Genomic DNA, 114,146 nt, shown 5'->3' with positions numbered 1-114,146 from the left:
TCTGGCCCCTCGGGCCAGATACCCTAAACTCCTAATCCTCCCCTAAATATGGAAATAACTCAGAATGAAGTGGCTCGCTTTTGAAGTGATCGCTCTGGCTCAAATCAATATTGACAAAAACAAATGCAAAGCACACCTACATATAGGAGATTTTTAGTCCAAATACGATAGTATTTTTGACGATATCAGAACAACAGGAAGCAACCGAAAATATCAAAAAAATGCACTTAGGAAAACTCAAAAAATTAGCACATCTTTATATTAGTGATATGGTAATATTGTACTATAGACTATAGGAGCAGAATATAAAATGTTTTTTATTCAGTAATATATAAAGCTTGAGGCAAATTTTAAATTGGAAAGGGGACTGAAAAGTGATTCAGGATGATATAAAAAGATTTCTTTTATTAACAATAGCCACTGAAATAAAAAAGACTAAACTTAAGCTAAGACCTGTTACTGGTGATATGGCAATAGCTATTGACTTTCCAGAAAAATTACGTGAAATTGACCATCAATTTGGGGCTATTCAGTGTTATAAGGAAAATGTAGAATTACGTTTTTACTTTAATGCTTTAAAGGATGATTTGCACAATTCTAACTTTTTTAAAATAATAAATGAAATTGATAATAAAAATGAACTATATCGAGTGAAAGATAGAGTTGATTATATTGCTTTTCAATTTGATGAATTTGATTCTAATTCAATAAACTTTATAGAGTATATATGTAAACAAGTACAGAAATCATTTTGCCAGTTTAGTCAGAAGGAGTATGAGGAGTTAGATTATAACTTTAATGAATTAAAGTATATTTTTGATTTGTCTATATTTAAAAAAGGAATGTTTAAAGGCTTAAGCATGCAAGAAGCAATTCAAATTTTAAAGCAGCAGGATTCAAATTTTGATGCAGTTATTCAATCCCTTCAAAGGTTTAAACAAAATAATGTTGAATCGAATATCGCAGTTGAACTTATAGAGAATAATTATATTGAATTAGAATCGATTGTAATAGTTACTCCAGAACAAATTGAAGTAACTGAAACGGAAAGAAAACAAATTATTAAGGGTAGAGTAGGTCAATCTTCTTTTAAGAAAGATCTTTTAGCAATTGAAAAGAAATGTAGATTATGCGGAGTGAATAATGAACGTTTCTTAGTAGCTAGTCATATTAAGTTATGGAGTCAATCTAACAATCAAGAGCGGTTAGATGTGAATAATGGATTATTACTATGCCCTAATCATGATTCTGTGTTTGATAAGGGATATATTAGTTTTGATGATGATGGATTAATCTTGATTTCAGATAGCTTGGATGAGGCTACAAAGGTTTTTCTTAATATAAATGAAATTATGAATATTAGAATGAATGAGAGTCAGCGGCAGTATATGAAATGGCATAGGGAAAATTTATTTAAAAATTAATAGTACAAGGTTTCTATAAAAATATAGTTTTGATGCTGTAATGTATTTCTAAGTAATTACGAGATAGGAGTATTAGTCATGGCAATTAAATATTTATCAACAACAGCACTTTCTAAAGAAATTCAATTACCTGCAAAGGAAGTGTTTAAATTACTAGCTGATAAAGGGTTAGTGAAAAGAGAAAAGGATAACTGGATTTTAACAGATGAAGGAAAAGCTAAGGGGGGAGTAGTCAAATCACATCCACAGTATGGGAGTTACATTGCTTGGTGCGAAGATTTTAAAAATGATACAATCTTTGAATCTTTAGAGAATGATAAAAACTTATTAACTTCTACTGCTTTAGGAAATCACTTTGGAATATCAAAGTTTAGAATTAATCCCATTCTATCTGAATTAGGCTTAGTCCAAAAAGGTGTTAAGGGATGGACGGTTACTCCACTTGGCAAGTTAATGGGTGGAAAGCAGTTTGAGTATGATAAGACAGGAGTTCCTTATGTTTGTTGGAATCCAATAATTCTAACTAAAAAGAGTATTATAAGTTCATTGAAAGAGGTACAAGGGCAATCCTCTACAGAAGAGAAAAATGAAAGCAATCACTCTTATGTAGGATTTCGAGAAAAGTTTGAAGCAAAGCATAGAAGTGCTGATGGTCATTATGTGCGTTCTAGAGCAGAGATGCTTATAGATAATTGGTTGTATATGTCTGAGATAGTTCATGCTTACGAGAGAAAACTCCCAATCGAGGAAGATGTATATTGTGATTTTTATTTACCAGTGGGAAAAGTATACATAGAATTTTGGGGATTAGAAAATGACCCAAAATATGTGGCAAGGAAACAAGATAAAATAAAAATATATGAAAAGTATGGGTTTAATTTGATTGAATTAAGTGATGAGGATATTCAAAATTTAGATGATATATTGCCTAAGAAGTTACTCAAGTTTGGTATTCAAGCATATTAAGACCATCGTAGTAATGTAACAAAAAAGGTCAGCAAGGAAGAAATGTGATGCCATTTTTATCTATAGTAAATTCTAGTTGTCTCCAGTAATATCTCTATTTGCGTTTTAGCTTAGCTTGTGCCAGAGCAGATCCTGTGACTGATTTTGATGCACTACTGTAGTGTCCAATGAGAAATTGGATGCTCTTTTTTTAGTTGGATTTGAAAGGTTATATGAGGTGTATAGATAAAACAATGATTTTAATTAAAATGAAGTGTTCAAATTTCTTTATTTGTGAGGTATTTTAGAGAGTATAGCTTAAACGAAATTCTTTTACTTATTACACATAATTATTGATGCTCTTCTCCAAAAGTATGTTAATATCCAGATGTAATAGTGCAAATTGCCTAGTTATGTTAAAATGATAGTCGAAAAGGAGAGTGTACATAGTATGGAAAAGGTAATGGTGTTTTTGTTAGGGTGTTTATTATTACTTGGTGGATGCAACTCCAAAACAGATGAAGCATATCAAAACTCCATTCAAAAAGGTCTAGATGCTGTAGCGGAAGATAACTTTAGCAAGGCTGAAGGACTATTTGAGGTTGCATTAGAGTCTAAAGAAAATGATGAGACGGCAAAAGCTTATTTAAACCAAGTGCAATTAATTTTGGAAGCAGATGATTTAGTTGAACAGAATAAAATAGAAGATGCAATAAAGTTACTTAATCAATCGATTCAAGTTAAAGCAGGCTCAAAAGTAATTTCTTCTAAATCGGAAGACAAAAAAGATGAATTAACTGCTGTCCAAGAAAATCTAAAGAATTATACAAAAACATTAACAGATGCAAAAAAACTAAATAAGGCAGATAATTATGAAAAATCTAACGATAAACTAGATGCTTTACTTAAAGAAGATTTAACTAAGTTTGTAGAAATTAAGGATGAAGCAGAGAAATTAAAAGACTCTAATAATGAAGCTATTAAGAGGGCTGAAATTGCACAAGCTAAAAAAGAAGCGGAAGCAACGGTGGCTGCTGAGAATCAAGCAAAAGCGGAAGCTGTGAAAAATAAAGTAGAGGAATATAGACAACAGGTATGGTATGGAAGGGATGAAGACCCTGACTTTACATGGGATGATGCCTATAACATTATAGTAGATGTTTTGGGAGAAGAGGATGGTACATTTTTGTATAATGGAAGGGTAATGGTATATATGGATGATAACGGAAGAAAATACTATTCCATATGGAAGGAAGATCCAAATGCGGCAAGCACCGCCGATGGAACTATGGCAGTTTATAACGTGTATGATGACGGAACGGTTGAACCTCAATAGGGTTTTTTATTTAATGAAGCAGTTTCTCTAAGAGAGTAGCGGTTTAAGGAATAAATAGACTAGATTTTTCTATTTTAATTGAGTTGTAGAGTATTAAATAATCCCTTTTTATGTATTTAACTCTAAAAAATGTAGATTAGCAGTGTTGAATAATTTATACTGGTACATATAACCTATTTTCGGAGGGTGAATAATGAAAGTTTTAAATCGAATCGTATTAATTCTATTCGCATTTACATTATTTGTTTCTATTAATGCAGAGAACACTTCTGCAGCTACGTATATTGATAAAGAGTTTGCAACTTTAGCAAAAAAAGGGCAATTAAAAGGAGCTAAAGGTAAAATAGGCATGACATACAGTTCATTAAAGAAACAGAGTAAAGGTTCTGTCGGACAATCTGAGTCCTATCTATGGTATACTACTGCAAAAACATCTTATGGTTTCTTTTATGGTAATTCATATGATAAAATCTCATCCAAACAAAAAGTGGTGCTCATTCATAGAGATTTATCAGGAAATATTACAGCTAAACAAATGCAAAAATACTTTGGTAAACCTGTAGCAAAAAATGTATATAAAGCAGGGAAATATTATGTTCGTTTTGAAAATAATAATCCATCAAAAGGGAAATGTTTTGTTCATATCGGTACAAAAGATGCTATAAATTCATGGTATACATATGATGAAGATGGAACTCTTACTGTAAAATAAAGATATAGGTTATTATATTGCAACTTATGATAGAGTAACTTATATAAATTAACTAGTCAAAATTGTGAAAAGATGTTTATTCACCAGAATAAGCTCAGATGATTGATAAGGATGTGTCTTATGGGCATGTCCTTTTTATTTTATATGAAGTATGGCAAGCGGAGGGGGAGGGGTATTATACATCTAGTAGTGCTTATCCATCTGCTAATAGAAGTAGAAGTGTTTAGGACACTCCGTATGAAAATTTTTAGGATTCGATACGATAAAAAACAAGTATTACCTGTGACTCAATCACTTTATTGAAGCTGAAGTAGAAGAAACAGAAGCGACAGCATAATGCATATTATTTGTCTATGTTATCAATTAGGTAGCATGGATTTTTTGTTTAAGGGTTGTAGGTATTCTATTGATGAAGGTTGGAGTTAAAATACAACTTGTATATCTAGACATGCTCTAAAATGTTGATATAACAATATTTTAACAGCATTCAAAGGGTATTCTGTTAGCTCAGTTGGGAGAGCATCACCTTGACAGGGTTGAGGTCAATCTGAGTCGTAATCATGGTATTACTTACAAAGAAAAAATGGGCTTGCCTTTGGCTTTCTCGTTTTTTCTTTGTAAGTTAGTTAAATGGAAATTTCCCCAATATACGAAAACACTATTTCTCTCTACGTTTATCCAATAGCTCTGCAGCCTTCCTAGCTTTTTCCCTAGAAGTATTAATATACAGTAGGGAAGTATCCGAAGATGTATGCCCTAATTGTGACATAATCAAAGGAATGTCCCCACCTGTCTGTTCCGCTAAATTCGTAGCATAGGTATGCCGTAGTTTATGTGGTGACATTCTTTTATCAAAAGACTTCGTATACTTATAAACAATATTTTCAATGGCCCGGTTGGTAAGAGGAAGCGGTTCTCCCTTATAGAGTTTGATAAAAACAAATTCATTCTCATCGCCTTTCCCTGCATAACGTGCATGTCGAATCGATAAATACTCCTTAAGATCATGAAGGGAGGATGGGGTCACACTAACCGTATCCTTTTTGTCGCCCTTTCTAATCACACTGATTTCCTTTGAACTAAAATCAATATCTTTGATTCTTAAATTGGATAACTCATTCACACGGATTCCACTTCCAAGAAAAAGAGAAAGGATTGCATAATCCCGTTCTTTATCCCGATTGAAGTAATTTTTCTGAGTGTCAGAAAGAGAATGCTCATATTCGTCTTTCACGTACGCTAAGAAATCAATATCCTGGTCATTAACAAAGATTTTTTCGGTTATATGTTTGGCCCGCTCATTAAACGTTTCTGATACCTTTTTCACCTGAATTTTTTGCATGACGTTCCTATGGAAATAGGGTTCTCTATTATCTAATTCAGCTTCTGTCGTCAAGTATTTAAAAAGGGAACGAAGGGAGGACTTATGGCGATTAACGGTTTTGGGATTGATTTTTTTCGTTTCATCGTTCTTTGAGACTTTATATTTTTTCCTAGCTATAAATTTAAAATAATTACTAGCTTCCTCCAAAGATAGGTTTTCAAGATATCCAGGTTTAATATCTCTAATCGATTCGCATGGGACAATCCCTTCAGCCATGAGCCAGTTAAAAAACTCTTGATAATCCCGTACATAATTGAAAAGGGTGAGGGGAGAGCGGATATCCTGCTTAGCATCTACATATTTAACCACATAGTCAGGCATCTCTTTTAACAATTCATCTAGTTTTCTTTCATAATAATCATGCTGCTTAGATATAGACAAACGAAACACCTCACAAGTAAAAATTAAGAAAAAGAATCAGTTTATAAAAAAGAACAATTGTTCGTATAATACATTTTTTACGAATAGTTAATCTTTTGGGTATAATAAACTTTACTTAGATCTTGCAACTCCTACTTCAATCATAGCCGGGTCAGGTCGTGCTGCAGAATTCGGTATTTTGTTTAAAGGTGGAGAATACCTTATTTGATAAAAACGACTTCTCCTTTAGTTAATTATCATTTGTTCATAGAGGTTATTTATTAACTAGTTAATTTTGCTGAAATGCCTTTAAAAAATCCAACTCCTGATATTTTAAGGGAAATCTTATCCGGTACCTTAATATTTTTTTGAATATATATAGACAGATTATCTATTTTAAACTCATTATAGCGATTCAAATCCTTTGGTTTTTTGGGAATAGCCAGTAAATCCTGTATCCCTACTGCACAACATCCTTTTACTTCAACGCTATTAACTGTCAGATGTTTTCCTTTTGATTCAATCCAGCTTTTTGCTCTATCATCCATTTTAAAAATCATATCCTCACTCCCAACTTTTACAAACTGCTAACATAGATAATTACTCTGAATATAGAAAGAAAATATTGAAATGTCAAACAAATAACGGTAGATGAGTGATTTACAATTTAGGTCGTTTTGTTGTATGTTCTTTATTATAGGAATGAAAAGCAATCGTGTTTGTTGCCTTCTCTATATCTCTTAGCATATTAAGTTTTCAGGAGTAAGAGGTAGGTTTTAATCATATATAAAAGGATGGGAAAGCGGTATGGGAAAAGGACTAGCAGGGAAGCGAATTGCAATTGGCGGTTCGAGAAAAGTAGAAGAAATTAGTACATTAATCGAAAAACAAGGGGGTATTTCTGTTGTACGTCCCCTCCAAGGAACTGTTTTTTTAGCAGAAAAGGAGGTAGAACCTGACTTACAGAAGTTTGTCACGGAAGGGGCAGACTGGGTTATTTTCACAACGGGCATTGGAACAGAAACTCTATTAAATTTGGCCGAAACATTGGGTATCAAAGATCAGTTCTTAAATAGAATCCAGCAAGCCAGTGCAGCCTCAAGAGGGTATAAAACACTTTCAACGTTAAAGAAAATTGGGATTAAACCGGTTGCGACGGATGAGGATGGGACTACTCTTGGATTAATCCGTTCTCTTGAAAGCTTTGATTTTTCGGGGAAAAGAGTAATGGTTCAGCTCCATGGGGAAACCGCTCCAACGTTAATAAAGTTTCTTGAAGATAGAGGAGCATCTGTGTTAACGATTCTTCCTTACCAGCATATTGCTCCTGAGTCAGAGACAGTTGCAAAATTATGTGAAGAGCTGCTAAACAATGAATTGGACGCCGTCTGTTTTACGACTGCTATCCAAGTTCGGTCTCTTTTTAACTTTGCAAGGGAGAACGGTTGCTTAACAGATGTTTTACAATCCTTTCAAGGGAGAGCGCTTGCCGCTGCTGTCGGAAAAGTTACCGCGGAGGCTTTAGTAGAAGAGGGAGTGGAACGCTTGCTTGCTCCCGAACTTGAGAGAATGGGAGCTATGATTATTGAGTTGTCTCGTTACTATGAGAAACTTTAAAGAATATATATAATTATAGTTTTTAGAGTGCGAAAATTACCATTATCATCGCACTCTTTTGTTTGTTTATTTAGATAGTTAATTATAAATAGGATTTTTCCTCTATTATGGATTAGCAACGATAATAACTACCTCACTTAAAACAACTATTTAGTACATGAAAATATTCTATAGCTCAAAACACCGTCATACTTTGCCATTATATTAAAATGTTCATACATTACCGAATAAAGTTCAGGTTCAATATATTCTGAGTATTGGAATTCAGGATTTGGATTGTATTGGAGCATAGATTGTTCTTGCATACGAATATTTATATGTTTAAAACCAGCCTGTTCAAATAAAGTGATCCAATTCTTTTCCGTAAGGACGGAGCCTAATCCATAAAATTGTTTAACTTCTTCCTCTATAGTTGGGGAAAGCCGTTTATTGGTGGTAAGCTCATTTGCAATAAACCGCCCACCATTTTTTAATAATCGACATATTTCTTTAAGAGCTTTTGGCTGATTTACAAAAGAAAGGACAGATTCGGAAATAATAAAATCAAATTCCCCATCCTTTACCGGAAATTCCTCTATTGAGCCCTGAATAATTTCCACTGGTAATTGATATTTCCTCATTCTGCTTTTTGCTTTTTCCACCATTATAGAGTTAATATCCATCCCTGTTACTTTTGCTTCGTATTGCTCAGCTAGATAGGCAGATGTTTGACCAGTACCACATCCTACATCTAAAATGCGAGAAGTTTTGTTAATTTCTTCAGTCTTAAGTATTTCCTTGGTTAGACCAATGCCACCAGGATGTGCTCCCCCAACACCAAATTTGGACAAAAAATCTAAATATATCGACCTACCAATTAGAATCACCTTCTTCAATTCTTATTTTATAAAATATGAAAATGTAAATAAGATGTTCATTCCAGAATGACAGATGTTACTTTCAATGTGAAATAGGCTCTTGAATCCGTAACAACTACCCAAATGAATCATAATTTGTTAAAGAAAGCACACGTAGTATTTGATGATTTCATATATACAACACACACATTACCTTCTTTCAACTCTCAGGTATTTAACCTGATTAATAAATATAAAGGATAAAGGGGAGCAAAAAAATGCACAATTTTCAAAATGAACTACAAATGTTAGGAATGGATAATTATCAAGTTGGCCAGTTAACTCCTATAGATTATCAGACTCAAAATCCGCTCGAGTTTGTCGATATGCGTCGTTGTGGCGGCTGTGGTCATTGTGGGGGCTGTGGCTTTCGTTGTGGGGGCTTTCGTTGTGGGGGCTGTGGTTTTCGTTGTGGCGGCTGTTTCGGCCTTGGCTTTGGCTTTGGCTGTTTTGGCTGTTTTGGTTTCTTTATTTAGCTGTTGGGAAGCTGTTGATTGTTCTTCAAAAAAATTCAGGTTATTTTATAAAAAGAAAGTGTCCCTGCATTGTCGTAGGGGCACTTCTTTCTGGGTTAATCATAATGGACAAATACAAGTACATAAAATGATAGGGAATAATGAGAAACGATTAGAGTGAAGGAGGAACTGAATGACGAAACTAAACTCACACTCACGTCTCAAGGTGAAAAATGACACATTTTATCTACCTAATCCACAAGGTGGTGTGTATTTTAGAAATAACGTAAGCTCATTTCGTATGGAAGGGGATACAATCTATCAATGGATTGAAAAACTGATGCCGATGTTCAATGGGAAGCAAACATTGGAAGAGTTGACAGAGGGACTAACACCCCCGTATCGAAACAGGGTATATGAGATTGGAGAAGTTTTGTACACGAATGGCTTTATTCGAGATGTAAGCCAAGATTGTTCCCATCAATTAAAAGCAGATGTTCTCGAAAAGTATGCTTCACAAATTGAATTTATTGAGAACTTTGTTGATTCTGGTGCGTACCGTTTTCAAGAATATCGTCAAGCTAAAGTTCTAGCTGTCGGATCAGGCCCTTTTATGGTTTCGTTGATTTCTGCACTAATTGAATCTGGACTTCCCAAATTCGATATTATGGTGACGGATTCAGTACCTACAAATCGATTGCGGATTAATGAAATGGTGAAGAAGGCCAAAAGGGATGACTCCGAGGTGGAGGTAAAAGAGATACCATTTGAAAAAGGGCAGGGAAAGAATTTTTGGCAAGCAGCTGTGCAGCCATATGATTGGATATTATATGTTTCCCAAAATGAAAATATAAAGGAACTTAGGAATCTAAATCGGATCTGTAAAGCGGAGAAGAAGGCATTTCTACCTGCCTTATGTTTAGACCGAGTGGGGTTTGCAGGTCCTTTGGTGCATCCAGAATCAGAGGAGTGCTGGGAATCTGCATGGCGTCGTCTTCATGAATCTGCATTGCAACAAGATCGGCAGTTGCAGACATACTCTTCCACAGCAGGATCGATTCTGGCGAACATCATTGTATTCGAATTTTTTAAGAAGACTACAGGAACTGCAGATTCAAATCAAAGTAAGCAAATTTACCGGCTTGATCTTGAAACATTGAACGGAGACTGGATTTCATTCATCCTACATCCATTGGTTAAGAATATCAGTGTATCGTCTAGAATGGTTGAAGACCTTGATGTAATACTCAAGCAAGAACGGAGTGAAAAGAAATCGCCAATTAATCTCTTGGAATATTTCAGTTTATTAACTTCAGAAGAAACAGGGATTTTTCATACTTGGGAGGAACGAAACTTAAAACAGCTTCCTCTTTCGCAATGCTATGTTCAAGCAGTAAATCCAGTGTCAGAGGGACCAGCAGACCTCCTGCCAGAGGTTGTGTGTCCGGGGTTTACGCATGAGGAGGCAAAAAAGGAAGCCGGACTGACTGGTATTGAAATGTATGTGTCACAAATGATTAAGGGATTCAGGGATCAGAAAGACCAAGAAGAAGTGAATATAGTGGAAGGATTTATCGGCATTGGGGCAGGAGAAACAGTTGAAGAAGCTGTTTGTCGCGGCTTGCAAGCCTATTTAGAGGAGGAATTGAAAAACAGAAAAATCAATCAGCCGAACACCATGTTTCGTGTACAACTGGAAAAAATAGAAGATCCCCACTGCAGGTTTTATTTAAATTCCCTTACTACCTTAAATGGTACACCAACAATTGGTTTGGAAAATAAAGTGTTAGGCTTTCCTGTAATATGGGTACAGTCGCAGGGCCGTCGGTACACGAGTATAGGTTTAAATACAACGTTAGCTTTACGGAGTGCCTTGCAACAAGCGCTTTTGGATATTCAAAATGAGGAGAAATCAACAGATAGGGAAGCAGAGTCAGCTGTTTTTCTGAAAGGAAAGGAAGATAAACTCGAAATCCCTTCTTGTGAAGAACTAACAAAAGGGGAACTATTACAATCCTCTATTCGGATCCTGAACGGAAACAATAAAAGGCTCTTTGTCTATGATCTTTCGTTTGAACCTTTTTTAAAACAGGAACTGGCAGGGGTGTTTGGTGTGCAGATACGAGGGGAGGAACCCTAATGGCTGCTCGTATTCTAATTGATGGAAATGGTTTGTTAGCGGATTTTGTCTATAATCAATTGTCCAGCAACTATCCCGTAACGCGACAAAGCTTATTAGATGAGGTTCCTGAAGAAATAGAATTAGCTCTGGTGCTGCAGGATACTTGGCATCCATTGGTTCATCAAAAAGCGGAAGAGAGATTCAGGGGTATAGGTATCCCATGGCTTCGAGGTTTTGTTTCATTTGGGGAGGGAGTAGTCGGTCCATTCGTACAACCCGATAAACCAGGATGTTCTCGCTGTGCTGACATACGGTGCATGATAGCTGGATCCGATTCCCAAGAAATGTGGGGGCTTCAGATGAGAATGGCATCAGGAGAAGGTGTACTGCGAGATGCATGGGCATCGAGAACGGGGCTATTGCAAATGGCAGCTTTGATATGTAAAGAAGTACAGAGAGTTCTTCAAGGAGAACCTAGCAGCTTAGAAGAAAGAGTGTTCATTACTAACCTTAGAACGTTAACGACCTCCAGTCATCTTTTCTCACTCGATCCATTGTGCCCGTTGTGCAGTTCAATACCTGATGACACACCCGCACTAGCTCAAATTAGGTTAGAATCCAGTCCGAAAATAAATGAGGGCAGTTATCGCTGCCGTTCGATGGATGAATTAAAAACAGTGCTTGTCAAAGATTATCTCGATTATCGTACTGGGATCATGAATAGGAAAATGCAGGATTTGGTGCTGCCATTTGCTGATGTTTTAGTAAACATGCCGCTATTTGAAGCGGATGAGGGAGTGGCAGGAAGATCTAATTCTTATGAAATGAGTGAGTTAACTGCCATTTTAGAAGGGTTGGAGCGATATTGCGGGATCGAGCCTCGAGGCAAAAGAAGGACAGTTCGTGATAGTTATCATAATTTAGAAAATCAAGCGCTAAACCCTATAACAGTTGGTTTACATGAAAAAGATCAATATAAAAAGCCAAATTTTCCGTTTAAACCTTTTAATCCTGATGATCCAATGAATTGGGTCTGGGGCTATTCATTCTTACAAGAACGTCCTATTCTGGTTCCGGAGTTACTCGCCTATTACAGTTTGGGCTATGGAGGAGAGGGCTTTATTTATGAAACCTCCAATGGGTGTGCATTAGGAGGAAGTTTAGAGGAAGCTATTTTTCATGCCATTATGGAGGTAGTCGAGCGAGATTCATTCTTATTGACCTGGTATGCTAGGCTCTCTCTTCCTCGTCTTGATCTTAGTTCTGCTAACGATAAAGAATTACAGCTGATGGTCGACCGTATACGTGAGGTGGCGGGATATGACCTTCATTTTTACAATTCTACGATGGAACATGGGATTCCAAGCGTCTGGGCAGTGGCCAAAAACAGAAAATCCAAGGGTGCAAACCTCATTTGTGCAGCTGGAGCTAACCCTGATCCAGTGCGGGCTGTAAAAAGTGCGATTTATGAGCTGGCAGGAATGATGTTTAGGCATGATGAAAAATTGGAAGAAAACCGGCAGAAATATGAAAGGATGCTACAAGATCCGTTTGCAGTACGTACCATGGAGGACCACGGCATGCTGTACGGTTTGAAAGAAGCAGAGAAACAACTAGATTTTTTATTGGATGATCATCGCCCGTTACGTACGTTTGCCGAGGAATTCAAGCAGCAGCCGGCACATACTGATTTAAAGGATGATCTTCAGGATATTCTTAATAAGTTCCGTCGATTAAACCTTGAAGTTATTGTGGTTGACCAAACAACACCTATAATCAAACGAAACGGATTATTCTGTGTAAAAGTCTTAATTCCTGGAATGTTACCAATGACATTTGGACATCATCTTACCCGAGTGCAAGGGCTAGATAGGGTACTTAAGGTACCGGTGCAATTAGGATTTAGGAAGACACCATTATCGTTTGAACAGCTTAATCCATATCCACATCCGTTCCCATAATTAAAGAGTAGGAGGACAAAAAAATTTGGAGCTAGAAACATTTCTACACCATCTGCACTTTGACACGGAGAAAATCGTTCCGCCGGATTGGCAGGTCGATTGGGAAGACGCACCACTTCCTTATAAACTGTACCGTGGTTTACCAGAGGTTCCTCTTACCGCTGATGTACCTTTAGTACTCAATAGAAGAGAAGCTACTCTAAAACCCAGCCTGATGGAGCTTGGTCATTTTTTATGGTATGTATACGGTCTTACCCAATACTCTCAATTCGCAAAGGAAAAAGATGGGGGCTTCACCCAGTCAGTAAGGAGATTTGTTCCCTCTGGAGGGGCGTTGTATCCCAATGAATTATATGTGTATATAAAGCTTGAGGATGCTCCGACAGGAATTTATCATTACGATGTTGCGCATCACCGCCTCAGTTTGGTGCGAGAAGGAAATTACGATTTCTACTTATCCAGAAGTGTTGGAAATAGCTATCCTATCACTGACTGTTTTTGTACCGTTTTTGTCTCGACAATTTTTTGGAAAAATTTTTATAAGTACAATAATTTCTCCTACAGGTTACAAGGGTTAGATGCAGGTGTGTTGATTGGGCAATCATTAGAAGTGGCCAATCAGATGGGTTTCTCTTCAAAAGTCTGCTACCAATTTCTTGATCAATCTATTAATCATTTGCTTGGACTATCTGAACAGGATGAAAGTGTATATGCGGTTATTCCACTATCTGTTAATCCATCTATCCATGGTGTCGACAACGATCAAAATAGAGAAGAAATTATTTCTGCTGCAGACTTGTGTCGGGAAGTGCCGTTATTAAAGCATGTTTCCTATAACCGTTCAAAGAGGATTGTTGATTATCCGATGCTGAGAAAACTTAACGAAGCATCCATGTTTGAAACAACGCAGTCATTTGTAAAGATAAAGAAAAATAATAGTGGGAAATTTTCCTTAGGTACGGAGATGATCTTGCTGCCAGTTACAGAAAACTTTTCATACGATCTCGCAACGATTTGCAGCAAGCGGTATTCTCCTGATAGCGATTTTATAATGGGAAAAGTAAGTCAGACAAAACTGGCTACATTGTTAAAAGAGACATGTTCCTTCTCATATCAGAATGACCTTGACGATACACATGGGAATGTTGGGGGTCGTGTTTCTTTGTATGGCAGTTTGTATAATGTAGAGGGAGTCCCAAGTGGTGCCTACTCTTATGATAATAGTGCTCATGCACTTCGGAGAATAACGAAGGGAGATCACCGGCAGTTTTTACAATTAGGATTAGTAATGCCCAATGTGAATTTGTATCAAGTTCCGCTCTGTATGCATGTCATCGGAGACAGGAATCACCTCATAAACAGATTAGGAATGAGAGGATATCGCATTCAGCAGATGGAAGCGGGGATTCTCGTACAACGACTGCTCTTGGTGTCGTGCGCTTTAGGGATGGGGGGCCATCCACTGCTAGGATTCGATGTGAACCAATGTGATCAACTTTACGAAATCGATTCGAAAGGAAAAACCAGCCTAATTCAAATCCCAGTCGGCCCATACCGTCCCCGCACCTGGTTAAAAGGAAGTTTGCTTAGCTAGGGAGACGAGAGTACGTTTTATTTTGTTCTCAACTGTCGTTAAACCTTGACAGGGTGGGGGTCGGGGGTTCAAGTCCCTTACAGGTCATTAATACAGAAACATCGAAGCCTCTTGTATATCTGAAGTGAACCCAACAAGTTAGACACATTTAGCTAGGCAACTACTAAGGATTGAGTTCGGTATTGTACCGGGCTTAATCCTTATGATTCTTTTCCTTTAAGATAAGCTCCAACTGCATTTAATTTATCTTCAAATGTAAATTTACCCATAAAAAATACACCCCAATTGTTAGTTTTGTGTCTAACAATTGGGGTGCAGTTCAGTTTAATGTCCTATCAACTTTATAGATAGGGGATCGTTATATAATCCCAATGCTGAACTTTAGTATTCAGTTGAAAAGCTTTTCAAACGATAGCCAAGGGTTATATGTATTAAGCAGTTTTCTTGCAGTCATCATGTGGCTTCGAAGATTGTGTTGGTAAGATGATGAGCAAAAGTAACAAGGGAATCAAATGTGAAAGTGAGCATGTTTGCTAAGAAGCAATAATCTGTTTCATTCTATAAATAGGAATTTGTTATTTGTATAAAATCTAAGATTACTTTATGCAGTTCCATTAGAAACTGGGACAAGAAACCTATCCCCCTGTCCCTCTTGAATTTTCCTCTGCTAAATGAACAGATTTCTTCAAAAGAGGAGGAAAGGGATTAATTCATCCCGAGCCGTTTCATTCTATTGTATAAGGTAGTTCTTGTGATACCTAGTTGTTTAGCGCATTCTACTTTGTTCCCATCCAAAATCTGTAACGCGCGTTTAATCACTTCTTTCTCGTGTTTGTCCATTTCTTCTTGTAGCGATACTATGGAATAATCATTATCTTTAGGTATACTCCATTCAATTTCTGGATGGTTTTCTATACTAGTATTTTTTGTAGGAAAGGGCAAATACTCTCTTTTTATTACTCCATCAGTTGCCAATACAACAAGCCGCTCAATGACGTTACGTAGTTCGCGAATATTGCCAGGCCAATCATATTGAATTAGTTCATTTACTACATCGGTAGATAATTTACGAAACGATCGCTTATATCTCAATGAAAAATCAGATAAAAAAGAATGGGTTAATTCGATAATATCTTCTTTACGCTCTCTTAAAGGAGGGATATGTAGGCTGAAAACATTTAATCGGTAATATAAATCTTCACGAAACATTCCTTCTTTCATTAAATCTAGTAAACTACGATTTGTAGCAGCGATAATGCGGAAGTCGATCTTGATTTCCTTTTCTCCACCAACACGGTAAAATTTTTGTTCTTGAAGTACCCGTAGGAACTTTACCTGCATGTCGAGCGGCATTTCTCCTACTTCATCAAGAAATAAAGTGCCACCTTTTGCTAGTTCTATTTTCCCCTTTTTACCTTTACTATCAGCACCGGAAAAGGCACCTCTTTCATAGCCGAATAATTCACTTTCAAATAAAGACGCTGATATGGCACCACAGTTAATTGAAATAAAAGGTGAGCTTGGTTCTTCACTTGCTTCGTGAATAGCTTTCGCAAACACTTCCTTCCCAACACCACTTTCGCCAAGGATTAGAACGGTGGATTTAACAGAACATACTTTTCTAGCTAAATTTACTGTTTCCTGTAGTACGGCACTTTTCCCTTTAATCGATTGAAATGGATCCGATAAGTTCTTATACATTGCTGCTTCTTGCTCTAAGCGATGTAATTTATTAGACAAATTAAATAATTTTTCATTGAGTACAACTTGATTCGTAACATCTGATACTGCTGATACTGCACCGATAATCTGTCCATTAAAATAAACCGGATTCGTGTTAAGTAAGATAAACAAATCAGAACGAGGCTGATGGTACTTTCCTTTAGTACTTTTTCCTTCATAAAGCGATTGAAAGATTGCGAGTTTTTTAGGGTCAAAAAAATCAGTAATCGGGGAGCCAACGATCTCTTGATAGTTGGCTGAGTACATTATTTCTGCTCCTTTTGTCAATGTGCACACGATCCCGTTATCGTCAACGACGGTAACTAATGAATCAGTCGTTTGAATAACAGTTTCATAGAATGCTTTTAATTGATTGTAAGAGTTATGAAGAAAATTGATCATTTGTGCGGCTGTGGCACAGACTATAGGATTTTTGTTTGTATCAAGAATAACGACTGTGGAATGGTAACGAAATGCCTGAATTAAAGTTGAGAGTGAATCATCCTCAGCGTATACAATTTTACATAGAAGCTCAGGTTCATTCTCTGTTGAACGATAATAATATTCACCATTTTTCTGTTCAATGTGAAATGGACCGAATGACGTATCCATTAGAAAGTATTTAACTGCTTCCTTCACCGATGGTAATAAAAATGTCATGGTAGCCTCCTAATCTGTATAATTTTTTTGTCACTGTAAAGAAAATTATACATTTAATTTTGGTAAATTCAAGAAATTTTTACATTATTTTCACCATGTAACAAAGTGAATGACACTTTTCTTAGGAATAGGGAAAGTTCTTGAAAAAATGTAAAGTCACCACCTCTATAACGTTATGTCACTTTTAATTATGGTTCAAATCTTCTTCTTTTTGTAAGTTTATGCCAAATCGGCACGGTAATTGCATTATAAGTTGATGAAGGCATTTACTAGAGACAAGTCTTTTATATGAAACATTGTGAGGCTTTAATCTAAGGGGGGGAATTATCGGCCGTTCGATTATTTATTACGCTTCTAAATATGGGAGAAATGGAATGATGTTTGGAAAAAGGGAGATTTGTCAGTGGCAAGCTATCTATTTAAATGTCTGAAGAATCAAAAAAAGGGGGAAAAAAATGAATAATAAACCTTTATGGCAACCAAGTCAAGAATATATTGAATCCACACGACTTTATCAATGGATGGAACAGCTTGGATATTCTGATTATGATAAATTTTTTGATGATTCTACGCGAGATATAGCATGGTTTTGGGGAGAAGTTGAAAAAGAGCTTGGCATTGAATGGATACAACCGTATGAAAACGTTCTCAATCTATCAGAAGGAATCAAATATCCCGATTGGTATGAGGGAGGACAAATTAATATTATTCAAACCGTTCTTGACAAATGGGCGAAAAATCCCGAAACAGCTGATCAATTAGCGATTATTTGGGAAAGTGAAGATGGAGAGATTAGAAAATATACGTATGCTGATATTAGCTCTTGGGTAGATCGGGTTGCCCAAGGACTTAAGAACCAAGGAATTGAAAAGGGAGATCGAATCTGTATATACATGCCAATGATACCTGAAACAGCTGTTGCTATATTAGCTGCTGGCAAGATCGGTGCAATATTTTCTCCCGCTTTTTCTGGTTATGGTGCAGAAGCACTAGCAACACGTGTAGGTGCTGCACAGGCCAAGATGTTAATTACTGCAGATGGCTTTTTGAGACGCAATAAAGTAATAAAGATGAAAGAAGAGGTAGATAAAGTAGTTGACATGACTTCATCTATTGAAAAAGTCGTGGTAGTACGTCGTCTGAACCGTGAAATCCCTTGGTCAGAAGGCATAGATATGGATTGGGCTGAACTTGAATCAACAGAAGTTACTGATGTTAAGACCGAAGTCATGGAAAGCTCAGATCCATTGATGCTGATCTATACCTCAGGAACGACAGGCAAGCCAAAGGGGGCAGTACATACACATTCTGGTTTTCCTATCAAGGCAGCGTTGGACGTTGGAATTGGGATGGACTTAAAACAAAGTGATAGACTATTGTGGGTGGCTGACATGGGGTGGCTGACAGGTCCAGTCATATTATTTGGTTCCTTATTAAACGGTGCAACAGCTGTTTTTTATGAAGGTTCTCCTGATTATCCTAACCCAGATCGATTATGGAAACTAGCAGCGGATCATCAAGTAACCCATTTAGGCGTATCTCCTACTCTTATTCGCTCATTGATGAAACAGGAAGATTTTCATGAAATGAATTATGATCTGACAAATCTAAGGGTTTTCACATCAACTGGAGAGCCTTGGAATAGTGAATCTTGGGTATGGCTTTTTGAAAAAATAGGAAATAGTCAAATCCCGATTATTAATTATGCAGGGGGAACTGAAATTTCTGGTGGAATTTTAACAAATGTTCTTGTGAAAGCGATTACCCCAATTACATTTAATTCACCAGTACCTGGTATGGACGTACATGTGTTATCTGAAACTGGTGATTCTGTTCAAAACTCCTTGGGTGAATTATCGATGAAAAAACCGTGGGTTGGCATGACAAAGGGTTTTTGGCAAGAACGAGAACGGTATGAGCAGTCTTATTGGAATCGTTGGCAGGATACGTGGGTTCATGGAGATTGGGCTATTGTTGATGAAGATGGTTTTTGGACAATTACAGGCCGATCAGATGATACATTAAATATTGCTGGCAAGCGACTAGGACCTTCAGAGATGGAAGCCGTCTTACAAAAGCATGAATGTGTTTTAGAAGCAGCAACAATTGGTGTACCTGATGATGTAAAAGGGGTTGCGCCGGTTTGTTTTGTTGTCTTACATCCAGGCAGTTTAGAAAGTGATGATATAAAAAGTGAACTTTTAGATTTAATAGGGTTGCATATGGGAAAGGCAATGCGTCCAAAATCAATTTATTTTGTAGCTGAACTTCCAAAAACGAAAAATGGAAAAGTTCTTCGCAGAGCTATTCGAGCTGCTTATTTAAATTTAGAGAGCGGTGACTTATCATCTTTGGAAAATCCGGATGCAATTGAGAATATACGTTTACAGGGTTCTCTAATTTAATGAAATAATGAAGGTTCCGTATTAAGTAAGTCACGAGTTATCCTACATTAATGAGCAGTAAGAGCCTTGAGTAATACAAGAAGCAAGGCCATAAGGATAAATATTTGATAATTCACACTAAACATCCAGCAGTGGGGGATAAAGAATCCCCTACTGTGGAAGCTTCACTTTATGCTGCAAAAATATCAAATGTTAGGTTTAAAAGCTCGAGTGATTATTTAATAGATTGCAAGAGGAGGTAATATATGGAAATTTTTGTTATTTTATTATCGTTGTTTTTCCTAATGTTTATTGCTTTCCGTGGTTTCAGTGTTATTTTATTTGCACCTATTTGTGCATTATTTGCGGTTTTATTAACAGAACCAGGCTATGTGATGCCATTTTATTCTGGAATTTTTATGGATAAGATGGTAGGTTTTATCAAAAGTTATTTTCCCGTATTTTTATTAGGAGCCATTTTCGGAAAAGTAATGGAAATGTCGGGTTTTGTAAAATCAATAGCGAATACTGTCGTTAAAGTCATTGGAACAAGTCGAGCTATGCTAGCGATTGTGATTGTTGGGGCAATATTAACATACGGTGGAGTTTCAGTATTCGTTGTCGTTTTTGCTATCTATCCATTTGCGGCAGAATTGTTTAAAGCTGCAGACATACCAAAAAGGTTAATTCCAGTTACAATTGCTCTTGGGGCATTTACATTTTCGATGGATGCTTTACCAGGATCACCGCAAATTCAGAATATTATTCCAACTTCTTTTTTTAAAACGACAACATGGGCTGCTCCTTGGCTTGGGGTTATTGGAGCTATATTTGTTTTCACAGTAGGTATGATTTACTTGGAATGGCGAAGAAGAAAAGCAAAAGCAGCTGGAGAAGGATATGGAAGCGATCATAAAAACGAGCCACAACAGATATCAGATGTTAAACTTCCAAATTTCTTTATTGCCATACTGCCTCTTATCATAGTAGGAGTATTCAATAGAGTGTTTACAAATTTGATTCCGAAATTTTATGGAACACAGTTTGACTTTACGAAGATTGATCTTGCAAACGTGAATGTAGTTGATATTACAAAGGAAACATCGATTTGGGCGATTGAAGGTGCGCTTGTACTTGGGATAGTAACAGTAATCGTATTCTCTTTTAAACAGATGAAAATGAATTTTAATTCCAATATTAATGTAGCGATTGGTGGTGCGTTACTCGCAACAATTAACACCGCTTCCGAGTATGGATATGGGGCTGTAATTTCTATGCTTCCTGGTTTTAAGACTATTAATCAAGCAATGTCTAATACGTTTACAAATCCTCTTGTAAATGAAGCGGTAACGACAACTACGCTAGCAGGTATAACAGCTTCCTCCTCAGGAGGGATGAGTATTGCTCTTGCAGCAATGAGTGAGAAATATCTTGAACAAGCACAAAAGTTTGGTATTGAGCCTGAAGTGCTTCATCGAGTTGCGTCTATGGCATCAGGTGGAATGGACACATTACCACATAGTGGTGCGATCATAACTTTGTTAGTGGTTACGGGGCTTACACATAAACAGTCTTATTTTGATATTTTTGTATTGACAATTATTAAAACGATTGCAGCATTCTTCATTATTGGAGTGTATTATCTTTTTGGGATTGTGTAAGTTTAATGTGTTCGCTAAAAAAGAATCTGTAATTGGTATCCTTCTACTAGATTGGTAGTTTTACTTGAAATCCAAATTGAAAAGTAAGATGTTCAAGTTAAAAAGGTCAAACTCAGTAATGAAGAAAAAACAATTTTTTATTAAGAATGGAGCGGATCAATATGTCTACAAAAAAAGAACGAACAGTCGTTGTAACTGGTGCAGCTCAAGGGATTGGTTATGCCATAGCAGAAGCATTCGTAAACAATGGTGACTTTGTTGCTATTTGTGATATAAACTTGCCAGCTGCAGAAAGTGCAGCGAATAAGTTGCAAAATGCAAAAGGTTATAAAGTGAACGTTACAGATGAAGAAGATATAAAGAACTTTGTTCAATTGCTTACAGCTGAACGTGGAACCATTGATGTGTTGGTAAACAATGCAGGATTGCAGCATATTGATAAAGTTGAAGATTTTCCTGTAGATAAATGGAGACTTTTAATTGATGTCATGCTCACAGGTTCGTTTTTAATGACTAAGTATGCGCTTCCTTTTATGAAAGAACAACAGTATGGTCGTATTATTAATATTTCATCGGTACATGGAAAAATGGCTTCTCCATATAAATCTGCTTATGTTTCTGCTAAACATGGCGTTGTTGGTTTCACTCGTACAGTTGCAATAGAAACAGCAAACTCAGGTATTACAGTAAATGCCATTATGCCTGGAGCAGTTCGAACAGAATTAGTTGAGAAACAGTTAGCAAAATTGGCCAAGGAAGATGGGACCTCAGAACAAGAAGCGCTTGAGAAGCACATCTTAGGAAAACAGCCTATGAAACGTATACTGGAGCCATCTGAAATAGGCAATGTTGCTGTTTTTTTATCCTCTAATGAGGCAGCTGCTATTACTGGAGATTGTTTAAGTGTCTCGGGTGGTTGGTAAAAAGATAGGCGTGATAGGGGAGAGAATGAGCGCTTACGAAGCAAAAGTAGTCGGAGACCCGTACTCCCTTGTGTTATATATAATGGGGAAGAAGAAAAAATAGGGTCTTTTATTCCAATTAAATAAGTTTAAAAAAGCCACTAAACTTGAGTGTTAGTGGCTTTTTTATGATTTTCGCGTCGTCAAAGATAGTTACATAAAAACTCATATACAGCGGAGATTTAAGATATTGTACCCGCAGTTAAAATTTGAAGAAAAATTCTTTGGAGAATATAAAAAGTTGGGGGAAAACGACAAAATCCAATTAGAAAAGCAACCTATGACTTACGCCATGTTAAATGTCTTTCCACCAGTTGCTTTATTCGCCGCTGTTGCAACGGTGCTTGTGGGTGTAGCAATCAAAGAAAAGGCCATACGAAAACGAAAAAAAGACATAGATGATGCAGTAAATCAATATCATCATTATTTTTTGATTCAACTGTATTCATTAAAGCTGCCTTCCTTAAATTATAAAAGTACTTCAGTGTATATGGAGGAAATGGGTCAATAACGTACTTATTTTTTTGAACTAAACGTATTTAACTGAACTAATTTTGAACTTTTAACAAACCTTGATATATCAAAATTTTTAAGACTTATTTAGTTCAATTAAACTAGTTTGATTTTGTCAAAAACTATTTAAATATAATATTCAACAAGTCATAACCCGTTATTTTTGGCATTTTATCAAAAATTATATATATTAATATAGTTAAAAACGAGAGGATACACCATATTTAAATTGAGGTACACACCAAAATCATCTTAAAGTCCATTTATATGGGCTTTTTTTCTTGGGAAAAGTTTATAAAACCTCATACACCTTCGTTAATGTTTTCTTCAACACCATCAGGATTTTTATGAAGAAAACTTTTTAACGCTGTAATGCTAACAAAGATTATTCCATACAAAATGAAAAAAAGTAATATTTTGGTAAAGATATCGGTAGAATATATATTAATGCTGTTATCCCTAAACATGCTTCAAAACTAATTTTATTTACTAAGGGGGGGGCATTAAGAAGTTTATCTAACATATATAGGAAATCGATTATACGAAGTGTCATTTGAAACTAACCACTTTTTCTTTATTGATGTGAATACAAAGGAAAGCGGGATGAATATAATAGGAATATACATTTGATTGCAGTTTAAATAAGAAAGTGAGCGGGAAATTTTGAAGATATCTGAGGTATATGAAAGGTATTTAAATGGAGAGAAATTTAAAAGTATACGTGAAATTAATCTTGGGTATTTACCTATAAAACAACCAGTTGATTTAGTGGGGCGTTCACCCATTATGCAAGAACTCGCTAAAAAACATTCCAGACATGTAAATAATAAATAAAACCCCGCTTTATTGTACAAACGGGGAATAGTAATGCTAGTTGATTTTTTTGTATTGTATCATTCTTTTTACTAATGGATCCGTGTTACTAACGTGAATAGGTTTAACCATGCTTCCAGTTATTTTGTTAGTTTGTTTAGCACTTTGGTTAGTGCTTGTTTCACCCAATTTTCTTGCGGCACGATTTCTTATATCTTGTATTCTAATTGGAGTTTTAGCGCTGCTCATATATATCACTCCTTTATTCAATGATATTTAACAATCCTTCATTCGTCAAGAATAGATTCATGTTCCGTTTCCGTCATCACCAGTGCTTGTTAAGGCCACCATGTACTCGATATTTTCAATATTTTTACTGATTGTATTATGTAATAGTTCAAAAAGGTATCTGTCTAAAATATCAAAGGGATAAGTATAACTGCTAATAACAGTAACATACTCATCTACACCGTAACAAAAATAGAAAACAAGATAATTCTTTTTTAATACGCTATCCTGATTATGTTTGTTAAAAATTGCAGATTCTCCTGTTTCTTTAGTTTCTTCGACTAATTCATGTAACTCTTCGGGTATAGCTCCATTATATACATTATACGAAAACGTGGCATGGAGCGGGGGGTTTTTGTATCCCGCTTGAATCTCTGCTAAAAAATACTCTAATACTTCTTTATAATCGATGATTGAATCATTTAAAAATTCAATTGTCCTTCCGGTCGCATGATCACTAGTCAAATAGGCCATAAGCTTAGCTTTAGTTCCGCTGATTTCAACAGTTTCAATAGCTGCTTGTTCAATATTGTCTACTTCAAATTCCATATTGAAAAACTTAAATCTTTTTAAACGTTTAAAGGCAACAGGAATTATCAAAAATAAAAGCATCCAAATTAAAAGTAAAAAGAGTCCTCGAAAGATAATTTTATTAAAATTGGATTCAACAATAGGTTTAACTAAAATATTTAACCATGTTTCTTTCTCTTGGGAACTACTGCTTGAAGGGCTTTCTATTGTTTTTACATTCGATTTTGCCTCAGATGATTCATTCTTTTCTGATTGTAAAAAGAGTTCTTTTGGATTCTCTTTGAGAGTATGTTGAAAAAGTAGAAGTGAAGCAAGTATCATCCAAATTAAAATCAGAATTATCCCCGAAGTGTATAAATATGGAATTAAAAAATTAATCCATTGAAAAAATGATCTTCTTTCCTCATTCTCAGTATTAATGCGAGGCACTATTTTCCCTCCTTTTTCTCATTCTATCGAAATGTTTTCTATCTAACAATAGATTGTAAACCATATAATCTTAAAAGTTCATTAACTATATTAGAAAATCTAAAGTTAAACTCACCAATAAGAGAAACCCTATTTCTGTTTATAAGAGATTGTGAAGGTTTGTACATAAAATACCATGTAAGAATGTATTTTATGTGGTGAGACATAGTCTTATGGTAGGCTAACAGGACAGGTTAGTTAAATGGCGAATGATTCGATTGAATAAAGAATACATGATAAAATGGGGACGAGTGAAGAAAAATAGTATAGACTTCTAAAATATAGATACCTTTCGACAAATAGAAAGGAGGGAGCGGGAGTACATGGATATAAAAGTGAATTACAAGATAATAAAAGAAATGTGCGGTACCGTCTCCTTCAAAAGAGGAGACTCTTTTTATCGAGCGAGTAAAGTAACGTTTAACCAGTATAGTTCTGATTTCTGTGAAGCCACCGTTAATGGAACGGAAGACTTTCATGTCACAATTGAAAAAGACGGGACAGGGAACATTCACACGAAATGCAGCTGTCCTACGCTACCGAATTTTCAAAAGTGTTGCCAACACATTGCGGCAGTTTTATTAGCTATTTATGAACATCAACGTCAGGAAACGTTTCCTATCGATGTACAAGGCATGCAATCCAATCATGGAGAGCTGACAGAAGAATTCATAACGCTCTTCAATGACAGACCAACTCGAACAAGTGGACATCAGCTTCATTTTGAAAAAAGAGAAGTACTGGATGTCATGTTTACCTGTAAACCGTTCTCCATCGGGAACGGTCAGTACTTGTTTGGAATAGAAGTAAAGATTGGTCATATGAAGCTACAAAATATTCGAGGCTTTCTACAGAACGTAAAACATGGGGAACCTAGTACACTATCCTCTACATTTAGGTATAATCCAAGCCTTCATTGCTTTTCAAACGATTCAGATGCAGTTATTCATCAGCTCATCCGGGTCGTCCAGGATGAAAAGTCCTTTTTGGAAGCATTATCGAACCTTTCTGACTGTACAGTTCGTAATCAAACATTACTTATTCCACCATCCACTTGGATGGGGCTCGTTCCTTTACTTACAAAGACCTCATTGGTAACGATTGAGCATAATGGTCATTCTTTTGAGAGCCTGCGAATTCTGGATGGACCACCTCCTATACAGTTTACATTTAAAGAAACCGAAGGCGACGATTACCAATTGACGATTAAAGGCTTTGACCGAATGGTCGTTTTGAATTCCTATAGTTCTGTGCTATGTGACGGAATAGTCTTTCAGTTAGAAGGGCAGGACTGTGAACGATTATCCAAACTAAAGCAAATGCTAGCATCTCCGGATACGAATCACATTCCGATTCCACATGAACAAATGGATTTTTTTCTAAAAAAGATTGTACCAGGTCTGAAAAAAATTGGCGATGTTCAACTGTCTAAAGCGTTATCTCAGGAGATTATGAAAACCCCGCTTATTGCCAAGCTTTACTTGGATCGTCTGAAAAATCGACTGCTGGCAGGACTAGAATTTCAATATGAAAATGTTGTTATTCAACCACTAGAAAGCCGAGACATCCCAACAGGACCAATGATTATAAGGGATCTGGAAAAGGAAGAGGAAATCCTTCAGCTCATGGAGGGGAGCGGGTTTTCCAAAACAGAAGGCGGTTATTATATGCAAAATGAGGCACTGGAATATGAATTTTTATATCATGTTGTTCCAAAGCTTCATCCACTCGTCCAAATTTATGCGACAACAGCCGTTCGAAATCGCATCGTGAGAAAGAATGCTCATCCAAAAATTAGAGTGAAAGTTAAAAAAGAACGCACCAATTGGCTGGAATTCAAATTTGAGATGGATGGAATTGCTGACAAACAGATTCGGGAGATTTTAACAGCACTAGAAGAAAAGCGAAAATATTACCGCCTTCCAAATGGATCACTTCTATCTCTCGAGACAAAGGAAATGAAAGAAATCCATCGTTTTCTGAATGAAGTTCCGGTTCAGGATGAAGACTTTGAAGCTAGTCTAAATATGCCTATTATTCAAAGTCTTAAACACCTTGATTTTATTGATGATAGTCAAGTCTTCACGGTAGAGGAATCGTTCAGTCAGTTTCTTGATTATATACTTAACCCAGGTAACTTGAATTTTGAGGTGCCACAAAGTTTAGATAACATATTAAGGGACTATCAAAAACACGGATATAAATGGATGAAAGCACTTGCTAGCTATGGATTTGGCGGTGTTCTAGCCGATGATATGGGGCTTGGCAAAACGTTGCAAAGTATTACTTTTATTGTTTCTGAGCTTTCAAGCATTCGTGATAGGAGTCTCCCAGTTCTCATTGTTTGCCCGTCATCCTTAACGTATAACTGGCTACATGAAATGATGAAATTTGCTCCTAATCTTCAAGCGATCGTCATAGATGGGAATAAAGCGGATCGAAAAGAGCTACAAAAAGATATCAAAAATATAGATGTCATTATTACGTCCTATCCGTTACTACGTCAGGATATAAAGTGGTATGAGGATCAAACGTTTCATACTGTTTTCTTTGATGAGGCACAGACATTTAAAAATCCATTGACCCAAACGGCTCGAGCTGTTAAAAGAATACAAGCAAATAATCGTTTCGGCCTTACAGGAACACCGGTGGAAAACTCACTTGAAGAGCTTTGGTCGATTTATCATATTGTCTTTCCACAGCTATTCCAAGGATTAAAGGAATATAGTCATCTTTCAAGGAAAACAATTGCTCGAAGGGTTCGTCCTTTTTTATTTCGTAGAATAAAAGAGGAGGTACTTGCCGAGTTACCTGAAAAAATTGAGTCGCTTGAAGTATCAGAGCTGCTGCCTGAACAAAAAAAGCTTTATGCAGCATATTTAGCAAAGCTGCGACATGATACATTGAAACACCTGGACAAGGATACTATTCGAAAAAATCGTATTAGAATTTTAGCGGGATTGACAAGATTGCGACAAATTTGTTGTCACCCTGCCTTGTTTGTAGATGGCTATACGGGAAGCTCAGCAAAATACGAGCAGTTGCTACAAATACTAGAGGAATCAAGACTTTCTGGAAGGAGGGTGTTAATATTTTCCCAATTCACAAAAATGCTTGAGCTGATAGGTAGAGAGATAACAACGCGAGGTCAAACATATTTTTATCTTGATGGACAAACCTCTTCAGAGGAAAGAGTGGAAATCTGCAATCGATTTAATGATGGTGAGCGAGATTTGTTTCTTATTTCTCTAAAAGCAGGAGGTACAGGACTAAACCTAACAGGTGCGGATACAGTCATCTTATATGATCTTTGGTGGAACCCTGCGGTTGAGGAGCAAGCGGCAGACCGTGCCCATCGAATTGGTCAGAAAAATGTTGTACAGGTTATCAAACTTGTTGCCCGTGGCACAATAGAAGAAAAAATGAATGAGCTTCAGGAAAAAAAGAGAGAGCTTATTGCAGACATTATCGATTCAGAAGAAAAAGCAGCAGGCATTTTAACCGAAGAGGATATTCGTGAAATTTTGATGATATAAAAAATATAAGAGAGGCACTACCTTCGTACGGAGTAGTGCTTTTTTAACGTTTTAGAGCGGGGTATTAACTTACTTTTATTTTAAGGAACATTGGTTTATATAAATTAAGAAGAATATCTACATCTTTAAACAAAATAATACAGAGACGAATGGAGGACGATACTGACATGGAAAACGTATCAAATGTAGATAAATTGGAATCAATAAAATCCTTCCAATCAACAATTAGAAAACTTGAAAAAACCTTGGCTACGATGACTCAGAAAGGCGCAAATACTACCTTAGTAAAGAAACGACTCAAAGCTAGTTATATCGGCTTAGCCATGCTGGAAAACGTTTGGAATCAAAGACCCCATCATTACACCCTGGAAGATTTAGCAGAAGCCCGCAATGTTCTTACTGGTTTATTTCCATCAATTGAGAGCAGTTATGCTAAGTTAAAGGCAGGTAGTCCTCAAAGAACGCTTTTAGAACGAAGAATTAAAGCGTTGGAGCTAGCTGTTCAAGCGATTGACAATCTTTCCAACGGAATAGCTAAATAGAGTAACCGAAAGGGGTTTCTAATCCTAATTCAAGCCATAAAAATTACTTATTAAAAAACTGGTTCCTACCGTTACAAAAAGCCATATATATAGAGTAAAAGCCTAACAGGAGTAGATATCATTGGACAAACAAAATAGCCGATTTAGATGGGTTGTATTTGCTTCTGTATTGTTTACTTATTTATTAATGTCGAGCCAGCGTACTGCTCCAGGATTGATTACCGACCAAGTAATGTTAGATTTTAATGTAACAGCAACAACAATTGGGTTACTGACAAGTATCCAATTTTTTGTGTATACGGGTTTGCAAATTCCGATGGGGATTTTGGCTGATCGTTTTGGACCCAATTTCTTTCTAATTATTGGTGCAATCCTTACAGGTTTAGGTACAATCCTTTATAGCTTTGGCACGAATGAATTTTTCTTATTTTTTTCCAGAATTTTAACCGGGACAGGGGATGCGACCATCTGGGTCAATATGGTGTTAATTTTGAGCCAATGGTTTAATGCAAAGGAATTTACACGATTAATTGGTATAGCAGCAATGACAGGAAGCCTTGGTTTCCTTTTGGCGACAGTTCCTTTCTCCTTATTAATTGACTTCCTTGGTTGGAGGACAGCATTTTTTTTTACGGGACTGTTCCTATGCTTATGTGGCATTCTCCTTTATTTTGTACTTTTAAAAAAACCAAAACAATCAGTATTTATAAAAAATGAAATACAACGTGAAAAAACATTGGTTTTACTACGAAGAATATTTTCGAATCGGCAAGCATGGGCTTTATTCTGTTGTCACTTTGGAATTGTTGGAACGTATGTTGGATTTATCAGTTCGTGGGGAGTGCCCTATGGGATGAATGTGTATGGAATGACACGTTCAGGTGCGAGTGAGCTTATTATGATTGGCCTAATCGGGGCACTTATTGGTGCTCCTCTAGCTAGTTGGATTTCTAGTCAGTTAGAAACAATTAAATGGCCGTATGTTGTTGTTCACATCATTCTTTTATCGACTTGGTCAATCTTTCTTTTATTTAATGGAAATCCGCCATTTTTCTTGTTAACTATGCTTTTCTTTATTATTGGCCTTGCATATGGGGCAAATGCCTTAACTTTTGCTGCCGTTCGTCAATCTTTTCCTATCATAGAATCTGGCATTGTCTCTGGGTTTGCGAATACGGGTGGATTTCTAAGTGCCGTATTGCTGCCAAGTATTTTTGGAAAAGTATTGGATTATTTTCAAACTGCTTCAGGTAGTATAAGCGATGGATACTACTATGGTTTCATCACTCCAGTTATCTTCTCCATGATTGGCCTGATTGGAGTGCTTTTGATTAAGGAAAAGCGTCAGCTGCAGGAGGTAAAGTCAATATCTACTTATCTTAAATAGTGTCACTAAAAGAATGTAATCTAGTTAATTTCTATTTAAAATCTTTCCAGGCGCCATACTTCAAGAAGGAAGTATAGCTATTCTTATTGAAGTAAAGAAGCAGGTCAGTTGAATGCTGTCCTGTTTCAAATTGATTAATATCTAGGTTCAGTAACGATTCGTAAATATCCTGCCAACACATAAAGCCAAGTTCAATTGAGGGTGAAGTAATAGATCGATTTAAACTGTTTTTCCTTACTGTGTTCATCATCTCGTATGGAGCAAGGAACAGTAAGTGTGAGCTCCGACCTTTTGAAAGTTTCTCAATCATTCATTCTTGAATAGCGGGCCAACTGATTTACACTTTGTAGTCTAATTGAATTCCATCATTTTGATTATCAGATGAAATGCCGCTTAAATATTTAACTAAAAGCTACTTAAAAACTATTATTAATAAGTACAAAAGTTGATAATGAAAGAATGAAAGAGCGGCGATTATTCTTGTGAAATTTTTGATACAAAAGAATGGTAACGATTAAGGCAGGGACATTTAAAGATGTAGCGATTATACAACGTATAGGTCTAGGGTGGAGAAAAAGATTATTCTGTTCAATATGAAACATATTTTGCAAAGAATGTTGGGATCATATTAAACTCGAATGAGTCCTCTTGGAGTTAGTTTGTAGAAAACTTGATATAAACTATTTAAATATAATATTATACAGGTCATAATCCGTGATTTTTGGCATATTACTAAAATTTTTATATATTAATATAATTAAAAGATAGGAGGATACACCATATTTAACCTGATATACACATCAAAATCATCTTAAAGTCCATTTATATGGGCTTTTTCCTTTGGAAAAAATTTATGAAATGATCTTATTTGTATTTGATTAAACGAACACTAGTTTGTATAATGATAAAAAGGATAATTTAGGAAAAATATATTCAAGACGAATATCTATATTCATTTTTAGCTGGAGTACTGTGTTTGTTTACATTTATGTATGTCCTTTAAAAATTATAGGACAAGTTATACGGATAAACAAAGGAGGAAAAAGCGTGCCAAGAAATCCAGGTGTTACAGACGAAATGATTATTGAAATGTATAAAGCAGGTATGCCTTATAAAGAGATGGAGCCGATAGTAGGACTGTCTAATCGAGCTATTCGTAATGTGATGTATAAACATGGAGTAGATATCAGAAAACCTCCACGTAAACATAAAGTGAATGAAGATTTCTTTAAAATATGGACACATGAAATGGCCTGGGTATTAGGATTATTTGTGACAGATGGACATGTTAATAAGAAACTTCAGAATATTTCATTTGCTCAGAAGGATGAAAGAATCCTTCGTTCAATTGCAAAATATATGGAAGCAGACTATGTATTAGCATCAACAGGCCCGACAAGATCAACGCCAATTTTACTTATTAATTCTAAAGAAATAAAAAAGGACCTTGAGAAGTTTGGTATATTTCCCAATAAATCTTTGACGGTCCCATTTCCCGATGTACCGAAAGAGTTTTTACCGTCATTTGTAAGAGGAGTGATTGATGGAGATGGGTGGGTTCAAAAAAGAGGATATGTCATGAATGTTACATCAGGTAGTCAATGTTTTGCTGAAGAACTTTTATTAGTATTTCAAGCTTGGGGATTACGTTCAGAAATTACACATCAAGTGACTAAAACAGGAAATCCTATTTATCGTGTCTGGGTTAAAGGTAAACAAAATCTACCACGGTTAGCCGACATTATTTACAAACATCAAATAGGAAATTATATAACTTATAAAAGAATGAACATGTCGCAGCATTCCAAAGAACAAATGATGTTTTTAGAATATCTGTTAAATCATAAAGAATTCGAATTGATAAATAAATTATAAACTAATTTTGTGATGTAGGGGATTGCCATATAGTCTGTATAATAGGCTATCTTATTTTTTACATTTTTCTAGTTTACATAATATGTGTTATCAGAAGCTGTATTTTTATTAGAAAAAATATCTCAAAAACTAAGATTACTTATGATATTGAGACGAAATGAATTTTTTCATGTTTATTTCTATATAAATAAATTACTTAAATAAATACGACCAGCCATTTATTTAAGTAATTATTGGCGGTTGTATAAATCATCAAAAAATTAATTAATAAAATGATTATCATTTTTTGATATTTAATTAGTTTGCTATAAAAAGCTTCTTAGGAAATTTAAGTATAATATTTTCCCTTTAAAATTAAAATAAAACTCTTTACTTTTAAACAAGAATACAATCAATTAATTCAATGAGATGGCTTCTGTATGTGCGCTGGTAATATCGTTTTATCGTTGCCTTTGGCGGAATTAACTTGCATTTAAGTTAAAAACATACTTGTAGAAAGATTTGCTCCACTTAAATTAGTATCACGCAAATCAGCGCCAATAAAATCAACATCTCTTAGATCTGAGTTTCGTAAATCAGCAGCAATTAAATATGCTCCTCGTAAATCAGTCGTTCTTAAATTTTTTTCTGTTAAATTTTTTCCAACCTAATCAACGCCCCTGTATTTTTTGCCTTTCTTAATAGCAATAGCAAACACTTTCGAGTTTAGTTCACTTCGAATATATTCACTTGTTTCTAAAAAAGTAATTCGTTTACAGGGATTCGACACTCTACAATATTTAACGATAATAAGCTATCAGCATCCATATCCGTAAAACTTTTTAATTTTGGATTAGAAAAAACCAACATCATTAGTCGTTGGTTTTTTGCTTTTGCTATATATATTAGTATTAAAAGTTAAATCCTACCTTCGTTTCACTATCTGAATCCCAGGATAACTCTTTACTTTTTCGATTATCCGCTTTTAATTCGTTGCAAATATCTAATACGTCTACTTGCTGTTCATAATGCCATTGAAGCGCGACGGCATTATATACTTCATTTAGTTGCGCAAATGAAAAACCATCTGTTGAATTTGCAATCAATGTTAGATCTTCTTTAGAGATTAGATTGGTAATGTTTTTCTTTAGTAAATATTGATAACGCATCTCTTGTGTTGGTCCTTTTATTTCATAAGCACGATCAAATCGTCCTGACCGGTTAATAAGCGCTGGATCGATTTTTTCTGGATAATTTGTTGTTCCAATTAAAAAGATACCTTCTTTAGACGTTGCCCCATCTAATGTATTGAGGAATACTGAACGTACTTCTTCTGGCATGGAGTCAATGTCTTCAATAACTAAGACCATTGGTGCCATTTTCGCAACAGATGAAAATACTTCTTTAATCGAATAACTTGTTGTATATTCTGTAATTTGCCAGTATGCTACAGGTGCTGAAATACTGTTTGCAATCGATTTAACAAGCGTTGTTTTTCCGTTTCCAGGTTTACCATACAGTAAAATTCCTCGTTTATACGGGATTTGATACGTTTTGAAAAACTCTCCGCTGTTTGTGAAAAATTCATCAATCGAGCGGTAAATTTGCTTTTTCATAGACTCTTCTAAAAAAACATCCTCACGTGTAACGAGATTCGTAATCTTTTCTTTTTCATTTTCAACGCCGTCTTCCGTATCAATAAATACAGTTACATAATCTTTAATATATTCGCGTTTCCGCTTTAATACATACGTTAAAAAGTTCCCTAATACCTGTTCGTTTTCCGCAAATACATAATCATGTTCCATATTGTCATGCGTTTGATAAATTGGCATTCGTACGAGCGCAATCTGATAGTCTGGATAATAGTATAAATGATTATTAATACTTGCTTTAACAAGGAATTCCATTTGTTTATCATTATGATTAGATGAAATGACACCTGTTTCTACACAATCATACACAGTAGCAAGTGATCGAACACGATCAGGATGAATGATTAAATCTTCTTCAAGTACTTCCCAGATTTCATTAGAGGTTTCACCATCAGAAAATAGTTGAAATTTCTTTCCTGTTTCTTCTGTAAGCTTTTTTTGTATGTTATGAATGGCAAACGCATAATTATAATATTGTGGTGCCAATTCTATACTTGTTTTAGAAAATTGAATAATAGATTGATGGTTTACTTTACTCACTACATTCCTTCCCCTCTATGTAAATTACCTACAATTTTACATGAAAGGAATAAAAAAGAACACTAAAACCCATTTAAGGTTTAGTGTTCTTTCTCTTTAATCATACAAAGCGGACTTCGCTAACAGTGTAATCGTTGCATCATCCATCGGTGGATTGTGCAGTCCTGCACGAACGTCACGATAATAACGCTGTAGCGGATTGTTTCGCTGTAAGCTCTTTGCACCAACGACACGCATCGCTTTATCCACAACTGAAATAGCATGATTTGTTACAGAATGCTTCACCGCTCCTAGTTCTTTCATTAAAAATGGACGCTGCTCTGGTTGTTGTTCCCATTTTTCAGCCACAGAATAAAGAAAGTGGCGTGCCTCTGCTAGTTCTAATTCGATTTCACCAATTGTACGTTGCACATTTGGCAAATCACGAATTGGGCTTGGAAGACTATTCGGCTTATACGTTTTCGCAAACTCAACGGCATAGTTCCTAGCTGCCGTAGCAATGCCTAAATAACATGCTGGAATATGTAGAAGCCACCCTTCACCTTGTTTCTTTCCTGGCTGCTGCCGCACAACTAAATACTTTTCTGGTACTATTACATCTTGTAGCACTAAATCATGGCTGCCTGTTCCTTGCATAGATACCATATCCCATGTTTCTTCAATACTTACACCGTCTAGATTTCGATGAATTAAAAAAGTCCCCATCGTCTCTTCTTCTTGTATCCAAGCTGTAACAAGAATAATGTCTAAAATATATGAAAGTGTCGTGAACGTTTTTCGTCCAGTGATACTCCATTGGTTACCTTGTTTAGTGGCTACTGTCTCAGGACGTGCACCACGCGTAGGACTTCCTGAATTCGGCTCTGTTGCTGCTGTATTCACAATCGCGCCATTTGCTACTTCTTGAAAAAATTCATCCAGTACATCAGAATTCCATGGCTTTTTTTCAGTTAACGAAAGGACGGTCCCGACATGCCAGCCAATAGCTAATGCTGTCGGTCCACACTGAGTAGCAATCGCTTCTTGTGCTAGTAGGAAATCATATAACGAACCTCCGCTCCCACCGTATTCTTTTGCTAATGTTAATGTAGGATAACCGAACTCCTTAAGCTCTTTCATATTTTCAAAAGGAAAACCTCTTGATTCATCAAGTGCTTCAGCACGTTCTGAAAACAATTGAATGGCTGCATTTAAGCTATTGATATAATCCTCTTGTTCCTTTGATTGAAAAAATGGCACGTAACATCATCCTTCCTAATAAAACACAATATCTACTTTAATTCTATCACTTTAGTCAACTTAGCTCAAAAGCGATGAACACCACAATGTTTCTCCGATTCTGAGTATTTTTAGTTGTTCCTCAGGAAGTTGTTGCCGCTCCCACTCTTGATTAAGTCGTTCCAATGCTTCGGGCCCTGTATCATCAGCTAAACGATAGGCTCCGTAATGCATAGGAATAAAAAAGTCTCCTGACAATTCAAGAAATGCTCGTACCGCATCTTCTGGAGTAATATGAGAATCACTCATAAACCATTCTGGTTCATAGGCCCCAATTGGCATGAGGACATATTGAAGCTTAAATTTCTCAGCAATTTCTTGAAAACCACGAAAATAACCGGTATCTCCTACAAAATAAAAAGAAGTTTTCTCATTCTGTAGCACCCATCCACCCCAATGTGAGGTATTTGTATCGAATAAAGTACGTCTTGTCCAATGTTGTGCCGGAACAAAGGACAGTGTCACTTCTCCTGCTTGAAAAGAATCCCACCAATTTGCTTCATATGTATGTTGATAACCTCTTCTGACAAATGCTTTTTTTAGCCCATGTGGTACATAAAAAGTCGGATTCCCTTTCAAACGTCGAATGGTACCAAAATCAAGATGATCATAATGGCCATGTGAAATCACAACAACATCAATTTCAGGTAGATCCTCAAGTAATATACCAGGCTCTGTCTGTCTCTTTTGTACACCTTGTCTTTTTGCCCAAACGGGATCAGTTAAAATATTCAGACCATTCAATTGCAGCAAAAACGTTGAATGGCCAATCCATGTAATTGAAGGATGAGAACGATTTGCTTGTAGTTGCTTAATCTGTTTCCGCTCTGCATGTGGAATTTGCTGTAATAAGTCTTTCTTTTTCTGCCGTCTTTCCTTCTGCCATTTCCAAAGATCCTTCATTGATTTCATGTTTGAAACGTTATCTAGATTCTCATAACGTTTTTTCATACCTTCATTCCTTTTCTAAAAACGAGAGAACACTCGCTAAATATTTTTGTACTTCTTGAACATGATGAGCGGCAGAATCTGCAATCTGTTTATAATGGTATTGCCCTTCATCTGTAATACGTAAATAACGCTTCGTTCGCTTCTCACTTTCCCAGCGTCCAACAAGTAGCCCCATTTCCTCCATTTCATGAGACAAATCATACAGATATCCATTGCTCGCAATCCAACCAAATTTATGCTTGAGCAGATCTGCAATTTCTCCCATATAAATCGGTTTTTTTGAAAATAAAGTTTTCAACGTAACATAACGAACTAAATCTTTTACAGAAACAATTTTCGAAATATACGACCTATATTCTTCAGGAAGATCATGTGTAACCGCTGGATTGGGCCCTGATCCCGTTAAATCATATACAAACCGATCAATAACCATTTTGACTTCTGTAAAACGAGCGGAGAAATTATTTTGATACCATGCGAATAATTCTTTCCCTTTGTCCGTAATTTGATAATAATTCCGTCTTTTTTCCGTGTATAATGAAAGATGACCAGATGCGACAAGTTGTTTGGCAATTTTGCATAAATAGTCATAACTATGTACTTTTCCTGTAAAAGAGCTCTTTAATTCACCATGAATCGCCCGTGGATAATTTCTTTTTTTCGACAAAGAATGAAGTAAAAATAACGTTAAAAATTCTCTTTGACTCAATCCAATCGACTCAACAGAAGCAGTTAGCTTTTCTCCCTTCTCCATCCATACCCCTCCATAACATTTCTATCAGAAAACTCGCTAGAATATTTTTTTCTTAGTCTTAATTCCATTATCCTGTGTTGGAACAAAATAGTAAAGTATTTAGGTCATCTCATAATCTTCGAACGTTAGTTCTTGTTTTTATGGACAAAGCCTCACTAACCTTTATATAATAAAAGTGGAAATAAACGTTATGGTTGGATGACCTTAGGTAACGTTCTACTTTAATAAAGGAGTGATTACATGAAACAGCAAGTAACCCCCTATTTAATATTTAACGGAAATGCGAGACAAGTGTTAGAATTATACAAAGAAGTATTTCAAGGTGAAGTTGTTGAATTACAAACTTACGGTGAAGCGGATTTCCCAACTCCTCCAGAAGCTGATGATCTCATCATTCATGCGAAATTTAGAAAAGATTCTTTATTTCTTATGATTTCTGATGTGTTCCCTAACCAGCCTTATGAGACTGGCAATAACATTTCACTAGTTCTTGAATTAGAAAGCGAAGAAGAAATTCAACACATCTACGCTCAATTAAGTCAGAAAGGTTCTATTGTAATGGAATTACAAGACACTTTCTGGGGTGCTAAATATGCAAAAGTTCAAGATCCATTCGGTATAATTTGGGATTTGAATTATACAAAAGCGTAACTGACAGACTCCCGCTCTTTCACAATTTGTGAGAGAGCTTTTTGTTGTGGTCTTGAAGTATTGTCACTTAGTTAATCGATTGGTGGTTCTGGTGAAAAAACTTGAAGAAAATATAAAAAAATCTAAATATTCCCAGTGCACCCTAGTCTTATGCAAGCTGAAATTTTTGCACCAGAGCCCTGAATAAAAAAGGAACATTTCGCACCCACAATATGGCCCGTGTGTTGAATAAACAAAAAATCCTGCATCAACAGGATTTATGATCAAACTTTATTCAAAATCCACAAAAGTTTAATTCTCTGATAACCAGAAGTGTAGTACAAGAATGTCTAGACTTTGGGGTCATCTTTCAAATAAATACAATCCGTGCACCAGAACCCCATAGCTTCCCTTGGTACTGCTGTAAAAGGACGAGAAACTAAGGAATCCTTAACCTACAGATATTAAAAGGATGGGTACCTTCTATTTCGGTGCCCATCCTTTTATTTATATTTTGCAAAGGTGAAAATATAGTTCTCGTAAGGGCTCTTTCTCCTTTCTAAATTACGATTATTTCACCCAGCCATCTTTAGATGCGAAATAAAAGCTTACAATAATGGATAAAACGACAACGATAAATGGGGCATAAAAAATTAGAAAATCAGTCATATTTTCCCCTCCTATGCATGATAATCTTGATTACCACGAACATAATCTTTATTAAATAAAAATAGCTTCAACACTAAGTACAACGAAGGAAGCAATAAACATAACCCCGCAATAAAAGCAACTACTAATGAAATGGCCATTGCTTTGTTTGTAAAGCTATCATATACCGTTAAATACGGATAAAGTAAATACGGGTAATGTGAAATGCCGTACACAAAGAATGCAATCGCAAATTGCAGGACTAATAACATAACCGCTAAACCATGACCTATGCGCGCCCAAATTAACCAAACCGTTGCTAAAAATAAGACGCCTGATATAGCAAACATCCACCAAAGATTGGTCATAGCTGCAAAATGCTCATTCGGATAAGATTTTAGTTCAATGATGATACCTAACGAACTGATGATTAATGGGAACGCCCAAATTAACGCATATTTTCGCATTAAGTTCGATGCCTTCTCGTCGTTTGCTTTTTTTGCATACCATGTTAAAAACACAGCTGAAATGTAAAGCACTGCTACTATACTTAACACAACGATTGACCATGCTAATGGACTTGTAAATAATGCACCATAATCTAATATAGGTTGACTTTCTATAATATTAACAAAGCCACCTTCCGATATAGAAAACACAATAGATAATGACGCTGGAATAAATAATCCTGTTAAGCCGTAAGCTAATGCATATCCTTTATGTCCTTTCTTCGTACCATAAGCTTCAAAAGCATAATAGCTTCCGCGAATCGCAATTAAAATAAGCGAAATGCTCATCGGCACTAATAAAACCGTACCATAATAAAATGCTGTTTGCGGAAAAAAACCAACGATGCCAACGAAAAAAAAGACGAGGAATACGTTCGTAATTTCCCATACAGGAGACAAATATCGTTTAATAACTTTTGATAAAATATGCTGCTTCCCTGTTAATAAACTATAAGCATTAAAGAAACCTGCTCCAAAATCAATTGATGCAACAATTACGTAACCGAATAAGAAAATCCATAACACTGAAATGCCTAACAACTCTAAACTCATACATGTTCACCATCCTGCAAATGACGATCCTCAATTTCACGTTCAATCGGATTGCGCTTAAACATACGAATCAAAACGACTATACTGCCGATTGCTAATATGATATAGACCCCTGCAAAGAACAACAACATCACATCAACATGACTACTGGCCGTTGCCCCTTCTTCTGTACGCATATATCCGTATAAAATCCATGGTTGACGACCGACTTCCGCTAGCCACCAACCAGCTTCAATTGCAATAATTGACAGCGGTCCTCCCGCAACAATCCCCCATTTAAACCATTTGCTTGAAATGAACTTCCAGTTACGCCATTTTCCAAGTACAAATATCCCCGCTAATGCGAACATAAACATCCCAATCATGACCATAATGTCAAACAAGTAATGAATATATAGCGGTGGAACATTTTCCACGGCGTACTGATCTAATCCAATGACTTCTGCCGCTGGATTGTTGTGTGCTAAAATGCTTAATGCATATGGAATTTCAATTGCATACTTCACTTCTTCATCATCTAATACACCGAACAAAATAAGCGAAGCACCGTCTTCTGTTTCGAAATGCCATTCAGCTGCCGCTAGCTTTTCAGGTTGGTATTCGGCTAAGTACTTACCAGAGAAATCGCCAATTACAGCAGCGGCAATAGCAAAAATTAACCCTAATTTCATTAACATAAACAGCGCTTTTTTATGATAAATATGGTTCGATCCTTTTAATAGATTGAAAGCGGCAATTGATGCTAGCACAAAAGCAGACGTCATATACGCTGTCACTAATACATGTGCTACTTTCGTTGGCATCGCCGGATTAAACATCGCTAGAATTGGTTGGATATTTACCAGTTCACCATTTATAACATCAAACCCTTGTGGTGCATTCATAAACGCATTTACGATGGTAATAAATACCGCTGACATTGAAGCACCGATTGCAACGGGCACTAATAACAGCATATGGCGTTTATGGTTTTTAAACCGATCCCACGTGTATAAGTAAATCCCTAAGAAAATAGCTTCAAAAAAGAAAGCGAATGTTTCCATAAAAAGTGGTAATGCAATAACTTGACCAGCCAGCTCCATAAAGTTTGGCCATAGCAATGAAAGCTGTAAACCAATTGCTGTACCTGTAACGACACCGACTGCAACTGTAATAACAAAGCCGCGTGCCCATCGTCTTGCAAGTAAAATATAATGTTCATCCTTTTTTTTATAACCGACATACTGTGCAATCATAATCATAAGTGGTATACCTACGCCGATAGTTGCATAAATAATGTGAAACGATAATGTTAATTCTGTTAGCATTCGACTCCAAAATACAGAAGACTCATTAATCATTTGGAACAACTCCTAATTTCCGAATATTCTTCCTATTAATGAAATAAGCATAATTGCAGCAACCCCAAAGCTTAATAGCATTAATTTTCGTTCTTGTGTTTTGTACATGTTCATCACCTCTTATAAAATATCAACCCAAATTTTAATCGTCGTTGCTAAAATTAGAATGGCTAAAATACCTTGTAAAACCTTCGTATTCATACGTTTACCCATTTTGGCACCAAGCGGAGCTGCAATAAGGCTTGCGAAAATCATAATCACTGCTGGTACATAATCTACTTGTCCCGTCATTAGCTTGCCGACTGTCCCACCAATTGAAGAAATGAACGTAATTGCTAGGCTTGTTGCAATCGTCATACGTGTTGGAATGCCAAGCATGACGAGCATAATTGGTACCAATAAAAAGCCGCCTGCTGCTCCGACAATACCAGAGCCAATCCCGACGATAAATGCTAAAACAGCTGCTAACAACTTATTAAACGTTACTTCTTCATTCGCTTTATCATCAATTTGTTTTTTCGGAACGAACATCATCACCGCTGCGATTAACGCTAACACACCGTATACAATATTAACTCCATCCTCCGATAAGAACTGTGAACCGTAACTTCCAACGAAACTACCTGTTAAAATCGCTCCTCCCATGTATATAATGAGTGATTTGTTTAAATATCCTCCTTTTCGATATGCCCATACCCCGGCAATCGATGCGAAAAACACTTGTACTGCACTAATACCAGATACTTCATGCGCCGTAAAAGCAGCTATTCCAAATAATGATGGAATATATAAAAGCATTGGGTATTTAATAATTGAACCTCCAATTCCCAGCATCCCAGATACGTAAGAACCGATGAAGCCAATGAAGAAAATAATAATAAAGTAAGCTAGATCCACTTGTTTCAACTCCTTAAACATCTATGTTTATCCTCTATCTGTCCTAAGTATAGAGCGTTCTAATTACGTAAAATATAGGGGTTTTCCACTAAAGAACAGCCACATTTTGTGCATCTTGTTAATATGTATATATACAAAAAAAGTACCGCCTCACACTTTGCGGTACTCTTTTTAATTGGGCCTATTCTATTTTAAAGACTTTGTTATAAAACGCTGTTAAGTTTTGAGAGCACTATTGTTTAACATAGCTATTTTAAAAAGGAAAAACTATTTTCATAGTTCACATTTCCATAAATACTTCTGTTTGCAACACTTATACTAAGCATAAAATTTCATCCGAAATCACCTAAACTAAACTGTTTGTTAATCCATATTGAATGAGCTCTGCTTTACTTCCAAGTTCTAATTTTTGCATAATGTTAGACTTATGATTCTCAACTGTCTTACTGCTAATAAATAACCTCTCACCAATTTGCACATTCGTATAGCCTAGAACAGTTAGACGGACAATTTCCTGCTCTCTAACTGTCAATAAGCCCTGCTTTCCTTTTCCTTTTTGCCTAAATAATTTTTCAAGCTGTTCTGGAGGCAATCCAACGTCATAAAACACCTTTCCGTTATATACTGTTTTTAATGCCTTATATAGCTTGCCGCCTTCGCTATTTTTTAAAATGTAACCGTTAGCTTCTATTTCGATTGCCTTCTGAATATATACAATTTGATTATGCATCGTTAACATAATAATCTTGACATCACTAAGCTGCTTCCGGATTTCCTGCGCTGCCGTAAAGCCGTCCAAGCCGTTCGGAATCGAAATATCCATTAACACAATGTCAGGTTCTAATTGTATGGCAAGTCCAATTGCTTCCTCACCATCTCCTGCTTCACCGACTACCTCAATATCCAAATAATTATTTAAGAGTAATACGATACCTTTTCGTATTAATACATGGTCATCAACAAGAAGTACCTTCATCACTCTCATTCTTCCTTCCATTTCGGAATTTTAATTTTGATCTGTGTGCCATTCCCAACTGATGAACGGATGAGAAAATCTCCACCCAGCTGTGTGACGCGTTCCTCCATATGCTTTAAACCTAATCCCTCACTTCGAATGTTTCCTTGATTAAAGCCTACACCGTTATCAACAATCGTTAAATTCACATAGTGATCATCTTTCTTTAAACAAATTTCTACTTTGCTCGCTCGGGCATATTTTGTGATGTTATGTAATGCCTCTTGTACAACACGATATAGATTAATTTCAACAGACGGATGACAACGCTCTTTAAAATCTGTATAAAATGAAATTGCCATTTCTGGATGTAAATTTTGTACCGATTCCACTAACGTTTTTAGCGTTGGTACAAGACCTAGTTGATCAATGCTGTGTGGGCGCAGTTGATAAGAATAAGCGCTTACATCCTCCATTACCTTTTTTAGCTCTTTGCGCACTTCCGCAATGTAGAGATCTAACGTTTCATTATTGGTCACATAAGACTCAATTGCCTGTAATGCAACAGAAATCGTATATAGTGATTGTCCGACACCATCGTGCAATTCTTGGGCAAGTCGTTTATGTTCAGATTCCTTCGCTTCAATTAACTTTTTAATAATTAGCTTTGATACTCTTGCTTCCTCTTCTTTCCTTTGAAGCGTTTGGTCACGCAGCACAAGTAAAAACTCCTGTTGATTATTTTTTGGGTCCGTATATATAAGTGCCGTACTCATCTCAACATCAATTTTACTGCCTTGATACGTGGGCATTTTTGATAAAAAGTACGGCACCTCATTATTTGCGATTAAATAGCATTTAGGCTCATTAGGCTTTCTCGTACGCCTCTCACAATACGAGCAAAATGGTACATGCTGACCGACTTCCCACCCTGTTAAACGTCTTGCGGAAGGGTTCATCATTAAAATTTCACGCTCATGATTCATAATAATGATACCATCTTGAATATATTCAAACACTTGCTTTAAATACTTGTTTTCTTTCAACTGCGCTTGCTCGTTCACATCTAACCTCTCCTTCATATAACCTTGTTAAAACATTGTAAAATAGTGCCTACCTATTTACAAATCTTAGCGTCATATAAATAGGGCCTATATTTTAATAAGAACCCTAAGCATCACTGCTAGGGCCCTGCTGGTGATTCATACAACAAACAAGCATGATTCATTTACATATTTCGAAACAATTGTATAGCTCACGACGTTTAATTGTTGCTTTCTAAAATACCGCACTGCAAGATTTCTTTCAAGAGACGAATTGGCAACAATATGAACATTTCCCCCTGGAATTTCTTCTACATATCTCTTTAAGTATGCAACAGGCACATTAATTGCTTGGGGAATCTCACCTTTATATGACTCGTTATAGTCTCTCACGTCTACGATGCATACATCTGTTTGAACAGACTGCAACGTCCGTTCTCTTACTCCGAAAACAGGCATACTTCTCTTATAAAAGATACTTGCTACACCAATAATGAATATAACTAAAATGATCATGTTCAATTCCTCTTTCAATGTAAGAAAGCTACCGAAATTGGCAGCTTTCCATTTCTTTTTATTTTACATCTTGTAACCAGCGTGAATAGCCGCCAGACATATTCACAACATTATGGATACCTTTTGATTTTAAAACGCTTGTTGCAATAGCTGAACGTCCTCCTGCCTGACATTGAACAATAATTTTTTTATCCGTTATTACTTCGTCCATACGACGTAATAACGTACCGAGCATAATATGATCTGCTCCTTTAATATGTCCTGCATCAAACTCTGTTTTATTGCGCACATCTAATACATACACGTCTTCTTGATTAATCATATCTTTCGCTTCAAGCGGTGTCACATTTTCGTATGAATCAAGCTCTCCTTCAAGTTCTACCATCAGCTCGACATTGGCATAGCCTAACACTTGATCAATCCCGACTGAACGTAAGGCGATTAATACGTCATCTAATGTTGCTGGATTGATTAATAGGTACAGCGGTTTATTATAATCAACTAACCAGCCTGCCCAATTCGTGAATGATTGATTAAATGGAATATTTATTGTTCCTGCAATATGACTTTTTGCAAATGCATCTGCTTCACGCGTATCAATCACTTGGTTTCCTGCTTGTAATAGCTCCCTTACTTGTCCCAAACTTTCGATAAACTTCACTTCGAGTAAATTTTCAATTAACTCAATGCCTACCTTGTTCACTGACTTCATCACTGCGAAGTAGTACGGAGGCTCTGGTTGACCATCTAATAATGCTTCAATAAAATCGGTTTCACTATCAAATTGCATTGCCCAGTTAAATTGTTTCTCATATCCGACTGTTGAAGATGGTACTGCGCCTAATGCTTTTCCACAAGCACTGCCTGCACCGTGCGCTGGCCATAATTGCAAATAGTCTGGAAGCGTTTTAAAACGTTCAATAGATCTAAACATCGCCTTTGCACCAGATTCTGAAGTACCTTGAATGCCTGCTGCTTTTTCTAGCAAATCGGGACGACCGATGTCACCCACGAATACAAAGTCACCTGTAAAAATTCCCATTGGCTTATCAGCTACACCACCGCGGTCTGTTAATAGAAATGAAATACTTTCTGGTGTATGACCAGGTGTGTGCATCACTTCAAAAAATAAATTCCCAATTGTGAATTGATTGCCATCTTTTAATAATTGATGCGGCACATTATCGATGTTTTGATATTTCCAATCGGCATCCCCTTCATCCGAAATGTACATCGTTGTGCCAAAGCGATTGGCTAATTCACGTGAGCCAGATACAAAATCTGCATGAATGTGCGTTTCTAGTGCACCAACAATTTTTAAGTTTTCTTTTTCTGCTAATTCAACATAAGGAGTAATATTACGCATCGGGTCGACAACGACTGCTTCCCCTTTTGCTTGACAACCTACTAAATAAGATGCGTGTGCTAACTTTTCATCGTAAAAATAACGTAATAACATATTATCCTCACCCTTTAATTTTATTTATTTTTATTGTTTAAAACCTCGAGGGTCGATTGCACGTATTGTAATACTTTTTGTACAGTTGGATCTTTCATCCATTTAATAATAGACATAATTTTAACTGGCTGTGTATTGCTAGAAACTTGCTGTTGTAGTTCCTGCCAAAGTTGTCTCCCTTTATTTCCCTTTTGAATAATAGGATCAATATAGCCTTTCATGCTTGCTGCTACATATTCTGTCGTCTGTTTATCTTGCAGTACAGCAGTTGTAAAATCGATAAGATTTTCTACCTGTTCTAACATTTTCACAAGCTTCGGTAGCTTTTCAATAAGCACTATACCAGCTTCAATCGTTTCAAGGTTCATATTGTATGTCGACGCAAGATGTTCGTATTTATTTAAGGCTTGTTCGTCTTGAAAAACAGATTTACCAAAATCTAAAACATTCTCTGCGACTTCCACACTTTTTTGAATATTCGGTAAATACCGAAGTAAACTCTTCAATGATTCCTGAATTTCTGGCTTTTCAAGCTCCGTAAGCAGTTGAAGCAAACCATCGCTAGTATGATTGCTGTTCATAGTCATGACGACTCCCTCCTTTCCATCAGGTCACATTGTACCTTTGAGCATTCCATCCCAATACATAATTGGTAATAAATCTTTTTTCATTACATACATGCTTGCACGCTCAACTGCTTGGTTAAATGGCATTGATTCATTAGGTTCTTTACTATAATCAAATTCAGCTAAAATAAGTTTGTTATAGCCTGTAACAATCGGACAAGAGGAGTAACCGTTATATTTAGCTGTCACCGGCTTCTGACGCATTAGCGAGATAACATTTTCCGCAACGACTGGAGCCTGTTTACGAATAGCTGCACCTGTTTTCGATGTCGGTAAATTAGCGCTGTCTCCTAGCCCAAAAATATTTGCATAACGAATATGTTGAAGGGTATACATATTCACATCTACCCAACCGTTTTCATCTGCTAATGGGCTATCTTTAATGAAAGCAGGCGCCTGCATATAAGGTGTCACGTGAATCATGTCGTATGAAATCTCTTCTGTTTCTTGCGTATCTAGGTTTTCAAAGATCGCAAGCTTTTCATCTGGCCTAATTTCGATTAAATTACGGCGAAAGCGAGCATCGATATTTTTTCGTTCAATTACTTTTTCTAAAGCCAATCGATATTTTATCACGTCAAAAATAGCCGGATTTGCAGAACCGAAGACAACCTTTACATTTTCTCTCACTTCAGTTTTCCTAAAATAATCCTCTGCTAAATGCATAATTTTTTGAGGAGCTCCACCACATTTAACTGGAGAAGCAGGGTGTGTAAATAAGGCTGTTCCTCCTTTAAATGAACGAATCGTTTCCCATGTATAATCGACATGTTCGAATGAGTAGTTGCTGCAAACTTGTTTTGTTCCTAGTGCTTCCTTTAATCCCTTGATTGCGTTCCAATTGATTTCGATTCCACCTGCTACAACTAAATATTCATAGCTAAGTATTTCTCCATTATTTAAATAAATCTGATTATGTTCCGGTGTAAACGATTGAACAGCTGCCTGAATCCATGTTGCACCTTGCGGAATGACGCTTTCCATTTCTCGCTCTGAATTCTCTTTCTTGGAAGCACCTCCGCCAACTAACGTCCAAAGTGGTTGATAATAATGTTTATTTGCTGGGTCCACGATTGCGATGTCCTCAGATAATGAATGCGACTTTCGAAGTAAGCGCGCTGCTACAGAAATACCTGCAGTGCCTCCGCCAACAATCACTACCTTAAATGAAGTTTTCATACGCTTGTCCTCCTTATTTGGCAACGTAGTCACCTTTTACTCCTTCATAATATAAAAATCAACTTTCGTATCATATAGGGGTTTCCCCCTAAAAGCGATTGGGCTGTTTTATATAAGGGGGGAGTGATTTAGAAACTAGTAATCTATTTCAAATCATTGATGATTTATCTAATCATTCTATACAGCTACCTCCTAAATACATAAAATATATGTTATTCTCTTTATTATGATTGATATGTAAAAAAATGTATTCTGACGAGGTTTTGCCTAAAATATGGTTGATGTAAAAAGCAGGGCATGTCAAATAAGCCTGCAATAACTCATTTTTATTTATTCGAAATGAAAAGAAGCCAGTGAATGTAGTTTTTCAGAAATTACATTCACTGGCTTCTAATAGCTTTTGTTTAATGAACATTTTGCCCATTTAAAAGGATTTGTTAGTGCTATATTGGTTTTGCAAATAAGTATAGCAACGTTTAGCTGCCGCTCTAGGTGCGGTTAAAATAGGCGTCGAACAAGTCACTTGATTAGCAATATGTTCCATGCTGTACTGGGATAGTACAATGACATCCACTTTGCCTTCCATTTGATAAATCATGTCTTTCACTCGTTCATCATGTTTATCTTTTTTCCCCTGATAAAGTAAATGAATGAGTCCTGAATCTACGATAGATTCTACTTGAACATTCTCTTTTTTCTCTTGTAGATAACTTGTTAATGCAATGGGAGTTTCTCATACAGTAGAAATTAATCCAATTCTCTCATAGGCAAGTGCTTGATCTAGCATCGCTTCATCTGAACGAAATAATTTTACATTATAAAGAGGTTGCAAGATGCTAGTAATGTTATTAAAAGCGGAACACGTAAGCTGAATGGCATCGATTTCTGAAGAGACAGCAATGTTTAGAAGAGAAGAAAAACGGAGAATGATGTTTGATGTAAGTGCCCCCTCTTTCTCCATCATCGAAAGTAATTCAGTATCTAGTAAATGAATCAACTCAATGTCTGGTGCTTCTTCGTAAAACGCTCTTTCAATTGGAGCTAAAGATGCTTTTGTCGCAGAAATTAAAGCAATTTTCATGCAAATTCCCCCTTTTTGTTAGATTGATTGTAATTCTAGACAGTAAGAGTTGAAAACGTATAATGAACCCTATCCTAACTGGATGGAATTCTTATTTATCGCTCTCGCATGTTGTATCAATTTTATCATAACGAATTCCATAAAATAGTATCCAAAATGGTTATTTTTAGAAGTACCGATGAATTCTCATAATAATAAATCATCAAAGCATGAACAATAACATTTTAGAAAACAAAAAGGAATCAACTGAGTAGTCATAATACTAAGTTGATTCCTTTACTTTGTATTTAAATTTTCATTTTTTGCCCCTCCTCTTTTTTCATTGGTTGGAAATAGCCATATGTTAATGAACGCCAAAACCATTCTAATGGACCGAATCTAAAGTTTTTCAACCAGATATGACTGAATATGACCTGAAATAGATAAACCCCAAGACAAATCAATGTACCTGTTACAAGGCTGACTTTGCTAAAAAAATCAAGTCCAAGGAAATATAAAACATACTACAAGAGGTAGGTTTTATTATATGAATCCTGAGTAATGTAAATGCTAGTAATAAAGGGTAGTTATACAGCCGTTAATGGGTGTAACATGCACCATTGAAAGGGAGAATAAGGATGATTACATATTGGATTATTTTACTGGCTATCGCGGTAGGGATTGTTTTTATCGCAGAAAAAACGAACCAACCGTATCCTACATTTCTTGTTATTGTTGGATTGATAATAGGGATTCTCCCTATTCCGGGCTTGTCTGAGGTCAAGAGTTATGCTGCAACTGATACTGTATTCCAAACTACAGTCATTTTAATCTTTTTATCAGCTCTATTAGGAGATGCAGCGCTTAAACTTCCAATTAACGAACTAAACCGGAGTAAGAAACCTATCCTATTATTATCATTTGTTGGAACATTCTTGACGTTTTTAATCGTTTCTTTTCTAATGTACTTTCTACTGAACCTTTCTCTACAACAAGCAATAATCTTCGGAGCATTGATGGCTGCCACCGATCCTGTTTCAGTCCTTAGTATTTTCAAGGCTATGGGCTTGAATAAAAGGTTATCCATTATTGTCGAAGGAGAAAGTTTAGCGAATGACGGAGTAGCCGTTGTATTATTTAAAATTGCACTTGTGACCACTGTTTTAAGTCTAACAGGCACTCTTGAAGCTTCTATTGAGTTCGTAAAAGTAGTCAGTGGAGGTATCCTTATCGGTGGAGTATGCGGATTTGTTGCTTCCCGTATTACGTCCAAAATCGACAATTATTTGGTGGAAATCGGACTTTCCATGGTTCTCTTTTACGGTGCTTTTGATATTGGGGAACATTTTCATGTTTCAGGTGTGATCGCAGTCGTGACAGCTGGTTTAATCCTCGGGACATATGGGAAAAATATCGGGATGTCTGACCTGACACATGAGAAAATGGATTCCTTTTGGGAAATTGTTGCCTTCCTCTCGAATGCACTCATTTTCTTATTGGTAGGGTTAGAAGTCAGTAGTATTAATTTTTTAAATAAAGGATGGTTGATTATTGGGAGTATTCTAATCGTACTCTTGGCTCGATTTATTGCCGTGTATATCAGTCTTGCTTTTGATAAAAACATCCCTACCTCCTGGAAGCATATAATTGCCTGGGGAGGATTGAAAGGTTCTCTTTCTATTGCTCTTATATTAAGTGTTACACCGGAGTTTGAAGGACGAGAGCTGCTTTTAGCGATGACGTTTAGTAATGTTGTATTTTCTCTATTAGTTCAGGGAACCACACTCAAAAAAGTAGTCGCTTTTGTCGGCGTGAGATAAGTATCTTTTTGGATAAAAAGATAAGATATATAATAAACGTTTAACTACGCTTAAAGAACTGGGAATTAAAAAAGTAATTGCAAAGGCTCTTGGAATGCGACACGGACAGGTTTTAGATAAAGTAAGGGCTAATTGGATTATTTATCCTGAGAAAGATATGGGAGAACGTGTGGCCAATCATCTCCTATCACCCAATATGTTGAACTATATTAAATTGTCAAAAGAACACAGTATAGAGGAAATCATGATACCCTCAAAAATGGCTGAAAAAAGTCTGCGGGACCTTGACATTCATGCTAAACATAATGTCAGTGTTATTGCTATCGTTAGATAAGAAGAAATCATCATTTCTCCTTATCTGGATCAGATTATTCACAAGGAAGGTTTATTAGTGATGATTGGGACTAGAGTAGATATTTCTAAATTTTTAAATATAGAACAATGGTCGACTCAATTTCCTAAATTGGTTAAGCTTGTTCTGTAAATTTCTTCACAACAAAAAGGACCAATGTAGGTCTTTTTTTAATACAGATAGGTAAGGGTTTAAAGCTATTGCTCCCTTTTCCCCCCGTTCACACCGTACGTGCAACTTTCATCGCATACGGTGTTCCAACTAATCCAATTCATTCAATCTTTCTTCCCAATATCAACGTTTGTCAGCAAGAGTTGGAAAAAAACGCGCAGCAGTAGCCGTGGGACATACCATTTTAACAGTTGTTTATCATCTTTTAAACAAGAGGCAACATTATGTTGAGTTAGGTGCAGATTACTTTGACGGTCGAAAAAAAGAAATCGTAATCAAGCAATCTATAAAACGATTAGAGGTACTTGGTTGTAAAGTAACGATTGAATCCATAGCATAATGAGACGCAACAAATATAACTAATTAAGAGCCCAGATTTTTTAAAAAACAAATTTTACTGGTTCTAGTTTCGTATGCCCAAATTTCCCTACCACCACGTTTTTATTTTCAGGATAGTTCAATAATACGTTAGTTGAGATTAAAGTATATTTTGAAAGAAATTTATCATTTGTCTAAATGCTTCTTGTGCTGACTTTTCATTATATTTTGACGAGTACGGGTCACTAAATCCATGTTGGCCACTAAATTTATATATCTTAATATTCTTTTTATCCAAAGTTGAAATTAACTCATCCACATTAAATGATTTTTCCTCTTGCGGAAAGAATAGCATTATTGGAGATTTTGGTGATATGGCAACATAATTTCTAATACGTGAACCATAGTACCCCACTACTCCATCAATAGATTCTTCTTCACTACATAACCAAGCTACAGTGGCACCAACACTAAATCCGACAACATATATACTTTTGTATTCATTTTTTATATCTGATAAAACATCTTTTATTTTATGTAATGCGTTTTCAAAACCTACGTTCTCCATAAAATGATGATAAGCTAAATGCTCTTGAGAATAATCAAAGGGTGTATCACGTTCTAATAAATTTGGACAAATAACATCAAAATGCTGTTCTGATAATAATTCACAAAAACTCTTCATATGTTGGTTAATACCATAAATTTCGTGTATTACAATGATTGCGGTATCAGACTTTGTATGTATTAATTTAATCATTTATTCCTCCCGTAAACCTATTTTCTAATTAGACAATTAATAACATATTATATCATCGCTTCTTCAACTAAACTGCTACCGTTAGTACAAAAAAGAAAAGGATTGCCGCAGCAACCCCTGTTTAACTCTTGCACCCGTTAATTCCATTTGTTTAACCTAAAATAAAAAAAGGTCTTATGACGATTAATTTTAGAATCCCCAAAAAAATCAAGTTAAATTTTGAGGGGCAGTTTGACTGTCACATATGTTTACTTATTTTTGCTTTCTTGGGCTTTTAATGCTATTCTTTCAAGTCCATTATTCGCAAATTCCACATCTGTTTTAGGTAGAGCATTATTATTCTTAAATTGCTTATTCTTATTTTTAGACATTTTTTCACCACCCTTGTAGTTTGATTTCGTTATTCCACTCGGATGCCAGCACTTATAAATACACTATATAAAGATATCAGAGTATTATTTTTTCCAAATTTTTTTCGTTATTGGCACCCACTATTTTAGTTTGCTTTCTTTTTTGCAGACTATGCTATCTGAGTTTCTTCTTCAACTAACCTCCGTTAGTCTTTAAAGTGTTGCTACTGTCTTCTCTGTTATGGAGGTATTTCATATACTTTGCAACAGGTTCAACGGGCAATCCATTTGTATCCAGTAGAAGGTAGGCTTTTCTATTGTCAACAGATATCTCTTCCACTCTCATGAGAACACACTCCCACCAATTATTATTTTTAGTAGTATTTCTACCCCTAATGACTACCGTTATTGATATTTCTTTAAGCTCCTCGAACCGAGGCTACGTCCTCCAACAAACGAACAAACTAATGTTCTTGATAGAATTTCCGTATTAAACCTCTTATACCATATTTTATACCATTATTTATATAATCAATTATGTAAATAAAAAAGGATAATTAGCCCTCATAATGGACTAACTATCCTATGGATTTAAATATTCGCGCTTCTTTCTTAATTATTAATGACCTTCATGTCCTTCTCCATCTTCTTGAACAATTTCAAGTTTGTCATCAAGAATCCCTTGAATTCGGAAGGAAATTTGTTTCTTATCTCCTATAATGAAACCATGATTATAAGGCCCAGTTGTTGGATCCTCCTTAAAGGTTGGTTTAATGCTGGCTAAGAAATCATAGGTTTCCTTCTGAACTTCCCCTTTGTTTAACCGAATGATTGGTGCATGTTTGCCAAGATGTGAAAATGGCGCAGCTGCTAAAGCTAGTTCTGGAGTATCGGTAGAGACAAAGGAAACTCCATGCCCCGGTTCTTTTAAGCCCCAGCCAAATTGAGTGTCTTCATCTTTGAATTTTGCAAATTCTATAGAAGTTGTAACAGGTTCCGCTCCAGCAATTCTTGTGACGTTTCCATATTCGCCTAATTGTTCTTCAACATCTTTTGAAATAACACTTTCAGGTCCTAATACATAAATATTTGCTTTGTTTTTTTTCGTTCCTTTAATGCGTCTTGAGTCTCTTTAGGAAGTTCATTTTCTGTAACAAACAGAACTGGCTCAGGCATATGTGCAATCCAGTTTATAGCTGATATAGAGTACAATTTATTTTTGTCTTCTGATGATACAATAATTACGCTCTTAGGAAAACCGCCGAAAACATCTGCATACGTTTTGTCTACATTTTTAGCAAATTCAGCCGGGGTCGCTCCTTTGATTTGCTCTATTTTATAACTTGATAATCGATCAGTGGCATTGCTTGAAACATCACCCAAAACCATGACTTGTGTTCCATTCATATTGCCCGCAGGGTTTAATCGTTTAATCTCATTCAAAACCTTAGCTGGGATGGCATTCTTATTTGTAAATAGAATAGGCCCATTATTCGGATGGTGAATGAGATCTGCACCAGCTAAAGCCACTTGCCAGTTATCTACAGGAGCTAAAATAACAGCACCCAGTTGGTTTTCCTTATGTGTAGCCGACCAAATTGTTTGAGAAACAGAAATAGCAGCATCTATTGGATTACTGTTTGGAATCCTTGTGATATTTTTTGTATTTTGAATAACTACATTCTCAGCAGCGCCGTCATTGAATTCTGTAGGTGCTTTAGCAAAATCCTGATTTACTACTTTGCTATCCTTAGAATCCATGTCCATACTGCCGTGATCCATACCTTCCATACTATCTTCAGTGTTTGAATCATTAGAGTTACTTTGCTTTTCTTCGTTAGCATTAGAACAAGCTCCGAGTAAAAACATTAAAGCGATCATTACTGAAAAAAATGTAACCCAATTACGTTTTTTCTCATAAAAAAACCTCCCAAAAATTGTATAGGAATTACTATATCAAATAAATGTGCAAAAATAATAATTTGCCTTCTTTAAAATTAAGATGTTGTGACTTTAGAATAAAGTTTAATCAAATTGATACTAATAACCTTGATAAACGAATAATAAGAAAGAGCGTGTTTTCAACAAAAGATTAATTAAAACACGCTCTTAATCTATTCAATTGAATTATTCTTTTAAAATTTGGTCATTTCTGTGATACTTATTTTGTTAAAGCGCACTTTAATGGAAGCACAGGCAGTTCAAAAGAATAACGAAAATCCTATTTCGTTGGAAGCGTTGGGTTTACTAGTGAATTTGCTATCTTATCCTACTACATGGGAACTACATAAAACGGAGTTATATAAGCGTTTCGAAAAAACACGGTGAAAGATCAGTTAAATCAGCATGGGATGATCTTATGGCTGCTAATTACATAATTGAGTTTCGCTATCGTTCCGGGAAGAAATACAAGTACGTTTATTACTTCCGAAAAGTACCGTTTTCAAACGAAGAAAGAGCTGAAATCCTAAATGTTGTTTCTGCTCAGCTATAAAACTTTAAGATTCCCAACCATTCCTGCTTCCTTATGTCCAGGAATAGTACAATAAAAAATGTAGTTTCCCCTCGGCAGGGAACTTATTTTTGCCGTTGCAGACTGCCCTACTTGAACATGAAGGTGAAAATTATAATTTTTATGGAGATTGTCTACATTATTTTTATTAAAATCCTCGGTACTAACGATATTAATATCATGTTCGGCTTTCCCATCATTTTTTAAAGTTATTTCATACTCTTTCCCACGATCAATGGTTATATTTCGTGGCTTATAGCTAAAATCCATCGCTTTAATCTCTAAGGAAAGAGAGATACTCATGCTTTCTTTTGGTACAGTTTCCTGATTATGTTGATGCTGCTCTTTTCCATTCTCCTTTGCCATAATAGGCCCTGTAAAGTTTAATAAATAAACAGAACAAATTAAAAATCCGCCAGCAAATAAGGGGTTTTTAAATAGCTTTACCATCAAGTTTGTTTCTTTTTCCCTCATTTCAGACAAAAGAAGATAAATCATGAGTAGATGGATACCGATAAAGAGAATAAATAAAACCTTTAATAACTGTTCAATATTTTGGAAAGGAATCATTTCACCAAGCATAGCTCTCATCATTCCTCCCATAAGACCGGACACTACACCATCTGCCACAGCTAAAATTCCGAAAGGTAACCCCGTTATAAATCCAATAAGTACCCCTGCAAGAATTCCCCATACTGTAGATTGAAATAAATCTCCTGAATGATAAATGGCAATGATGGTACCACCAGCAATTCCAGTAAGCATTCCCGTAGCCATTGAAACCATCATACCTGACATTAGTCTTACCTGTTTGTTCCAAAAAGTCATATAAAAAACTGTGCAGCTTATATTTAGAAAAAAGTTACCATTAATAATATCGCCAATGTTCCCCACCCTATAAAGGACAAATATATTTGGAGGTAATTTCATGGCACAATTAAGAGATATCATGACATCAAATGTTCTTACAGTTAACGAAACACAGACCGTACAGGAAGCTGCAGCGTTAATGAGTGAATATAATATCGGAGCTATCCCAGTAATAAATAACAGCAGACAAATGGTTGGAATTGTAACGGATCGTGATATTACCCTTCGTACGACAGCACAAGGAGAAAGTGCACAAACACCAGTATCTCAAGTCATGACTGCACAGCAAATCGTACAAGGTACACCTGATATGGATGTTCATCAAGCAACAAATTTGATGGCACAGCAGCAAATTCGCCGATTGCCAGTAATCGAAAATGGACAAATAGTAGGAATGGTTGCTTTAGGTGATTTAGCAGTACAAAATCAATATGCAAACGAGGCAGAACAGGCATTACAAAGTATTTCAACTCCTTCCGCACCTCAACAATAGTAAGGAGTTACTTTTATTGTCATAAAATAATTATTAGCACAGACACAGTCCTTGCTCTGTGCTAACATTTTTTATATATAGAAATTACTTGATGTTCACCAGGTATAACGACTATTTTTCTTACTTATTTACTTTATATAGTTGGATGCAACATTATTTATATTTTAAAAATGGTCCCTCAAATGGCCAATTTCTTGAATGTTTTTTCTTATTCTTGGGTTGTACAATATCCTCTGGTACTTCTGTAATAATTGAATGAAGATCCTCGTAATCCTCTTTTATATTTTCAATATAAAATAATCCGCCTTCGGTTTGTTTGGCTTCTTTGATAAAGTCCGGCCATAGATCAATATAAGGCTTTCCTAACATCGCAGCATTTCCCAAACTTTTAGGTAGACCTCTCCACCATGTTCCATTTCTAGGGTTTTGTCCCTTTCTCATTTCACCATAAAACGGTTTTAATTGGTCCGAAGCTTTTAACCAAAATCGCTTTAATTCCATAGACCATCCTGGTTGCTTCATCACTTCTTCTAAAAACTTTATCGTGATATAACATGATCTAAATCCTTGACGTGTGGGACCGACTTTATCTGGAATACGGATATTTATATAAGTAAAAGGTTTACTTGGATACCAAACGATTCCTTCATGTAAATTTTCAGACAAAAACTGGATAAAATGTTCTTTTCCTTTGTCCGCCAATTTAAATTGTGGTGGCTCATAAATTCCGTATCTTCTAGGTAAAGCTTCCGGCATCATGGATTCCATTAAATCTAAAAATGTCTCAAAACCATCTTTTATAAACGTATGATCATTCATGAACCACCATGTCATTAGGAGATAACTTGGATCAGCATCTTTTGCGGGGATGGTTTCCAACCTTTTCACACCCGATGGGGACGAGATAGTCCCTTCCTGTTCATTAACTACTACTCCATGAGAAGATTGAGCTAAAATTTTGGTCATTTTCTTGACTAGTTGTAAAGCCCGTTTAGGTGCATCGAAAGGTTCTAAGATAATCTCTGTAAAATACTTGATTCCCGGTAATTGACCAACCACTTCTTCTGGAATATCTTCTTCCATTACTTCAAAAGGACCACTTACTGTGATTTGCCAATTTTTATCTTCGTAGATGATTCCGTTATTTTGCCTCTTAATCTTCTCCTGGTTAAAAACTTCATTCTCAAATGAGGTTTTATTTACAGACCATATACTAATATTGTAACTCATTTTTTCATTCCTTTAACTTAAAGTAGAGATTATATTTATTCTATTGAGCTAACTAGACAGTAATAAGAATTACTAAAACCAGAACCTTTTTCATTCTATTATCTCCATTTCGTTATTATTTTGAAACAGAATAACTTCTATTCATTAGGTTTCAGTATACTAGCTTCTGTATTCCTTTATGTATAGGTTTTTAAGAACTATGCTCTAATTGTAAAATGACAATAAAGTTATCTGCCTTATTCGTAGTAGGTTACATACTGTGTGTCATAGAAGCTATGCATATGATTGAGAAGACACAATACAAACAAGCGTTCCTGCTTAATACAGAAACGCATAAGTTAATTGGACAAAACTATTAAATTTGATTGCCGTGAAACACTTTGAGAATAAAGTCACGGTCTGGTATTTGTAGCTTATGATAAGATTTTAAAAATGATGAATTATTATATGTGGCTTCTTTTAGACTGACTTCAATTTCACCATCTTGAACAGTGACAATTGCATAGGGTGCAGTTGGTTTGTTGTTACATCCCAAGGAACTAGGGTTCAAGTAAATAGCATTATCCCCTCTGAAAAGATGAGTTGGATGATGATGCCCAAAACAAATTAAATCTTCATCATAATGCTTGAATAAAGCTTCTACGTTTTCAAGGCTTGGCTCTACTATTGAACTAAAAGGGTCATTACTAATGTGTTCATTTAGTTTTCTATTTTCAATGTGATAATGAATAAATAACAGTTGACAACCATTAATATTCTTTCTAATCATACGAGGAAGCTTTTCTAATTTGATAATGAAGGATGGGTCTAATCTGTCTGCAATCCATTGGTGATGTTCTCTAATCTGAGAATGACTTTTGGGATATTCTTGTCCCTTTAACAAAGCTAAAATAGCTTCATCGTGGTTTCCTGTTATCATTGATACATCACTTCTAGAGAACAACATACTTAATACTTCATTTGAATCTGGACCTATTCCAATCATATCCCCCAAGCAATAAATATGTTCAACATCTTTTCTTTTATCAATTTCTTGAAGAACCGCTTTTAATGCTGGTGCGTTACCGTGAATATCTGTAATTATTGAAATTCGCATCTCCTATTTCTCTCCCTATTCTAAAGAGTTATTCTAAGTAGTTCTTCTATTCACACCAAGATTCCTTCTATTAATATCCTTTTGTTTTTACGGACTAACTCATAAACCGCAGATAAATGCAGGAAGATGAAGTCACAATCGTGGCTTCATCTTCTTGTTAGAAATATCATCTAGCATCCTGAAAATTCCGTTTCATAACAATATACCAGGATGCTTTTATAAAAAGGAGATTATATATTAAAAGGGTCCTGCCGCATAGCCCACCGCTTTATTCGAGGAAGAGTTGTGAGGGTGAGATCAGGGGAGTTTTCATGGGAGCGGACTCGAGCGGGTCCATATAAGCGTATTCGAGGTGATCATTTACAATAAAGTTGTTTAATATTAATACTCTAAACACGCAGAACACCATTCGAAAATGGAACGGTGTTCAAAAAAGTAGTTATTTAATTTTCTTCATCCTATACTCAATTTTCCAAAAATAAATAACAATAAAGTCGTTTTAGACCTGCGTATTTCTCCGCAATCGGCCCGATTGTTGAAGATCAATTAATTCATTTTTTTAAAACTTCCCCCTATTAAATTTCAATAAGTATAGTGTAAAAGGACAAAAAAGTTGATACAAAAATGGATAAAAAAGTTTTTAATCCTCATCTTGTGTTACTTTAGAACAATGTTTGATCAAATTAATACTAATAATATTGATGAACGAATAAAAAGAAAGAGCGTGTTTTAAAAAAGTTTGATCATTTTCTACTTGTGTTGCTCCACAATCCCACCCTTTAATGGAATCACTAAAAACATAGACTCAATCTTATAATCACTTATTTCTTCTTTCACTAACGAAATAGTTATTTCAACTTTTAAGAATTAATTACAAGTGACTGAAAAACATAACGAAAAAGAATTTTTAGAAAATTATTACTTAAATCGTTATCTGTAAATATATTATTTTTTATCATAATTATTTTTTTATTGATAAATTAGGAACGCTAGTTAATAAAAAAGCTCAGTCCTTTGACTGAGCCTAAATGACTTTCCGATTTATTTTATTCTTCTTGCAGCTTGTTGGAGCGGATCCCAGACTCCATTATATGGAGGTGAATATGCTAAATCTAAATCTAGCAATTGCTCAGCTGTCATAGAATGAAATAAAGCCGTTGCAAGTACATCGATTCTCTTATCTATCCCCTTTTCTTCAATAATTTGTCCCCCAAGAATTTTATGTGATTTATTATGTACTAATAATTTCAAGGTCATTTTTTTAGCATTTGGATAATAGCCTGCAATATCAGATGTTTTTATCGTAACTGTTTGATAGGGAATGTTTAATAATGTTGCCTCTCTTTCTGATAATCCTGTCTTTCCAAGTGTTAAACTGAAGAATTTAATAATAGAGGTTCCTAATACACCTTTAAAAGTTTTTGGAATATTAATTATGTTTAATCCTGCAATTTGACCTTGCTTATTTGCGTGTGTTCCTAATGGAATATGATCATCCTTTTCTTTGATTCGATGGTATTGTGTTGCACAATCGCCTGCTGCATATACATCTTCAATATTTGTTTGCATATATGCATTTACTTGGATTGCACCATTTACACTTGTAATGATTCCAGTCTTATCTAAAAAAGAAGTATTTGGCCGTACACCAACAGCGACTAGAACAAGATCAGTCTCAATCACCCCTTTATCAGTCTTTATAAATTCAACTTTATCTTCGCCAAGAAAAGCTTCTACAGATTCACTCATTCTAAGATCAATGTTTTGCTTCTTTGCTTCTTCATGGATAAGCTCTGCCATTTCTTCATCAAAAATTTTTGCTAATTGTTCATTTCGTTCAATGATTGTTACCTTCTTACCCAATTCCGCAAAACTCTCAGCCATTTCAAGCCCAATATATCCGCCGCCGATTACCGTGACATTTTTAACATCCCTTTCAAGGGATTCTATGATTCGCTTTGCATCTGGAATCGTCTTTAAAGTGAATATACCCGAAAGATGAGCACCTTCCCACTCAGGTATAACCGGGCTTACGCCAGTAGCTATAAGGAGACGGTCATATGACAAATAAAACTTCTCTTCATTTGCATGGTTTATCCCATACACTTGTTTATTTTTTGTATCAACTTGGCGAACCTCATGTAAGATTCGTGCATCAATTCCGTATTTTTCTTTAAATTCAGTCTGTGTCCGAGCTATTAATTTATCTGTTGAATCAATTTTATTGCTAATCACATAAGGGAGCCCACATTGGCCATATGAGTATACTTCTCCCATTTCAAGAACAGTAATCTGATGATCTGAGCTATTCCTTACAATTTGCATGGCAGCACTCATGCCTGCTGCATCTCCGCCAATAATTATTATCTTCATCTACAACCCTCCACCTGCTTATTTTCCCTTTACAGTTTGTTTTTTAAACGTAAAAGGCGCTCAACTTGAAACTAAAGTCAGTTTTTGCACCAGAACCCATATAAGCGTATTCGAGGTGATCATTTTTTAATATTAATACTCTAAACATGCAGAACACCGTTCATAAATGGAACAGTGTTCAAAAAAGTAGTTATTTAATTTTCTTCATCCTATACTCAATTTTCCAAAAATAAATAACAATAAAGTCGTTTTAAACCTGCGTATTCTTCGGCAATCGGCCCGATTGTTGAAGATCAATTAATTCATTTTTTTAAAACTTCCCCCCTATTAAATTTCAATAAGTATAGGAACAATCATTGGCTTTTTCTTAGTATGTGTATATACATATTGTCGTATTGATTTTTTTATTTGTTTTTTCATTACATTCCATTGGTTTCTATTTGCTTCTTGTAGCTCGTTAACAATTTCTGTAGTAAGTCGATTAACGTCTCGGCGGAATTCCGAGAAATCTCTATCCATAAATCCACGAGAAATGGTATCGGGTTCAGAAAGCAGTTTTCTTTCCGCTTTGCTCATAGTTAAAACAATCATGAGCATTCCATCCTCTGAAAGCTGTTTGCGGTCTCGTAACACAAATTCCCCAACATTACCGACATCCCCCCCGTCTACGTAGGTATTCCCAACCGGTATTTTCCGGGTCTGACGGGCAATGGTATGTTCAATATCGACGACATCGCCATTATTGATGATAAACGTGTTTCCTTGCTCTACTCCAACGGATTCAGCTAACAAACGGTGATGGTGTAACATTCTAAATTCACCGTGAATGGGAATAAAATATTTTGGTTTCATTAATGTAAGCATTAGTTTTAAATCTTCTTGATAACCATGGCCGGAAACATGCATTCCGGATGTACTTCCTAATCCATAAATCACTTTAGCTCCAAGTGCAAATAAGTTGTCTACGATACTCGTGACATTTCGTTCATTCCCGGGTATTGGACCTGCTGCAAAGATAACCGTATCTTCAGGTAAAATGTCGACACCGCGAAAGTTTCCAGTGGACAGGCGGGCAAGAGCAGCCAATGGTTCTCCTTGACTCCCGGTGCATAAAATAGCAACCTTTTCAGGAGCCATTTCATTGATTTCATGTGGGTCAATTAACATTCCATCAGGAACTGTTAAATAACCATGTTCCATAGCAACCGCTACGACCTTAACCATACTTCGTCCAAGCAACGCAAGTTTTCGATTTGTTTTTTGTGCTGCATTCACGACTTGCTGAACACGACTAATATTTGAAGCAAAGGTAGAAAGAATAACTTTGCGTTCGGCTTTCATGAAAGTTGCTTCCACATGTTCACCTACCATTTGTTCCGATGGGGTCAAACCAGGACGTTCTGCATTGGTACTCTCAGACAATAGAAGCAAGACCCCTTCTTTGCCGATTTCAGCCATTTTATGAATATCCGAATGCTCATTATTATTCGCAGGTGTTAAATCGAACTTGAAGTCCCCCGTATGTACAATATTACCCTGTGGTGTGTGAAAGACCATTCCCAAGCAATCAGGAATACTATGGGTTACTTTGAAAAAGCTCACACTCATTTCTCCGATTTTCAAGTTTGAGTTTGAGTTTATTTCAACAAGTTCGCTTTCTCTTAGAAGTTTATATTCTTTTAATTTGATTTCAATTAATCCTAGTGTGAAGCGTGTGGCATAAACGGGTACATTCAATTTTTTTAAGAAGAACGGAATCCCCCCGATATGATCTTCATGTCCATGTGTGACAATTAAAGCCCTGACTTTATCTTTATTTTCTACTAAGTAAGCTATATCAGGGATAATCAAATCAATTCCTAATAAACTTTCATCTGGAAACTTATTACCACAGTCGATAATCACGATATCGTTTGAATATTCGATTGCATACATATTTTTCCCGATTTCATTCAAGCCGCCTAAGGCGAAGATAGACAATGCATTCTCTTTTGTACTCAAATTTATATCCTCCCACTTTAAATTTATAAAAAGATTCAGCGCAAGAAGGCTTTACCCTGCTGACAATAATATGACCATTGGAAACTCTTACTTTCCCTACGTTTTTATTTACATACTCCAGAAATCATCATAATCAACGTTTTTTCCTGTTAAGTCACGCAAGGCCTTTATAACCTTTCGGGCATTCTGCATTGTTGGTCCATTTTCATGTTCTACCTGGCATAATCTGCTGATTGTACCCCGACTAACCCCACTCTTTTCAACAACTTCCTGTTGCGTTAATTCGTGACAATCTAAGAACTTACCAAACTTGGAACGCCTTTTTCCTAATGAAAACCAGTCCATACATGAACCTCCTTGGCAGATACGAAATGTTAAGATTCGCCTCTTTTCATCAAGCTTGGTCAACAATTTAATTTTTTAAACTTCACGAAAATTATAATACAAGAGGGTCTAGACTTTTGTTTCATTTTCCGAGAGTGTCTAGAGCTTTGTGTCAAAAAACAAGAGCGTCCGAACTTTTGTGTCACTCGTCAACTGTACAAAGACATAAAAATAGTTAATATACCATATACCGTTCCTTGGCTATAGCGCGAAGGGCGTCAGGACAATAATCACCCCAAAAATTCAATTTATAGTTTATGTAATATTATGTTTATGTACAAAAAGGCAGGTTTCCCATACGGAAACCTGCCTTCTCTCTTACTTCTCGTTTTTCTTTAATACGTCAACAACAGTTTCCTCACTGATATTTCCAGAAGCATCTGAGGCCGTCACAGTTAAGATATTCTTGTGTTTTTGCTTTGGCACAGATACCTTAAACTTACCGTTAGTATCTGCTGTAGCTGTACCTAGCTCCACCTTGCCCATCATTACCTTAACACTTGCACCGGCTTCTGTTGTTCCTGTGATAATCGTATCATTATGAATGACAGGATTGACCTGTGGTGCATCTGGTGCGGTTACATCCACAACTTCTAACTGAGCAACGAGTGCATCATGATCACTAGCACGTCCATGTTCTTTCATATACGGAGAGTTAAAGTTCACGATATCAAGCTTAGCTGCTTTAGCTAAATTATTGGATACTAAAATATGATCCAACACTTGTGCATTTCCTTGATAGTTGTATGTGTATCTCTCGGAAGCAGGTAAAGTTTCAACTAAGTTAGTTAAGTCATCCCCTTTGAGTGCCGCTAGAGGAGCAGAAAACTCAAAATCGTTTAAGTCACCTAATACCAATATATTTGCGTCCCCATTCTTTTCTTTTATGTCAGAGACAAAGTTATTAACGATCTTCGCAATTTTCACACGCTGCGCTTCACTTTCAAGATGCGGCGGTTGTTTTTTTCCAAATAAAGGATCATCTCCCCCTTTTGAGTTGAAGTGATTGTTAATGACAATGACTTCTTCTCCTTGGAAAGTAAACTCGGCTGCAAGCGGCTTACGGCTGCTGTTGAATGCAACATTTGTTGGGTCAATGCGGCCAGGGTTTAGTGTAAGATAACCATTTTCGTAAGCGACAGCTGTTGTTGCATCTCCCTTTGGTGCCTTATTCAGAGTTACACGCTCAGGATTATATAGATATCCTACACGAATATTTCCTCCCGGTACTCCACCGTCTTTCCCGTCAACTGGAGCGATGTCTGTCCAAGCATAGGCTGGTCCGCCAAAGCCTTTGATTGCATCACTTAATGCCTTATAGTTTGCATCAGCTTTGACAACACCGTTATTCGTTTCTCCACTTTCGTCAAGCACCTCAACCAGACCGATGATATCTGGAGATCCTAAGTTCTCGACCATTGATTTTGCCAGCTTATCACGTTTGGCAGTGTCTGTTGCTACAAAGTTTTCGATATTGTAGCCTGCGATGGTTAGTTTGTCTTCTTCTTTTTGAATAGTCGTTATTTCATTTGTTCTTGGACGTTCTACTATGTTAGGTAAATCAGTTGCTTTTGTAAGAATCTTAAAGTTACTAAACGAATAACTGACCACTCCTGTGACGGTTCCGTCAAAAGTATCCCCCGCTTTCGTTACAAAGCTGCGGTCATCAAGCTGAAGAAGTATTTTCTCGGGATTTTGATTTTCATGTGTTAAAAGAGGAGTTCCTTCTTTTGTATATTCTTTTCCGTCCACTTTACCTGTAATGACAGGTACTTCTCCATATTTCTGTGGTCCTGTCACAATCGGATTTTCAATGGAAACAAGCATCCCTTCAAGGCTTTCATAAAAATCAATGCCATCCTCTGCCGGGTCAAATGTGCCAAATTGATCGTTGTCGATGACAGAAGCTGGCGGCATTACGTCCTTACCGATTACGATTGGAGCCGGAAGTTTATTTCCACTAGAAACCTTTGTAATCTTGCCTGATTGGGCATTAATTTCTGTCATGGCTAAATCGGTTTGCAGTTTCTCTTCATATCCATCTAGTACCCACTCTTTTACAAGTCCCGAAACGGTTACGCTATTCCCCACTGCAACACCGTGAAAAGGCTTGTAGACGAGAAGGCCTTCTGATGTATTAGAGTTGTTATCTGGGTTAGGATCCTGCATGTAAAAATTGCTGCCGTCTACTACATAGGTTACTATCCCAGGTACATCTACTACATTTTTATCTTTATATGGTGAAGTATGAGATTGACCTTGAATGTCCCGAATTTTTAAACCTGTTTCGCCATTTCCAGGTTCATCTGGAGGTGGTGTTGTGCCATCAAACGAAATGGCCGTTGGAGATTTTAGGCCAGGTACTGAAAAATAAGTTTCAAGTGAACCCGTAACAAAAACCTTTTTACCTACGATTGATGGATTCGTTAATAATCCAAAGGTTGGGCGGAAACTAGCAGGGATTTGAACAGGTAATATTTTGGTTGCGTCTTTTTCCGTAGGGCTATCAGCGATGGCGAAGTTTGTATCATCTTTAAATGGAGCCTCAAAATCATATGTAGCTTTTCCACCACCGCCACTTGTTGTATAACCTACAATATACCCTGCCACAGTAGCTGTCCCCGAATTATTCGCGATTGCCTGTGAAACCGTAATAGTTTCAGCCGCTTGTGCCCGATAGGGGAGAACCATGCTAATCAGCATGACAAACATCGTCGTTATAGCAAATAGCTGTTTTCTAAGCCTCTCCAAGTGTTTTCCTCCTTTAAATCTGTTTTATTATTACCCTCTATTAAGTAGTACTTCCAAATATTCTTCCAAATCTATGAATATATCCTTCTTTCTCTTGGAAGGAAGTACTAGAGGTATGCTACTACTCTATCATTTTTTCTAGTTATTTCCATAAGTTTAACTAAAATTTAACCCTCGCAATACAAACGTTTACAATTTTTGATTGACTCCATCTTAATGGATTAGACTCTATTAGGGCGTTTTGGCTTTACATAGAAAACTTCATTGTTTGATCAAAAACACCCCAAAAACCGGTATTTTACGATAAATAAAAAGAATCCATTTTGAAAAAAGATTGATCAAAATGGATTCTTATCTAGTAGATTTAAATCTTGTTTTTATAAAAAAGTTTGATCATTTCTGTGATTCTTATTCCATTAAAGCGCCCGATTGCTGAATATTGAAAAATACAAAAAAGCTACAAAATAGTTCCCGGTTATTTTTCTAAAGCTACTCGTTAGCTGAATAACTTTCTTTAAAATTATAATGAAATACAACCTTCTATTTTCATCAAAAGTAAATATCCAGTAAAAACTTGTATTTCAATAAACGTTTATATAAATGGATTTTTCTAAAATAGAAACTACCTAAAATGGACATTATGTCGCATTGATAAAAAATATGTCGATTAGTATGATTAAATCTGGAGGTGCTTTTATGACAAAAGAAGAAAGGTCTCTTTATGATGAACTACCGTGCCATATATTAGCTGGATTTTCTTATGAAATAAAGCAGAACATACAAAAAGGAATTTTATCTAATGCTATGTATCACGAAATTAAATTGATTGAACAGGCAGGCATTAAAAATGGTGTCCCAATGAAATGCCTATATAGAAAAGCTTCATGTATAGTTCAAATTGAAAAACTAAAGGAAACATCCTTTCGATTCTGACCACTCCCACCACTAAAACCGATGGGGTTCTTTCTCACAAACATCCCACTTACCACCTTCCATCAGAAGAAGCAGAGGCGAGACTTGGGTGAGCAACTCTTGAGAAAAGGACACTCTTTCAAGAGGGAAAGGTCGGTGCCCACTACGCCACTCTACTGGCGATACTTTTTTCTTTTTTTGGTTGATAGTTGGGATGTTTCGTTTGCTGTCTTTGTTCTTCGGACAAAAAACGTTTATACTATACCGGTTGCTTATAGACCACCGAATAAAGAGGGTTTATTAGTTACATATTCTAAGAAATTCTTTGCCTGTTGGAATTCCCCTTGAAGTTCTTTTCTGTGCTAATACTTTTTCATATGTCATAAGTTCTTCAACATATCGCTCATATTCTTCAGGGGTTAAGATTTCTTTGCTTGATTTATTACCGTTCAATTTATCAAAATATGGCTGCAACTCCATCAAGGCTCTCTTAATTTCATCCTCTTTTTTAGAAGGAATTTGATTATAGTCTATATTTCCATATTTATCTCCATAATCTAGTTTAGCATCGGTGATTATATGCAGAGACTCTTTGAATTTCTCATATTCTTTTTCTCCTAATTCTCCTTTAGCTTTCAATAACTTCGCATTGAGTATCATATATCCACCTATAGTTGCGGTTGCTATATGTTTTTTGAGATTCTCAAATGATCCATACAATCCATCCGCTAAAGACGAATTCTTCAAACTCTGGTTTTAATAGAACCACTTTTTTATCACTTAACACGAATACCACCTCCTAAATACATAAAATATATGTTATTCGCTTTATTATGATTGATATGTAAAAAAATGTATTCTGACGAGGTTTTTCCCAAAATATGGTTGATGTAAAAAGCAGGGCATGCCAAATAAGCCTCAATAACTCATTTTTATTTATTCGAAATGAAAAGAAGCCAGTAAATGTAGCTTCTGAAAAACTACATTCACTGGCTTCTAATAAGTTTTGTTTAATGAACATTTTGCCCATTTAAAAGGATTTGTTAGTGCTATATTGGTTTTGCAAATAAGTATAGCAACGCTTAGCCGCCGCTCTAGGTGCGGTTAAAATAGGCGTCGAACAAGTCACTTGATCGGCGATATGTTCCATACTGTACTGGGATAGTACAATGACATCCACTTTGCCTTCCATTTGATAAATCATTTCTTTTACTCGTTCATCATGTTTATCTTTTTTCCCCTGATAAAGTAAATGAATGAGTCCTGAATCTACGATAGATTCTACTTGAACATTCGCTTTTTTCTCTTGTAGATAACTCGTTAATGCAATGGGAGTTTCTCGTACGGTAGAAATTAATCCAATTCTCTCATAGGCAAGTGCTTGATCTAGCATCGCTTCATCTGAACGAAATAGTTTTACTTTATAAAGAGGCTGCAAGATGCTAGTAATGTTATTAAAAGCGGAACAAGTAAGCTGAATAGCATCGATTTCTGAAGAAACAGCAATATTTAGAAGTGAAGAAAAACGGAGAATGATGTTTGGTGTAAGTGACCCCTCTTTCTCCATCATTGAAAGTAATTCAGTATCTAGTAAATGAATCAATTCAATATCTGGTGCTTCTTCGTGAAACGCTCTTTCAATTGGATCTAAAGATGCTTTTGTCGCAGAAATCAAAGCAACTTTCATGCAAAATCCCCCTTTTTTTTGGTATTTGTATCCATTTTATCATAATCGATTAAATAAAATAGGATCTATCGTGGATATTATTGATAGTTTTGTAAACTGCTAAAGTATGTAAAGTAACATATTCGAAAACCAAAAGGAATCAACTGAGTAATCAAGATTATCAAGAACTGAATTTTAAAAAAGTTAGTTTAAGTACGCTGGTGCGGAAAATGGTGCAATAACCTTGTCAGATTCCCCAGTCCTAATTTTGTGTTAATAGAACAATTCTAATCATATTCTTATAAAAACAAATAAGAAGGAGTGTAAAATTAGTTGATAAAAACTAAGGTTCGTTTACGGCCCATTGTAGGTAAGGTAAATTTACCCACTGTTTTGAAAACAACTATGCTTCCGGGCGACTCAAAAGAAAGATTGTTTATTGCAACTCAGGTAGGAGAGATTTTTTACATAAGAGACGGAGTTATACGGACTTTTTTAGATATTCACCCGAGAATTGTAAAACTAGGTGCTTCTGGTGGTGGATATGATGAACGGGGATTGCTAGGGCTAGCGTTTCATCCCGAATTTTATTATAACGGTCTGTTTTATCTTCATTATTCAGTAGCTGGAACACAAGGTCCAGGTGCTCTTTCTAAATCTTTTTCACCTAATCCGTGTAATCCAAAAACTTTAAACCTAAGGTGGATAAATAGAGAAACTCAATATGATCATATTGATACAGTTGAAGAGTGGATTTTACCATCGAATGGTCAACCTCAAAAACGACGGACATTACTAAACTTAAGAAGACCATTTTCTAATCATAATGGTGTCAATAGCTTAAACTTTTCACCTGAAACAGGAAAACTTGTTTTAACCACCGGGGATGGTGGATCAGGCTATGATCCATTCAATTTAAGCCAAAATGATATGGAAATCGCCGGTAAAATAATTGAAATCGATGTAGGTAAGAATACATTTAACCAGAATCCCCCCGTAGTCACACGGTTTAATGAGCTTCCCGTACCTATTCAGGAAACACTTACGGTGATTGCCAAAGGGGTTCGCAATATACCGGGCATTTCATTTCAAAGGTTTTATAATCAATATATCAAATATGTGGGAAATGTCGGACAGGACTTGGTAGAATCAATATTTTCATTCGGTCCGAATAAACCAATACCGGTTCCTCAGCTTGTTCAAGCTTTTTTAATGAAATCTGAAGCTGACCAAGAAGGATTTATTAACTTTGGCTGGCGAGCGTGGGAAGGTGTTTTCCCTACTCCAATTGTAAGGGGCTGCTCTGCCAATCCGACTTTGGATGAGAACACAATTGCCTATTACAATGAAGCAATAAAAACTTCAGTAAGGCGTCTTCAGCCTGTAACTAGTTATTTTCATAAAGATCTCCGACCCGATAAGTTTGGAGGAACTGCACTTACAGGAGTGCAAGCCTATATGGGGAATGGAATCCCCGCTTTAACGGGAAGTGTGGTATTTACCGATCTTGCCCGGAAGGAAGAATCGCAATCTCCTGCCAAAGGGGTTTTAGCTTATACTAGAATAAGAACAGATTGTAAATTAAATGATTTTAGTGTTATTGAAACGGATTATAATTTTGGATCTCAATCAGCTTATTATGTTAGTTTGGGAACGAATCTGAATCAAACCAAATTATATTTAGGGGTTTATGGTTCTATGAAAGTGACTGATTTTAACCAAGGTACTGTTTTTGAAATTGTTCCATGATTCATAGCTTTGAACTACTCCCCACTTCATTTTCTAACGGAAATTTGAAGTGGGAAATTCCTACGAACACCATCTTCAGGCTTCATCTAAACAACAAATTAATCAAAATAAATTAAAAACCGGAAGTGTTCTTATTATATTCCTATTTTGATTCATTTACGATTCAAAAAGACTTAGAAACTCTCCATATCCCTTTTCCTGCAATTTATTTTTAGGAACAAACCGAAGTGCTGCAGAATTTATGCAATAGCGTGCCCTATCAGGACCAGGACCATCATCAAAAACATGACCAAGATGGGCATCCGATGCTTTTGCCCGAACTTCAATCCTCCTCATTCCATGAGAGGTATCAAATTTCTCCTCAAGCTCTGAACGCCGCAATGGCTTTGTAAAACTCGGCCATCCACAGCCTGCATCATATTTATCAATCGAACTAAACAATGGCTCGCCTGAGATAATATCAACATAGATTCCTTCTTCTGTATGATTCCAATACTCATTCTGAAAAGGCGGCTCGGTTGCATTCTTTCTTGTTACCTCATATTGAATCGGAGTAAGTTCTTTCCGTAATTCCTCATCGCTTTTTCGCTTTTTCCAATTCTCACGAATAAACTTGGCACGTCCAGATCCTTCTTTATATAGATTATAGTGAAAAGGGTTCCTTTTATAGTAGTGCTGGTGTTTTTCTTCTGCCTTGTAAAAAGGCTCAGCCGGCAGAACCGCCGTAACAATTGGTTTCTTAAATCTCCCGCTCTTTGCAAGCTTGGCCTTGGAGGTCTCTGCTAGTATCCTTTGTTCTTCACTATGAAAAAAAATGGCTGTCCGGTACGATAATCCACGATCATTAAACTGTCCTGCAGCATCTGTCGGATCAATTTGCTGCCAGAAAAGGTCCAATAGCTTTTGATAGGACATAACAGCGGAATCAAATGAAATTTGAACAACTTCATAGTGTCCTGTTGTATCTGTGCACACTTCCTCATAGGTTGGATTTGTTTTATGGCCGCCTGTGTATCCAGAAATCACTCCTTTAACTCCTGGCAGTTCATCAAATGGTGATACCATACACCAAAAACAGCCTCCAGCAAAAGTCGCCAGCTCCAATGGTTGAGACATAATACCATCTCCTTTCCGTCTATGTTACTTCGAGTATATATTTCTCAAATTTTCAACTAATATGTAAAGTCCTTTCTTCTTAAACTAACGCACCCGGTAGTGGAACAAGCAGGTTCATCATTTACCTCTCATTTAACTCCTCTAGCCACTGTATATACCACTCTTGAGGTAATTTTACCTTTGATAAGTCTATAGTCTCCAACTCTTCTAATGAATAGGCATTAACCAAGAATAAATCCCACTGACATTCTATATCTCGTGCGACAATTACTGCAATTTCAACGATTGGAGATAATTCAGCTTCATCAAAGACCATTGTAAAATTATCGCACCACTGAGCAAAATCATATTGGGAGAAATTATTTTCATTTTTAGATATACGATTTAATAACTGAACTAAACTTTTATGTGAGTATGGTAAATTAATTGAGGTTTTATTCAAGTTCCAGGATGTAGTCACATTCTTACCCCCTTTTTTAAGAAATGCACCTGTTACTTGAACAATAAGAATAATTCAATATAGTTTAGTTATTAGTCTGGTAGTTGCTTATTAAACAATCCTGCCAGATAGTTCAATAACATACTTTAGCAATTATAATTACAATGGCATTTTCAATAGTAATACAAATTGAATAAAAGAAATTTTTTAGGTAAAAATACCAATGATTCATAATGCAGCATAGTATTTTTTTATACCAAGGAGGTTGTGTATGAAAGGGAAATGGAAAATGTATTTGTTACTGGTATTGCCTTGGTTATCTGTAGTAAAGCTTGGGAAAAATTCCTTACTTCGCTTCCTGCCTACTATTATTTTTAGTAACTTGGTTATCGCACTAATAAGTGAGCTATCTCAAAAGTTAAAATGGTGGAAAGTAAGAAATCCTATATTCCCTAAATTAGCAACAGATGTCTCTTTTGTTTTTGGACCTTTTACTGTCATTAATTTTTGGATCTTTAAACTGACGTTCAAAAGATTTTGGTTGTATTTATTAAGTAATATTTTTGCTGACTACTTATTTGCATATCCTTTGACAACAATAGCAGAGAAACTAGGCATATATAAAATGGTAAAAATGAGCCGAAAGCAACTTTTCCTTTTGAGTATAGTAGTAGCAATTTTAAACTACTTGTATCAAAAAGTATTTGTTGAGCCTCTTAAAAGAAAACCTTTTTAAAAAATAGTTTAGGATGGTAATAATCCCGCAGCCAAGAGTAAAGACCCAAAGTTAGGGAAACGCATCCCGAAATTCTTAACGGAAAGGGAGATAGAACATCTTCGTGAAGCATGCTTAGCAACTATGGAAAAGGCATTATTTGAATTCATGTTTTCCACAGAATGTAGAATAGGAGAGATAGTAACTCTTAACAAGAATAACATCAATTGGTCTAATCGTTCTGCAGTCGTAAAGGGAAAAGTCGACAAGGAAAGAGAAGTTTATTTTAATATCCGATGCGATATTTGGCTAACTCGTTACCTTAAAAGTCGACAGGATAATGATACAGCTATCTTTGTAACTGAAAGACATCCTCACCAAATGAGCAAAGCACAAATGCGATATATCATTAAACGAATACCAAAACGAGCAGGAATTAATAAAAAAATCCACCCCCATCAACTTAGACACAGCTATGCTACCCACTTATTAAATAATGGAGCTCCAATTGAAGTAATGCAGAGTTAAGTGGTCGACTTAGAAAAGAATTTTATCAGAAGTATTTCTAAACAAATTAAAGTAGGCGCAACGGTTTAATTACTGGTTGCTCCATTCAACTCTTGCTACCCTATAGTTTAAGTACAATTTTCACAAACTTGTTTATATCAAATAGAAATTCTGTTCATCAAATGATGAATAAATTTTAACTCTCCTATCATTCAATAGATTCTTGTAAATTTTTAAGCGCTTCTAACAAATCTTTATATTTTTCCTTACCCATATCATTTTCAGCCTTTTCTTGTATTTGTAACCAAATAGGCGTTGCTTCCTCTAATTTAATAAGACCTATATCGGTTATCGAAATAGATTTTGTTCTTGAATCATTTTTATCTTTTGTAATGTTAACATAGCCACTTTGCTTTAGGATATTTACATTACGAGTAATAGTAGTTTGGTCAAGTAACATAATCTCTCCTAGCTTGCTAATTGAAATTTCTTTATGACGGGCAATGTTTACTAGCATATAGTATTGGGTGACTTTTAAGCCAGTAGGCTGCATTTGCTTTTCATATATTTGAGTAACAATTCTTGCTGCTTTTCTAAGGTTCGCACAGGCACAAAATTGTATAATATAATCCATCTCATTATGTTTGTTATTCATAAAGCAGACTCTCCTTTCGAACCCATTCAAACTTGATAAATCCTTCACTATATTTTTATTAAGGTGGCATTCAATATTTAATTGGTAATTATTTCTTGACAGATAATATGTTTATCAATACCATTATATATGTATATACATGAATTAAGAAGGAGGAGAAAGAAAAATTATTCTTTTTGTGACGATATTAAATATATGTATATACATATAAATGATTGAAGAAAGATATTCTATGCAGGATAATGATAATTAGTCCAAATCGTTTCCTTGAATGTATTTAATACTATTCTCTATTAAAAGAATTTTTTACCCTGAAGTTACAGAATATTGAAAAATATCTGAGGATTGTGGGTGAGGTTTCATGAATATATAGGAATGCTTGGTTTTGCAAGATAAGATGTATCTTGGATTAATTTTTTTAAATATTTTAGAACGAATACTCTAAATATATATTATTTTTGTTAAGTCACATCTCAAATCTATAAAAATTTGGAGGTTGGGTTTATTGAACCATTTAGAAGATTTAAAGAAGATGATGACTGGAGAAAGACCTGCAGCACCTATAGCTCAATTACTTGGGATAGAAATAATAGAGTTGGAAAAAGGAATGGTTGTATTGGAAATGGAAGTCTCAGAAAAGTTACACAATCCAATGGGAACACTTCATGGAGGCGTACTATGTGATTTATCTGATTTAGCTATGGGTTATGCTTTCTACAGTACACTAGCTGGCGATGAACTTTTTACGACAGTGGAAATTAAATTAAATTTTCTTAAACCTATTTGGGAAGGTAAACTTCGGGCTGAAAGTAAACTTATAAAAAAAGGAAATTCAACTGGCTTAGTTGAATGTTATGTATATGATAAAAAAGGAAGTCTTGTTGCTCATTCAACTAGTACGTGTATGATTTTAAAAGGAAATGCTGATGGTAAAAGGGTCAAATCATAAAGCTTTTAAAAAATAAGTATTTAGAATTTAACAAATTAAAATGAGTGATTTTACACTTTCTGCAGCGTGCATTTACTAAAATTCTGAGTACATGTTCTTTACAAATAAGATAAGGCACAAATTACATGCCTATAAATTGAATGGAGGAACAACAAATGTCAAGAATTCCGTCAATACTTCAGAATTTGCGTATCCCTGTAATCGGCGCACCATTATTTATTATTAGTAATCCTAAGCTAGTGATAGAGCAATGTAAGGCAGGAATAGTTGGATCAATGCCTGCACTGAATGCTAGACCCGCATCCTTACTTGATGAATGGTTGGCAGAAATCACAGAAGAGCTCGCAGCTTATAACGCAAAAAATCCAGATCGCCCAGCTGCACCATTTGCTATTAATCAAATTGTTCACAAGTCAAATGAACGGTTAGAGCACGACATGGAATTGTGTGAGAAGTACAAAGTTCCCATTATAATTTCTTCTTTAGGCGCCCGCAAAGAGATATTTGACACAGCACATAGTTACGGAGGAATTGTTCTGCACGACATAATCAATAACACTTTCGCGCACAAGGCAATTGACAAAGGTGCAGATGGTTTAATTGCCGTTGCTGCAGGAGCTGGCGGTCATGCTGGTGTGAAAAGTCCGTTTGCTTTGATTCAAGAAATCCGACAGTGGTTCGACGGTCCGCTTGCTTTGTCCGGATCGATTGCTACGGGAAGTGCAATCCTGGCTGCCCAAGCGATGGGGGCTGATTTTGCATATATCGGCTCACCGTTCATTGCAACACATGAAGCCCGTGCTGCTGAAGCGTATAAGCAGGCAATCGTTGACAGTACGTCTGATGATATTGTTTATAGCAGTCTTTTCACTGGTGTTCATGGAAATTATCTGAAACCATCAATCCGAGCAGCAGGATTGGATCCTGACAACCTTCCTGAAAGTAATCCATCTAAGATGAATTTTGGAGAAAAGGCCGTGAAGCCGTGGAAGGATATTTGGGGAAGTGGTCAAGGCATCGGTGTTATTAAAGAGGTTACTAGTGCAGCTGAATTTGTAGACAAACTTTATAAGGAATATATTGAAGCAAGAGACAGTCTAATCAGCCGTAGTATAGTTAGAACGATCTGAGTCTGAAAACATTGTCCCATTCTAACATTTTATAGCCTTAATCATGATTAGCCGCACAGTGGTTTTACTTGTGTGGCTTTTTTTCTAAATAATAGCTATAAATTCATCTTCCAAATCGAATACTCCTTCCTCCACTAAAATGTTGAATATCAAATATTTTAGATAATCCTGTTCCTGTCATTGCAACTTCCTTTTTCTCTGCACCTTTGCTTCCGCATTTTATACAACCTTTTTCAGACATACTTGTTCTCCTCTCCAACACACCGATTTATTTGTACTTTAATATGGAGGCAACTTGAAAAAGTTTCAGTGAATAATTTTAAACATTGTCCCTCTTCAACTAACCTGCTCAGTAGCTCAATATTTGCTTCAATTTTAGATTAACACTAATAAATATGGAAAAAATCTTTTTCTCACCTACCTCTTTACCTTACAAAAAGTGAGCATTTCCCTTTTTAAAGGAACATCTGTTTGTGGAGGAAAGTTAGCTGTTATGATGATGTCTGGGTAATAATAAGTAAGTTACCGTTCGTTGCCTATTAAAAAAGCAAGGCCCGATTGGCCCTGCTTTTTATTTGACTATTACTTTTCCAACCATTCCCTCCTGTAAATGGTACCGACATATCAGATCATATGTACCGGTCTTGTTCGGTTTCACGGTAATGGTGTTTTCTTTTCCAGGCTGGACTTCGGCGTCAATTCCGAGCTTTTCCACTGTGAAGGTGTGCTTTTTCGTACCTTTGTTTTTCAATATCAACGTTGTCGTTCTTCCATTCGTAATAGTGATGACTTTCGGATTAAAGTAATCATCGTTCAACTCGACCTCAATCGTTTTCACTGACTCAATTGGCTGTGCTACGACGTCGGACTCGGCAAATACACTGAGTGGGCCTGGAGTTGTCACAATCATCGCAAGCAAAACGACCAAGCCAGTTAACCACTTTTTCACAGACATTCGCAATCCCTCCTTTCCTAAGACTATCTTTTTCCAATTCATAAAATATTATTACGTAAATCTATGTGTTTTATTGAAATGATTGAAAATAAATTCCCGTCTGTAGAATGACAATAAAGTTATTTAATTTTAAAACCTCAAACACACATACCCCGTCCTAATTTTAGGATGGGGGTAAAATAAAATTGTTTAATTTTTGATAAAAAATACTACACCAAACAAAAAATAACAATAAAATCGTTCAAAAATCTAAGTTTTATTCCATAATAGCGCCCTTTTCTTGAATAAGCCAGAAGCTTGTATATTGGAAAAAGTGAGTTATTAATAAGCTGCTAATCTAGTTAGGCTGCTTGCTAAAGTCTCTCTGAGCTCCCCTATAGCTTCCAATAAGATTTTGATATCCAGGAAGTTGGCTAGAAAGTAAAGCGCCAAAGCCTTCAACATCATTGCGCCAATCACGTTGTAACTCGCACGCAATGCTAAACCAGTTCAGAAGCTGCACCCCACCATGAGCCATACGCATTAATGCCGCATCCGCTACTTGTTTGCTAAATGTTCCAGAAGCATCAGTAGCAACAAATACTTCATAACCAGCGTTCACAGCGGAAAGGGCAGGAAATGCAACGCAAACATCTGTCACTACGCCAGCAATGATAAGTTGTTTTTTTCCAGTTTCTTCGATTGCTTTGACAAAATCTTCATTATCCCATGCGTTAATTTGTCCAGGACGAGCTATTTTTGGCGCGTCAGGAAAAAGTTCTACCAATTCCTGCATGAGTGGTCCGTTAGGCCCATTTTCAAAGCTTGTTGTTAAAATAACTGGTAAATCAAAAAACTTTGCGGTTTTAGCAAGAGCCATAACATTGTTCTTGAATTCATCAACACCATAGTCACGCACAAGGCCGGAAATAAGGCCGGTTTGATGATCCACTAAAAGAACGGCAGCATCATCTTTGTTAAGACGAGAATAGAAATCAGACATTTTAATGTCCTCCTTTAATTAAAGTTATCGAAGAAGATTCATAGATTGGAAAATGTATGTTAAACTCCTACGTTTGTTCCAATGTAACTGAACTGATTACTAGTATTCGTTTTTATAAACTCATTATGTGTCAGTAGTATTTATAAAAAATAAATGATTAATGAAGCTTGGACTTCTTCAATTAATCTAGAGCTGGAGTGTGATCAATCCAATGAATAAATTGGTGTAAATATTGCTGAAGATAACGTTTTGTTTGTTCGTCTGTAAGGACTTTCTGTTCAGAATCAATCTTTTTATGTACTTGGGAAATCAACACTTTTTGAAATGGAAGAACATGAACCTGCATGGCCTCTAGTATTTGTCTGATTTGCAATTGAGCAAAGGCAGTACCTAATCCCCCAGGAGTTGCACCAATTAGACCAACCGGTTTTCTGCTAAGAACAGCGGATTCCCGAGGTCTTGATGCCCAGTCCAATGCATTCTTTAATACGCCTGGAATTCCAGAATTGTACTCTGGACTTAAAATAATGATACCGTCAACGTCCTGGATAGCGGATTTAAATAATGTCACTGTTTCTGGAACGCTTATTTCTAAGTCTTCGTTGAACAAAGGAAGTTCATTAATTTCGATCCAGCGAAATTGATGGGAATCATCCAGCTCTGTTAATGATTGAGCAATGATTCGATTATAAGAGTTTTTACGTAAACTACCACAAATAAGGCCGATGGTTTTGGTCATCCAATTCCTCCTCGTTTGAAATCACTTTCATGTTACCATAATATTCCAAAATATAAGAAGCGACGTTATACCTAATTACAAATTTTTTATTTTAATGAAGTGTTTATTTCAAAAAAGTTAGAATAGTTTTAGGGATTTAAGGATATCTCTTTTGTTTTCTATTGCTTAACATAATAGTAGGGTTAAAAAAGTACTACATCTAATAAATCATGAATTCTAAAAGAATGAAATGAAACGAAATGCTTTTAATTATTTAACCAAAACCACCATGTTCCAAAGATATGGCAAATGGTTTATGTCATGTTTATTTTTTCTTCCAATTTTTGTATATTTATAACATACTATAAACTATAAAGAATTGGAGGGAGTGAAGAAATGGAAGAAAAGAAAGTGACGTGGTTAGAGCTCTTTTATGATTTGTTATTTGTGGCGGCGGTTGCGGCTGCGACTCATGTTTTACTTCATGTTGAAGATGGACATATCCATGCAGAGTATTTAGTAAAGTTTGTATTAATTTTTATTCCTATTTGGTGGGCTTGGGTAGGGCAAACCATATTTATTAACCGGTTTGGAAAAGATTTATTTCATCAACGTATCTTTTTGATCTTGCAAATGTTTTTTGTACTAATTATGACATCAAGTTTATCAGTTGATTTTGATCCTTATTATCTTTCTTTTTTAATTGGGTATATTGGCTTAAGAGCAGTAACTGCGATCCAATATCTTATTGTCCAGCGTATAGAAACGGGAGTTCGAAAACAAGCAGCCCTCTTTTTGGGAAAGTATTTTTGGATTGGAATCGTTATTTCATTATTCTCCGTCTTTTTTGATTCTTGGGTTCGATATGCTGTGTTGTATACGGGCATCCTTATTGATATCATTGTCCCGGTGCTTGGACGAAAGTGCTTAGAAAAGGTTCCGACAAATACGGCTCACCTATTAGAGCGATTTGGTTTATTTTCCATTATTCTCTTTGGGGAAGCGCTGATTAGCACTCTTGCGGTCATTCAGCCTACACAAGGAAATTGGGATTCAATAGGCTTTGCGATCATTTCATTTATCCTGATTATATCGATGTGGTGGCAATATTTCGATAACATGGAGAAGAAACTCGACAAGTCTATACAGACTTCCGGCCAAATCATTATTTACGGTCATCTGTTTATATTAATGTCTTTGAGCATGATCGCAGCATCTATCAGACTATTGTTTTTACATGAGGTCCATTACTCATTTATCTTATTTTTTGTTTTTGGATCTGTATTGCTCTATTTCCTGTCAACTACCTTTGTTTTCCATCAATATAGACATGTGCACCACCGATTGAAAATTTATCATTTAGGGTTATTTTTAGGAATTTTAGCCGTCTTTTTTATTATTAATTTGATTATTGTAGTACCAAATATTTTGATAATAGCTGAATTAACCTTGTTTTTTATTATCTTTACTAAATTAACAATTTCTAATAAAAAGCAACCGTCGACAAATGAGATTCATCCGAGAATAAAAAATGTTTAATGTTTAATAGGGGTTAATACATAAAAAAATACCGTCAATCCTTCTTGGATCAACCCATCTTTAGTTAAAATGGATTATGTGACAATTAATCAAGAGACCCTCCTGCTACTTAAACCAAGCACGTCTCCCCTTTTTCATCAAATCCGTGCTTAAAATCAAATGCAAAGGAGGAGGTCCATACTAAATATAATAGTTGCATCTCTTGAAAGCCTCCTCCCACTTCAGTTTTTTTATTTTACCACTTTAACGCTATAAGCCGCTAAAACATACTATAATAATCACTTCTTGTTCAACTGCCCGTTACTTTAAGTACATAATTTCACAATCTCCTTTAAAATTTAACATAAAGATCTAATTTTCTTTAAAGGAGTTGCTCCACAATATGGCCCTTAAATGAAAAATGAGCGCTTACCATTCAAGGATAGCGCCCTTTTCTGGAATAACCTATTCAATTTCCTAATGAAACGTCCCTTTATAGAGGGACTTGTTTTTTGTTTACTTCGCAATATATGTCAAATTTGAAATTCGCATTTCTTATTAAAGAATTGAGCCTTTTTGCGGAATAATAAAAGCAACCCAGATCCGGTTGCTCTATGTAACAATAAAATGATTATTTAAATAAACCCAATTCTGCGGTGCTGGCAGGTTCAATTGCCAGTACGTTACACCTAACAATTGATATTGATCGACTAAATTGTATTTTTCCTGATAACTCCTAATATCTTCAAACCAAACGATATGTTTTTCCGTTTCCTTCCAATGTTGATACCATGGTGAGGCAGCTACCTGATTAAATTCAATCACTGTGTTAGCAGAGATTGCCTGGTTTTGTGCACCATTAACTGATAAAGCCGTGGTCGTATTATCGATTACTCTCCAATCATATCCATACAAAGGAAAAGCAATTTGTACCTTACGAGAATCAATCAAACTTGTTGCATACCGGACAATCTGATCCATCCACCACAACGGGGCTACCGGATTGGGCGGACCGCCTGGATATCCATAATCAATTGTCATAACAGCTACCACGTCTGCAATCGCTCCAATTGACTGATAGTCATAAGCTCCTACGATCCGATTCGTTGGAAGGTCTTCTGTTTTTGCATGTACATTAACATGTAGAATGCGCGGACCAAGAGCAGCTTTTAATTCGTTCAAAAATGCATTAAACTCTCTCCTTCGTGCAGGAGGAATAAATTCAATATCCAGTGAAACTCCGTCATATTCTTTTTCATTAACAAACCGTAATAAACTATCAATTAAATTTCTCCGATAAACTGGATTAGCAAACACGTTCCCGGCTAATTCCGCATCAAAACCCTCGGATGTAAAGTTACGAATCATTAAAAGAGGTGTGACACCCAGCTTGTTGCTTTCCCTAACTACCTCTGTATCATCCAATAACACATAGGCATAGCCTTGTGCGGTGAACGAATAAGATACAACTGCTATATACGTAAGCGAATTAGATAAAGTCCGAAGAATTGTTAAAGCGGATTGTGGTGAGTATGGAATAATAAATCCTAGCGTTTCTATTTGGGGTTTCAACGGTGTTGGAATCAGGAGCCTTTGGCCAATATATAATTGACTCGGATCTATCCTTGGATTTGCTTGTAATATAGCTTCTATCGTGGTATTAAAACGATTAGCCAGCTGCCAAAACATATCTCCTGCTTTGACCATATAAGGTCTTATCTGAACAATAGCTTCGTCCGGAATGTAAAGCCCTAGACCAGGTATGATGGCATTCGCAGAAGGCAAACCATTCACTTCAACAATAGTAGAAACCGGAACCTGATATTGATTTGCAATTTGCCATAAGGATTCCCCCTTTTGGACAACATGAACGGTCATTCGTTTCACCCCTTGTTCCTAGTATATGGTCTTGAATTCATTAAATAGTACCTAAAAACTTAGGATTCCCATAGAGAATGCAAAGGAATGTTTGTTTAAAAGAAAAAAGAGAGGAGAAACATGGCAGGCCTAGGGATTCGCTCCTGATATATTTATTCAAAACCTATATTTCAACAATTCACATCGTTATTTGAATAAAAAAACGATCCAACCCATATTAAAGAATTAGAAGAAGAGGTAGGAAAACCTTTATTTGATCGGCTAGGGAAGAAAGTCGTGTTAACTCACTACGGAAATGAATTTTTGTCTTATGCCATCAAAATCATTGACCTTTATTCCCAAGCGTTAAATACAAATGAAGAACCTACAGGTAATCTTACTATTGGTATATCGGAATCATTGACAATAGGTCGTACTATAGTGTTCTTTTTTCCCTTTTTATTAAACTTTCTTATTCAACTAAAGGAAAATGCTACCGCAAGGGCTGTTGACAAACTAAGTTTTTAATAAAGAAGCTGATAAATTTTGAAAAAAGTAGTCTTTTAGATGAAGTCACATAATTAAAACAAAATAAATAAAAAAGCAACGACATCACTATCGCTGCTTTTTTGTGCATATTATTGCTCTGTTAAAATAACCGGACCGTCTTTCGTAATAACAAGTGTATGTTCATATTGAGCCGATAATTTACCATCAGCCGTTCTTGCTGTCCATCCATCTGAATCCATCTTCATATGCCATGTTCCAGCGTTTAGCATTGGCTCAATTGTGATAACCATTCCTTCTTTTAAACGTGTGCCTTTTCCTGGTTTACCGTAATGCAGCACCATTGGCTCTTCGTGCATCGTTTTTCCGATACCATGTCCAGTGAAATCACGTACAACAGAGAACCCTTCCGCTTCAGCAAAAGATTGAATCGCATGCCCAATATCGCCTAAACGATTACCTACCGTTGCAGCTGCAATTCCACGGTACATAGACTCTTTTGTTACATCTAATAGTCGCTGTGTTTCTGGAGCAACTTCGCCAACTGCATAAGACCATGCTGAATCCGCTAAACCACCATTTAAGTTGACAACCATATCAATCGTTACAATATCGCCTTCTTTTAACGGAGTTTTAGAAGGAAAACCGTGACAAATAACATCATTTACTGATGCACAAGTCGCATATTTATACCCTTGATATCCTTTTTGTTCCGGCGTTGCCCCATGTTCTGCTAGAAATTTCTCAACAAACTCTTCGATTTCCCAAGTTGTAATTCCTGGTTTAATCATTTTAGCAATTTCTCTATGTGTCGCTGCAAGCAATTTACCCGCTTCCGCCATTAATTGAATTTCACGTTCGCTTTTTAATGTAATCATTTAAAATCCTCTTTCATCTAAAATCTTTAAATACAAATCCTCTATTATCATATGCTTTTTTGCAGGTGAAAATCAATACAAAAACCCGTTAAAATCACCGGGTTAAGTATGTAAAAGTTTATTTTAGATTTGTTATGAGGTGAAGACGCAAATTTTATGAACTTAGAATATTGATAAAACTCCCTCTGTTCATGACAGCCGATAACTATACTTTAGCTCTGTCAAATACTGTACGACCTGCAACGACTGTTTTCACAGCTTTTGCAGTTAGCATATCTTCTGACGTTCCATCAAATAAATCACGATCAAAAATAGAAAAATCTGCAACATAACCTGGTTTAATATACCCGCGCTCATGTTCTTTACAAATAGCTTTTGCACTGCCAATTGTATAGAGTTGGACAGCTTGAAAGCGAGACAACTTTTCTTCTGGTATGTAACCATCATGGTCTGCATATGGTTTTTTTCGTTCTACAGCTGCATAAATAGAAGTAAGCGGATTAATATCTTCTATTGGTGCATCTGTCCCAGCTGCACACATCAAGCCACGATTAATTAGTTTTTTCCATGGATAAGCCCAGTCTAGTCGGTCTTCACCGAGTCGATTGATAGCCCATGGGAAATCAGATGGTACAAATGCGGGTTGAATATCTAAAACAACCGGTATTTTTTCCATTCTTTCTACTAAATCTTCACGTAAAACACAACAATGAATTAAGCGGTCTCTTTTACCGCTCGTTAATGGATATTTTTCAAGTACATTGAGTGCTTGTTCTACTCCTGCGTCACCAATCATATGTACAGCAACAGGTTCATCATACTTGCGTGCTAGTTTAACTAATTCTTCTAATTCTTCATCGGTTTGAATGAATAATCCTTGATTATCTGGTTGATCAGAATAAGGTTTAGATAATGCTGCCGTAGAACCGCCTAACGCACCATCAGCAAAGATTTTCATAGCACCTGGTTCAATAAAGGGTTCATCAAATTTCGCCTTCGCTTCCATCATTTCTTCAAATACTACATTATGGCGTAGCAATGTTACTCTGAAATGATGTTTTTCTCCCACTACTCGATGATAAGCCGTTAATGGATTAGTAAATTTCCCAAAATAGTGCATGTCCTCAGTATGGCCGCCAGTTAAACCATATGAAAGCATATCATCAATGGCAAGATTAAGAGAATCAGTTAAAGACTCGATATACGCCTCACCTTCTTTTGGTATAGCATCAGTTACAGCATTCATTGCTAAGTCGTATAAAAGACCATTTAATCTTCCCTCAGCATTTCGTCCAATTTCACCGCCTGCCGGGGATTCGCTATCTTCAAAGATGCCGCCTGCTTCAAGTGCTGCTGTATTTCCCAAAATCATATGATGGCAAACTCTTGTTAAAAGAATCGGTTCTTTACGAATCGCATCCAGCTCCCCTTTTGTGGGAATTTGTTGATCAGCAAAATTATTTTCGTTCCATCCTTCGCCAAATAACCATTGATCAGAGGGTGTAGTTTTAGCTGCTTCTTTTACCATTTCTAGCATTTCCTCGGCTGAAGCGGCCTTTGTTAAATCTAATCGGATTAACTTTTCACCTTGAAATATCATATGAAGATGGCTATCAACAAAACCTGGATACATAACAGCACCTTGTAGATTGACCTTCTCATCTGCCTGTGCAATTAGCTCATGGAGTGTTCCTACTGCGATAATTTTGTCATCTTCAACAAGGACCGCCTCTACAGTTTCATTTTCTTTCTCCATTGTATAAATTTTTCCGCCATACCAAAGTTGTTTCATAAAAAAGGTTCCTTTCTCTGTGAATTGATATACAATTCTATCCGTTATCAAAAGGCATCAAAAAATATTTTGATGCCTTTTGAATTCAAACTATTTAATTTTAAAATGTTCAAATTCCTATATTCATTATTATACTACTACCTTTCTTTTAATAAACTACAACAATCTTTGCTATATAAAAAAGGGAACACCTGCTAAATCAGGAAGTTCCCTTTTTATGTTTTTTCAACTGACAACTGTTACATTAGCTATAGAAGTTGCATTGAATGAATAGTGGCTACCAGCCTACAACCAAAAATTTCGTATTCGCAGTACTAAAAAGACAAAAGTATAATAAAACTCCAGAATTAATAATAGCTTCTAGACAACCTAACCGTTATAAACACTAGCACATGTTCCAGGTTTTGGTTCATAAAAACAATGGTCTTTAAATTGACCAGTGTGAGGTTGATCATACCATGTTGGAGGGCATGGAGCATGTGGATTAAAATACCAAAGAGCATATTTAGCCGGATGCTGTCTCCAGTGCTTCAAATTCTGTTCTGCTAATCTTCTTTCAATACCTCTCGCTCTTTGATAAAATACATTCCCTTTTTGAACAGCTTCAAAAGAATAATTTCCTCCTTGTACTTGATAAATGACTTGTGGAATTGTTCTTAAACCTTTAAAGTCTAAACAATTAGCTACAAGACGATTCACAATTACATTTCCAACATATAACATTCCTTGTGGTCCTTCACCTTCGGCTTCTGCTCTCATCATCCTTGCCATTAAGTCAACGTCTGAACTTCGGTAGCTTGCTCTTGCCATTTTTTTCACCTCAAAAATATAGTATGAAAAAAAGCCTACATTGATGTCATTGTTTATCAAATAAGAATGCTTAGTTTTTAAAGCTTACAGTTTTAAGTAAGATGAAAACGATGGCATTCTTTTTTATACTATTGAATCCAAATGGTACTTATTGAACATTACATAGAGCTTTGAAATCTAAGGTGGTGTGTTTTACTGCGAAGGATGACAGAAACATTCCAAGATATGATCATTCACCATGCCCACTGCTTGCATATAGGAATAACAAATGGTACTTCCTACAAATTTAAATCCATCTCTTTTTAACTGTTTGCTCATTTTATCACTTATTTCATTTGAAGTAGGTACATCTTTTGCTGTCCCCCAATTGTTTATAATTGGCTTATTATCTACAAAACTCCATATATAACGAGAAAATGAACCATATTCTTGTTGAATTCTCAAGAATGCCTTTGCATTCGTTACAACGCTATAAATTTTCATTTTATTGCGAATAATCCCCTGATTTTCTATTAATGATTGCAATTTTTCGTCTGTATATTGAACAATTTTCTCCGCTTCAAATTGATTAAAGGCATTTCGATAATTTTCCCTTTTTTGCAAAACTGTCCACCAACTGAGCCCAGCTTGTGCTCCTTCTAAGCATAGCATTTCAAATAATATCCTATCATCATAGACAGGTACTCCCCATTCTTTATCATGATATTCCATATATAAAGGCTCTTTAGTTTTTACCCACATACATCGTTTCATCATTTGCAGCACCGTCCTTTTTCTATCTTTTTTCACTTTTCATTTCGCCTTGAATTTATGAACCTGAAACTGTTTTTTATCAACCTTTATTTAAATTCTACACGTTGTAGCTTTAAAATAAAGGTCAATCGAAATAATGCCCTTCACCTTGATAAACGAACAAATTGCAGGATTACTCAAAAAAAGTTCTATTCACGTCCCAATTGAAACTCCATCTAATAACTTATAATCAGGTAATTCGATTGATTGGCCAGCAGTATTCATGGTTCAAGTCAAAAAATTCTATACATAAATTGATTATGATATAATTCTAAATGGAACAATATAACAACTACCAACGGTATAATCATACAGCTTTCCTGAATCATCAACAATATAAATTTGATAGAGAGAAGGTTGAGTCATGGAGTATGTGAAGCTCGGGAAGACAGGGATGGATGTTTCGCGGATTGCGCTTGGGTGTATGAGTTACGGCGATCCTAAAAGCGGTGTTCATACGTGGACACTGAATGAAGAACAAAGCCGGCCATTTATTAAGAAGGCTCTTGAGCTGGGGATTAATTTTTTTGATACGGCTAATATTTATCAAGGCGGAACGAGTGAAGAGATTGTAGGCAGAGCATTGAAGGAATATGCAAATCGCGATGAAATCGTCATTGCTACTAAGGTCCATGGGACGATGCGTAAGGGGCCAAATGGTTCCGGTTTATCACGCAAAGCGATTATGACAGAAATTGATCACAGTCTTCGTCGTCTAGGAACTGATTATGTGGATCTTTATCAAATACATCGCTGGGACTATAACACACCAATCGAAGAAACAATGGAAGCTCTTCACGATGTTGTCAAAGCCGGCAAAGCTCGTTATATTGGGGCTTCTTCTATGTATACATGGCAATTCCAAAAAGCTCTTTACACAGCAGAGCGCCATGGCTGGACACGGTTTGTGAGTATGCAAAATCACTTGAATTTGTTATACCGGGAAGAAGAACGAGAAATGCTTCCTTTTTGCCGTGAAGAGAAAATTGGCGTAATTCCGTGGAGTCCTTTGGCGCGCGGACGACTGACGAGAGATTGGGAAGAGACAAGCACACGTTCAGAACGCGATGAATTTGGCAAAACGCTTTATACAGCGACAGTGGAAGCTGACCGAAAAGTCGTGAAAGCCGTTAAAGAAATTGCTGAAAGACGGGAAGTTCCACGGGCTCAAATTGCTTTAGCATGGATTTTGCAAAAACAGCCGGTAACTGCCCCTATTATCGGAGCAACTAAACTCCATCATTTAACAGATGCTGTCGCTGCTTTGGAGATTAAATTAACGCCTGAAGAGATTCAAAAACTTGAGGAACCATATGTCCCTCATCCGGTAGCGGGCTTTAAGTAATAAAACAAAACCATCATTCTTTTGGAGTAATCTATTTTCCAAGCATTCAGCTCGAAAGGATATGAAAAAACCGTTCCCTTGCTTCTTCTATTCTATTTAATTGTTTTACTTTCAAATGTAAAAAACGACCAGCTACATAATCGTAATCGGTCGTTTTTCTTTTTTACTATTATATAGATGCTTATGTATTTTCAAGTAAATAACTTTTCATGTTATTTTTTGTTCCTATTATAAATGAGTCACTAGATTCTTTTGGCTTAACACTAATAATCACGTCAATTCTTGAATCCTCAAGTATTTTAACGCCATTCCCTGAAACAATAGGATTGGCGTCTGTCTGATTTTTGATTGCGTGCGCATTATGTAAGGCGTAGAATTCATGACTAGTCATTGCAACAAGTATCCTCATCTCTCATGTGACCGGACCGATTTATTTTTGTTTCAAGGTATTTTTCATTATACTCTGATACATCACCCCATAACGGTTCTCTTCCTGATACAGATAAGCCAGAGTTTTTTAGGGCGTCTAATTTTTTAGGGTTGTTGGTTATAAGAGTAACAGGTTTGCTTCTTAATGCTTTTAAAACTTGTATAGCATCACTATAATTTCTTGAATCATCGACAAAACCAAGCGCTTGATTTGCATCCACTGTGTCATAACCATTTTCCTGAAGGATATAAGCCATAGCTTTACTGAATAAACCAATACCTCTTCCTTCATGATTGGCTAAATAAAATAATGCACCAGTGCCATGTTCAACAATCATTTTCATCGATTGTTTTAATTGAAACCCACAATCACACCGCTTGCTTCCAAATATATCTCCTGTATGACAAATCGAATGCATACGAATAATCGCCTCATCGCCGTATTGAAAGTCGCCATAGGCGAGGATACTCGATTGTTGGAATTCGGCTAAATTGACAGAGGATAACTTGTTAATAATTCTTTCAAAATTCTCTGTTACTTCATCACAATTCAGCCAGCAATACCATTTAAATTCAACAGTTTCTCCGTACAAATTAACAGGCAGTTTGATTGGTCCGACTAAATAAATAGCTCCCTTTTCCGTTTTTATTAGTTGAATTTTATCTTCTAAAATAGAAAGAACTTTCAAATCCAATTTAGTCTCTGCCATAAAATCACTCCTTTTGTTTTTGTTTGTTTCAATTTTGCACTCTTGGATTGACGAGAGAATGTGTTCTGTCACTTCTTTTACCGTGGCAGATGTATATTTCCCTCAACTTCTACCACACCTCTTCTATTGCTTCCTGCGTAAGTCTCCCCATTAACAGTTTCTTGGATTGCTTCTTGCTGTTCTGCATTCGTATTCTCGATAACTGTTTCTTCACTTGTGATCTGTTTAGTTTCTTGTGTTTGGTTTACTTTCGTTTCCTCCTGTGTGTTATCACTAAGGTTATCAAAAGCATTACTTAAATGGCTTTTCTTTGTCATATTCAAACATCTCCTTCACTAAATTAAAGAAGCACTCACAATTGGAGTATTGTAATTAGTCCAGACAATCAGCTTGCCTTCATAAGCAGTGTTTTTAGAAAGGAATTAACTTTTCCATTTTGGGTCCACTTTAAGGCTCACCAAATACCAAGATTTGAATAGGTGTAGTTTTTCCTTTCCTATCGTTTCTAATCCACAAGCCTAGATAATAAAAAAAGTTGTGTCCGATTGAATTAATATTTAATCGGACACAACTCCTTTTATAATAACTTTATTACCACACCTGAAATAACTTAATTATTCTTAAACAACAAAAAAAGCTGATTATAAAATCAGCTTTTTCACTACTACATTCTTTTAGCTCCTAAATATCTTTCTTTCCAATAACTATTATTCATAGAGGTAATACTCACACCTTTTGATGAAGAACTATGAATAAATTGATCATTTCCTATGTATATACCCGCATGTGAAGCACCCGGTTTATAAGTTTCAAAGAAAACTACATCGCCAACTTTTGGAGTCGAAACCTTTGTTCCCTTTTTATAAATCTCTGCAACGGTTCTTGGGAGAGTAGTGTTTGAACCTTCTTTAAATACATAGGTTAGAAATCCACTACAATCAAATCCTTTCGGTGTGCTCCCTCCCCAGACATACGGCACATTTAAATATTTTTTAGCCTCTTTCACCAGCTCAGCCGAAGAACTTCCTCCCACGCTGGCAGTTTTTACTGTTTGCTTTTTAATACCTAACGCTTTATATGTTTTAGCACCTACAATGCCATCTGCTTTTAAACCTTTAGCTTTTTGGAACTTCACTACTGCTTTTTTTGTAACTGTTCCAAAATAGGTAGTCGTTTTTTTATTTGTAAAGTAGCCTTTGCTTTTTAAAACTTGTTGTAATTGTTTCACTTCAGTATGAGTCATTCCACTTTTTAGTGTTCTATCCCCTAATGCCGCTTCGCTCACGATCGGGTTTGAAAGCATCAACCCTGTCACAACAAATGCTGCGATAATTTTTTTCATATTTTTTCCCCCGAACCCTCTTTTTTCACATATTACCACGCTGAAGTAACACCCGTATTTAATTCATATAACAAATACATTACAAAAAATGCACAAAAAGTGTGCAGAATAGACACTATTCGATAATTAAGATAACAAATTCAGCAATTTTGCTACTCATTTGTTTTATCCTAAACTGAATTTCTTTTTATACCATAAGGGAGATTCATGTTAAGGGGATTCGTTATACATCATGTATGTAGTATAAAATTAGAAGGTTACTCATTTAGTCATACAAACAAATCGATTATTACTAACCATCGTTGAAGTTTAATATTGTTTTGTGAAAAATTTGATTATATTCTACTTGTTTTGTTCAATAATCGCTCCTGATTATTGAACAAGAAAAAATCCTACATTTACTACAGTAGGATTTTTGAGCAAACTTTTATAAATTCCCCCTCTTTATCTAAAAACTGCATATAAGCAGTTCATCTTTCTTATAAATGGTTTAACTTTGTTCTTATTGGGAATTGTTTACAAATTATCAGTTGTTCATTTGGATAAAAATACAAATTTCAGTTTCAACTTTTATCTAGGATATATTTAATCAAATATTCTGCGTCTACTCCGACCCCTTGAAGAAGTGCAGAGCCTCTACTATATTGCCACGGCAATCCTAAAAAATGTAATCCATCTATTGATGTAATACCTCTTTGATGAATTGGGTGACTCTTTTCGTCCAAAACCTCAGCTATATCAATCCATCTATAATCAGATACAAAACCTGTTGACCATATCACATTATTAACGTGTACTTCACTATTGTCTTCAAAAATAATATTGTCATTTTGTATTGATATAGTTGGTGGCTTTAATATTACTTTTCCACTCTTTATTAGGGATTTAAGTTCAAATCCAAAAATGGGGTCAGGGTTATTTTTTATGTACTGACCTACTTTAGTATTCACACTTGCTCTATATATGCCCAGTTTATCAAACCACCAGAAAATGCTTTTGTTCATTACATTTTGTGGTAAAAACTTCATTTTATGATTAACTGATAAATAAGTTTCTCTTTCTTTTGATAATTCAACTGCAATTTGTGCTCCTGAATTTCCTCCCCCCACTACTAATACAGGTCCATCTCTTAGTTGCTTTGAATTTTTATATTGAGACGAATGAAGCTGCAAAACATTATTAGACAGTGTTTTCGCAAACTCTGGAACAAATGGGTTCTGAAAGGGTCCGGTTGCTATAACTACATTTTCAGCTAGTATTTCTCCTTTATCAGTTAAGATTCGAAAGCTATCCTCATCTTTATATAAACCTTGAACTGTAGTTCTTAGCTTTACAGGAAGGCTAAACGTTTCAGCGTAAAAAGATAAATACTTGGCTATTTCATCTTTTGTGGGGTAAACACTCTGATTGCCTTCTAAAGCTAGTCCGGGTAATGAACTATAAGAGCGCGGGGTAAATAACTTAAGAGAATCATATCTATTTTTCCAAACTGCCCCTATCTCTTCTCCTTTATCGAGAATTAAAAAAGATAAATCCGTTTGTTGTAAGTAATATCCCATTGAAAGTCCAGCTTGCCCTGCACCGATAATGATTACATCATACTTCATTAGTATCACTTCCATTATTTATTGAATTATTAACTTCGATATGTTAAATAATAAAAGCTAATATATTAATTAATGAGAAAACAATAATATGATTTTGCATTTTATTGAATGCTTACCATTAATGATAAATAAAAAGCTACCACACATAATACACTCATTGAAAAACCTAATAGGATAGATGCTCTCTTTATATATGAAAATATGGTTACTCCCAAGAATGATAAAGCTAGTATCAATAACATTACACTGTTTAATTCAAGACCTAGAACAATTACTAAATCCCGTGTTATATTCCCTTGATAAAATAGGTCAAATAATTTAGATACTCCCGATGATGCTATGGTTGTTTTAATATCATGTGGTGGTTCTTGTTGCCCTAATACAGCCGTTGCGGAAAAAATAAGAAAAACTACTAAACTTTCAGCTTTCGTCCAACGTATTGGATCAAAATTCTCATTATTTTTTAGTTTTCTTCTAATCAAAACACTATTGATAAAAGCAAATGTTATTAAAGGTATAAGGAGCAGATGCTTAATTAAAAGTGCTTGACCATAAGGAAGAATCCAAGAATTTGTATAATCTTTATAATCGATCACCACAGTCATTAAGAATAGTCCTGTGATCACAGTTATTAGAAAACACATCATTGCTACAGGCGTAAACCACCTTAAGAAATTCAGCCAATTTGAATAATTTCTTGAAAACCAACTAACTACAATTAGGATTCCTACCCAAATAGTAATAGCAAGAAAGTGAATAGTATGTATAAGGAATCCATTCCATTTCTCTATAGAACTGGCGTGGCTAGACCACCCTAATGCAAGAATTAACATAAACGTAATAAACATTCCAAAATATGCATATAGTGACCTCTTTCGGTAATCAAACCAAACAATATAAATAAACAATACATTTGAAACAAGATAAGTGAAAATACACGCTTTTCCCACTTCAAAGGTGAAAAGTACCAATTTAAATGTTTGTAAAAATCCAATATCTTGGTAAAGATATAGACTGATTTGTAAAACGGGGATAAATGAGAATATTGCAATCCCGGCCGTTGCAGCCATTAAAACACCTTTAGGTACGTTAAAATCGGATCTATATGAACTTGGTACAATTTGCAGAAGAAAACTACCTATAAGCAGAGAGAAACAAAGATATAATAATGGTTCGCTGATGATTCCCATAAACACCATTTATTATTTCTTCCTCCTCATTAGCCAAAAGACACTTCCAACAACTATTACAAATAAAATGCCTATAATTGAGGGAATTAAATATGAAGGCACGTTGCTTTGTTTAACATCCTGTTTTGGCTGTTCAGTGGAGTTTTCTTGATTATCTTCTCCCTGTTTTTGTTCCTTTTTTTCAGTTTCAACCATATTTTCATTAGAATCCTCTTTCATAGGTACGTCTACAGTAAAAGAAAAAGACCCTTCTATTGGGTGTCCATCTGCCCCGATGATTGACCAGTCAACTTTATAATTTCCATTGTCTAAAGGTTGCAAGAAAGTAGCCCACATTTCATCCTCCTCTATTACAAAGTTTCCAAGTGCAATAGATTCCCCGTTTGAATTTGAAACATGAATCTTACTTGTCTGTTCAACTTTTGTTCCAAAAATTAATGTTAACTCCTGTATGGGTTCTGTTATTACTTCACCATCTTTAGGGGTTGATTCTTTTAGAGAAGTGTGTGCTAGTGCTTGATTTGAAAATAAAACAAATACAAATAATGAGAATAATAAGACTTTTTTAATCATTTTGGACTCCTTATACTTAGTTAAATTTTTAATGGTTTGACACACATATTAGACATTGCTAATATGATAATAACAAAACATATTAGTGGTGTCTAATATGTAAGGAGGAAATATATGCAAACTATTGATATCGATATGAAAGTTAAACTAATTCATGGATTTTCTAATAAAACAAGGCTTCAAATTCTTGAATGTATAAAAGACGAAGAAAAAACGGTATCCCAGATTGTAGAAGAGATTAATGGAAATCAATCGAATATTTCACAACATCTTGCGTGTTTAAAAGGCTGTGGAATTATCGTGGGGAGGAATGAAGGGAAATATTGCTATTATAGTTTGCGTAATCAACATATAAGAGATTTATTAACGATGTTCGATACCGTTCTTGAAGATGTTCAAAATGATGTTGCATGTTGCGATCGTCATGTAGATTAGGAGTGTTCAAAATGGCTGACAAATGTTGTGGCTCAAATAAAACGACTGAAAATAGAGGGGAAAGTTGTTGCAGTTCTTCCGATAAATTAAATGTAAAACAAGAAAATTCAAGTTGTTGTAACAGTAACAAAGATTCAGTAAATAGCTTTAATTCAATACCAATTTTAATTCAAGAAAAAACGGGTTGCTGTAGCAGCAGCTCATCGACTGGAGCAGTTAATGAACTAGAAAAGGTAAGCTGTTGCAGCACTCCCCTTCCTAGTGAACATAAGCATGAAACTAATACTTGTTGTAGCAGTAAAACAACCATTAAAGAAGATAAGAATCCAGTGAAAACAAGCTGTTGTAGTAGTAATGAACAACAGACAGGAGAGACAATTTCAAACTCTCTTTCTTCTGGAGAGAAAATATCATATAGAGTTCATGGAATGGATTGTGCTGCTTGTGCAATTACCATTGAAAAAGGTTTAAGTAAACTAAAAGATATAAATGAGGTAAAGGTTAATTTCAGTACAGCGAAAATGCAGGTGGCTGCAAGTAATACTGATGCTTTTATTCCGATTGAAAGTGAAATTAAAAAACTTGGATATTCTGCGGAGCTATTAAATCAAAACGGGGCTATAAAAACATTTAATATTGAAGGAATGGACTGTAGTAGTTGTGCTAAGAGCATAGAAAATCACTTAAATACCATTCCAGCCGTTAAAAGTGTCAACGTTAATTTCTCTACTGGAAAAATGAAAATTGAACATTCCAATAGTGCCGAAGATATCATGACTGAGGTTTCTAAAATCGGGTATAAAGCTTCATTACAATCAAATAAGAAATCAATACAGACTCACAAAAATAAAAAAGAAAATGGTTTAGTCATCTTGTCTGGTGTACTAATATCTCTTGGTTTTATCGGTTCATTTAATGGAATTTCTCCATTGATGTCCACACTCCTATACGCAATTGCAATGGTGATAAGTGGGTATAAGCCAGTTAAAAGTGCATTCTATGCAATCAAAAGTCGGTCACTAGATATGAATGTTCTAATGTCTGCTGCAGCTATTGGAGCTGCACTTATAGGGGAATGGCTTGAAGGTGCTACTGTTGTTTGGTTATTCGCAATCGGTAACTTGCTACAAACCAAATCGATTGAACGCACAAGGAATTCGATTCGTAACCTTATGGATCTCGCTCCTGCTGAAGCTTGGGTCAGTGTTGGTTCAGAGATAATTAAAAGACCAGTTGAAGAAATAATAATTGGCGATATTATCATTGTTAAACCGGGTGATAAAATTCCATTAGATGGTGAAATTATTCATGGGGAATCCAGTGTCAATCAGGCTCCTATTACTGGAGAGTCGATTCCTGTAGATAAGGAAATAGGTGATACCGTATACGCAGGAACGATAAATGAACATGGTTCCCTTGAGATTCGGGTCACTAAGTTAGTTGAAGATACGACCATATCAAAAATTATTCATTTGGTCGAAGAGGCCCAAGAACAAAAAGCGCCAACTGAAGCATTTGTAGATAAATTCGCAAGTATTTATACACCTATTGTATTTATTTTAGCATTGGCAATTATGGTGCTACCTCCACTACTTGGATTTGGTACTTGGGGAGAGTGGTTTTATAAAGGGCTGGAACTATTAGTTGTAGCTTGTCCTTGCGCTTTAGTCATTTCTACTCCTGTTGCCATCGTATCAGCTATTGGGAACGCTGCGAAGAATGGAGTCTTAATTAAAGGTGGAACGTTTTTAGAAAAAGCAGGTGCCATCACGGCCATTGCATTTGATAAAACAGGTACTTTGACTGAAGGAAAACCTAAAGTTTCGGAAATCAAAACGTTAAACGGATCTGAAGAAGAATTACTTTCAATAGCATTAACTTTAGAAGATTATTCAACACATCCTATTGCACAAGCGATTGTGGGATATGCCAGTAAAAAAGGAATACGACCTAAAAATGGGGAGTTATTTAAAAGTATCGTAGGAAAAGGTGTTCAAGCGACTATTCAAGATGATATTTTTTACGCTGGGAATCTAAGATTATTCGAAGAACTTAATGTTTCTTTAGAGGATGTAAAAAAACATGTTCAAGAAATACAGAGCAAAGGAAAAACAGTAGTTATCGTCGGAACACAAAATCAAATTATTGGGATTATTGCTGTTTCTGATACAATCCGTGAAACTTCAGCGTCAGCTTTAAAAGCATTAAAACAAAGTGGAGTTAACCAAACGGTCATGTTAACCGGAGATAATGAAGGAACTGCAAAAATGATTGCTTCCGAAGCAAATGTGAATCGCTATTTCGCAGAATTATTGCCAGAGGATAAAGTAGATGCTATTAAGAAATTACAAAATGAAGGACACAAAGTAGCTATGGTTGGAGACGGTATTAATGATGCCCCAGCACTTGCAACAGCAGATTTAGGTATCGCTATGGGTGGCGCGGGAACGGATACCGCAATGGAAACGGCAGATATTGTTTTAATGGCGGATAATCTTGACAAACTTCCTCATACAATGAAGTTAAGTAGAAAAGCCTTAACGATTATTAAACAAAATATTTGGTTCTCCATCATTATTAAAGTCATCGCACTAGTCTTAATCTTTCCGGGGTGGCTTACACTTTGGATGGCTGTATTAAGTGACACAGGTGCTGCCTTAATTGTTATTTTAAATGCAATAAGATTGTTAAAATTTAAAGAATAGATGCTAATGAGATGTTTCTGAATAGAGACATCTCATTTTTTACAAAAAGGAATTTTTATTGCACTAACCTGCCTTCTTTCAATAAGTCTTATTCCATTAAAAATCCCTAGGACACCACTCAGTCCTAACAGCACTAGCTTAAATCATATATCATTGCTGGGTATTAAAGACAGCAGAAAGACAACTAAAGTGATTATCATACGTAATTCCTCCAAGTGCTGAGCTACTCGCATATGATAATCACTCCAGAAAAAAGAAGATGTAAGACAAAGCCTACACCTTCTTTTAATCTAATTGGCTAATTAATCCTTGTTTTTAGATGGTTCTGTATTTGCGTCATCTACCACAAGATCTCTAGTAGACTTTTTAAATTCTCTTAATGTTGAGCCAAATGCTCTTCCGATTTCCGGTAACTTAGAAGGACCAAAAATTATAAGAACGATTATTAAAGTTAGTATCAACCCTGGTATTCCAATATTTTGAAGCATAATTCCCCCTCCTAATCATTAAATCTTGTAATTCCATTTATACGCTTATCATCATTTCAAAATAGCTTCAGCAAAAAAGTTGTTTAGATTAATATTCTTACCAAGTTTTTAAACGTCTACAATCATTTAATGCCACCCTTAAAACTTAACAAAAAATGCAGTAAAGTACATGATTAACATTCCAATGGCGAATCCAGAAAGATTTAACCATGAGACAGATGGTTCCTTATGTGTTCGATGATCTTCAATAAGCATTTTTGTAATGACATAAATTACTTGTAAAATGGCCCCTGCTCCAATTCCTAAGAATAAAGCACCCCATATTGGCGAGAAAATGAAACCACCAAACCAAGTACCAAGAATGGCAGGTGCACCAGCAATTGTTCCGAGAATTAAGAAGTCCTTTATACTTGGCTTGGTTTTTAAAAGGGGAGCAGCTATCCCAATCCCTTCTGTAATATTGTGCAGGGTAAAGCCAATAATTAAAAATGTTCCTAATGCAGCTTCACCTAGAGCAAAAGAAGATCCAATCGCCAATCCTTCCCCAAAGTTATGAAGCCCAATTCCTGTAGCCATTAGAAGGGCTAATTTAAAAGGTGAAAAGCCTTTGGACTCCTGTCTTTTATGCTGATACTGATCAAATCCGATTAATAGCAAGAAGGTTAGCGCAGCTCCGATTATGACCACCATATTTCCTTGAAAGACGGAAGGAGCTTCAGCACCAATCTCAAACCCATCAGCAAGTGTTCCAACAAATAGGAATAATAAAAGTCCGACAGTCAGTGCGAGGATAGCATTAATCCATTTCCGCTTAAAATGCTTCATAAATGGATACCACAATAATCCTAGAGTAATAGGGACAATTCCGACATAAAAACCGATAAAGCCATAGTTTAAAAAGTTGCTCCAGCTAGCTTCAGGAGTCAAAGTTGCCGCTGCAATTGCCCCTTCTGTTACAATGCCATTTTCAGTGATAATTTTAATGACATGTGGATCTCCCTCAACCCATGGATAGGGAATTGCTAGTTTTCCATCTTCAAACCGTTTAAGCGTAGGGTCAGGTGAAACGCTAAAATTCCAAACAGAATCATTTACAATTACTTGTGAAATGGTAAGTGTTTCTGGACCGGTGTTACTTACTGAAAGTTCAAAACCTCCATTCGTTACTTTAATCCTTTCAATATTCAATACTTCAATAGGTGCAGCAGGATCTTTTTCTATTCCTGCTCCATTTATTAAGACCCATGCTAATACCCCCACAAGTAAAACTAAAGGAACTAATCCTGAGATTATCCATTTGGCTTTCATTTTTACATCCCTCCTTTACTCTACTTCAAAAAATCCCATCCACCCCAATTCAGCAAATTCACTGACATGGGCATGAAACATATATTTCCCCTTATAAGGAAAGCGCACTTCAATAATACCGCGCTCTCCTTGACACTGCATGATCGTATCGGTAAATTGAGAAGGATTATCCTTTCTTCCTGTCGGATAATAAGTAAAATAGTTGGCATGAAGATGAAAAGAGTTAATTAAATCAAATTCCGTTAAGTTACTAAGATAAATACGAACTAATTGGTCTTTTTTTACTTTAATCGGATGGTTCATGAATGCAAAGGCATACCCATTAACCGTATAAAAATCGTTTTCGCCATCTAAATCTAAGTCAAACCCATTCATCACCATATTTAACTCTAACGCCGGTTCCCTTGGTGTTTTCGGATCAATAATAAAGTTCCCATACAATCCCTTATGAATATGGCGAGCAAGCGGTAATACATGACAATGATAAATCTGCATTCCGTATGGCTTAGCTTCAAATTCATAAGTAAATGTTTGCCCTGGGGAAATTGGTGCAATTCCATCCATTTCTGGAGGGTGTATACCATGAAAGTGAATAGAGTGAGGGTGACTTCCTCCATTTGTGAAATGAAAACGTAGTAAGTCCCCTTCCGTACAACGAAAAGTAGGGCCTGGTATCGTCCCGTTGTAAGTCCATCCCGGAAATTTTATCCCATTTGCAATTTCAATTTCCTTATCTATAGCCACAATTTCATATTCACGAAGTGTTTTTCCATTTGGTAATTTACTTACTTTTCCGTAATCAAATGTGGTTAGTAACTGTTCAGCCATGTTGTAGCCTGAGGTTTTTGTAATATCTTCCACCGTTTGATTATGATTCATATTACTGTGTTTTTGGCTATGCGATTGTGCTTTAACCAAAGAAGTCGAAGTCGCTAAATTATTTAAAAAATAACTCCCCGCTATACCTAAAGCACCAGCAGATCCCAACTTTAAAATGTCACGTCTAGAAATTTTACTTTGGTCAGCCATGTTTAATCACCCCTAAAAAGTTTCTCTTATGCAAAAATATGACCCTTAACTAAAGTTTATGCCCAAGGACAAACTTTTCCGATATTTATTTTTCTTAATTTTTTGTATTTCCCTTGAGATTACAAAGCGTAAAATAATACGGAAATTAACTCTAAAGGAACGCCATAAAACGCTTATTTAAATATCAAAAGGCTCTAAGGAACGATCCCAAGAGCCTTTTTTCTACAAGCATCTATAATCATCAAGTTGATTTAACATACCTTACAGATTATCTTTTATATTTGCGAATTTTTATTGTTATCTTTTTAAATTAAGACTCTATATTGTATGATGCTGTTGATTGTTAGTTCATTTATGTGAGAGCGTGGTCACACACACCTTTCATCTCTATTGAAAGGTTGCTCTGGCTTCATGAAACGCTTGAAGCTAGAGTGAAAATAAGCCAAAAATCGTGTTATCAACAATATTGTTTAACAAAGTCCTACATTAAAAATAGTAGCACAAACCAAGTTAATGATTTGTGCTACTATTTTTAAAGATTTGATTCCTAAACTCGGAGCTTGTTTGGAAAGTCCTTTTGCTGTTTTTATATGGAATGTGGTAATATGCCCTATTTTCCTATCAATTCCTATAAAAATTTAGTTAGTTTAATGATTCATTTATTTACTTTTAATTCAATTTTTTGAGTTTACTAAAAGCTTTTTTATAATCAATACGTAATTAACTTTCACATGTGTAGACAGTTAAGAACAAGCCTATACTGTGACACAGTCTGCCAAACAGCAGAAAGATCCTCCTACTCTATTCTTTTCAATATTGAAGTAAATCTAACTTAATTAAAAGTGACCAGCAGTTCTTTTAGTGATCTAAAACCAATTAGTTTTCTCCATTGTAGGTCAGACGTAGCTAATTGGAGGTGATTCATTCGTTGCAGGAGTGTTTGAATAGCTATTTGTGCTTCAAGACGTGCTAATGATGAGCCTAAACAAAAGTGAATTCCATATCCAAATGCAAGATGAGGATTCAAGTTTCTAGTGATATCGAGCACATTGGGTTCAACGAATTTTTTCGGATCACGATTAGCTGCTCCTAACATTATGTATACTTGCTCGCCTTTTTTAATGGTGACTCCATTCAGTTCAATATCTTCTAATGCAATACGAGCGGTCATCTGTGTTGGGCTTTCATAGCGTAAAAATTCCTCAACTGCTGTTTTAATCAGTAATGGATTTTCCTTTAACATCCTTAATTGCTCTGGGTGATTCAATAAGGTTAGAATCGAATTGCTAATGAGGTTTACTGTTGTCTCATGTCCAGCAATAACAAGTAAAATACATGTTGCGAGTAATTCTTCATCTGTTAACTTGTCACCATATTGTTCCTCCCTTATTAACATGCTAATAAGATCATCTTGAGGGGCTTGCTTCCGTTTTTTGATTAGCTTTTTAAAATAAACGATTAACAGCATCGTTGTATCGTTTCCGTTTACTAACGTCCCTCTTGTCCGAGTAAAATCAATTGTTTCGATTAAGCTAACAGCCCATTCTCTGAATTGATTGCGATCTTCTGATGGTACTCCTAATATTTTAGCTATAATGAGACTAGCTAAAGGAAATGCAAAATCTGTAACAATATCCATTTGTCTCTTATTTTGCACCTTATTCAGTAAGTCATTAACCGTTTCTTCTATATAGGGACGATAATCTTCCACAACACTTGGACTAAATACTTTACTAACCAACATGCGTAAACGTTTATGGTCATGTTGATTCTTAAAAAGCATCATATCGTTCTGGATATTTTTAAGATGTTCATATTTTTTCGATGTCTGAGGCAGCGGGGTACGATTTTTAAAATTTATATGATCTTTAAGAATTGCTACAGCCTCTTCATAGCCAGTTATATACCAACCCGGATATTTAAATGAATTCCCCCTATAAATAGGATTATTAGAACGTAAATTATCATAAATAGGGTAAGGATTTCTTAGAAACTCAGGAGAAGAAAGTGAAAATGGTGTTATGTTCGGAACTTCTAGCTTTTGTTTTATATCGTTTGTCATATTATGTTATGCCTCCAATATAATCATCTTATTTTTAGCGACGCATCTATATTTGAGTAAACGCGTTTCTTGTAAAAAGGTTATTTCCGTAAGATTTTATTGAATATACAAGCCAACTCCATCATTTCGAGAAAATGGTTCCTATGAGATTAGATTACCGATTGCTAGTATTCTTCCCCTTCTAAGCTAGCTTTCATTCTAATACTATAATACTTTCCCTCTTGCATACTCACGACCCTATAACCATATGCTATTCAATTGTAACCTACTTTTGATAATTAGTTTACAATTAAAATGATAGAATTATTAATTACTTCTGTCAACACGTTTAAAATGTTTCTTACTTTTTATAAGGAAAAAGAGCTAAATCCATCTAGTGAATTTGGCTTCTTCTAATTATTTTGTATAGTCTTTTAGAACTTCTTATCAAACTCTTATTCAAACGTTCACTGTGATAATAGAGTTTTTTATATTACATTTTTTACAAATGTTAATTTGACGAACTTGTTGGGCATTTTGTTTACCTTTTTATATCCTTCCTTCACTTCTACTATAAAAAAATAGTAGCACAAACCATAACCTTGGTTGGTGCTACTAATGTTAGTATGTTTGTAAAACAATAAGTAATAGATAAAGAAAATTAGTTATTTAGTAAGTTGTATTCTTTTTTATATAATAGGATTATTTTGTCAATGCAGAAACCTCATGTAGTGCATTTCTTACTGTTCCATATTCACTTGCATGCGGACGGTCTCCGTCATCTGCGTATCCGTAATCAAACATGCGATTTCGGTTTAATGTTAATTTTGTCACTCTAGGACGCAATAAATCAAATAGTTTAAATCGATCATGTAACTGCGGATATTGTGATTGATAATGCAAAATTTCATTACGCACAGTACTCCAAAACTCTTGTTCAGTAACCTCTTCATGCTCTTCTAAAATCGTTGCTAAATAACGGAAATGACAAATAAATAAACCGGTTAAAATAAACTGCGTTAACCCTTCAGGTTCCTCACTTCTTAATACAGTTTTTAACTCGTGGGATAATGATTGTAACTCATCAAACGGTTGGTTACTGATATTCACATCATCTACAAAGTCTTTCATAATGATTCGAACAGGTTTAAAATTGTTTAATACAAGCACAGTATTTTGACCATGCGGTGAAAATACTGTTCCATATTGATATAAATAATGCAATAGCGGAGGCAATATAGCATTCATTAATGCAGAAATCCACTCTCTCGGTGTCAAGCCGGATTTTTGAATATATGTTGACACAAGCGCCTTCCCGGAATAATCGAGATGCAATAAAGCAGCTAATGTAAGGGCTTGTTCTCCTGCTTCTAACTCTTCGTAGACACTTTCTCTCCACACCACCCCAAGCATTTCTAAATATTGATAAGGGGCATTTTGAATATTGGTAAACGTAGGATGATTTACGTTTAACGTTGCCACTTCACCTAGTAGTCCTATCTTACACGTATCTCTTAAAAAAGTATCTTGATCTCGAATGCCTTTAATGTATTCTGTTACTTGAGGGGCTATAACGCATCGTTCACTAGGCAACCCTCGATAAACAAGTGTATTTAATATACTCATCGGAAGCTTTACATGAAATTTTTCTGGATGAGTCGTATTTACAAATGTTCGAATAGACTGTTGTGGTAAATAGCTATCTTCACCTTCTCCAAGCGGAACGATAAAGTCATTAGCAATATACTCCGCAAAGAGGGGAACGATGACATTTAACCATTGCCATTCATGAACAGGTAAATAATAATAATCACTACATGTTAGTTGACGTTCTTTCAATCTATCAGCGAATGATTTCAGTGTGGCTTCGCTTAGTTCTTGATTCATCATTTTTTCAAATGACAACGCAGCTACTGAATGAAATGAACACACTTGTTTGGCAACAGCAATCCATGAGAGCTGAATAGGATTTTTTTGTTCTGGAGCAAACCTTACATAGTCATCAAATCCAAAACCAATTCTTCCTTTATTATATGTAATCCACGGGTGCCCCGTCATCTCCCCTTCCAATTCAGCGTAATCCATTGTAGAGAGCTCATCTGCCGATTTTTGATTTTGCAAATATAAATCAGCAACTAACGTATGAAAATATTCTTTCGCTAAATGTCCTGCTGTAGAGCTTGTCATTCCTTCTTCTTCGGACAATCCGATTAGTAACTGCAGCGCTTTAGAAACTGTGATTTCTTGGTTTTCAAACGTTACTTTTATCGTATTCGCTATAACATGATAGCTATCAAATAGCCTTTCTTTTGCTTGGTACGTATAAGTTACTCCTTTTTTATCTTTCCATTGATACAATGTAGCCTGTGATAATTTTTGTATTTCCGTTGGTTCAATAATATGTTCATACATAAACTCTTGAAGCATTTTTGCAAGCAGCTGTTGATTCACTTTTTCCCACGATTGTTTCGTAAACTTGGATAGATCCGTTTCTACAATCTTCATCCTTCATTCTCCTTTACCTTCTTATAAAGCACTACTGGTTTGTTATGAATTGTTATGGCAATGATTGCTGCTACTAATAAAACGGCACCGCATAGCAAAGGGACGTACAAACTTACTTTACTCACCATTAACGCCAACAAAGGAGCAAAGAGCAGTGCCACATTTTGTACAGCAATTAACCAACTATAATAATAAGTAGCCGCTTCATGGAATTGTCGAAATAAATAAATATCTAATACAACCATACTGAGGTAAAAACAGCCCCCGTATATAATTCGACTTATAATAAATATCCCTAGACTATCAATAGATGCTTGTATAGTTAACGAAAACACACTAAGAATCGTTACTATATACAACAGCAGTGTATCTTGACCTCTAAATACACGGATTGGTACACAAAACTTCAATATAATAGCCATCATACTTGGCATAACATAGAGTAAAGCATTCATTTGATTACCTACTTCGTATCTATCCTCCACAAACAAGGTGAAGTAAGGGCGAATCACATTATGGCCAAGATGAAAGAAAAAGATAGCTATCATGTAAAAGTAAATGAGTCGTTTATTGACTTTTATGCGCATCGGTTGCTTCTTCTCTATCGCAGTTGGCGATAACAGTTTTGTCGCTAGTAAAATGACCATTAGACCAAGATCCATACAAGCAAATATGAGATATACTTTAAGAGGCATTTCCCATGTAATGACGAAGCTTCCTAATAAACTCGAAACAATGATGGCTGTATGCATGACGAGCATGTAAATCGTTGTTTTTTTCGCTTTTTCCTCTTGTTGTTCCATACTTTCAACTAAATAGGGATACAATAGATATAAACTGCTTTGAAATACAAGCAATAAAAGCGATGTTATTAAAAAGCTTAAAAATGTTGTACTTTCACTCAGAATGACTTTAAAAACAGCTGTCATAAAAAGAGAGCATATTACAACTTGTCGCATGGACCATTTCTTTAATATAGCTCCCCAAAAAGGTGTCATAATGATGACAACAAGTCGACAGCAAATGATAAAAATAGAAGTCATTTCTACTCCTTGTACGCCAAATGCCTCTGAAAAATATTGCGGATAAAATGGAGATAATAACACCTCAGACAGCATCGTTAGAAACAAGCATACAAAGACAAATTGATTGCGAGTCATCACTTATTAAAATCCGAACTGCTGAAAGATATTTCTTTTATACAGTTTATACACTTCTTTCCCAGCAATTTGATTAATAATCGCTGCATTTCGATAAGCACCAAGCCCTAAGTCAGGTGCTCCTACTCCATGTGTATGAAGTTCACCATTTTGAATAAATAATGAAACTCCATCAACTGTTGTTTTAACTTTATATTGTTCATCTATTTCTAGCTGTCCTTGATCATCAAACTTTACATACTGTTTCATTCCTTCTAAAAAGGAAGGTAATGAGCTTTGATAACCAGTTGCTAAAATCACTACATCACTTACCGTTTGCTGGTATACCCCTTGTTCATATTGATACAAGGTTAATCGTTGGCTGTCTTCTTGTTGTTCAATATTCGATAATTCGGTTAACGCTTGAATTTTGATTGGTGTTTTCTCTCCACCAATTGTTCGTTCATACAATAGTTCATAAATATCGCTAATGGTGTTGACACTAATCCCTTTATAAAGCAGCGCTTGGTTTTGTAGCACTTGTTGCTTCTTTTTAGGCTCTAAATGATAAAAGTAGCGTGTATAATCTGGTGAAAAATGCTCTAAACCGAGTTTTGAATATTCCATTGGGTAAAACCCTTTAGAACGCGTGTACCAACTCAACTCATACTTTTGATCATCCTGCTGCTGTAATAAATCGTATACAATTTCGGCTGCACTTTGACCTGAGCCGACAACTGTAATACTTTTTGCTTTCAATGTTTGTTCGCGTTTCATTTTATAGTGAGCTGAATGATATAATTGATCACTATACATCGACTGAAAGTCTTTTGGAAAAATTGGTTTCGTTCCAATCCCCATTACTATGTGACGACTGTAATATGTTTTAACGCTTTCTTCATGTTGAACCGTTACTTCATAATAAGTATCTTCTTCTGTATGAAGCGTAATGTTTGTAACTTCACTGCTAAACTTCAAACCTCTTAAACGATTTGCGACCCATTGACAATAGTGATTATATTCATTACGCGGAATTTGAAATTTTTCAAAAAAGTAAAACTGATACAACCGTTTATGTTCATGCAAATAATTTAAAAAGGTATAGGGACTTGTCGGATCCACCATTGTTACCATATCGGCCATAAATGGAACTTGTAAGGTCGTTCCTTCAAGGAGCATACCAGGATGCCAATTGAATTGTGGCTTTTGTTCAAAGCACATATATGTACATTCCGTTTTTTCAAGCAGTGCTGCTAATCCTAAATTAAATGGACCTACCCCTACGCCAATAATGTCTAAAATGTTCCGTTGTTCCATTGACTCCACCTTCTTTCAAATACTTCTCTTTCACAGCTAAGCAGTAATCCCGTCTTATCTGGTAATTTCACTTCCTTGATAGGCTGAAAACCGCATTTCTTAAATACTGCTATCATTTTTTCATTACGGATATCTGGTTCTGCTACAACTTTTTTCGTCTCAACAATTTCAAATTTTTTCTTTAAAATACTTAAAAGCAATGGATAAATATATCCCTTCCCTAAGTAGGCAGGTTCTCCAATTAATAAGTGAATACCTTGATCACCTGGATCGTTTGAATAGTATTCGCTAATGATATCCCCTTCCACCGTATACGATTCCCAATAACTCATCGGCACTGCATTGATTTCACCTATTAGTAATTGTTGATGAGCATCCGTTAAAAATGTTTGCAAATGCCGCATATAAGCATCTCTATCGATATTTAAATTCCAATAAGGAATGACATGCGGCTCATTCATCCATCTATGTAAATGGTCAAAATCCTCTTTTAAAGAAACCGGACGAAATGTAAGCTCTTTCTGCACCCGAGAGTCATAGATTGTAAACGGGTAATTAGTTTGTAATCCCATTTTCATTGGTTCACACCTACTGCTTTATATAATGGATTATCTATGTTTACATAAACGGATTGAGTTTCTAGAGCTCCTACTAATTCATCCATATCATGAACACGTGTTAAGAAATTAGCTTTGCAAGGAAGCTCATTATGCTCAAGCAGTGAAGTGACGAGCTGCGTATGATCTTGTAATAGATATGGTTTAAGTTCTTCTCGTAAAAGGGTCAATAGCTTCCTTTCATCGATAAGATTACTTACTCCAAATGCATTAATGAGCCCAAATATATGATTGAAAAATACATAATAACGGAAACGCTCTTCAGCAACCGCATCTTCGCATACAGTATCACTTTCTCGATTCAATGTTGGCAGCAACTCTCGCAACGCCGCTTCTTTTGATTTCATAAAATAGTAGCCTTGATTATCCCGATAATAAAATATTGACGGATAGCCATCTTGATCTAAGTGAATAATCGAGTTTTGTTGATGTGCTTCTAAAGCAATTCCTTTCTGTGTATATAACCACAGCATTGGTTTTAACGTGATATCGATGTAACGTTTAAACCAAATCTCACTCGCTTGTTCAGTAGTAAGATTGTTAGTATTACAAATGTTCCGAATAATGTTCGTGAGTTGTGATGCTTCATTAAATACATGATCTTGACATAAGCTTGCTAGAAGAGTTGTATTGTATCCTTCTTCTTTAAACGGATTGTCACGAATCATGACTTCAAATCCAAGTTCCTCATTGCCTAACATGACAAAAGCTGGGTCTTTAATAAATTGAAAAGCAGGATATTGAGTGTGTAATTCACTTTCCAAACTTGCTTGTAGTAATCTTGCTACCTCCACACCACGATTCAGTTCCTTCACCTTATTTACACGTAAAGAATTTGTGATTTTTACAGGAATTGAGAATTTATACATCACATCAGCATCAGGACTATATACTGTACGCACAGAGGATGTTGGATAAAAGAGCCCACCCTGCGGACCTAAATAAGTAAGCTGCTCTTTATATATCCAATTAGTCACTTCTTCTTTACCTAGTAAAAAGCGAGCTTGAAGTGGATGCATCGGTATGAGCGTATATTCATCATCTTGACAATATTTCAAGGTAAATTCCTTTGATATTGTTTTATCTTGTATTAATTGTTTCTTTATTATATTTGTAGCTGACTGACTATAAGCCGATTGTTCTTTAACAATTGAACGATGGGCTCTAAAATAATGAAGCTGAAAATTCCCTTTTAATTCCGGAGCGAATATAAATTCTTCTTCAGGTAAAATACCTTGACGACTTTTTGGTGTTGGATGAAGCTGATGACCAATTAATAAAGATTGCTCTGACTGTAAAAATGTTTTATCCCATTTGTAGCATTCTTCTAATTCATGTTTCCTTTTTTCAATAAATAGATTCATATTTTCATAACTTAAAAGAACACGTACGATGAAATCATTAACTTGTAATAAATCATCCGTTACTTCTTTCATTAGCAGTGAAAGAAGTGTAATCATATCAAGTTCCTTCATTTCTTGATGATGGATTTGATAACATAACTCTCGCTTAAATAAGTGCCGACCTGTTACGGAGCGGTATTTTACAGGCAAATAAAGAGTTACTGGTTGATTCTTTAATTCAATGACTAATACTTCTTCATTAGATATGCCGTTTACGGATCGCCATATACCCTGTCCTGTTTCTCGAATATAGCAATTGATTAGGTTTTGCATCGTAATAAAACTAGCTGATAGTTGCGTGTTCACGTAATCGTTCCTCCTTTTTTTCAAGGTCTTTTCCTAGACTAATAACTTCATCTAATCGTTTAACCGTTTCATCAAATGTAATTAACGGATTTAACATGGTCAGTTTCAAGTAGACTTGCCCGTGATTCTTTGTCTTCGCCATAATCAATCGGCCCTGGTCATAGAAAAGCTGTTGAATGGACTGATTGATAGCATTTTCAAATAATTGCTGTTTTTGCTTATCTCTGTAATGAATGTTTGGTTGATAACGAAATACTATTGCATTCATTTCAGGAGTATTCAGCAATTCAATATCTTTTCTTTCTTGTAAATAATCAGCTGTCTGTCTCGCTGTTCTAATTGTGTAATCAATCATGTCACCAAACTCTTGTTTACCGACTGCTTGAAATGTCAACCATAATTTGAGAGCATCAAACCGTTTCGTCGTCTGAATACTACGGTCAACTAAATGAAGCTGTGAATCTTCTTCTGGATTTAAATAATCGGCATGCAGTTGAATGTGTTCAAACATAGAGGCATTTTTCACAAAAAATGCGCCACAGCTAACTGGCTGATAAAACCATTTGTGAAAGTCCATCGTAATAGAATCTGCTTTATGTAAATGAGAAACTAGATGACTATATTCGTGCGAGAATAGTAAAGCGCCTCCGTACGCCGCATCTGCATGCAGCCATATATTTTCCCTTTCGGTTAATTTACTTAGTTCATGAAGTGGATCAATACTTCCAAAATCAGTTGTTCCTATCGTCGCCACAACTGCGAATGGGATATCCCCTTGCTTTTTTACTCTTTCGATTTCTTCATATAAATGCTCAGGACACATTTCAAAGCGTTCATTCGTTTTTATTGTTACGACAGATTGCATACCAAGACCTAATTGAGCAGCTGATTGCTGTACGGTAAAGTGGGCTTTTTCCGAACAAAAAATTCGAAATTTCTGCGCTTCCGCTGGTAATCCTTGCTTACTCACATTGATGGAAAAATGCTTAGCGCAATATTCATTACGAGCTAACAGCAAGGCCATATAGTTGGATTGCGTACCGCCGCTCGTGAACACTCCAGAAGCAGTTTTAGGATAATTAATCTGTTTAATCATTTCCTGAATAACGCCGTCTTCTATATAAGTAGCTACCGGACTTTGATCCCATGAGTCCATCGATTGATTGAGAGCTGTAATAATTACTTCAGCAGCAAGAGCTGGAATCATAGGTGGACAGTGCAAATGAGCCATCGCACCAGGATGAGAAATATGTAACGAATACTTCATGACCAGATGCTGTATAGACTCGAAAATATCCTTTGGTAGCTTCCCTTCATTTTCAAGCTTTACAAATTCCGCAGTTTTCTTTTGGATATCCTCCATCTCAATATATTCATATGGTTTTTCAAGGCTTTGATAATGGGTACCCACTATTTTTGCTACCTCTGACATATATTGATAATAGTTATCAATACTATTTGCGGACGATGATAAAAACCATTGATCAAATGATGTCACGATTTATTTCACCCATTTCCTTTCAGCTGCTTTTATCGCATCTTCAAAACGAACAAGCACTTCATCTATTTGTTCTTTTGTCATAATTAACGGCGGTAATAATCGAATAACGGCCCCGTGTCTTCCACCTACTTCTAAAATGACACCGCGATCAAAACATTCTTTTTGAATAGCTTTTGCAAGTTCTCCATCTCCTGGATAACTTCCGATTGAATTAGGTGCATGGGTTTTATCCACTATTTCCACACCAATCATTAAACCTCGACCACGTACATCACCAATTGATTTTACTTGTTGCTGAAGTTTTTTCAGCTGTGTTTGCATGTAATGCCCTAATTGATGAGCATGTTCAGGTAAATGATGTTGCTTAATATATTGTAAAGTTGCTCGACCGGTTGCCATTGCCAATTGATTGCCTCTAAACGTTCCAATATGTGCACCAGATTCCCATTTATCTAATTTTTTATCGTAAATAACAACGGATAAAGGTAAGCTTCCTCCAATTGCTTTTGATAAAACGAGCACATCAGGTTCAATACCAGCATGTTCAAATGCAAACATCTTTCCTGTACGGCCAATGCCTGTTTGTACTTCATCAATAATAAGCGGGATGTTTCTTTCTTTTGTAATACGTCGCAATTGTCTTAACCATTCAATAGGTGCTGGTACGGAACCACCTTCTCCTTGAACAATTTCCACGATAATTCCCGCTGGTGTGACAATTCCACTTTCAGGATCATCTAATGTGTTCTCAATATATGTACTAATAAATTCATGTCCATTCTTCCCAATTCCAAATGGGCAGCGATATTCATATGGATATGGTAAGAAATGTGTATCAGGCAATAGGGCATGAATATGCTTTTTAGGACTTGTAGTTCCACTAATGCTTAACGTTCCGTGAGTTGATCCATGATATCCCCCTTGAAAAGACAGAATGGAACGATTTCCTGTTGCTGTTTTAACAAGCTTAAGAGCTGCTTCGATTGCATCTCCACCAGTAGGTCCACAAAATTGAATTTTCGCTTTACGAGCAAATGACTCTGGTAGACTAGCAAATACTTCATCAACAAATGCTTCCTTAACAGGTGTTGTTAAATCTAGAGTATGTAATGGTATTAAGTTATTAAGTACCTCTTGAATCGCCTCATGAACAACATCATGGTTATGACCAAGAGCTAATGTACCTGCTCCGGCTAAACAATCAAAATATTCTTTGCCATCCATATCCGTAATCATGACACCTTTTGCTTTTTGGATTGCTAATGGCAGTCGTCGTGGATAAGACCTAGCATTGGACTCTCGAATCTCTTGCGTAGAAAGCAAAGTTTCGTTGGACACTAAAGGTTTAATTAGAGTAGACATATCATATCCTCCTAATAATTTTTTAATTGATATTGATTATCACTCGCATATAAACAATAAATGAAAATGATTATCAATGTCAATCGGTTTTGAGAAAATAAGAAATTTTTCCTATTTTCCAACAACCTGTAGAAATTGGCAAAATATCTTCCTTTCCCTTCTTCCAAATACACGTTTAATATACATAATGCTCTTTTTTAGATGTTGGCTTGAAAATTTATGCGGAAAGATGAGTAACGTTTTAGCATTCGAACGGTATGCCTTAATTATGTGGAGGGGGAACTATTTATTTGAAGTAAATATTTTTTAGAAAAATAATTTTCGAAAAAAATAACTAAGATCTCCTTATAAAGAATCTTTCCACTATTTATTCATATTGGAGGAGAAACGTAACAAATGATATTTGCTATCTTAGCTTACAACTAATACAATCCAGGTGAATTTACTCTGCTAATCAAATAAATATCTATATAATAATTCATAAGGTATTTAATAGTTTGACATCCCGTGTAACTAAAACAAACCGGTCTAAATATAACCGGTTTGTTTTAGTTAAACTACACACGATCTGTTTTATCGCTCTGATCTTTATTTCTTTTGTTTCCTTTACTGTTGTCCCCGCTGACGGAAGCTTGCCCATGTAATTGTGGTGAATTTTGATTACCGCTGCCTTTATTAAATTTTTTTGTCATATCCCACATCTCCTTTCTTACTTCAAATACAGTTTGTCCCTTTTTGCTAAACTTATGTTTTCCTCTAAAAAATATCTGCAATTATTATCAAATATTCGCAATGTTTGTATAACAAAAAATAACATTCACACTCAGATTGCTTAAAAAGAAAAAACAACAAAACAAGAAAGTGAATTTATATCCACCCTCTTGTTTTGTTGTTTTATTCCATTTCTTCTCTCGATCAATTTATATATTTTCAGTTTCTTAATAAAAATAATTTCTCTAAAGCTCTTATCAGAATAAATATTTGTTCTAAATCATCTGAAATAATACTTTTACTTGTATAATATTAACATCGTTCACTTATAAAAACGTAAGTCACTTCATTTTCGGTGAAAACACTATCTTGATTTAAAATGAGCGGCATGGTAGACTTTATTACTTTTCAAAATATGCCTTAGTATGTGGCTTTTTGATTTCATTATACCTCTTCAACCCACACAAGATTTATTAATTACAAAATTAAAATTAGCTCAAAATTCAATTATCGAATACTTAATTTACTTGTTTCAAAACTAAAGGGTCTGGCTTGTACAAAAAATGATTCTGGCTTTTGTGCCCCGCGTTTGTCCAACTCAAAAAAAAGCTTTTTGTATTCAACAATACATAATTCCCCATCGATATAACTTTTTTGAATATAATCTAGCAATTCATTGACATCTAATGGGTTTTTATCCTTTGCCAATTTAAACTGATGTATTAAATCTTCTACTAACATAGTAATCACCCATTCCACTTGTATTTTTTCAAAATAATGTATGACCTTACGAATATTGTAGCATGTGAATTACTCTTCACTTATTTTTTTGAAAATTCAAACTTACGACATGTTTTTACAATATTTTTTAATCATTACCGAAGAGGTTTTTTCTCTAATACACTCTTAAAATTCTTTCTGTAGCAAAAAAACAGATAACTATGAGCGATGACAAGGATTACTGCTAAAAGAAGTAACGAACGATCTAAAAACAAGTGAAGCAAGAAAATGTTAGCTACAATCGGAGATAGTATTGCAAGGGCTAATGGAACGAAGATATTTATCAAAAGGAACACTCCACATTTGACTTCTCCCACCCCTAAAGGGGCAAGCTGGACTGTCAACACTAAACTAAACAACTTTTTTAAGGTGTTCAAGTTTATATTGAATTGGGCTCGTGTAGTTTAGCGTCCCATGGATTCTAATATGATTGTACCAATGGATATAATCCATTAA

General features: G+C 35.7%; 94 protein-coding genes and 7 pseudogenes. 33 read left to right on the top strand and 68 right to left on the bottom strand.

Features of this window, described 5'->3' with window-relative positions; all coding sequences use genetic code 11:
• Positions 1-374 precede the first annotated feature (374 nt).
• The 4 genes from ACE199_RS16095 (at position 375) to ACE199_RS16080 (ending at position 4,417) form a co-directional block, all read left to right on the top strand.
• Positions 375-1,424, top strand: a complete 1,050-nt coding sequence (locus ACE199_RS16095) for an HNH endonuclease (protein WP_375350700.1) — start codon at positions 375-377, stop codon at positions 1,422-1,424.
• A gap of 78 nt (positions 1,425-1,502) precedes the next feature.
• On the top strand, positions 1,503-2,390 hold the full coding sequence (locus ACE199_RS16090; protein ID WP_375350699.1) for a glycerol kinase: 888 nt from the start codon (positions 1,503-1,505) through the stop codon (positions 2,388-2,390).
• 430 nt (positions 2,391-2,820) lie between these two features.
• On the top strand, positions 2,821-3,705 hold the full coding sequence (locus ACE199_RS16085) for a hypothetical protein (protein ID WP_375350698.1): 885 nt from the start codon (positions 2,821-2,823) through the stop codon (positions 3,703-3,705).
• A gap of 193 nt (positions 3,706-3,898) precedes the next feature.
• Positions 3,899-4,417, top strand: coding sequence for a hypothetical protein (locus ACE199_RS16080; protein ID WP_375350697.1), 519 nt, complete (start codon positions 3,899-3,901; stop codon positions 4,415-4,417).
• 658 nt (positions 4,418-5,075) lie between these two features.
• Here ACE199_RS16080 and xerS read toward each other — a convergent pair.
• Positions 5,076-6,191, bottom strand: coding sequence for a tyrosine recombinase XerS (xerS, locus tag ACE199_RS16075; RefSeq protein WP_375350696.1), 1,116 nt, complete (start codon positions 6,189-6,191; stop codon positions 5,076-5,078).
• Positions 6,192-6,297: 106 nt separating this feature from the next.
• Between xerS and ACE199_RS16070 the strand changes: the two are divergent.
• Positions 6,298-6,384: pseudogene (locus ACE199_RS16070) on the top strand (hypothetical protein); the annotation flags it as partial.
• Positions 6,385-6,442: 58 nt separating this feature from the next.
• Here the strand turns inward: ACE199_RS16070 and ACE199_RS16065 are convergent.
• Positions 6,443-6,721 (bottom strand): CC/Se motif family (seleno)protein, encoded by a 279-nt coding sequence (locus ACE199_RS16065; protein ID WP_375350695.1) that lies wholly within the window; start codon positions 6,719-6,721, stop codon positions 6,443-6,445.
• A 247-nt stretch (positions 6,722-6,968) separates the two neighbouring features.
• Between ACE199_RS16065 and ACE199_RS16060 the strand changes: the two genes are divergently transcribed.
• Positions 6,969-7,778, top strand: a complete 810-nt coding sequence (locus ACE199_RS16060) for a uroporphyrinogen-III synthase (RefSeq protein WP_375350694.1) — start codon at positions 6,969-6,971, stop codon at positions 7,776-7,778.
• A 146-nt stretch (positions 7,779-7,924) separates the two neighbouring features.
• Here ACE199_RS16060 and ACE199_RS16055 read toward each other — a convergent pair whose 3' ends face one another.
• A complete protein-coding gene (locus ACE199_RS16055) occupies positions 7,925-8,644 on the bottom strand; it encodes a class I SAM-dependent methyltransferase (RefSeq protein WP_375350693.1) in 720 nt (239 codons plus the stop codon).
• 248 nt (positions 8,645-8,892) lie between these two features.
• Between ACE199_RS16055 and ACE199_RS16050 the strand changes: the two genes are divergently transcribed.
• The 4 genes from ACE199_RS16050 to ACE199_RS16035 all read left to right on the top strand — a co-directional run bounded on the left by ACE199_RS16050 (position 8,893) and on the right by ACE199_RS16035 (position 14,806).
• Positions 8,893-9,150, top strand: a complete 258-nt coding sequence (locus tag ACE199_RS16050; protein ID WP_375350692.1) for a heterocycloanthracin/sonorensin family bacteriocin — start codon at positions 8,893-8,895, stop codon at positions 9,148-9,150.
• Between the two features lie 172 nt (positions 9,151-9,322).
• The gene (locus ACE199_RS16045; RefSeq protein WP_375350690.1) at positions 9,323-11,269 is read left to right on the top strand and encodes a putative thiazole-containing bacteriocin maturation protein; all 1,947 of its coding nucleotides are present in this window, start codon (positions 9,323-9,325) and stop codon (positions 11,267-11,269) included.
• Complete coding sequence (locus ACE199_RS16040) at positions 11,269-13,212, top strand: TOMM precursor leader peptide-binding protein (RefSeq protein WP_375350689.1); 1,944 nt, start codon at positions 11,269-11,271, stop codon at positions 13,210-13,212. The genes ACE199_RS16045 and ACE199_RS16040 overlap by 1 nt, the downstream gene beginning before the upstream one ends.
• A gap of 25 nt (positions 13,213-13,237) precedes the next feature.
• Entirely contained in the window at positions 13,238-14,806 is a 1,569-nt protein-coding gene (locus ACE199_RS16035) for a SagB family peptide dehydrogenase (RefSeq protein ID WP_375350688.1), read from the top strand.
• 705 nt (positions 14,807-15,511) lie between these two features.
• Here ACE199_RS16035 and ACE199_RS16030 read toward each other — a convergent pair.
• The gene (locus ACE199_RS16030) at positions 15,512-17,188 is read right to left on the bottom strand and encodes a sigma-54 interaction domain-containing protein (protein ID WP_375350687.1); all 1,677 of its coding nucleotides are present in this window, start codon (positions 17,186-17,188) and stop codon (positions 15,512-15,514) included.
• A 455-nt stretch (positions 17,189-17,643) separates the two neighbouring features.
• Here ACE199_RS16030 and ACE199_RS16025 point away from each other — a divergent pair, with 455 nt between their 5' ends.
• The 4 genes from ACE199_RS16025 to ACE199_RS16010 all read left to right on the top strand — a co-directional run bounded on the left by ACE199_RS16025 (position 17,644) and on the right by ACE199_RS16010 (position 22,706).
• On the top strand, positions 17,644-19,593 hold the full coding sequence (locus ACE199_RS16025; RefSeq protein WP_375350686.1) for an AMP-binding protein: 1,950 nt from the start codon (positions 17,644-17,646) through the stop codon (positions 19,591-19,593).
• A 245-nt stretch (positions 19,594-19,838) separates the two neighbouring features.
• A complete protein-coding gene (locus ACE199_RS16020; RefSeq protein WP_375350685.1) occupies positions 19,839-21,233 on the top strand; it encodes a GntP family permease in 1,395 nt (464 codons plus the stop codon).
• Between the two features lie 161 nt (positions 21,234-21,394).
• Positions 21,395-22,156 (top strand): 3-hydroxybutyrate dehydrogenase, encoded by a 762-nt coding sequence (locus ACE199_RS16015; RefSeq protein ID WP_375350684.1) that lies wholly within the window; start codon positions 21,395-21,397, stop codon positions 22,154-22,156.
• A gap of 280 nt (positions 22,157-22,436) precedes the next feature.
• The gene (locus tag ACE199_RS16010) at positions 22,437-22,706 is read left to right on the top strand and encodes a hypothetical protein (RefSeq protein ID WP_375350683.1); all 270 of its coding nucleotides are present in this window, start codon (positions 22,437-22,439) and stop codon (positions 22,704-22,706) included.
• A gap of 872 nt (positions 22,707-23,578) precedes the next feature.
• Here ACE199_RS16010 and ACE199_RS16005 read toward each other — a convergent pair.
• Positions 23,579-23,770 (bottom strand): hypothetical protein, encoded by a 192-nt coding sequence (locus ACE199_RS16005; RefSeq protein ID WP_375350682.1) that lies wholly within the window; start codon positions 23,768-23,770, stop codon positions 23,579-23,581.
• A 57-nt stretch (positions 23,771-23,827) separates the two neighbouring features.
• Positions 23,828-24,769, bottom strand: coding sequence for a hypothetical protein (locus tag ACE199_RS16000; RefSeq protein WP_375350681.1), 942 nt, complete (start codon positions 24,767-24,769; stop codon positions 23,828-23,830).
• Between the two features lie 362 nt (positions 24,770-25,131).
• On the opposite strand from ACE199_RS16000, the gene ACE199_RS15995 reads away from it, so the two are divergent.
• The 4 genes from ACE199_RS15995 to ACE199_RS15980 all read left to right on the top strand — a co-directional run bounded on the left by ACE199_RS15995 (position 25,132) and on the right by ACE199_RS15980 (position 32,148).
• Complete coding sequence (locus ACE199_RS15995) at positions 25,132-28,344, top strand: SNF2 helicase associated domain-containing protein (protein WP_375350680.1); 3,213 nt, start codon at positions 25,132-25,134, stop codon at positions 28,342-28,344.
• 167 nt (positions 28,345-28,511) lie between these two features.
• On the top strand, positions 28,512-28,886 hold the full coding sequence (locus ACE199_RS15990; protein ID WP_375350679.1) for a hypothetical protein: 375 nt from the start codon (positions 28,512-28,514) through the stop codon (positions 28,884-28,886).
• A 121-nt stretch (positions 28,887-29,007) separates the two neighbouring features.
• Positions 29,008-30,273, top strand: coding sequence for an MFS transporter (locus tag ACE199_RS15985; RefSeq protein ID WP_375350678.1), 1,266 nt, complete (start codon positions 29,008-29,010; stop codon positions 30,271-30,273).
• A gap of 1,047 nt (positions 30,274-31,320) precedes the next feature.
• Positions 31,321-32,148 (top strand): LAGLIDADG family homing endonuclease, encoded by an 828-nt coding sequence (locus ACE199_RS15980; protein WP_375350677.1) that lies wholly within the window; start codon positions 31,321-31,323, stop codon positions 32,146-32,148.
• Between the two features lie 472 nt (positions 32,149-32,620).
• On the opposite strand, the gene ACE199_RS15975 is transcribed toward ACE199_RS15980, so the two are convergent.
• The 5 genes from ACE199_RS15975 to ACE199_RS15955 all read right to left on the bottom strand — a co-directional run bounded on the left by ACE199_RS15975 (position 32,621) and on the right by ACE199_RS15955 (position 37,305).
• Positions 32,621-32,734 (bottom strand): pentapeptide repeat-containing protein, encoded by a 114-nt coding sequence (locus tag ACE199_RS15975; RefSeq protein WP_375350704.1) that lies wholly within the window; start codon positions 32,732-32,734, stop codon positions 32,621-32,623.
• A 304-nt stretch (positions 32,735-33,038) separates the two neighbouring features.
• Positions 33,039-34,322, bottom strand: coding sequence for an AAA family ATPase (locus tag ACE199_RS15970; RefSeq protein ID WP_375350676.1), 1,284 nt, complete (start codon positions 34,320-34,322; stop codon positions 33,039-33,041).
• Between the two features lie 96 nt (positions 34,323-34,418).
• Positions 34,419-35,561 (bottom strand): acyl-CoA dehydrogenase family protein, encoded by a 1,143-nt coding sequence (locus ACE199_RS15965; protein ID WP_375350674.1) that lies wholly within the window; start codon positions 35,559-35,561, stop codon positions 34,419-34,421.
• A gap of 60 nt (positions 35,562-35,621) precedes the next feature.
• Positions 35,622-36,551, bottom strand: coding sequence for an MBL fold metallo-hydrolase (locus ACE199_RS15960; protein ID WP_375350673.1), 930 nt, complete (start codon positions 36,549-36,551; stop codon positions 35,622-35,624).
• A 4-nt stretch (positions 36,552-36,555) separates the two neighbouring features.
• Positions 36,556-37,305, bottom strand: a complete 750-nt coding sequence (locus ACE199_RS15955) for a helix-turn-helix transcriptional regulator (RefSeq protein ID WP_375350672.1) — start codon at positions 37,303-37,305, stop codon at positions 36,556-36,558.
• A gap of 240 nt (positions 37,306-37,545) precedes the next feature.
• On the opposite strand from ACE199_RS15955, the gene ACE199_RS15950 reads away from it, so the two are divergent.
• Positions 37,546-37,956 carry a VOC family protein gene (locus tag ACE199_RS15950; protein ID WP_375350671.1) on the top strand — a complete coding sequence of 137 codons (411 nt, stop codon included), beginning with the start codon at positions 37,546-37,548 and terminating at the stop codon, positions 37,954-37,956.
• A 549-nt stretch (positions 37,957-38,505) separates the two neighbouring features.
• Here ACE199_RS15950 and cydS read toward each other — a convergent pair.
• From cydS to ACE199_RS15890, 12 genes and pseudogenes are all read right to left on the bottom strand, one after another.
• Positions 38,506-38,604: a cytochrome bd oxidase small subunit CydS family protein gene (gene cydS / locus ACE199_RS15945; protein ID WP_375350670.1), complete on the bottom strand. Its 99-nt coding sequence runs from the start codon at positions 38,602-38,604 to the stop codon at positions 38,506-38,508.
• An 11-nt stretch (positions 38,605-38,615) separates the two neighbouring features.
• Positions 38,616-39,644, bottom strand: coding sequence for a cytochrome d ubiquinol oxidase subunit II (locus ACE199_RS15940; protein WP_375350669.1), 1,029 nt, complete (start codon positions 39,642-39,644; stop codon positions 38,616-38,618).
• Positions 39,641-40,984, bottom strand: coding sequence for a cytochrome ubiquinol oxidase subunit I (locus ACE199_RS15935; RefSeq protein WP_375350668.1), 1,344 nt, complete (start codon positions 40,982-40,984; stop codon positions 39,641-39,643). The genes ACE199_RS15940 and ACE199_RS15935 overlap by 4 nt, the downstream gene beginning before the upstream one ends.
• A 120-nt stretch (positions 40,985-41,104) precedes the next feature.
• Positions 41,105-41,902 (bottom strand): sulfite exporter TauE/SafE family protein, encoded by a 798-nt coding sequence (locus tag ACE199_RS15930; protein WP_375350667.1) that lies wholly within the window; start codon positions 41,900-41,902, stop codon positions 41,105-41,107.
• 325 nt (positions 41,903-42,227) lie between these two features.
• Entirely contained in the window at positions 42,228-42,860 is a 633-nt protein-coding gene (locus ACE199_RS15925) for a response regulator (protein ID WP_375350666.1), read from the bottom strand.
• 2 nt (positions 42,861-42,862) lie between these two features.
• Positions 42,863-43,900 carry a PAS domain-containing sensor histidine kinase gene (locus ACE199_RS15920; protein ID WP_375350665.1) on the bottom strand — a complete coding sequence of 346 codons (1,038 nt, stop codon included), beginning with the start codon at positions 43,898-43,900 and terminating at the stop codon, positions 42,863-42,865.
• 138 nt (positions 43,901-44,038) lie between these two features.
• Positions 44,039-44,395 carry a rhodanese-like domain-containing protein gene (locus ACE199_RS15915; protein WP_375350664.1) on the bottom strand — a complete coding sequence of 119 codons (357 nt, stop codon included), beginning with the start codon at positions 44,393-44,395 and terminating at the stop codon, positions 44,039-44,041.
• Positions 44,396-44,453: 58 nt separating this feature from the next.
• Positions 44,454-45,854, bottom strand: coding sequence for an MBL fold metallo-hydrolase (locus ACE199_RS15910; RefSeq protein WP_375350663.1), 1,401 nt, complete (start codon positions 45,852-45,854; stop codon positions 44,454-44,456).
• Between the two features lie 20 nt (positions 45,855-45,874).
• Positions 45,875-46,441, bottom strand: a complete 567-nt coding sequence (locus ACE199_RS15905; protein ID WP_375350662.1) for a hypothetical protein — start codon at positions 46,439-46,441, stop codon at positions 45,875-45,877.
• Between the two features lie 24 nt (positions 46,442-46,465).
• A complete protein-coding gene (locus ACE199_RS15900) occupies positions 46,466-47,659 on the bottom strand; it encodes an FAD/NAD(P)-binding oxidoreductase (RefSeq protein ID WP_375350661.1) in 1,194 nt (397 codons plus the stop codon).
• A 733-nt stretch (positions 47,660-48,392) separates the two neighbouring features.
• Positions 48,393-48,740: a hypothetical protein gene (locus tag ACE199_RS15895; RefSeq protein ID WP_375350660.1), complete on the bottom strand. Its 348-nt coding sequence runs from the start codon at positions 48,738-48,740 to the stop codon at positions 48,393-48,395.
• A gap of 287 nt (positions 48,741-49,027) precedes the next feature.
• Positions 49,028-49,228, bottom strand: a pseudogene (locus ACE199_RS15890) (DUF418 domain-containing protein); the annotation flags it as partial.
• A gap of 129 nt (positions 49,229-49,357) precedes the next feature.
• Here ACE199_RS15890 and ACE199_RS15885 point away from each other — a divergent pair.
• Positions 49,358-50,539, top strand: coding sequence for a cation:proton antiporter (locus ACE199_RS15885; RefSeq protein ID WP_375350659.1), 1,182 nt, complete (start codon positions 49,358-49,360; stop codon positions 50,537-50,539).
• A 692-nt stretch (positions 50,540-51,231) separates the two neighbouring features.
• Entirely contained in the window at positions 51,232-51,402 is a 171-nt protein-coding gene (locus ACE199_RS15880) for a hypothetical protein (RefSeq protein ID WP_375350658.1), read from the top strand.
• Positions 51,403-51,540: 138 nt separating this feature from the next.
• Here the strand turns inward: ACE199_RS15880 and ACE199_RS15875 are convergent, their stop codons facing one another.
• The 4 genes and pseudogenes from ACE199_RS15875 to ACE199_RS15860 all read right to left on the bottom strand — a co-directional run bounded on the left by ACE199_RS15875 (position 51,541) and on the right by ACE199_RS15860 (position 55,800).
• Positions 51,541-52,140, bottom strand: coding sequence for a dienelactone hydrolase family protein (locus tag ACE199_RS15875; protein WP_375350657.1), 600 nt, complete (start codon positions 52,138-52,140; stop codon positions 51,541-51,543).
• A gap of 248 nt (positions 52,141-52,388) precedes the next feature.
• The gene (locus ACE199_RS15870) at positions 52,389-52,511 is read right to left on the bottom strand and encodes a hypothetical protein (protein ID WP_375350656.1); all 123 of its coding nucleotides are present in this window, start codon (positions 52,509-52,511) and stop codon (positions 52,389-52,391) included.
• A gap of 598 nt (positions 52,512-53,109) precedes the next feature.
• Positions 53,110-54,371, bottom strand: a pseudogene (locus tag ACE199_RS15865) (cell wall-binding repeat-containing protein).
• A 607-nt stretch (positions 54,372-54,978) separates the two neighbouring features.
• Positions 54,979-55,800, bottom strand: coding sequence for a plastocyanin/azurin family copper-binding protein (locus ACE199_RS15860; protein ID WP_375350655.1), 822 nt, complete (start codon positions 55,798-55,800; stop codon positions 54,979-54,981).
• 130 nt (positions 55,801-55,930) lie between these two features.
• Here ACE199_RS15860 and ACE199_RS15855 point away from each other — a divergent pair, with 130 nt between their 5' ends.
• The gene (locus tag ACE199_RS15855; RefSeq protein ID WP_375350654.1) at positions 55,931-56,365 is read left to right on the top strand and encodes a CBS domain-containing protein; all 435 of its coding nucleotides are present in this window, start codon (positions 55,931-55,933) and stop codon (positions 56,363-56,365) included.
• A 153-nt stretch (positions 56,366-56,518) separates the two neighbouring features.
• Here the strand turns inward: ACE199_RS15855 and ACE199_RS15850 are convergent, their stop codons facing one another.
• From ACE199_RS15850 to ACE199_RS15825, 6 genes are all read right to left on the bottom strand, one after another.
• Positions 56,519-57,595, bottom strand: a complete 1,077-nt coding sequence (locus ACE199_RS15850; RefSeq protein WP_375350653.1) for a hypothetical protein — start codon at positions 57,593-57,595, stop codon at positions 56,519-56,521.
• 355 nt (positions 57,596-57,950) lie between these two features.
• The gene (locus tag ACE199_RS15845; protein ID WP_375350652.1) at positions 57,951-58,691 is read right to left on the bottom strand and encodes a metallophosphoesterase family protein; all 741 of its coding nucleotides are present in this window, start codon (positions 58,689-58,691) and stop codon (positions 57,951-57,953) included.
• Between the two features lie 1,041 nt (positions 58,692-59,732).
• The gene (locus ACE199_RS15840; RefSeq protein ID WP_375350651.1) at positions 59,733-61,064 is read right to left on the bottom strand and encodes a CoA-disulfide reductase; all 1,332 of its coding nucleotides are present in this window, start codon (positions 61,062-61,064) and stop codon (positions 59,733-59,735) included.
• A gap of 327 nt (positions 61,065-61,391) precedes the next feature.
• A complete protein-coding gene (locus tag ACE199_RS15835) occupies positions 61,392-63,065 on the bottom strand; it encodes a ribonuclease J (protein ID WP_375350650.1) in 1,674 nt (557 codons plus the stop codon).
• Positions 63,066-63,173: 108 nt separating this feature from the next.
• On the bottom strand, positions 63,174-63,410 hold the full coding sequence (locus tag ACE199_RS15830) for a helix-turn-helix transcriptional regulator (RefSeq protein WP_375350649.1): 237 nt from the start codon (positions 63,408-63,410) through the stop codon (positions 63,174-63,176).
• A gap of 357 nt (positions 63,411-63,767) precedes the next feature.
• On the bottom strand, positions 63,768-66,200 hold the full coding sequence (locus ACE199_RS15825) for a DUF6359 domain-containing protein (RefSeq protein WP_375350648.1): 2,433 nt from the start codon (positions 66,198-66,200) through the stop codon (positions 63,768-63,770).
• 696 nt (positions 66,201-66,896) lie between these two features.
• Here ACE199_RS15825 and ACE199_RS15820 point away from each other — a divergent pair.
• Entirely contained in the window at positions 66,897-67,133 is a 237-nt protein-coding gene (locus tag ACE199_RS15820) for a hypothetical protein (RefSeq protein WP_375350647.1), read from the top strand.
• A gap of 315 nt (positions 67,134-67,448) precedes the next feature.
• Here ACE199_RS15820 and ACE199_RS15815 read toward each other — a convergent pair.
• Positions 67,449-67,850 (bottom strand): annotated as a pseudogene (locus tag ACE199_RS15815) (DUF3600 domain-containing protein); the annotation flags it as partial.
• A gap of 292 nt (positions 67,851-68,142) precedes the next feature.
• A complete protein-coding gene (locus ACE199_RS15810; protein ID WP_375350646.1) occupies positions 68,143-68,799 on the bottom strand; it encodes a hypothetical protein in 657 nt (218 codons plus the stop codon).
• Positions 68,800-69,111: 312 nt separating this feature from the next.
• On the opposite strand from ACE199_RS15810, the gene ACE199_RS15805 reads away from it, so the two are divergent.
• A complete protein-coding gene (locus tag ACE199_RS15805; protein WP_375350645.1) occupies positions 69,112-70,527 on the top strand; it encodes a PQQ-dependent sugar dehydrogenase in 1,416 nt (471 codons plus the stop codon).
• A gap of 156 nt (positions 70,528-70,683) precedes the next feature.
• On the opposite strand, the gene msrA is transcribed toward ACE199_RS15805, so the two are convergent.
• Together msrA and ACE199_RS15795 are read right to left on the bottom strand one after the other, a co-directional pair.
• Positions 70,684-71,643 (bottom strand): peptide-methionine (S)-S-oxide reductase MsrA, encoded by a 960-nt coding sequence (gene msrA / locus ACE199_RS15800; RefSeq protein ID WP_375350644.1) that lies wholly within the window; start codon positions 71,641-71,643, stop codon positions 70,684-70,686.
• A 121-nt stretch (positions 71,644-71,764) separates the two neighbouring features.
• Positions 71,765-72,103 (bottom strand): hypothetical protein, encoded by a 339-nt coding sequence (locus ACE199_RS15795; RefSeq protein WP_375350643.1) that lies wholly within the window; start codon positions 72,101-72,103, stop codon positions 71,765-71,767.
• A gap of 250 nt (positions 72,104-72,353) precedes the next feature.
• Between ACE199_RS15795 and ACE199_RS15790 the strand changes: the two genes are divergently transcribed.
• Positions 72,354-72,818 carry a hypothetical protein gene (locus ACE199_RS15790; protein WP_375350642.1) on the top strand — a complete coding sequence of 155 codons (465 nt, stop codon included), beginning with the start codon at positions 72,354-72,356 and terminating at the stop codon, positions 72,816-72,818.
• A 21-nt stretch (positions 72,819-72,839) separates the two neighbouring features.
• A pseudogene (locus ACE199_RS15785) lies at positions 72,840-73,366 on the top strand (tyrosine-type recombinase/integrase); the annotation flags it as partial.
• Positions 73,367-73,512: 146 nt separating this feature from the next.
• Here ACE199_RS15785 and ACE199_RS15780 read toward each other — a convergent pair.
• Positions 73,513-73,959 carry a MarR family winged helix-turn-helix transcriptional regulator gene (locus ACE199_RS15780; protein WP_252295296.1) on the bottom strand — a complete coding sequence of 149 codons (447 nt, stop codon included), beginning with the start codon at positions 73,957-73,959 and terminating at the stop codon, positions 73,513-73,515.
• Positions 73,960-74,464: 505 nt separating this feature from the next.
• Here ACE199_RS15780 and ACE199_RS15775 point away from each other — a divergent pair.
• Entirely contained in the window at positions 74,465-74,908 is a 444-nt protein-coding gene (locus tag ACE199_RS15775; RefSeq protein WP_375350641.1) for a PaaI family thioesterase, read from the top strand.
• Positions 74,909-75,063: 155 nt separating this feature from the next.
• Entirely contained in the window at positions 75,064-76,038 is a 975-nt protein-coding gene (locus ACE199_RS15770; RefSeq protein ID WP_375350640.1) for an NAD(P)H-dependent flavin oxidoreductase, read from the top strand.
• A 139-nt stretch (positions 76,039-76,177) separates the two neighbouring features.
• On the opposite strand, the pseudogene ACE199_RS15765 reads toward ACE199_RS15770, so the two are convergent.
• From ACE199_RS15765 to ACE199_RS15750, 4 genes and pseudogenes are all read right to left on the bottom strand, one after another.
• Positions 76,178-76,279: pseudogene (locus ACE199_RS15765) on the bottom strand (zinc ribbon domain-containing protein); the annotation flags it as partial.
• A 330-nt stretch (positions 76,280-76,609) separates the two neighbouring features.
• Positions 76,610-76,993 carry a cupredoxin domain-containing protein gene (locus ACE199_RS15760; protein WP_375350639.1) on the bottom strand — a complete coding sequence of 128 codons (384 nt, stop codon included), beginning with the start codon at positions 76,991-76,993 and terminating at the stop codon, positions 76,610-76,612.
• Positions 76,994-77,330: 337 nt separating this feature from the next.
• Entirely contained in the window at positions 77,331-77,975 is a 645-nt protein-coding gene (ycaC, locus tag ACE199_RS15755) for an isochorismate family cysteine hydrolase YcaC (protein WP_127760367.1), read from the bottom strand.
• 181 nt (positions 77,976-78,156) lie between these two features.
• Entirely contained in the window at positions 78,157-78,714 is a 558-nt protein-coding gene (locus tag ACE199_RS15750; RefSeq protein WP_127760368.1) for an NADPH-dependent FMN reductase, read from the bottom strand.
• 375 nt (positions 78,715-79,089) lie between these two features.
• On the opposite strand from ACE199_RS15750, the gene ACE199_RS15745 reads away from it, so the two are divergent.
• Entirely contained in the window at positions 79,090-80,232 is a 1,143-nt protein-coding gene (locus ACE199_RS15745) for a low temperature requirement protein A (protein ID WP_375350638.1), read from the top strand.
• A 591-nt stretch (positions 80,233-80,823) separates the two neighbouring features.
• Here ACE199_RS15745 and ACE199_RS15740 read toward each other — a convergent pair.
• A complete protein-coding gene (locus tag ACE199_RS15740) occupies positions 80,824-82,089 on the bottom strand; it encodes a LysM peptidoglycan-binding domain-containing protein (protein ID WP_375350637.1) in 1,266 nt (421 codons plus the stop codon).
• A 210-nt stretch (positions 82,090-82,299) separates the two neighbouring features.
• On the opposite strand from ACE199_RS15740, the pseudogene ACE199_RS15735 reads away from it, so the two are divergent.
• Positions 82,300-82,503: pseudogene (locus ACE199_RS15735) on the top strand (LysR family transcriptional regulator); the annotation flags it as partial.
• A gap of 203 nt (positions 82,504-82,706) precedes the next feature.
• Here the strand turns inward: ACE199_RS15735 and map are convergent.
• The 4 genes from map to ACE199_RS15715 form a co-directional block, all read right to left on the bottom strand.
• Positions 82,707-83,453, bottom strand: a complete 747-nt coding sequence (map, locus tag ACE199_RS15730; RefSeq protein WP_119116720.1) for a type I methionyl aminopeptidase — start codon at positions 83,451-83,453, stop codon at positions 82,707-82,709.
• A gap of 205 nt (positions 83,454-83,658) precedes the next feature.
• Positions 83,659-85,245: an amidohydrolase gene (locus ACE199_RS15725; protein ID WP_375350636.1), complete on the bottom strand. Its 1,587-nt coding sequence runs from the start codon at positions 85,243-85,245 to the stop codon at positions 83,659-83,661.
• 369 nt (positions 85,246-85,614) lie between these two features.
• Entirely contained in the window at positions 85,615-86,055 is a 441-nt protein-coding gene (locus ACE199_RS15720) for a cell wall hydrolase (protein WP_375350634.1), read from the bottom strand.
• 192 nt (positions 86,056-86,247) lie between these two features.
• On the bottom strand, positions 86,248-86,808 hold the full coding sequence (locus tag ACE199_RS15715) for a DNA-3-methyladenine glycosylase I (protein WP_375350703.1): 561 nt from the start codon (positions 86,806-86,808) through the stop codon (positions 86,248-86,250).
• Between the two features lie 403 nt (positions 86,809-87,211).
• Between ACE199_RS15715 and ACE199_RS15710 the strand changes: the two genes are divergently transcribed.
• Positions 87,212-88,192 carry an aldo/keto reductase gene (locus ACE199_RS15710; protein WP_375350633.1) on the top strand — a complete coding sequence of 327 codons (981 nt, stop codon included), beginning with the start codon at positions 87,212-87,214 and terminating at the stop codon, positions 88,190-88,192.
• 181 nt (positions 88,193-88,373) lie between these two features.
• Here ACE199_RS15710 and ACE199_RS15705 read toward each other — a convergent pair whose 3' ends face one another.
• The 7 genes from ACE199_RS15705 to ACE199_RS15675 all read right to left on the bottom strand — a co-directional run bounded on the left by ACE199_RS15705 (position 88,374) and on the right by ACE199_RS15675 (position 94,043).
• Positions 88,374-88,583 (bottom strand): hypothetical protein, encoded by a 210-nt coding sequence (locus ACE199_RS15705; protein ID WP_375350631.1) that lies wholly within the window; start codon positions 88,581-88,583, stop codon positions 88,374-88,376.
• Positions 88,576-89,331, bottom strand: a complete 756-nt coding sequence (locus ACE199_RS15700; RefSeq protein WP_375350630.1) for a GTP cyclohydrolase II — start codon at positions 89,329-89,331, stop codon at positions 88,576-88,578. The genes ACE199_RS15705 and ACE199_RS15700 overlap by 8 nt, the downstream gene beginning before the upstream one ends.
• 77 nt (positions 89,332-89,408) lie before the next feature.
• Positions 89,409-89,648 (bottom strand): hypothetical protein, encoded by a 240-nt coding sequence (locus ACE199_RS15695; RefSeq protein WP_375350629.1) that lies wholly within the window; start codon positions 89,646-89,648, stop codon positions 89,409-89,411.
• Positions 89,649-89,995: 347 nt separating this feature from the next.
• Positions 89,996-90,673 carry a C40 family peptidase gene (locus ACE199_RS15690; RefSeq protein WP_375350628.1) on the bottom strand — a complete coding sequence of 226 codons (678 nt, stop codon included), beginning with the start codon at positions 90,671-90,673 and terminating at the stop codon, positions 89,996-89,998.
• 563 nt (positions 90,674-91,236) lie between these two features.
• A complete protein-coding gene (locus ACE199_RS15685) occupies positions 91,237-92,280 on the bottom strand; it encodes a flavin-containing monooxygenase (protein WP_375350627.1) in 1,044 nt (347 codons plus the stop codon).
• A 101-nt stretch (positions 92,281-92,381) separates the two neighbouring features.
• Positions 92,382-93,479, bottom strand: coding sequence for a copper resistance D family protein (locus ACE199_RS15680; RefSeq protein ID WP_375350626.1), 1,098 nt, complete (start codon positions 93,477-93,479; stop codon positions 92,382-92,384).
• A gap of 3 nt (positions 93,480-93,482) precedes the next feature.
• Positions 93,483-94,043, bottom strand: a complete 561-nt coding sequence (locus tag ACE199_RS15675) for a copper resistance CopC family protein (protein WP_375350624.1) — start codon at positions 94,041-94,043, stop codon at positions 93,483-93,485.
• A gap of 114 nt (positions 94,044-94,157) precedes the next feature.
• On the opposite strand from ACE199_RS15675, the gene ACE199_RS15670 reads away from it, so the two are divergent.
• Positions 94,158-94,478, top strand: coding sequence for an ArsR/SmtB family transcription factor (locus ACE199_RS15670; RefSeq protein ID WP_375350623.1), 321 nt, complete (start codon positions 94,158-94,160; stop codon positions 94,476-94,478).
• Positions 94,479-94,489: 11 nt separating this feature from the next.
• Entirely contained in the window at positions 94,490-97,183 is a 2,694-nt protein-coding gene (locus ACE199_RS15665) for a heavy metal translocating P-type ATPase (RefSeq protein ID WP_375350622.1), read from the top strand.
• Between the two features lie 302 nt (positions 97,184-97,485).
• On the opposite strand, the gene ACE199_RS15660 is transcribed toward ACE199_RS15665, so the two are convergent.
• From ACE199_RS15660 to ACE199_RS15595, 14 genes are all read right to left on the bottom strand, one after another.
• Positions 97,486-97,671, bottom strand: a complete 186-nt coding sequence (locus ACE199_RS15660; protein WP_127760388.1) for a twin-arginine translocase TatA/TatE family subunit — start codon at positions 97,669-97,671, stop codon at positions 97,486-97,488.
• A 138-nt stretch (positions 97,672-97,809) separates the two neighbouring features.
• Positions 97,810-98,979 carry a ZIP family metal transporter gene (locus tag ACE199_RS15655; protein WP_375350621.1) on the bottom strand — a complete coding sequence of 390 codons (1,170 nt, stop codon included), beginning with the start codon at positions 98,977-98,979 and terminating at the stop codon, positions 97,810-97,812.
• Positions 98,980-98,994: 15 nt separating this feature from the next.
• Complete coding sequence (locus ACE199_RS15650; protein ID WP_375350619.1) at positions 98,995-100,008, bottom strand: multicopper oxidase domain-containing protein; 1,014 nt, start codon at positions 100,006-100,008, stop codon at positions 98,995-98,997.
• Positions 100,009-100,840: 832 nt separating this feature from the next.
• Positions 100,841-102,070 carry a cytochrome P450 gene (locus ACE199_RS15645; RefSeq protein ID WP_375350617.1) on the bottom strand — a complete coding sequence of 410 codons (1,230 nt, stop codon included), beginning with the start codon at positions 102,068-102,070 and terminating at the stop codon, positions 100,841-100,843.
• 681 nt (positions 102,071-102,751) lie between these two features.
• The gene (locus tag ACE199_RS15640; RefSeq protein WP_375350616.1) at positions 102,752-104,554 is read right to left on the bottom strand and encodes an IucA/IucC family protein; all 1,803 of its coding nucleotides are present in this window, start codon (positions 104,552-104,554) and stop codon (positions 102,752-102,754) included.
• Positions 104,551-105,714, bottom strand: coding sequence for an MFS transporter (locus tag ACE199_RS15635; RefSeq protein WP_375350702.1), 1,164 nt, complete (start codon positions 105,712-105,714; stop codon positions 104,551-104,553). The genes ACE199_RS15640 and ACE199_RS15635 overlap by 4 nt, the downstream gene beginning before the upstream one ends.
• Positions 105,715-105,720: 6 nt before the next feature.
• Positions 105,721-107,010: a lysine N(6)-hydroxylase/L-ornithine N(5)-oxygenase family protein gene (locus tag ACE199_RS15630; protein ID WP_375350615.1), complete on the bottom strand. Its 1,290-nt coding sequence runs from the start codon at positions 107,008-107,010 to the stop codon at positions 105,721-105,723.
• A complete protein-coding gene (locus ACE199_RS15625; RefSeq protein WP_375350614.1) occupies positions 106,989-107,588 on the bottom strand; it encodes a GNAT family N-acetyltransferase in 600 nt (199 codons plus the stop codon). The genes ACE199_RS15630 and ACE199_RS15625 overlap by 22 nt, the downstream gene beginning before the upstream one ends.
• Positions 107,585-109,336, bottom strand: coding sequence for an IucA/IucC family protein (locus tag ACE199_RS15620; protein WP_375350612.1), 1,752 nt, complete (start codon positions 109,334-109,336; stop codon positions 107,585-107,587). The genes ACE199_RS15625 and ACE199_RS15620 overlap by 4 nt, the downstream gene beginning before the upstream one ends.
• The gene (locus tag ACE199_RS15615; protein WP_375350611.1) at positions 109,314-110,834 is read right to left on the bottom strand and encodes a pyridoxal phosphate-dependent decarboxylase family protein; all 1,521 of its coding nucleotides are present in this window, start codon (positions 110,832-110,834) and stop codon (positions 109,314-109,316) included. Before ACE199_RS15615 ends, ACE199_RS15620 begins: the two co-directional genes overlap by 23 nt.
• Before the next feature lie 3 nt (positions 110,835-110,837).
• Positions 110,838-112,199 carry an aspartate aminotransferase family protein gene (locus ACE199_RS15610; protein ID WP_375350610.1) on the bottom strand — a complete coding sequence of 454 codons (1,362 nt, stop codon included), beginning with the start codon at positions 112,197-112,199 and terminating at the stop codon, positions 110,838-110,840.
• Positions 112,200-112,756: 557 nt separating this feature from the next.
• Positions 112,757-112,891, bottom strand: a complete 135-nt coding sequence (locus tag ACE199_RS15605; protein ID WP_375350609.1) for a hypothetical protein — start codon at positions 112,889-112,891, stop codon at positions 112,757-112,759.
• 526 nt (positions 112,892-113,417) lie between these two features.
• Positions 113,418-113,651 carry a YppF family protein gene (gene yppF / locus ACE199_RS15600; RefSeq protein WP_127760397.1) on the bottom strand — a complete coding sequence of 78 codons (234 nt, stop codon included), beginning with the start codon at positions 113,649-113,651 and terminating at the stop codon, positions 113,418-113,420.
• A 390-nt stretch (positions 113,652-114,041) separates the two neighbouring features.
• Positions 114,042-114,143 carry an IS3 family transposase gene (locus ACE199_RS15595; protein WP_375349433.1) on the bottom strand — a complete coding sequence of 34 codons (102 nt, stop codon included), beginning with the start codon at positions 114,141-114,143 and terminating at the stop codon, positions 114,042-114,044.
• Between the last annotated feature and the right edge of the window lie 3 nt (positions 114,144-114,146).

Source organism: Peribacillus sp. Hz7 (assembly GCF_042136355.1).
Classification (GTDB): Bacteria; Bacillota; Bacilli; order Bacillales; family DSM-1321; genus Peribacillus; species Peribacillus asahii_A.
Note: the sequence above shows the minus strand (reverse complement) of the source record. Positions and strands in the feature narration are given on the sequence as shown.

Coding starts and splice junctions, on each gene's coding strand:
- ACE199_RS15740 (WP_375350637.1), bottom strand. CDS start 82,089: ATGACCGTTCATGTTGTCCAAAAGGGGGAATCCTTATGGCAAATTGCA.
- ACE199_RS15750 (WP_127760368.1), bottom strand. CDS start 78,714: ATGACCAAAACCATCGGCCTTATTTGTGGTAGTTTACGTAAAAACTCT.
- ACE199_RS15855 (WP_375350654.1), top strand. CDS start 55,931: ATGGCACAATTAAGAGATATCATGACATCAAATGTTCTTACAGTTAAC.
- ACE199_RS15885 (WP_375350659.1), top strand. CDS start 49,358: ATGATTACATATTGGATTATTTTACTGGCTATCGCGGTAGGGATTGTT.
- ACE199_RS15875 (WP_375350657.1), bottom strand. CDS start 52,140: ATGATTAAATTAATACATACAAAGTCTGATACCGCAATCATTGTAATA.
- ACE199_RS15840 (WP_375350651.1), bottom strand. CDS start 61,064: ATGAAGATAATAATTATTGGCGGAGATGCAGCAGGCATGAGTGCTGCC.
- ACE199_RS15915 (WP_375350664.1), bottom strand. CDS start 44,395: ATGATCATTTTAGTTATATTCATTATTGGTGTAGCAAGTATCTTTTAT.
- ACE199_RS15820 (WP_375350647.1), top strand. CDS start 66,897: ATGACAAAAGAAGAAAGGTCTCTTTATGATGAACTACCGTGCCATATA.
- ACE199_RS15675 (WP_375350624.1), bottom strand. CDS start 94,043: ATGATTAAAAAAGTCTTATTATTCTCATTATTTGTATTTGTTTTATTT.
- ACE199_RS15690 (WP_375350628.1), bottom strand. CDS start 90,673: ATGAAAAAAATTATCGCAGCATTTGTTGTGACAGGGTTGATGCTTTCA.
- ACE199_RS16060 (WP_375350694.1), top strand. CDS start 6,969: ATGGGAAAAGGACTAGCAGGGAAGCGAATTGCAATTGGCGGTTCGAGA.
- ACE199_RS15700 (WP_375350630.1), bottom strand. CDS start 89,331: ATGGCAGAGACTAAATTGGATTTGAAAGTTCTTTCTATTTTAGAAGAT.
- ACE199_RS15680 (WP_375350626.1), bottom strand. CDS start 93,479: ATGGTGTTTATGGGAATCATCAGCGAACCATTATTATATCTTTGTTTC.
- ACE199_RS16025 (WP_375350686.1), top strand. CDS start 17,644: ATGAATAATAAACCTTTATGGCAACCAAGTCAAGAATATATTGAATCC.
- ACE199_RS15720 (WP_375350634.1), bottom strand. CDS start 86,055: ATGGCAAGAGCAAGCTACCGAAGTTCAGACGTTGACTTAATGGCAAGG.
- ACE199_RS15995 (WP_375350680.1), top strand. CDS start 25,132: ATGGATATAAAAGTGAATTACAAGATAATAAAAGAAATGTGCGGTACC.
- ACE199_RS15655 (WP_375350621.1), bottom strand. CDS start 98,979: ATGAAAGCCAAATGGATAATCTCAGGATTAGTTCCTTTAGTTTTACTT.
- ACE199_RS15725 (WP_375350636.1), bottom strand. CDS start 85,245: ATGAAACAACTTTGGTATGGCGGAAAAATTTATACAATGGAGAAAGAA.
- ACE199_RS15640 (WP_375350616.1), bottom strand. CDS start 104,554: ATGAAGATTGTAGAAACGGATCTATCCAAGTTTACGAAACAATCGTGG.
- ACE199_RS16040 (WP_375350689.1), top strand. CDS start 11,269: ATGGCTGCTCGTATTCTAATTGATGGAAATGGTTTGTTAGCGGATTTT.
- ACE199_RS16050 (WP_375350692.1), top strand. CDS start 8,893: ATGCACAATTTTCAAAATGAACTACAAATGTTAGGAATGGATAATTAT.
- ACE199_RS15910 (WP_375350663.1), bottom strand. CDS start 45,854: ATGTTATTACGTTATTTTTACGATGAAAAGTTAGCACACGCATCTTAT.
- ACE199_RS15685 (WP_375350627.1), bottom strand. CDS start 92,280: ATGAAGTATGATGTAATCATTATCGGTGCAGGGCAAGCTGGACTTTCA.
- ACE199_RS15790 (WP_375350642.1), top strand. CDS start 72,354: ATGAAAGGGAAATGGAAAATGTATTTGTTACTGGTATTGCCTTGGTTA.
- ACE199_RS15635 (WP_375350702.1), bottom strand. CDS start 105,714: ATGACTCGCAATCAATTTGTCTTTGTATGCTTGTTTCTAACGATGCTG.
- ACE199_RS15950 (WP_375350671.1), top strand. CDS start 37,546: ATGAAACAGCAAGTAACCCCCTATTTAATATTTAACGGAAATGCGAGA.
- ACE199_RS15845 (WP_375350652.1), bottom strand. CDS start 58,691: ATGCGAATTTCAATAATTACAGATATTCACGGTAACGCACCAGCATTA.
- ACE199_RS15630 (WP_375350615.1), bottom strand. CDS start 107,010: ATGGAACAACGGAACATTTTAGACATTATTGGCGTAGGGGTAGGTCCA.
- ACE199_RS16065 (WP_375350695.1), bottom strand. CDS start 6,721: ATGATTTTTAAAATGGATGATAGAGCAAAAAGCTGGATTGAATCAAAA.
- ACE199_RS16030 (WP_375350687.1), bottom strand. CDS start 17,188: ATGACATTTTTATTACCATCGGTGAAGGAAGCAGTTAAATACTTTCTA.
- ACE199_RS15940 (WP_375350669.1), bottom strand. CDS start 39,644: ATGAGTTTAGAGTTGTTAGGCATTTCAGTGTTATGGATTTTCTTATTC.
- ACE199_RS15660 (WP_127760388.1), bottom strand. CDS start 97,671: ATGCTTCAAAATATTGGAATACCAGGGTTGATACTAACTTTAATAATC.
- ACE199_RS15650 (WP_375350619.1), bottom strand. CDS start 100,008: ATGGCTGACCAAAGTAAAATTTCTAGACGTGACATTTTAAAGTTGGGA.
- ACE199_RS15850 (WP_375350653.1), bottom strand. CDS start 57,595: ATGAGTTACAATATTAGTATATGGTCTGTAAATAAAACCTCATTTGAG.
- msrA (WP_375350644.1), bottom strand. CDS start 71,643: ATGTCTCAACCATTGGAGCTGGCGACTTTTGCTGGAGGCTGTTTTTGG.
- ACE199_RS15605 (WP_375350609.1), bottom strand. CDS start 112,891: ATGACAAAAAAATTTAATAAAGGCAGCGGTAATCAAAATTCACCACAA.
- yppF (WP_127760397.1), bottom strand. CDS start 113,651: ATGTTAGTAGAAGATTTAATACATCAGTTTAAATTGGCAAAGGATAAA.
- ACE199_RS15905 (WP_375350662.1), bottom strand. CDS start 46,441: ATGACTATGAACAGCAATCATACTAGCGATGGTTTGCTTCAACTGCTT.
- ACE199_RS15990 (WP_375350679.1), top strand. CDS start 28,512: ATGGAAAACGTATCAAATGTAGATAAATTGGAATCAATAAAATCCTTC.
- ACE199_RS16015 (WP_375350684.1), top strand. CDS start 21,395: ATGTCTACAAAAAAAGAACGAACAGTCGTTGTAACTGGTGCAGCTCAA.
- ACE199_RS15780 (WP_252295296.1), bottom strand. CDS start 73,959: ATGAATAACAAACATAATGAGATGGATTATATTATACAATTTTGTGCC.
- ACE199_RS15770 (WP_375350640.1), top strand. CDS start 75,064: ATGTCAAGAATTCCGTCAATACTTCAGAATTTGCGTATCCCTGTAATC.
- ACE199_RS16090 (WP_375350699.1), top strand. CDS start 1,503: ATGGCAATTAAATATTTATCAACAACAGCACTTTCTAAAGAAATTCAA.
- ACE199_RS15625 (WP_375350614.1), bottom strand. CDS start 107,588: ATGAAAATGGGATTACAAACTAATTACCCGTTTACAATCTATGACTCT.
- ycaC (WP_127760367.1), bottom strand. CDS start 77,975: ATGTCTGATTTCTATTCTCGTCTTAACAAAGATGATGCTGCCGTTCTT.
- ACE199_RS15695 (WP_375350629.1), bottom strand. CDS start 89,648: ATGACAAAGAAAAGCCATTTAAGTAATGCTTTTGATAACCTTAGTGAT.
- ACE199_RS15900 (WP_375350661.1), bottom strand. CDS start 47,659: ATGAAAACTTCATTTAAGGTAGTGATTGTTGGCGGAGGCACTGCAGGT.
- ACE199_RS15930 (WP_375350667.1), bottom strand. CDS start 41,902: ATGTTTAAGGAGTTGAAACAAGTGGATCTAGCTTACTTTATTATTATT.
- ACE199_RS15810 (WP_375350646.1), bottom strand. CDS start 68,799: ATGAAAGTTGCTTTGATTTCTGCGACAAAAGCATCTTTAGATCCAATT.
- ACE199_RS15895 (WP_375350660.1), bottom strand. CDS start 48,740: ATGAAAATTGCTTTAATTTCTGCGACAAAAGCATCTTTAGCTCCAATT.
- ACE199_RS15935 (WP_375350668.1), bottom strand. CDS start 40,984: ATGATTAATGAGTCTTCTGTATTTTGGAGTCGAATGCTAACAGAATTA.
- ACE199_RS15760 (WP_375350639.1), bottom strand. CDS start 76,993: ATGTCTGTGAAAAAGTGGTTAACTGGCTTGGTCGTTTTGCTTGCGATG.
- ACE199_RS15670 (WP_375350623.1), top strand. CDS start 94,158: ATGCAAACTATTGATATCGATATGAAAGTTAAACTAATTCATGGATTT.
- map (WP_119116720.1), bottom strand. CDS start 83,453: ATGATTACATTAAAAAGCGAACGTGAAATTCAATTAATGGCGGAAGCG.
- ACE199_RS15830 (WP_375350649.1), bottom strand. CDS start 63,410: ATGGACTGGTTTTCATTAGGAAAAAGGCGTTCCAAGTTTGGTAAGTTC.
- ACE199_RS15710 (WP_375350633.1), top strand. CDS start 87,212: ATGGAGTATGTGAAGCTCGGGAAGACAGGGATGGATGTTTCGCGGATT.
- ACE199_RS16045 (WP_375350690.1), top strand. CDS start 9,323: ATGACGAAACTAAACTCACACTCACGTCTCAAGGTGAAAAATGACACA.
- ACE199_RS15705 (WP_375350631.1), bottom strand. CDS start 88,583: ATGACTAGTCATGAATTCTACGCCTTACATAATGCGCACGCAATCAAA.
- ACE199_RS15955 (WP_375350672.1), bottom strand. CDS start 37,305: ATGGAGAAGGGAGAAAAGCTAACTGCTTCTGTTGAGTCGATTGGATTG.
- ACE199_RS16080 (WP_375350697.1), top strand. CDS start 3,899: ATGAAAGTTTTAAATCGAATCGTATTAATTCTATTCGCATTTACATTA.
- ACE199_RS15595 (WP_375349433.1), bottom strand. CDS start 114,143: ATGGATTATATCCATTGGTACAATCATATTAGAATCCATGGGACGCTA.
- ACE199_RS15745 (WP_375350638.1), top strand. CDS start 79,090: ATGGAAGAAAAGAAAGTGACGTGGTTAGAGCTCTTTTATGATTTGTTA.
- ACE199_RS15960 (WP_375350673.1), bottom strand. CDS start 36,551: ATGAAAAAACGTTATGAGAATCTAGATAACGTTTCAAACATGAAATCA.
- cydS (WP_375350670.1), bottom strand. CDS start 38,604: ATGACTGATTTTCTAATTTTTTATGCCCCATTTATCGTTGTCGTTTTA.
- ACE199_RS15645 (WP_375350617.1), bottom strand. CDS start 102,070: ATGACAAACGATATAAAACAAAAGCTAGAAGTTCCGAACATAACACCA.
- ACE199_RS16020 (WP_375350685.1), top strand. CDS start 19,839: ATGGAAATTTTTGTTATTTTATTATCGTTGTTTTTCCTAATGTTTATT.
- ACE199_RS15715 (WP_375350703.1), bottom strand. CDS start 86,808: ATGAAACGATGTATGTGGGTAAAAACTAAAGAGCCTTTATATATGGAA.
- ACE199_RS15610 (WP_375350610.1), bottom strand. CDS start 112,199: ATGTCTACTCTAATTAAACCTTTAGTGTCCAACGAAACTTTGCTTTCT.
- ACE199_RS16005 (WP_375350682.1), bottom strand. CDS start 23,770: ATGAGCAGCGCTAAAACTCCAATTAGAATACAAGATATAAGAAATCGT.
- ACE199_RS16085 (WP_375350698.1), top strand. CDS start 2,821: ATGGAAAAGGTAATGGTGTTTTTGTTAGGGTGTTTATTATTACTTGGT.
- ACE199_RS15870 (WP_375350656.1), bottom strand. CDS start 52,511: ATGTCTAAAAATAAGAATAAGCAATTTAAGAATAATAATGCTCTACCT.
- ACE199_RS15665 (WP_375350622.1), top strand. CDS start 94,490: ATGGCTGACAAATGTTGTGGCTCAAATAAAACGACTGAAAATAGAGGG.
- ACE199_RS15860 (WP_375350655.1), bottom strand. CDS start 55,800: ATGTCAGGTATGATGGTTTCAATGGCTACGGGAATGCTTACTGGAATT.